Source organism: Methylobacterium terricola (assembly GCF_006151805.1).
Taxonomy (GTDB): Bacteria; Pseudomonadota; Alphaproteobacteria; order Rhizobiales; family Beijerinckiaceae; genus Methylobacterium; species Methylobacterium terricola.
The window spans coordinates 1-112796 of record NZ_VDDA01000007.1 but is presented as its reverse complement, the minus strand read 5'-3'; the positions used below and the strand labels follow the sequence as shown (position 1 = coordinate 112796).

At 71.6% G+C, this 112796-nt stretch carries 105 protein-coding genes, 1 tRNA gene, 2 rRNA genes and 1 pseudogene (1 of these 109 running past the window's edge); 53 read left to right on the top strand and 56 right to left on the bottom strand.

The features are described from left to right. Together FF100_RS17470 and FF100_RS17465 are read left to right on the top strand one after the other, a co-directional pair. Window positions 1-1574: the 3' portion of a sensor histidine kinase gene (locus FF100_RS17470; RefSeq protein WP_139036960.1), read on the top strand. 829 nt of this gene lie to the left of the window's left edge; the window shows 1574 of its 2403 coding nt (coding positions 830-2403); its start codon lies beyond the left edge, outside the window; its stop codon occupies window positions 1572-1574. Between the two features lie 134 nt (window positions 1575-1708). Beyond that, window positions 1709-3415 carry an ABC transporter substrate-binding protein gene (locus tag FF100_RS17465; RefSeq protein WP_139036959.1) on the top strand — a complete coding sequence of 569 codons (1707 nt, stop codon included), beginning with the start codon at window positions 1709-1711 and terminating at the stop codon, window positions 3413-3415. Here the strand turns inward: FF100_RS17465 and FF100_RS17460 are convergent. Continuing rightward, window positions 3388-4821, bottom strand: coding sequence for a protein adenylyltransferase SelO (locus tag FF100_RS17460; protein ID WP_139036958.1), 1434 nt, complete (start codon window positions 4819-4821; stop codon window positions 3388-3390). The two genes, FF100_RS17465 and FF100_RS17460, sit on opposite strands and share 28 nt — an antisense overlap. 390 nt (window positions 4822-5211) lie before the next feature. Here FF100_RS17460 and FF100_RS17455 point away from each other — a divergent pair, with 390 nt between their 5' ends. From FF100_RS17455 to FF100_RS17445, 3 genes are all read left to right on the top strand, one after another. Beyond that, the gene (locus FF100_RS17455; protein WP_139036957.1) at window positions 5212-5988 is read left to right on the top strand and encodes a cold-shock protein; all 777 of its coding nucleotides are present in this window, start codon (window positions 5212-5214) and stop codon (window positions 5986-5988) included. Window positions 5989-6093: 105 nt separating this feature from the next. Beyond that, window positions 6094-6321 carry a hypothetical protein gene (locus FF100_RS17450; protein WP_139036956.1) on the top strand — a complete coding sequence of 76 codons (228 nt, stop codon included), beginning with the start codon at window positions 6094-6096 and terminating at the stop codon, window positions 6319-6321. Window positions 6322-6568: 247 nt separating this feature from the next. Next, window positions 6569-6775 (top strand): hypothetical protein, encoded by a 207-nt coding sequence (locus FF100_RS17445; RefSeq protein ID WP_139036955.1) that lies wholly within the window; start codon window positions 6569-6571, stop codon window positions 6773-6775. 219 nt (window positions 6776-6994) lie between these two features. Here FF100_RS17445 and ppa read toward each other — a convergent pair whose 3' ends face one another. Together ppa and FF100_RS17435 are read right to left on the bottom strand one after the other, a co-directional pair. Then, window positions 6995-7528, bottom strand: a complete 534-nt coding sequence (ppa, locus tag FF100_RS17440) for an inorganic diphosphatase (protein ID WP_048428447.1) — start codon at window positions 7526-7528, stop codon at window positions 6995-6997. 245 nt (window positions 7529-7773) lie between these two features. Next, complete coding sequence (locus tag FF100_RS17435) at window positions 7774-8280, bottom strand: GNAT family N-acetyltransferase (RefSeq protein ID WP_139036954.1); 507 nt, start codon at window positions 8278-8280, stop codon at window positions 7774-7776. Window positions 8281-8472: 192 nt separating this feature from the next. Here FF100_RS17435 and FF100_RS17430 point away from each other — a divergent pair, with 192 nt between their 5' ends. Continuing rightward, window positions 8473-9198: a fused DSP-PTPase phosphatase/NAD kinase-like protein gene (locus FF100_RS17430; RefSeq protein WP_139036953.1), complete on the top strand. Its 726-nt coding sequence runs from the start codon at window positions 8473-8475 to the stop codon at window positions 9196-9198. A gap of 3 nt (window positions 9199-9201) precedes the next feature. Here the strand turns inward: FF100_RS17430 and FF100_RS17425 are convergent, their stop codons facing one another. The 5 genes from FF100_RS17425 to dapA form a co-directional block, all read right to left on the bottom strand. Continuing rightward, window positions 9202-10092: a DMT family transporter gene (locus FF100_RS17425; RefSeq protein WP_139036952.1), complete on the bottom strand. Its 891-nt coding sequence runs from the start codon at window positions 10090-10092 to the stop codon at window positions 9202-9204. Then, window positions 10089-11876 (bottom strand): ABC transporter ATP-binding protein, encoded by a 1788-nt coding sequence (locus FF100_RS17420; RefSeq protein WP_171070212.1) that lies wholly within the window; start codon window positions 11874-11876, stop codon window positions 10089-10091. The genes FF100_RS17425 and FF100_RS17420 overlap by 4 nt, the downstream gene beginning before the upstream one ends. A 98-nt stretch (window positions 11877-11974) precedes the next feature. Then, window positions 11975-12157: a hypothetical protein gene (locus FF100_RS17415; protein ID WP_139036950.1), complete on the bottom strand. Its 183-nt coding sequence runs from the start codon at window positions 12155-12157 to the stop codon at window positions 11975-11977. Window positions 12158-12256: 99 nt separating this feature from the next. Further along, on the bottom strand, window positions 12257-12730 hold the full coding sequence (gene smpB / locus FF100_RS17410; protein ID WP_139036949.1) for an SsrA-binding protein SmpB: 474 nt from the start codon (window positions 12728-12730) through the stop codon (window positions 12257-12259). A gap of 70 nt (window positions 12731-12800) precedes the next feature. Continuing rightward, window positions 12801-13703, bottom strand: a complete 903-nt coding sequence (gene dapA / locus FF100_RS17405; protein ID WP_139036948.1) for a 4-hydroxy-tetrahydrodipicolinate synthase — start codon at window positions 13701-13703, stop codon at window positions 12801-12803. A gap of 431 nt (window positions 13704-14134) precedes the next feature. Between dapA and FF100_RS17400 the strand changes: the two genes are divergently transcribed. Next, the gene (locus tag FF100_RS17400) at window positions 14135-16417 is read left to right on the top strand and encodes a lytic transglycosylase domain-containing protein (protein WP_139036947.1); all 2283 of its coding nucleotides are present in this window, start codon (window positions 14135-14137) and stop codon (window positions 16415-16417) included. A gap of 59 nt (window positions 16418-16476) precedes the next feature. On the opposite strand, the gene FF100_RS17395 is transcribed toward FF100_RS17400, so the two are convergent. The 5 genes from FF100_RS17395 to htpG form a co-directional block, all read right to left on the bottom strand. Further along, window positions 16477-18984, bottom strand: coding sequence for a TonB-dependent siderophore receptor (locus FF100_RS17395; RefSeq protein ID WP_139036946.1), 2508 nt, complete (start codon window positions 18982-18984; stop codon window positions 16477-16479). 154 nt (window positions 18985-19138) lie between these two features. Then, entirely contained in the window at window positions 19139-20134 is a 996-nt protein-coding gene (locus tag FF100_RS17390; protein ID WP_139036945.1) for a FecR family protein, read from the bottom strand. 101 nt (window positions 20135-20235) lie between these two features. After that, entirely contained in the window at window positions 20236-20781 is a 546-nt protein-coding gene (locus tag FF100_RS17385) for an RNA polymerase sigma factor (RefSeq protein ID WP_139036944.1), read from the bottom strand. A gap of 367 nt (window positions 20782-21148) precedes the next feature. Next, the gene (locus FF100_RS17380; protein ID WP_139036943.1) at window positions 21149-21886 is read right to left on the bottom strand and encodes a Crp/Fnr family transcriptional regulator; all 738 of its coding nucleotides are present in this window, start codon (window positions 21884-21886) and stop codon (window positions 21149-21151) included. A gap of 307 nt (window positions 21887-22193) precedes the next feature. After that, the gene (gene htpG, locus FF100_RS17375; RefSeq protein ID WP_139036942.1) at window positions 22194-24065 is read right to left on the bottom strand and encodes a molecular chaperone HtpG; all 1872 of its coding nucleotides are present in this window, start codon (window positions 24063-24065) and stop codon (window positions 22194-22196) included. Window positions 24066-24239: 174 nt separating this feature from the next. On the opposite strand from htpG, the gene FF100_RS17370 reads away from it, so the two are divergent. Continuing rightward, a complete protein-coding gene (locus FF100_RS17370; protein ID WP_139036941.1) occupies window positions 24240-24794 on the top strand; it encodes a sugar O-acetyltransferase in 555 nt (184 codons plus the stop codon). Between the two features lie 150 nt (window positions 24795-24944). On the opposite strand, the gene FF100_RS17365 is transcribed toward FF100_RS17370, so the two are convergent. From FF100_RS17365 to FF100_RS17350, 4 genes are all read right to left on the bottom strand, one after another. Continuing rightward, a complete protein-coding gene (locus tag FF100_RS17365; protein ID WP_139036940.1) occupies window positions 24945-25400 on the bottom strand; it encodes a MaoC family dehydratase in 456 nt (151 codons plus the stop codon). Window positions 25401-25402: 2 nt separating this feature from the next. Beyond that, complete coding sequence (locus FF100_RS17360) at window positions 25403-26788, bottom strand: MATE family efflux transporter (protein ID WP_139036939.1); 1386 nt, start codon at window positions 26786-26788, stop codon at window positions 25403-25405. Between the two features lie 390 nt (window positions 26789-27178). Continuing rightward, the gene (locus FF100_RS17355; protein WP_139036938.1) at window positions 27179-28090 is read right to left on the bottom strand and encodes an alginate O-acetyltransferase AlgX-related protein; all 912 of its coding nucleotides are present in this window, start codon (window positions 28088-28090) and stop codon (window positions 27179-27181) included. Between the two features lie 93 nt (window positions 28091-28183). Then, a complete protein-coding gene (locus FF100_RS17350) occupies window positions 28184-29218 on the bottom strand; it encodes an extracellular solute-binding protein (RefSeq protein ID WP_246102134.1) in 1035 nt (344 codons plus the stop codon). 406 nt (window positions 29219-29624) lie between these two features. On the opposite strand from FF100_RS17350, the gene FF100_RS17345 reads away from it, so the two are divergent. Together FF100_RS17345 and FF100_RS17340 are read left to right on the top strand one after the other, a co-directional pair. Continuing rightward, entirely contained in the window at window positions 29625-30314 is a 690-nt protein-coding gene (locus FF100_RS17345; RefSeq protein ID WP_139036937.1) for a LuxR C-terminal-related transcriptional regulator, read from the top strand. Window positions 30315-30864: 550 nt separating this feature from the next. Beyond that, the gene (locus FF100_RS17340; protein WP_246102133.1) at window positions 30865-31971 is read left to right on the top strand and encodes a PAS domain-containing protein; all 1107 of its coding nucleotides are present in this window, start codon (window positions 30865-30867) and stop codon (window positions 31969-31971) included. 47 nt (window positions 31972-32018) lie between these two features. Here the strand turns inward: FF100_RS17340 and FF100_RS17335 are convergent, their stop codons facing one another. Continuing rightward, window positions 32019-32549: a DoxX family protein gene (locus FF100_RS17335; RefSeq protein ID WP_139036935.1), complete on the bottom strand. Its 531-nt coding sequence runs from the start codon at window positions 32547-32549 to the stop codon at window positions 32019-32021. A 71-nt stretch (window positions 32550-32620) separates the two neighbouring features. Further along, the gene (locus FF100_RS17330; RefSeq protein WP_139036934.1) at window positions 32621-33922 is read right to left on the bottom strand and encodes a multidrug effflux MFS transporter; all 1302 of its coding nucleotides are present in this window, start codon (window positions 33920-33922) and stop codon (window positions 32621-32623) included. A 398-nt stretch (window positions 33923-34320) separates the two neighbouring features. Between FF100_RS17330 and FF100_RS17325 the strand changes: the two genes are divergently transcribed. Together FF100_RS17325 and FF100_RS17320 are read left to right on the top strand one after the other, a co-directional pair. Continuing rightward, window positions 34321-35769, top strand: coding sequence for a mannose-1-phosphate guanylyltransferase/mannose-6-phosphate isomerase (locus FF100_RS17325; RefSeq protein ID WP_139036933.1), 1449 nt, complete (start codon window positions 34321-34323; stop codon window positions 35767-35769). Between the two features lie 773 nt (window positions 35770-36542). Beyond that, a complete protein-coding gene (locus tag FF100_RS17320; RefSeq protein ID WP_139036932.1) occupies window positions 36543-37763 on the top strand; it encodes a GGDEF domain-containing protein in 1221 nt (406 codons plus the stop codon). Window positions 37764-37850: 87 nt separating this feature from the next. Here FF100_RS17320 and FF100_RS17315 read toward each other — a convergent pair whose 3' ends face one another. Together FF100_RS17315 and FF100_RS17310 are read right to left on the bottom strand one after the other, a co-directional pair. Continuing rightward, window positions 37851-38120, bottom strand: a complete 270-nt coding sequence (locus tag FF100_RS17315; RefSeq protein WP_139036931.1) for a hypothetical protein — start codon at window positions 38118-38120, stop codon at window positions 37851-37853. A gap of 46 nt (window positions 38121-38166) precedes the next feature. Next, on the bottom strand, window positions 38167-38877 hold the full coding sequence (locus FF100_RS17310) for a carbonic anhydrase (RefSeq protein WP_139037071.1): 711 nt from the start codon (window positions 38875-38877) through the stop codon (window positions 38167-38169). Between the two features lie 323 nt (window positions 38878-39200). Here FF100_RS17310 and FF100_RS38645 point away from each other — a divergent pair. After that, window positions 39201-39428: pseudogene (locus FF100_RS38645) on the top strand (proline racemase family protein); the annotation flags it as partial. Window positions 39429-39442: 14 nt separating this feature from the next. On the opposite strand, the gene modA reads toward FF100_RS38645, so the two are convergent. Next, a complete protein-coding gene (gene modA / locus FF100_RS17300) occupies window positions 39443-40234 on the bottom strand; it encodes a molybdate ABC transporter substrate-binding protein (protein WP_139036930.1) in 792 nt (263 codons plus the stop codon). A gap of 203 nt (window positions 40235-40437) precedes the next feature. Between modA and FF100_RS17295 the strand changes: the two genes are divergently transcribed. The 7 genes from FF100_RS17295 to FF100_RS17265 all read left to right on the top strand — a co-directional run bounded on the left by FF100_RS17295 (window position 40438) and on the right by FF100_RS17265 (window position 46330). Continuing rightward, the gene (locus tag FF100_RS17295; RefSeq protein ID WP_139036929.1) at window positions 40438-41253 is read left to right on the top strand and encodes a glutathione S-transferase family protein; all 816 of its coding nucleotides are present in this window, start codon (window positions 40438-40440) and stop codon (window positions 41251-41253) included. 48 nt (window positions 41254-41301) lie between these two features. Further along, on the top strand, window positions 41302-41913 hold the full coding sequence (locus tag FF100_RS17290; protein ID WP_139036928.1) for a TRAP transporter small permease: 612 nt from the start codon (window positions 41302-41304) through the stop codon (window positions 41911-41913). After that, entirely contained in the window at window positions 41910-43235 is a 1326-nt protein-coding gene (locus FF100_RS17285; protein WP_139036927.1) for a TRAP transporter large permease, read from the top strand. Before FF100_RS17290 ends, FF100_RS17285 begins: the two co-directional genes overlap by 4 nt. A 101-nt stretch (window positions 43236-43336) precedes the next feature. Then, window positions 43337-43681: a hypothetical protein gene (locus tag FF100_RS17280; RefSeq protein WP_139036926.1), complete on the top strand. Its 345-nt coding sequence runs from the start codon at window positions 43337-43339 to the stop codon at window positions 43679-43681. Then, window positions 43678-45138 (top strand): methyl-accepting chemotaxis protein, encoded by a 1461-nt coding sequence (locus FF100_RS17275; RefSeq protein ID WP_139036925.1) that lies wholly within the window; start codon window positions 43678-43680, stop codon window positions 45136-45138. The genes FF100_RS17280 and FF100_RS17275 overlap by 4 nt, the downstream gene beginning before the upstream one ends. Window positions 45139-45224: 86 nt before the next feature. Further along, complete coding sequence (locus FF100_RS17270) at window positions 45225-45803, top strand: NADPH-dependent FMN reductase (RefSeq protein WP_139036924.1); 579 nt, start codon at window positions 45225-45227, stop codon at window positions 45801-45803. Between the two features lie 110 nt (window positions 45804-45913). After that, the gene (locus FF100_RS17265; protein WP_139036923.1) at window positions 45914-46330 is read left to right on the top strand and encodes a nuclear transport factor 2 family protein; all 417 of its coding nucleotides are present in this window, start codon (window positions 45914-45916) and stop codon (window positions 46328-46330) included. 36 nt (window positions 46331-46366) lie between these two features. Here FF100_RS17265 and FF100_RS17260 read toward each other — a convergent pair whose 3' ends face one another. The 3 genes from FF100_RS17260 to pcaF all read right to left on the bottom strand — a co-directional run bounded on the left by FF100_RS17260 (window position 46367) and on the right by pcaF (window position 50047). Continuing rightward, window positions 46367-47407 carry a KpsF/GutQ family sugar-phosphate isomerase gene (locus FF100_RS17260; RefSeq protein WP_139036922.1) on the bottom strand — a complete coding sequence of 347 codons (1041 nt, stop codon included), beginning with the start codon at window positions 47405-47407 and terminating at the stop codon, window positions 46367-46369. A 148-nt stretch (window positions 47408-47555) separates the two neighbouring features. Further along, entirely contained in the window at window positions 47556-48524 is a 969-nt protein-coding gene (locus tag FF100_RS17255; protein ID WP_139036921.1) for a helix-turn-helix transcriptional regulator, read from the bottom strand. 317 nt (window positions 48525-48841) lie between these two features. Further along, entirely contained in the window at window positions 48842-50047 is a 1206-nt protein-coding gene (gene pcaF / locus FF100_RS17250; protein ID WP_171070227.1) for a 3-oxoadipyl-CoA thiolase, read from the bottom strand. Window positions 50048-50209: 162 nt separating this feature from the next. On the opposite strand from pcaF, the gene FF100_RS17245 reads away from it, so the two are divergent. The 4 genes from FF100_RS17245 (at window position 50210) to FF100_RS17230 (ending at window position 56241) form a co-directional block, all read left to right on the top strand. Then, window positions 50210-50578: a hypothetical protein gene (locus FF100_RS17245; protein ID WP_139036919.1), complete on the top strand. Its 369-nt coding sequence runs from the start codon at window positions 50210-50212 to the stop codon at window positions 50576-50578. Between the two features lie 291 nt (window positions 50579-50869). Continuing rightward, on the top strand, window positions 50870-52072 hold the full coding sequence (locus FF100_RS17240; RefSeq protein ID WP_484206311.1) for an efflux RND transporter periplasmic adaptor subunit: 1203 nt from the start codon (window positions 50870-50872) through the stop codon (window positions 52070-52072). A 14-nt stretch (window positions 52073-52086) separates the two neighbouring features. Further along, window positions 52087-55260, top strand: a complete 3174-nt coding sequence (locus FF100_RS17235; protein WP_139036918.1) for an efflux RND transporter permease subunit — start codon at window positions 52087-52089, stop codon at window positions 55258-55260. A gap of 177 nt (window positions 55261-55437) precedes the next feature. Then, on the top strand, window positions 55438-56241 hold the full coding sequence (locus tag FF100_RS17230; protein ID WP_139036917.1) for a pentapeptide repeat-containing protein: 804 nt from the start codon (window positions 55438-55440) through the stop codon (window positions 56239-56241). Between the two features lie 197 nt (window positions 56242-56438). Here FF100_RS17230 and FF100_RS17225 read toward each other — a convergent pair whose 3' ends face one another. From FF100_RS17225 to FF100_RS17190, 8 genes are all read right to left on the bottom strand, one after another. Then, window positions 56439-56819: a response regulator gene (locus FF100_RS17225; RefSeq protein WP_139036916.1), complete on the bottom strand. Its 381-nt coding sequence runs from the start codon at window positions 56817-56819 to the stop codon at window positions 56439-56441. A 2-nt stretch (window positions 56820-56821) separates the two neighbouring features. After that, window positions 56822-58621 carry a PAS domain-containing protein gene (locus FF100_RS17220; protein WP_205824934.1) on the bottom strand — a complete coding sequence of 600 codons (1800 nt, stop codon included), beginning with the start codon at window positions 58619-58621 and terminating at the stop codon, window positions 56822-56824. A 132-nt stretch (window positions 58622-58753) separates the two neighbouring features. Further along, entirely contained in the window at window positions 58754-60007 is a 1254-nt protein-coding gene (locus FF100_RS17215; protein ID WP_139036914.1) for a molybdopterin molybdotransferase MoeA, read from the bottom strand. Continuing rightward, a complete protein-coding gene (gene mobB, locus FF100_RS17210) occupies window positions 59991-60539 on the bottom strand; it encodes a molybdopterin-guanine dinucleotide biosynthesis protein B (protein ID WP_139036913.1) in 549 nt (182 codons plus the stop codon). The genes FF100_RS17215 and mobB overlap by 17 nt, the downstream gene beginning before the upstream one ends. A 2-nt stretch (window positions 60540-60541) precedes the next feature. Further along, complete coding sequence (locus FF100_RS17205) at window positions 60542-62515, bottom strand: molybdopterin biosynthesis protein (RefSeq protein WP_139036912.1); 1974 nt, start codon at window positions 62513-62515, stop codon at window positions 60542-60544. Further along, window positions 62512-63603 carry a molybdopterin-binding protein gene (locus FF100_RS17200; protein WP_171070211.1) on the bottom strand — a complete coding sequence of 364 codons (1092 nt, stop codon included), beginning with the start codon at window positions 63601-63603 and terminating at the stop codon, window positions 62512-62514. Before FF100_RS17200 ends, FF100_RS17205 begins: the two co-directional genes overlap by 4 nt. A 260-nt stretch (window positions 63604-63863) precedes the next feature. Next, entirely contained in the window at window positions 63864-64208 is a 345-nt protein-coding gene (locus tag FF100_RS17195) for a hypothetical protein (protein ID WP_205824924.1), read from the bottom strand. Between the two features lie 3 nt (window positions 64209-64211). After that, on the bottom strand, window positions 64212-65456 hold the full coding sequence (locus FF100_RS17190) for a GTP-binding protein (RefSeq protein WP_139036910.1): 1245 nt from the start codon (window positions 65454-65456) through the stop codon (window positions 64212-64214). Window positions 65457-65591: 135 nt separating this feature from the next. On the opposite strand from FF100_RS17190, the gene FF100_RS17185 reads away from it, so the two are divergent. From FF100_RS17185 to FF100_RS17175, 3 genes are all read left to right on the top strand, one after another. Continuing rightward, on the top strand, window positions 65592-66866 hold the full coding sequence (locus FF100_RS17185) for a c-type cytochrome (RefSeq protein WP_139036909.1): 1275 nt from the start codon (window positions 65592-65594) through the stop codon (window positions 66864-66866). A 76-nt stretch (window positions 66867-66942) separates the two neighbouring features. After that, window positions 66943-67383 (top strand): hypothetical protein, encoded by a 441-nt coding sequence (locus FF100_RS17180; protein ID WP_139036908.1) that lies wholly within the window; start codon window positions 66943-66945, stop codon window positions 67381-67383. 11 nt (window positions 67384-67394) lie between these two features. Continuing rightward, a complete protein-coding gene (locus FF100_RS17175) occupies window positions 67395-67859 on the top strand; it encodes a hypothetical protein (protein ID WP_139036907.1) in 465 nt (154 codons plus the stop codon). A 3-nt stretch (window positions 67860-67862) separates the two neighbouring features. Here the strand turns inward: FF100_RS17175 and FF100_RS17170 are convergent, their stop codons facing one another. Next, window positions 67863-69842 (bottom strand): 4Fe-4S binding protein, encoded by a 1980-nt coding sequence (locus FF100_RS17170; protein WP_139037068.1) that lies wholly within the window; start codon window positions 69840-69842, stop codon window positions 67863-67865. Between the two features lie 227 nt (window positions 69843-70069). On the opposite strand from FF100_RS17170, the gene FF100_RS17165 reads away from it, so the two are divergent. The 12 genes from FF100_RS17165 (at window position 70070) to FF100_RS17110 (ending at window position 80058) form a co-directional block, all read left to right on the top strand. Then, on the top strand, window positions 70070-70735 hold the full coding sequence (locus FF100_RS17165) for a biotin/lipoate--protein ligase family protein (RefSeq protein ID WP_139036906.1): 666 nt from the start codon (window positions 70070-70072) through the stop codon (window positions 70733-70735). Then, window positions 70732-71292 carry a DUF6505 family protein gene (locus FF100_RS17160; protein WP_139036905.1) on the top strand — a complete coding sequence of 187 codons (561 nt, stop codon included), beginning with the start codon at window positions 70732-70734 and terminating at the stop codon, window positions 71290-71292. The genes FF100_RS17165 and FF100_RS17160 overlap by 4 nt, the downstream gene beginning before the upstream one ends. A gap of 9 nt (window positions 71293-71301) precedes the next feature. Beyond that, window positions 71302-72309 (top strand): DUF6352 family protein, encoded by a 1008-nt coding sequence (locus FF100_RS17155; RefSeq protein WP_139036904.1) that lies wholly within the window; start codon window positions 71302-71304, stop codon window positions 72307-72309. Beyond that, window positions 72309-72830: a DUF3305 domain-containing protein gene (locus FF100_RS17150; protein WP_139036903.1), complete on the top strand. Its 522-nt coding sequence runs from the start codon at window positions 72309-72311 to the stop codon at window positions 72828-72830. The genes FF100_RS17155 and FF100_RS17150 overlap by 1 nt, the downstream gene beginning before the upstream one ends. After that, window positions 72827-73627, top strand: a complete 801-nt coding sequence (locus tag FF100_RS38640) for a DUF3306 domain-containing protein (RefSeq protein ID WP_139036902.1) — start codon at window positions 72827-72829, stop codon at window positions 73625-73627. The genes FF100_RS17150 and FF100_RS38640 overlap by 4 nt, the downstream gene beginning before the upstream one ends. Before the next feature lie 130 nt (window positions 73628-73757). Continuing rightward, complete coding sequence (locus tag FF100_RS17140) at window positions 73758-74354, top strand: TorD/DmsD family molecular chaperone (RefSeq protein WP_139036901.1); 597 nt, start codon at window positions 73758-73760, stop codon at window positions 74352-74354. A gap of 85 nt (window positions 74355-74439) precedes the next feature. Continuing rightward, the gene (locus FF100_RS17135) at window positions 74440-74679 is read left to right on the top strand and encodes a formate dehydrogenase (protein WP_139036900.1); all 240 of its coding nucleotides are present in this window, start codon (window positions 74440-74442) and stop codon (window positions 74677-74679) included. An 8-nt stretch (window positions 74680-74687) separates the two neighbouring features. Then, window positions 74688-77630 (top strand): formate dehydrogenase subunit alpha, encoded by a 2943-nt coding sequence (locus tag FF100_RS17130; RefSeq protein ID WP_139036899.1) that lies wholly within the window; start codon window positions 74688-74690, stop codon window positions 77628-77630. Between the two features lie 14 nt (window positions 77631-77644). Beyond that, a complete protein-coding gene (fdh3B, locus tag FF100_RS17125; RefSeq protein ID WP_048442646.1) occupies window positions 77645-78241 on the top strand; it encodes a formate dehydrogenase FDH3 subunit beta in 597 nt (198 codons plus the stop codon). A 9-nt stretch (window positions 78242-78250) separates the two neighbouring features. Beyond that, on the top strand, window positions 78251-79252 hold the full coding sequence (locus FF100_RS17120; RefSeq protein ID WP_139036898.1) for a formate dehydrogenase subunit gamma: 1002 nt from the start codon (window positions 78251-78253) through the stop codon (window positions 79250-79252). Window positions 79253-79285: 33 nt separating this feature from the next. Then, a complete protein-coding gene (locus FF100_RS17115) occupies window positions 79286-79501 on the top strand; it encodes a hypothetical protein (protein ID WP_139036897.1) in 216 nt (71 codons plus the stop codon). Continuing rightward, on the top strand, window positions 79498-80058 hold the full coding sequence (locus FF100_RS17110; protein ID WP_139036896.1) for a hypothetical protein: 561 nt from the start codon (window positions 79498-79500) through the stop codon (window positions 80056-80058). Before FF100_RS17115 ends, FF100_RS17110 begins: the two co-directional genes overlap by 4 nt. 159 nt (window positions 80059-80217) lie before the next feature. Here FF100_RS17110 and FF100_RS17105 read toward each other — a convergent pair whose 3' ends face one another. Genes FF100_RS17105 through FF100_RS17095 form a run of 3 tightly spaced genes read right to left on the bottom strand, consistent with a single transcriptional unit; the run spans window position 80218 to window position 82338 of the window. Further along, window positions 80218-80832 (bottom strand): alpha/beta hydrolase, encoded by a 615-nt coding sequence (locus FF100_RS17105; protein ID WP_139036895.1) that lies wholly within the window; start codon window positions 80830-80832, stop codon window positions 80218-80220. 18 nt (window positions 80833-80850) lie between these two features. Further along, window positions 80851-81630 carry an HpcH/HpaI aldolase family protein gene (locus FF100_RS17100; RefSeq protein WP_139036894.1) on the bottom strand — a complete coding sequence of 260 codons (780 nt, stop codon included), beginning with the start codon at window positions 81628-81630 and terminating at the stop codon, window positions 80851-80853. A 30-nt stretch (window positions 81631-81660) separates the two neighbouring features. Further along, a complete protein-coding gene (locus tag FF100_RS17095; protein ID WP_139036893.1) occupies window positions 81661-82338 on the bottom strand; it encodes a glutathione S-transferase family protein in 678 nt (225 codons plus the stop codon). 145 nt (window positions 82339-82483) lie between these two features. Here FF100_RS17095 and modB point away from each other — a divergent pair, with 145 nt between their 5' ends. Together modB and modC are read left to right on the top strand one after the other, a co-directional pair. Further along, the gene (gene modB / locus FF100_RS17090; protein ID WP_139036892.1) at window positions 82484-83182 is read left to right on the top strand and encodes a molybdate ABC transporter permease subunit; all 699 of its coding nucleotides are present in this window, start codon (window positions 82484-82486) and stop codon (window positions 83180-83182) included. Between the two features lie 13 nt (window positions 83183-83195). Then, window positions 83196-84290 (top strand): molybdenum ABC transporter ATP-binding protein, encoded by a 1095-nt coding sequence (modC, locus tag FF100_RS17085; protein ID WP_139036891.1) that lies wholly within the window; start codon window positions 83196-83198, stop codon window positions 84288-84290. A gap of 460 nt (window positions 84291-84750) precedes the next feature. On the opposite strand, the gene FF100_RS17080 is transcribed toward modC, so the two are convergent. Further along, window positions 84751-85467 (bottom strand): DUF4142 domain-containing protein, encoded by a 717-nt coding sequence (locus FF100_RS17080; protein ID WP_139036890.1) that lies wholly within the window; start codon window positions 85465-85467, stop codon window positions 84751-84753. A 238-nt stretch (window positions 85468-85705) separates the two neighbouring features. Here FF100_RS17080 and FF100_RS17075 point away from each other — a divergent pair, with 238 nt between their 5' ends. From FF100_RS17075 to FF100_RS17045, 7 genes are all read left to right on the top strand, one after another. Next, window positions 85706-86782 (top strand): acyltransferase family protein, encoded by a 1077-nt coding sequence (locus FF100_RS17075; protein ID WP_246102132.1) that lies wholly within the window; start codon window positions 85706-85708, stop codon window positions 86780-86782. A gap of 123 nt (window positions 86783-86905) precedes the next feature. Continuing rightward, window positions 86906-87712, top strand: coding sequence for an ABC transporter ATP-binding protein (locus tag FF100_RS17070; protein ID WP_139036889.1), 807 nt, complete (start codon window positions 86906-86908; stop codon window positions 87710-87712). Continuing rightward, window positions 87705-88454: an ABC transporter ATP-binding protein gene (locus FF100_RS17065; protein WP_139036888.1), complete on the top strand. Its 750-nt coding sequence runs from the start codon at window positions 87705-87707 to the stop codon at window positions 88452-88454. Before FF100_RS17070 ends, FF100_RS17065 begins: the two co-directional genes overlap by 8 nt. Continuing rightward, a complete protein-coding gene (locus FF100_RS17060; protein WP_139036887.1) occupies window positions 88454-89686 on the top strand; it encodes an ABC transporter substrate-binding protein in 1233 nt (410 codons plus the stop codon). The genes FF100_RS17065 and FF100_RS17060 overlap by 1 nt, the downstream gene beginning before the upstream one ends. 101 nt (window positions 89687-89787) lie before the next feature. Continuing rightward, window positions 89788-90993 carry an ABC transporter substrate-binding protein gene (locus FF100_RS17055; RefSeq protein WP_139036886.1) on the top strand — a complete coding sequence of 402 codons (1206 nt, stop codon included), beginning with the start codon at window positions 89788-89790 and terminating at the stop codon, window positions 90991-90993. Window positions 90994-91078: 85 nt separating this feature from the next. Continuing rightward, entirely contained in the window at window positions 91079-91966 is an 888-nt protein-coding gene (locus tag FF100_RS17050; RefSeq protein WP_139036885.1) for a branched-chain amino acid ABC transporter permease, read from the top strand. Between the two features lie 25 nt (window positions 91967-91991). Continuing rightward, a complete protein-coding gene (locus tag FF100_RS17045) occupies window positions 91992-92981 on the top strand; it encodes a branched-chain amino acid ABC transporter permease (RefSeq protein ID WP_139036884.1) in 990 nt (329 codons plus the stop codon). Between the two features lie 421 nt (window positions 92982-93402). Here the strand turns inward: FF100_RS17045 and FF100_RS17040 are convergent, their stop codons facing one another. From FF100_RS17040 to FF100_RS17010, 7 genes are all read right to left on the bottom strand, one after another. Continuing rightward, window positions 93403-94581 (bottom strand): TAXI family TRAP transporter solute-binding subunit, encoded by a 1179-nt coding sequence (locus FF100_RS17040; protein WP_139036883.1) that lies wholly within the window; start codon window positions 94579-94581, stop codon window positions 93403-93405. A gap of 37 nt (window positions 94582-94618) precedes the next feature. After that, complete coding sequence (locus FF100_RS17035; protein WP_139036882.1) at window positions 94619-96079, bottom strand: coiled-coil domain-containing protein; 1461 nt, start codon at window positions 96077-96079, stop codon at window positions 94619-94621. A 154-nt stretch (window positions 96080-96233) separates the two neighbouring features. Further along, window positions 96234-97091 (bottom strand): alpha/beta fold hydrolase, encoded by an 858-nt coding sequence (locus FF100_RS17030; RefSeq protein WP_139036881.1) that lies wholly within the window; start codon window positions 97089-97091, stop codon window positions 96234-96236. Continuing rightward, a complete protein-coding gene (locus tag FF100_RS17025) occupies window positions 97088-98314 on the bottom strand; it encodes an MFS transporter (RefSeq protein ID WP_139036880.1) in 1227 nt (408 codons plus the stop codon). Before FF100_RS17025 ends, FF100_RS17030 begins: the two co-directional genes overlap by 4 nt. 110 nt (window positions 98315-98424) lie before the next feature. Then, the gene (locus FF100_RS17020; RefSeq protein ID WP_139036879.1) at window positions 98425-99204 is read right to left on the bottom strand and encodes a hypothetical protein; all 780 of its coding nucleotides are present in this window, start codon (window positions 99202-99204) and stop codon (window positions 98425-98427) included. Then, window positions 99205-99846, bottom strand: a complete 642-nt coding sequence (ureG, locus tag FF100_RS17015) for an urease accessory protein UreG (RefSeq protein WP_139036878.1) — start codon at window positions 99844-99846, stop codon at window positions 99205-99207. 25 nt (window positions 99847-99871) lie between these two features. Further along, on the bottom strand, window positions 99872-100228 hold the full coding sequence (locus FF100_RS17010; RefSeq protein ID WP_139036877.1) for a tRNA-binding protein: 357 nt from the start codon (window positions 100226-100228) through the stop codon (window positions 99872-99874). A gap of 192 nt (window positions 100229-100420) precedes the next feature. On the opposite strand from FF100_RS17010, the gene recF reads away from it, so the two are divergent. After that, window positions 100421-101581, top strand: a complete 1161-nt coding sequence (recF, locus tag FF100_RS17005; protein ID WP_246102131.1) for a DNA replication/repair protein RecF — start codon at window positions 100421-100423, stop codon at window positions 101579-101581. Window positions 101582-101600: 19 nt separating this feature from the next. On the opposite strand, the gene FF100_RS37110 is transcribed toward recF, so the two are convergent. Then, window positions 101601-101744: a hypothetical protein gene (locus FF100_RS37110; RefSeq protein ID WP_171070210.1), complete on the bottom strand. Its 144-nt coding sequence runs from the start codon at window positions 101742-101744 to the stop codon at window positions 101601-101603. A 189-nt stretch (window positions 101745-101933) separates the two neighbouring features. On the opposite strand from FF100_RS37110, the gene recQ reads away from it, so the two are divergent. From recQ to FF100_RS16990, 3 genes are all read left to right on the top strand, one after another. After that, window positions 101934-103775, top strand: a complete 1842-nt coding sequence (gene recQ / locus FF100_RS17000) for a DNA helicase RecQ (RefSeq protein ID WP_139036876.1) — start codon at window positions 101934-101936, stop codon at window positions 103773-103775. 463 nt (window positions 103776-104238) lie between these two features. Then, window positions 104239-104646: a Ros/MucR family transcriptional regulator gene (locus FF100_RS16995; protein WP_139036875.1), complete on the top strand. Its 408-nt coding sequence runs from the start codon at window positions 104239-104241 to the stop codon at window positions 104644-104646. Between the two features lie 456 nt (window positions 104647-105102). Continuing rightward, a complete protein-coding gene (locus FF100_RS16990; protein ID WP_246102130.1) occupies window positions 105103-105636 on the top strand; it encodes a VOC family protein in 534 nt (177 codons plus the stop codon). A 72-nt stretch (window positions 105637-105708) separates the two neighbouring features. Here FF100_RS16990 and FF100_RS16985 read toward each other — a convergent pair whose 3' ends face one another. From FF100_RS16985 to FF100_RS16955, 7 genes are all read right to left on the bottom strand, one after another. Next, the gene (locus FF100_RS16985) at window positions 105709-105990 is read right to left on the bottom strand and encodes a hypothetical protein (RefSeq protein WP_246102129.1); all 282 of its coding nucleotides are present in this window, start codon (window positions 105988-105990) and stop codon (window positions 105709-105711) included. Then, on the bottom strand, window positions 105987-106760 hold the full coding sequence (locus tag FF100_RS16980; RefSeq protein WP_139036873.1) for an RlmE family RNA methyltransferase: 774 nt from the start codon (window positions 106758-106760) through the stop codon (window positions 105987-105989). Before FF100_RS16980 ends, FF100_RS16985 begins: the two co-directional genes overlap by 4 nt. A 128-nt stretch (window positions 106761-106888) precedes the next feature. Next, on the bottom strand, window positions 106889-107998 hold the full coding sequence (locus FF100_RS16975) for a Ppx/GppA phosphatase family protein (RefSeq protein WP_139036872.1): 1110 nt from the start codon (window positions 107996-107998) through the stop codon (window positions 106889-106891). Window positions 107999-108185: 187 nt separating this feature from the next. Next, window positions 108186-109028, bottom strand: coding sequence for an ABC transporter ATP-binding protein (locus tag FF100_RS16970; RefSeq protein WP_139036871.1), 843 nt, complete (start codon window positions 109026-109028; stop codon window positions 108186-108188). Window position 109029: 1 nt separating this feature from the next. After that, window positions 109030-109809 (bottom strand): ABC transporter permease, encoded by a 780-nt coding sequence (locus FF100_RS16965; RefSeq protein ID WP_425463325.1) that lies wholly within the window; start codon window positions 109807-109809, stop codon window positions 109030-109032. Window positions 109810-109861: 52 nt separating this feature from the next. Next, window positions 109862-110854 (bottom strand): ABC transporter substrate-binding protein, encoded by a 993-nt coding sequence (locus FF100_RS16960; RefSeq protein WP_139036869.1) that lies wholly within the window; start codon window positions 110852-110854, stop codon window positions 109862-109864. A gap of 141 nt (window positions 110855-110995) precedes the next feature. Beyond that, a complete protein-coding gene (locus FF100_RS16955; protein ID WP_139037064.1) occupies window positions 110996-111475 on the bottom strand; it encodes a response regulator in 480 nt (159 codons plus the stop codon). A 148-nt stretch (window positions 111476-111623) separates the two neighbouring features. On the opposite strand from FF100_RS16955, the gene FF100_RS16950 reads away from it, so the two are divergent. Continuing rightward, a complete protein-coding gene (locus FF100_RS16950; protein WP_139036868.1) occupies window positions 111624-112334 on the top strand; it encodes an alanyl-tRNA editing protein in 711 nt (236 codons plus the stop codon). Window positions 112335-112382: 48 nt separating this feature from the next. On the opposite strand, the gene FF100_RS16945 is transcribed toward FF100_RS16950, so the two are convergent. From FF100_RS16945 to FF100_RS16935, 3 genes are all read right to left on the bottom strand, one after another. Further along, window positions 112383-112459 (bottom strand) — tRNA-Met (locus FF100_RS16945). 42 nt (window positions 112460-112501) lie between these two features. Further along, window positions 112502-112617: ribosomal RNA gene (gene rrf, locus FF100_RS16940) — 5S ribosomal RNA — on the bottom strand. Between the two features lie 78 nt (window positions 112618-112695). Further along, window positions 112696-112796 (bottom strand): 23S ribosomal RNA (locus FF100_RS16935); the annotation flags it as partial.

Here is a 112796-nt window from a genome sequence, read left to right as displayed (position 1 = left end):
TCAACGTCCTCGACGAGTGGTGCGACCGGGTGCTCAAGATCGACGGCTCGGCCCAGCGCGCCTTGCACGACGAGGTGACCCAGCTCCTCTCCTACGCGGTACAGGCCAACGAGACCGAGCAGGCGACCCAGAACATCGCGCTCGAGACCCTCAAGCTCGGGCAGCGCACCGCCGAGGCCCTGCGCCGGCGCGACGTGCCGGCGGCCGCCGCGATGCTCGAGGACGGGCGCCGCCTGTCCGAGACCGCCGCGGCCCTGCCGATCTCGCCGCTGATCCAGGGCGAGATGATCGAGGCCATCGACGGCTGGCGCGAGCGCCTCGGCACCACGGTCGAGGGCCTGCGCCGGCAGAACGAGGGCATCGCCGCGATGGACGGCCTCGCGGCGGTGATCGGCGAGACCGCCCGCAGCCTCAACGAGGTCTTCATCGACGATGCCGACCGCTTCGGCACCTTCCTGCTGCGGCTGCTGCTCGTCGGCGCCGGGGCCGGCCTCGTGCTCGGCTCGACGGTCGGCCTCGTGGTGGCGCGCTCGATCACCGCCCCCTTGCGCCAGCTTCAGCGCGGCATGCTGGCCCTCGCCGCCGATCCGGGCCGGCGCGAGATGGCGGCGGGCGATGTCGGTGCCGCCGTCGGGCGCCGGCGCGACGAGCTCGGCGACATGGCGCGGGCCACCGCGATGTTCGTCGAGGAGATCGGCCGGCGCGAGCGGGCGCTCCGCCGCGCCAAGGAGGAGGCCGACCGGACGCTGGCCGAGCTGCGCCAGACCCAGTCCGACCTGATCCAGGCCGAGAAGCTCGCCTCCCTCGGGCAGCTCGTCGCCGGGGTGGCGCACGAGATCAACACGCCGCTCGGCATCGCGGTCACCACCGCCACCCTGGTCCGCGACGAGGCGCGCGAGTTCGGCGAGGTGGCGCGGACCGGGCAGCTCTCGCGCTCGCGCCTGACCCACTTCGTCGACCGGATGCAGGAGGGCTCGCACCTGTTGACCGCCAACCTCGCCCGCGCCGCGGACCTCGTCCACAGCTTCAAGCAGGTCGCGGTCGACCGGGTGAGCGACGAGCACCGCCGCTTCTTCTTGCGCGAGTGGCTCGGCGAGTTGCTGCGCAGCCTTGGGCCGCTCCTGCGCCGGGGTGGGCACCGCCTCGATCTCGACGCCCCCGACGAGTTCGAGGTCGATACCCATCCGGGGGCGCTGGCGCAGATCATCACCAACCTGGTCAAGAACGCCGTGGTGCACGCCTTCGCGGCGGGCGAGGCCGGGCGCATCACCGTCGCGGTCGCGCGCGAGGGAGATTTCGTGCGGCTCGAAGTGCGCGACGACGGGCGCGGCATCATGGCGGCGGATCGCGAGCGCATCTTCGATCCGTTCTTCACCACCGCCCGCCACAGCGGCAGCTCGGGGCTCGGCATGCACATCGTCTACAACCTCGTCACCGGGCAGCTGCAGGGCCGCATCGCTGTCGAGAGCGAGGCCGGGCGCGGCACGGTGGTGCGGGTCGAGTTCCCGTGCCGCCTCGCGCCCGCGGTGCCGCTGCGACAGGCGCCGGTGCCCCAGGCCGCGGCGGCGCGATAGGGCGCGGTCGGCACGGAACCTCCTGCACGGAACCTCTTGCGCGGCGCCTCTTGGGAATTCCCGCCTTTCGGTGTGTACTCACGCCAAGCATGGCCGGGCCGTGACGGCGGCCGCGAGGGGGTGAGAGACCCGGGATGGATCGACCTGTCGGGATACGCCGACCGGGCGCGCGGCGCGCGACCCTGGCTTCTGTCCTGGGCGCCGCGCTCGCGCTCGTCGCGGCCTCCCTCCCCGCCGCCGCCAAGACCCTGGTGTTCTGCTCCGAGGGCAATCCCGAATCGCTGAACCCGCAGCTCGTCACCACCACGACCGGGATGGATGCGGCCTGGCCGGTCTTCGACACCCTGGTGGCGTTCGAGCCCGGCACCACCTCGATCCGCCCGAGCCTCGCCGAATCCTGGACGGTCTCGCCGGACGGGCGCGACTACACCTTCACGCTCCGCCCCGGAATCCGCTTCCACCGCAACGCCCGGTTCCAGCCGACCCGGCCGCTCGCCGCCGAGGACGTGGTGTTCTCGATCACCCGGCAATGGCGCGCGGACCACCCGTTCCACACGGTGTCGGGCGGCCAGTACGCGTATTTTCGCGACCTCGGCCTGCCCGACCTGATCGAGGCGGTCGAGGCGCCCGATGCCCGCACGGTCCATATCCGCCTGCGCCAGGCCGACGCCACCTTCCTGCCGAACATCGCCATGACGCTCGGGGCGGTGCAGTCGGCGGAATACGCCGCCGCGCTCCTGGCCGCCGGCGAGGCCGCACGGTTCGACCGCGAGCCGATCGGCACCGGGCCGTTCAGCTTCATGGCGTTCCAGCCCGACATCGCCCTGCGCTACCGCGCCTTCCCCGAGCACTGGCGTGGCCGCCCGGCGATCGACACCCTGGTCTTCTCGATCACCCCGAACGCGGCGGTGCGCCTCGCCAAGCTCCGGGCCGGCGAGTGCCACCTGATGCCGTTCCCCAACCCGGCCGACCTCGCCGCGATCCAGGCCGATCCGGGCCTGACCCTGATGCGGGAGGAGGAGCTGAACATCGGCTACCTCGCCCTCAACGTGCTGAGACCGCCTTTCGACGACCTGCGGGTGCGCCGCGCCGTCGCGATGGCGATCGACAAGGCGGCGATCGTGGCGGGGGTCTACGGGCCGGGCGGCACGGTGGCCCGCTCGCCCCTGCCGCCGAACCTCTGGGGGCACGATCCGGCCCTAAGGGATCCGCCCCTCGACCGGCCCGGGGCGCAGCGGCTGCTGGCCGAAGCCGGCTTTCCCTCCGGCTTCGAGGCCGAGCTGTGGTACCCGCCGGTGAGCCGGGCCTACAATCCCAACGGCCGGCGCGTCGCCGACATGATCCAGGCCGACCTCGCCCGCATCGGCGTGCGGCTGCGGCTGATGACCGACGAGTGGAGCGCCTATCGGGCCAGGATGCTGGCCGGCCAGCCCGCGATGGCGCTGTTCGGCTGGACTGCCGACAACGGCGACCCGGACAACTTCCTCGGCGTGCTGCTCGCCTGCGTGCCGGCGCAGTCCGGCGGCAGCAACGTCGCCCGCTGGTGCGATCCGGCCTTCGACACCCTGGTGACGCAGGCCCGCCGCACCCCCGACCAGGACGCCCGGGCCGCGCTCTACCGGCGGGCGCAGGCGATCTTCGCCCGCGAGGTGCCGTGGGTGCCGATCGCCCATTCGGCGGTGTTCGTGGCGGCACGGCGGGAGGTGACCGGCTACCGCATGGATCCCCTCGGCCGCCACCTGTTCCGCGACGTCGACCTCAAGGGAGGGGGCGATCCGCGCGGCGCCGACGCCCCGGCGGCGCGGCCGGCGTCTCAGGGCGCTGACGGCCGGGTGCCGTAGGCCTCCGCCATCGTGGCGATGGCGGCGAGCTTGGCGTGGTAGGCCGACCAGTCGTCGGTGGCCGCGATCGGCGCCCACAGGGCCTCGACCTCGTCGATCAGCATCGTGCACGGTGTGGCTTGCGCGAAGTACGGGTGGTCGAGCCGCGCCGAGGGATCGGGGCTGAGGCCGGCGAGCGCCTGGCGCACCCGCGCGAAGCCATCTCCTTGATAAGAGGCGGCGGCCGGGCTGCGGGCGGCGCGGTCCTGGCTGGCGAGCCCGCCATACCAGTCGAAGAAGGCCTGCTCGAACGGCGCCCGGCTCGTCTGCAGGAAGGCCCAGAACGCGCCGACGAGCGCGTGCATCGCCGCCTCGTCCGCCGGCACCGCGAGGCCGAGCCGCCGCAGGATCGCGTGGGCGAAGGCTTCCTGCAGGGCCGGGCCGTAGGCGTCCATGGCGGTCCCCAGCCGCGCCTCATCGGAGAGCGGCAGCAGGCATTCGGCCAGCCGCGCGAGGTTCCAGCCCAGCGCCTCCGGCTGGCGCCCGAAGGCGTAGAGGCCGGTCTCGTCGAAATAGGCGGCGGTGAAGCCCGGATCGTTGACCGGGGCGAAGCGCCAGGGGCCGTAATCGAAGCTCTCGCCGGTCACGTTGATGTTGTCGGTGTTGAGCACCCCGTGGACGAACCCGGCCGCCATCCACTGCGCACCCATCCGGGCGACGCGGCGGCAGACCTCGGTGAGGAAGGAGGCCGCCCGGTCGGCCGGGTCGTCGCGCCACGTCTCCGGGAGGTAGGTGCGGACCGCGTGGTCGAGCAGCCGGAGCAGGTTGTCGGTGTCGCCGTGGGCGCGGAAGCGCTGGAAGGTGCCGATGCGGACATGCGAGTGGCTGAGCCGCACGAGCACCGAGGAGCGGGTCGGCGACGGCTCGTCGCCGCGCATCAAGGCCTCCCCGGTCTCGATCAGGCTGAACGACTTCGAGGTCTCGACCCCGAGCGCCTCGAGCATCGCGGTCGCCAGCACCTCGCGCACCCCGCCCTTGAGGGTCAGCCGGCCGTCCGCGGTGCGCGACCACGGCGTCTGCCCGCTGCCCTTGGTCCCGAGATCGAGCAGACGGCCGTCCCTCAGGTCGTGCAGTTGTGCGAACAGGAAGCCGCGACCGTCGCCGAGTTCGGGGTTGTAGCTGCGGAACTGGTGGCCGTGGTAGCGCAGGGCCAGCGGCTCGGGGAAGCTGCCGGGAAGCGCGACGAAGCGGCCGAAATGCGCGACCCACTCCTCGTCGCTGAGCCCGCCGAGGCCGACCCGCTCGGCCCAGGGCTGGTTGCGATGGCGCAGGATGTGGGCGGGGAAGCGGGCGGGCGCGACGACGTCGTAGAAGTCGGGGCCGAGATCGGCGTGACGGCGCGACGGGCGGAAGGCAGGGGCCGGCATCGGATCCTCGGCAAACAAGACGAACAGGCGCGGCGGTCGAAAACCGGGAGGCCAACGCGCCGCGGCGGCACGCGGGTCCCTCCCCGCTTCCGGGGCTCCCCATCGGGAGGAGCATGGCCGTGCTCATACGCCACACTGGTGCGTGAAAGACACGGGGAAAAGATGGCGAATCGGGCTGTCAATCCGTGCTCCGACGTGAGAAAGTAACCCCCGTCATCGCCACGCGTGGCAGATCCGCCTTGCGGTACGGTCTGAGTTGCGTCAGGAGTGTGGCGGTCATCTTGGTCACCGCAACCGGGAATGGAACGATCTCGAGGCGTTCGCTGTCAGGTACAGGGCGCACCGGGGTACAAGGGTGGTCGGCGGTTTTTACGTTTTGGCGAGCTTCTAATGGGACGTGGTCGTGATTTCAGGGAGCCGCGCCGTCGCGGCTTCGACGAGGGTGGCGGCGAGCCGCGGTGGCCTGATCAGGCTCAGCCGAGCGGCGGCTACGGCGGTGGCTATGGTGGCGGTGGCGGCGGCTACGGTGGTGGCGGCGGCGGTGGTTACGGCGGTGGCGGCTTCGGCGGCGGCGGCGGTGGCTTCGGCGGCGGTGCCTCGCGCGGTGGCGCTGCCCCTTCCGGGCCGGAGCGTGACGCGACGGTCAAGTGGTTCAACAAGGAGAAGGGTTTCGGCTTCGTCGAACTCGGCGACGGTTCGGGCGATGCCTTCCTCCACATCCGCGCCGTCGAGGCGGCCGGCCATGCCGACCTCATGCCCGGCACTCGCCTGACCGTGCAGACCGCGCAGGGCCAGAAGGGCCCGCAGGTGACCAACATCACCAGCGTGGACACCAGCACGGCCGAGGCCCCGGTCCGTCGCGATCCCCGTCCGCCGCGCAGCGGTGGCTTCGGTGGCGGCAGTTTCGGTGACCGTCCCGAGCGCGGTGGCGGCGGTGGCCGCTTCGCCTCCGGTCCGTCGACCGAGATGAGCGGCACAGTGAAGTGGTACGACCCGGCCAAGGGCTTCGGCTTCGTCTCGGTCAATGACGGCGGCAAGGACGTCTTCATCCACCGTTCGGCGCTCGCCCGCGCCGGCCTCGAGTCCCTCGCCGAAGGCCAGCCGGTCACCATGGGCGTGGTCGAGGGCATGAAGGGCCGCGAGGCGCAGAGCATCAGCGTGGACTGATCCTCGGTGCATTTCCGCACGGATGATCGAGCGACACGGACGGAGCGGTGGCCCCTGGCCACCGCTCCTTTCCGTTTGGGCGCCGCCCTTCTGGGGCTTGCCCTGATGAGTGCCCTCCCCGCTCCCGCCGCGGCCGAGGACTTCACCGGCTTCTACGCCGGGGTCAATGCCGGCTACGGCTGGAGCAAGGAGCGACAAAAGGGCGGCGTGACGCCCGGCGCGCCGCTGCCCGCCTGGGGCCCGCCGCGCCAGGCCGACGGCCTGCCGCCGAGCGCCGCCCGGGCCGCCGACCGCAACCCGGCCTTCTCGGGTGCCAAGGGCGGCACGCGCTGACACGGTCACGTTCGCGCAAGCGCGCGGACGTCGCCGGGGTCTCGATCGACGGCGCGGATGCCGGTCCGTCGAGGACAGTGCCGCGAAGACAAAGGCCTGGAATGCGGTCCGATGGCAACGCGACCGGGCGGTGCCGTAGGGCGTGGCGTGGTTGCGGCAAGTGGACGAAGCAAGTGGAGGCGTGCGGAACGGCAGCGCTTGTGGCATGGTGGCGACCGAACCCAACCGGGCTCGGGACCCCTTCACCATGACCACCGTTCACGACGTCACCCCGGACCAGCTGCGCGGGCTGGAAGCCGCCGGCGAGGCCGCCCTCAATGCCGCGCTCGGACGCCTCTCGGCCCGCGAGCGCGAGGCCTACTGGGCCTCGGTGCGCCGGGCCTACAACGCGCCCTACAATGATGCCGTGAAGGCGCCGCGGAGGGGCACGGCCGCGCAGGCGCGGGCTGTCTGAGAAACCGCGCTGGGGAGGCACGGAAACCCTCCCCCTCTGTGGGGAGGGCGGCCCCTGCGCCAGCAGGAGTCGGGAGAGGGACAGCGCGACGCCGATCCAGGCGGAGCCCTTCACACCGCTTCCGCCCGATCCGGAAGCGTGGCTCGTTTCTCTCCCGCGCCGCGGGGCACCCTCCCCCCGCGGCGGGGGAGGGTTCTGGGCGCTGAACGCCCGACGTCCTTACTTCGCCTTCTTGGCCCGCTCGATCCCCTCGAGGATCAGGCGCTGCGCCTCGGCCTTGTCGCCCCAGCGCACGATCTTCACCCACTTGCCGGGCTCGAGATCCTTGTAGTGCTCGAAGAAGTGCTGGATCTGATGGATCGTGATGTCGGGCAGGTCGGTGTAGTTCTCGACGCGGTCGTAGCGCTTGGTCAGGTTGCGCGACGGCACGGCGATGATCTTCTCGTCCTCGCCGGCATTGTCCTCCATCACCAGCACGCCGACCGGGCGCACGCTCATCACCGCGCCGGGGACGATCGCCCGGGTGTTGGCGACCAGCACGTCGCACGGGTCGCCGTCGCCCGACAGGGTGTGGGGAATGAAGCCGTAGTTCCCCGGATAATGCATCGCGGTGTAGAGGAAGCGGTCGACGATCAGCGTCCCGGCATCCTTGTCCATCTCGTACTTGATCGGCTCGCCGCCGACCGGAACCTCGATCACGACGTTGACGTCTTCGGGCGGGTTCTTGCCGATGGAGATGGCGTCGAGGCGCATGTGAGAACTCCCTGCAAGGGCGAGAGCGCCCCTGAATGGCGCGGTCCTTAGAGGGCCGCGGGCGCGGGCACAAGCGCCGGGATGCAACGGAGGCCGTCACAGTCGAGGACAAGTTCCGTCCCGGCCCAGCCGATCGCGAAAACCGGCCAGCCCGAGCCCGTTGCTGCGGATGAGTATCGATTGGGCAGGTTACGGCGCCCGGGCGGTCAATTCACGGGCAGGCCGCCCCGCCGCCGTCTCCCGCGTCATCCGAACAGGTAGGCGACCTTGTGCAGCTCGGCCCCGGCGATGCGGTCGCAGGCCTCGGCGACGACGCGCCCGCCCATCCGCTCGTAGAAGTCCCGCGCCCGGTCGTTCTCGGTGAGCGACCAGACCGCAACCCGGCGCACGTCCCGGTCGGCGAGGTCGTTGCGCACCGCCCGGAACAGCCGGGTGCCGTAGCCGAGGCCCTGGTAGGTCGGCGCGAGATAGATCTCGTCGATCTCGCCCTCGGCCTTGAGGGCCCGGTCGCGGCAGCGGCCGTAGGAGACGTAGCCGATGACGCTCTCGCCCAGTTCCAGCACCACCAGCGGCCGGCTGCGGCCGAGGGTGGAGCGCCACCAGCGCGGCCCGCGCCGGGCGAGCATCCGGTCGAGGGCGACGCCCGGGATGATGCCCTGATAAGCCTCGCGCCAGGCGGCGTCGAAGATCTCCGACAGCATCCCGGCATCCTGCTCCCGGGCCCTGCGAATGCTGACGACCTGAGTGCTCACGGTCATTCCCCCCGATTGTTAGCCGACGGATCGCGTCCCTACGATGCGGGGGGAGCGTCGCAAGCGCAATGCCAGGCTTCTGCGCCGGCTCATCTGCGGCGGCGTCGTTGCGGCCGGGTCACGCGGCTGGTAGAGCGGCACCCTGCCCGTCCGTGCGAATCGCGACCCTTCCAGCCAGGCGCCTGCCCCTTCGTGCTCAATCGCTTCCTCCCGCCCGAGACCCGCTACGCCCGCCGCATGGCCCGCATCGCCCGCTGGGAGCAGCCGATCGCCGGCCCGGGCGGCCGCCTGCGCGCCTGGGCCAACATGCTGCTCGTCGATCACGGCGTGTTCCGCCTGGCCTATCTCAACCGCCACCGGATCGGGCGTGGGCTGGTCTGGCGCTCGGCCCAGCCGGGGCCGCACGACCTCGCCTGGTTCCGGCGCCAGGGCGTGCGGACCATCATCTCGCTGCGCGGCGGGCGCGAGCACGGCTCCTGGCAGCTGCAGCGCGAGGCCTGCGAGCGCGAGGGGCTCCAGCTCGTCGAGTTCGTGATGCGGTCGCGCGAGGCGCCCGACAAGGCGACGCTGCTGGCCGCCAGGGACTTCTTCGCCGGCCTCGCCTATCCGGCGGTGCTGCACTGCAAGTCCGGCGCCGACCGGGCGGGGCTCGCCGCCGCCCTCTACCTGATCCTGCACGAGGAGCGCCCGGTGCGCGAGGCGGCGCGCCAGCTCTCGGCCCGGTTCGGCCATTTCCGCTTCGCCAAGACCGGCATCCTCGATGCCTTCTTCGAGCGCTACCTCACGGAAGGCGAGCCCAAGGGCCTGAGCTTCATGGACTGGGTCGAGCACGTCTACGACCCGGAGGCGCTGAAGCGCGATTTCCGCGCCGGGTTGTGGTCGGACCTGCTGGTGGATCGGCTGTTGCGGCGGGAGTGACGCTCACCCCCGCGTCGTCAGCAGCACCCCCGCCCCGATCGCCAGGATCGCCCCGACATGGAGCAGGTCCGGGACCTCGCCGAGGATCGGAATCGCCAGCAGGGTGGCGATCACCGGTACGAGCGCCGTGAAGGCCGGGGTGCGCCGGCCGATCAGCGCCAGGGAGCGGTTGAAGGCGACCAGCGCCACCACGCTCACCAGCACGCCCTGGTAGAGCGCCTGGATCGCGACCTCCGCCGGCGGTGCGTCCAGGATCCGCGACAGGCCCGAGGCGAGGTAGAGCGGGATGTAGCTGACGAGCGAGCCGACGCAGATCAGCGCCGTCGCCTCCAAGGCCGTGAGGCGCGAGCGGCGCATCCGCACCGCGCCGGCGGCCCACAGGAAGGCCGCGGTGAGGAACAAGGCGTAGCCGAACAATTCGTCGGCATCGCGAAACCCGCCCGCCAGGGTCAGCGCCCCGGCGGCGATCAGCCCGAGGCCGGCCAGCGCCAGGCGGCCCGGCCGGTCGCCGAGCACCAAGGCGCCGAAGAGCGCGGCGAAGAGCGGCATCGTCCCCGGCGTCAGCGCCGCGCCATGGCCGGCCGGGGCGTGGCGCAGGGCGACCGAGATCAGCAGCGCGAAGGGCGCGCCCTGCGCGACGAACAGGATCAGGCCGTCGACGACGGCGTCCCGGCCGAGGCCGCGCAGGCGCAAGAGCAGGACCGGCAGCAGCACGAGGCCGCCGATGCCGAAGCGGAGCGCCACGAGGTCGGCGGGCCCGAGCGTGCCTCCGGCGCCCACCGTCCGACGGGTGACGACGAACCAGCCGCCCCAGAGGCTCACCGCGACGAGCGCGAAGGTGACGCCCTCGGCGAGCCGCCGGCCGGCCGGCGGCTCCGTTCCGGCTTGCCTCACGACGTCGCCGCCGCCGGGGCGGGCTCCCGGTCGTCGGTGAGCTGGAGCCGGTGCAGGCGGGCATAGGTGCCGCCGCGGGCGATCAGGGCCGCGTGGCTGCCGGCCTCGGCGACCCGGCCGCCCTCCATGGCGACGATCAGGTCGGCGTCGCGCACCGTCGAGAGGCGGTGGGCGATGACCAGCGTGGTGCGGCCCCGCATCAGCCGGGTCAGGGCCGCCTGGACCAGCTGCTCGGATTCGGCGTCGAGCGCCGAGGTCGCCTCGTCGAGGAGCAGAATCGGCGCGTCGCGTAAGAAAGCCCGGGCGAGCGCGATGCGCTGGCGCTCGCCGCCCGACAGCCGGTTGCCGGCGGGACCGACCCGGAAGTCGTACCCTTCCGCCCGCGCGGTGATGAAGTCGTGCGCGGCGGCAGCCCTTGCCGCCGCCTCGATCTCGGTTCGGCTCGCGCCCTCGCGGCCGAAGGCGATGTTCTGCGCGATGGTGTCGTCGAACAGGACGACCTCCTGCGACACCACCGCGACGGCGCGGCGGAGCGAGGCCAGCGTCACGTCGCGCACGTCCTGACCGTCGATTCGGACCCGGCCCTCGGCCACGTCGTAGAGCCGCGGCACCAGCGACAGCAGGGTCGACTTGCCCGACCCCGAGCGGCCGACGAGCGCGGTCGTGCGTCCGGCCGGGACGGTGAGGTCGATGCCCTCCAGCGCCGGGGCGTCGTCGCGGTAGCGGAAGCGCACGCCCTCGAACCGGACCTCGCCGCCGGCGACCGCCAGGGCCCGGGCGTCCGGCTTCTCCTGGATCGTCGGCGCCTCGTCCATCAGCGCGAAGGTGCGCGACAGGGCGGCGAGCGCCTCCTGCAGGATGGCGTTGAGGTTGCCGAGCGCCCGCGCCGGCTGGGCGGCGAGCAGCAGGGCCGCGACGTAGCCGGTGAAGTCGCCGACCGTCTTCTCGCCCGCGAGGATGCGGTGGCCGATGAAGGCGAGCACGCCCGCGACCGCGAGGCCGCCGCCGATCTCGAGCAGCGGGTCGAGCCGGCCGCGGGCATTGGCGGCCTTCATCTTCAGGCGGCGCACCTCGTCGAGGGCGTCGCGGGTGCGGCCCTTGAGGTAGCCCTCGAGGCCGTAGGTCTTGGCGACCCGGGCGCCGGCCAGGCTCTCGCTGATCAGGCTCGCGGTGAGGCCGACCTGCTCCTGGGTCGAGGTCGAGACCCGGCGCAGCTTCTTGCCGATCCGGGCGATCGGCCCGGCGACGAACGGCACGGTGATCCCGGCGACGAGCGTCAGCCACGGGTCCATCCACACCATGGCGCAGACGAGCGCGATCAGCATCGCCACGTCGCGCAGCAGCACGGTGGAGATCCGCGTCAGCGCCTCCTTGATGAAGGCGAAATCGGTGGTGAAGCGCTGGGTCAGGCTCGCCGGGCTCTCGCGGCCGAGCTGGGCCAGGTCCTGCTCGATGATGTGGCCGTAGAGCGCCGCCTGCATGTCGGCCTCGATCCGGGTGACGACCCGGTTGGTCAGCACCGTCTGGCCGAGCAGCGCGAAGCCGCGCACCGCGGTGACGGCGATCACCAGGACCGGGCCGTAGGCGAGCGCGCCGGCATCCTTGGCGTCGAAGGCGTCGAAGGCGGCCTTGATCAGGGTCGGGTAGAAGCCGGTGGCGGCGCCGATCACCGCGATCAGCACCAGCACGATCGCCAGCGTGCCGGCATGCGGCCTCAGCCAGTCGCGCCACAGCCGGGCGAGCAGCGGCAGCATGTCGCCGGAAAGGAGGGGGCGCCGCGCCATGATGCTCGCTTACGTCCGTGGGTCGGGACGTCGCGCTAGCACGGGGGTCGGCTCAGCGGCAATTCGGGGTGGCGCGGGGCCGGGTTGCGGGGACCCCGCTAATGCATCATCGCGAGGGCCGCGTGGATCACGGTCGCGCCGCCGATCGGGGCCATGAACCACAGCAGGATGTTGACGACGATGATCCAGACCAGCACACGCTCCTGGCGCCCGGTCAGCCGGGGCTGGGGCGGGCGCGGCGGCGGCTCCCAGGGCGGCTTCCATCCCCCTTCGACGAACATCGGCGCCTCCGCTCGAGCCTAGGCCTGCGGATGGTAGGGGGCGGGGGCGGCGGTGTCAGTGCGGCGTGTTGTGCTGCGAACGCGAAAACTGCCGCGCGCTCAGCCCTTGTCGCGCATCAGCCGCGCCTTGTCGCGCTGCCAGTCGCGCTCCTTGGCGGTCTCGCGCTTGTCGTGGAGCTTCTTGCCGCGTCCGAGCCCCAGCTCGACCTTCGCCCGGCCGCGCTCGTTGAAATAGATCTTCAGCGGCACCACCGTGTAGCCCTCGCGCTGCGTCGCGCCGATGAACTTGTCGATCTGGCGCCGATGCAGCAGCAGGCGGCGGGGCCGCTTGGTGTCGTGGTTGAAGCGGTTCGCCTCGAGATATTCGGGGATGTAGGCGTTGAACAGCAGGAGGTCGTTGCCGGAGGGGCCGGCGAAGGCCTCGCCGATCGTCGCCTTGCCGCCGCGCAGCGACTTCACCTCGGTGCCCGTCAGCGCGATGCCCGCCTCGACCGTGTCGGTGATCTCGTAGTTGAAGCGGGCCTTCCGGTTGTCGGCGACGACGCGGTTCTTCGACTCGGGTTTCTTGGCCATCGGGCGGCGGGGATCCTGGGAGGCGGGCGACGGGAGCCCTCGGGGCTCCCGTCCTACATATAGGAGCGGCTCAGCCGTTGGTGAGGCCGGCGTGGCGCAGCGCGCCGTCGACCAGGGCGCGCGTCCCCTCGCCCACCGGCACCATCGGCAGGCGCACCTCCTCGCTCATCAGGCCGAGGCGGGCGAGCGCGTACTTCGTCGGCGACGGGTTGGTCTCGGCGAAGAGGTGGGTGTGGAGCGGCATCAGGCGGTCCTGGAGGCCGAGCGCGGTGCGGAAGTCGCCCGCGAGGCAGGCCTCCTGGAAGTCGGCGCAGAGGCGCGGCGCGACGTTCGAGGACACCGAGATGGTGCCGTGGCCGCCATGCGCCATGAAGCCGAGGGCCGTCGCATCTTCGCCAGAAAGTTGCACGAAGTCTTCGCCCATGGCCTGGCGCTGCAGGCTGACCCGGGCCACGTTGGCGGTGGCGTCCTTCACGCCGGCGATGTTCGGAAGCTCGTAGAGCCGCGCCATGGTGTCGACGCTCATGTCGATCACCGAGCGGCCGGGGATGTTGTAGATCAGGATGGGAATGCCGACCGCATCGTTCACCGCCTTGAAGTGCTGGTACAGCCCTTCCTGCGTCGGCTTGTTGTAGTACGGCGTGACGATGAGCAGCGCGTCCGCCCCGGCCTTCTCCGCATGACGGGCCCGCTCGACCGCTTCCGCGGTGGAGTTGGAGCCGGCACCGGCCACCACCGGCACCTTGCCGGCGGCCTCGTCGATGCAGGCCTCGACCACCCGGTCGTGCTCGGCGTGGCTGAGCGTCGGGCTCTCGCCGGTGGTGCCGGTGGGCACCAGGCCGTGGGTGCCGTTCTCGATCTGCCAGGCCACGAAGGCCCGGAAGGCGTGCTCGTCGAAGGCGCCGTCGCGGAACGGCGTCACCAGGGCGGTGAGCGAGCCCCTCAGGCGCTGCGAGATCTGCGTCGACGTCATTCTGGCGTTCCTCGCCCGGGCGGGGCGGCGGCGCCCCCGGGATGTCTGGTTGGGAGGCCGGCCCGCATGAGGATCACCAAGGAAACCTGCATTGGGGGACCAACTCGGCCGTCCGGCGTCCGACACATAGAACCTCGGCGGCCCGCGCGCAAACGCTCCGCCGCGCCGGCCCAGCACGCGCGCTCCGGGTGGCGCGCGCGAACGCCCCGGCAACCGATCGTGTTCCGGCGCGATCGGCGGCCAGGGTTAATTGCTTCTTAATGCGACGATTCCACCATGGGCGCCCGGTCATTCGCGCTCCGGTCACTCGAACGTTTGGGGTCTCACCCGATCGCTCCGCGATCGCGCCAGGCTCCGGGTCTTTGGTTTGCCGCATTTTTCGACGAACCGGTGTCGGTCTCGTCGGACAATGCTCAACGGGAACGGGAACCATGCTGCTCTCGCCTCGACGGCGCCGCCTCGCGGTCCTCGCCCTCACGGTGTCCGGTGCCGCGCTGACCTCGCTGTCGGCCCTCGGCGGCTCGACGGTGATGGCGCCGCCGCCCGATGCGGCCCTTCCCGCGACACCTCTCGCCGCCACGCCCCTGCCCGCGGCCACGCCCATCCGCGCGGTCGAGCGCAGCGACGAGGACGGCCCGGGCACGGCCGAAGTCGGGGCGCGGCTGCCGCTCGCGGCGGCCGCCTTCGCCTCCGCCGACGCGGAGGCGCCGATCCCCTTCCCCGCCCCGGATGCCGCGATCGCCCCGCAGGCCCCGGTGCCGAGCGTGCCCGATCCCGGCCGGCCGGTGCTGGGCACCGAGGTCGACGGCCCGGCCCTGCGCGGCGCGGTCGAGGCCTACCGGCGCGGTCAGGTCAGCGAGGGCGACCGGATCCGCGACGGGATCAAGGATCCCGCCGCCCGCACCCTGCTCGACTGGGTGGCGATCCGCGCCGGGGCCGGCATCGGCTTCGAGCGCACCGTGGCGTTCATCCGCGACAACCCGGATTGGCCGGTCGGCGCCATGGTGCGCCGCCGCGCCGAGGAGGCCCTGCTCTCCCAGCGCAAGTCGCCCGCCCTGGTGCGGGCCTATTTCGCCGCCCGTCGGCCCCAGAGCGCGCCGGGCAAGTTCGCCCTGGCGCTGGCCTTCAAGGCCGACGGGCTCGACGAGGACGCCGCCGGCCTGGTGCGCGACCTGTGGCGCGAGGACACGTTCGGCCGCACCCTGGAACTGCGGGTGCTCGATGCCTTCCCGGGCCTCGTCGGCGAGGTCGATCACCGCTACCGCATGGAGCGGGCGCTGATGCGGGAGGATTGGGAGACCGCCGGCCGCGCCGCGGCCTACGCCGGCAAGGCCTACGGCACCCTGGTCCGCGCCCGCCGCGCCGTCGAGGCCAAGGCCGCGAATGCCGGGTCGGCCCTCGACGCCGTGCCGCCGAGCCTGCGCCAGGATTCCTCCTACCTGTTCTCCCGCGCCCAGTACCTGCGCCGCCTCGACAAGCCGGCCGAGGCCGCCGCCGTGATGGCGCAGGCGCCGCGCAACCCCGAGGTGCTGGCCGATCCCGACGAGTGGTGGATCGAGCGGCGCATCGTCGCCCGCAAGCTCCTCGACGGCGGCGACGCGAAGACCGCCTACGCGGTCGCCGCGGGCCACAGCGCCCGCACGGTCGAGAAGCGCATCGAGGGCGAGTTCCACGCCGGCTGGATCGCGCTCCGCTTCCTCAACGACGCGCCCCTGAGCGCAAGGCACTTCGCGACCGCCGCGGCGATCGCCGAGACGCCGATCTCGGTCGCGCGGGCGGCCTATTGGCAGGGCCGGGCGGCGGAGGCCGCGGGCGAGGCGCCGGAGGCCAAGGCCTTCTACGAGCGTGCGGCCCAGCAGCCGATCGCCTATTACGGCCAGCTCGCCCGGGCGAAGCTCGGCCAGCCCTCCCTGGCGCTGCGCCCGTGCAGCACGCTCAGCGACGACGCCCGCACCGCCTTCGAGAACCGCAACGCCGTGCGGGCCCTGCGCCTGCTGGCGGCGGCCGGCCTCAAGGAGCTGCTGCTGCCGCTCTACATGGATTTCGCTCAGCGTTTGACCGAGCCGGCCGAGCTCAACGCGCTCGGCGACATCGCGATGTCGCTCAACGATCCCCGCGCCCTGGTGGCGATCGGCAAGACCGCGGTGCAGCGCGGCCTGCCGCTCGACCGGCACGCCTACCCGACCAACGGCATCCCGTCCTACGAGGCCTCGTCGGCGGTGCCGCAGGTCGAGCGCGCGATGGTCTTCGCCATCGCCCGGCAGGAGAGCCAGTTCGACCCGCGGGCGCAATCGAGCGTCGGCGCCCGCGGCCTGATGCAGATGATGCCGGCCACGGCGCAGCGCACCGCCCGCCGGGTCAGCGCCGCCTTCGACACCGACCGCCTGACCAGCGATCCCGCCTACAATGCCCGCCTCGGCCAAGCCCATCTCGGCGAGCTGATGGAGGATTGGCGCGGCTCCTACATCCTCGCCTTCGCGGCCTACAATGCCGGCGGCGGCAACGTGAAGAAGTGGATCGACGCCTACGGCGATCCGCGGAATCCGGGCGTCGACCCGGTCGACTGGGTCGAGCGCATCCCGTTCACCGAGACCCGCAACTACGTCCAGCGGGTGACCGAGAACCTCCAGGTCTACCGGACGCGCCTGGCAGAGGCCGGGGATGGGCGCAGCGCGCTGCTGATCGCGGATGATCTGAGGCGCGGGATGCGCTGAGGGTGACGGCATCCGGCGTGCCCGGGTGCCGTCGGTCATCGACCGAACGAGATCGCGTCTCACCAACGATAGCGTAGCGTCGCCAGGATCGTTTGCCGGTTGCCGTAGTAGCAGCCCGTTGCCGCGATGCAGGTCGTCACGTAGGTCTTGTCGAACAGGTTCGTCGCGTTCACCGCGAGATCCACGCCCTTCAGCGTCGGGTACCGGTAGCCGAAATCGTAGCGGATCGCGGCATCGACCAGGGTGACGACCGGGATCCGATAGAGGTTCGCGTTGTCGCCCACGGATGCGCCGATGTAACGGAGACCGGCCCCGAGCCCGAATCCCGCCCAAGGCCCGGTCCGAACCGTGTAGTCGAGCCACGCAGCGGCCTGCTGCCGCGGCACGAAGGGCAGCTCGTTCCCGACGATGCTGACGCCGGCCGCATTGGTGTTCGCCTTGGTGAACGCGCTGTTCATCGCCGCGTAGGAGGCGATCAGATCGAGGCTGTCCGTCAGGCTCGCCTTGGCCTCGAGCTCCACGCCGCGGACGCGCGCTTCGCCGGCCTGGGTGCTGAAGCGGATGTCCAGGCTGTCGGGCGTCAGGACGTTCTGCTGCGTCAGATCGAAGACGGCAGCCGTCAGGAGCAGGTTGGTGCCGACTGGCTGCGCCTTGATGCCGGCCTCGACCTGCGCGCCGGTGGTGGGGGCGAAGGGCGCGCCGAGACGGTTCGTGCCCGAGGTCGGCTGGAACGAGGTGGCGTAGCTGACATAGGGCGAAAGCCCGCCGTCGAAGAGGTAGCTCAGCCCGACCCGTCCGGTGAAGGCGGCATCGTCCTGGCGGACCTGGGTGAGCGCGCCCGTCGTCACGGTGCGGGTGCGGGTCACCGCATCGGCCCAGTCCTGGCGTCCGCTGAGCGTCAGCGTGAACCCGCCGAAGCGGATCTCGTCCTGTGCGTAGAGGCCGGTCTGGTTGCGGCCCTGCGTGATCCGCGTGCCCAGGGGCGGACGGGTCACGGTGTTGGCGTAGACCGGCGCGAACACGTCGATCGAGGGAACGATGCGCAGCTGCGACTCGTCATAGCGCGCGTCCTCGCGCAGGTAATCGAGCCCGACGAGCAGCGTATGGGCGAACGGGCCGGTGCGGAAGCGCGCCTCGGCCTGGTTGTCGACGTTGAACAGGGTCGAACGCTCCGGGAAGGCCCAGGCGTAGCGCGACAGGGTGCGGCCGTTGGCGCCCAGGCCGATGCCCTGCACGCGCTGCGTCTCGGCGTCGACATGGGCGACGCGCAGGTTCTGCCGCACGGTCCAGACGTCGTCGAACCGGTGCTCGAAGGCGGTGCCGACGAAGCCCTGCTCCAGGCGGAAGCGGTCGTAGTTCGGCTCTCCGATGAAGCGGCGGGTCGGGATGCGTCCGCGCGGGTTGGTGTAGAGGGTGCCGAGCGTCGGCAGGGCCTGCGGCGCGCCGCCCCCGGGCGAGTCGATCTTCAGGTACTGCGACAGGATCGTCAGGCTGGTGTCGGCATCCGGGCGGAATGTCACGCTCGGGGCGATGAAGAGGCGGTCTTCCTCGAGGAAGTCCACCTGCGTGCCCGTGGTCCGTCCGAGGCCGGTGAGCCGGTACAGGATCTTGCCGTCCGGATCGACGGGGCCGGAGAGGTCGAACGCACCCTGGGCGCGGCCGAAGCTGCCGGTCTGAAGCTGGATCTCACGGATCGGCACGGCGCTCGGCCGCTTGCTGACGAGGTTCAGGAGCCCGCCCGGCGAGTTCTGCCCGTACAGTCCGGAGGAGGGTCCCTTCAGAAGCTCGACGCGCTCCAGTCCATAGGGCTCGATGCGCGGCTGCGAGTAGCCGCGGGCGCCGAACGGAAGCCGGAGACCGTCGAGGTAGCGCCCCGGCACGAAGCCCCGGACGGTGAGCCAGTCGACCCGCAGGTCGGTGTTGCCGTACTGGCCGACGACGCCGGGCGTGTATTGCAGCACCTGGGTCAGGGTCTGGGCCTGGCGATCCTCGATCTCCTTGCGGCCGATGACGTTGATGGCCTGCGGGGCTTCCAGGATCGGCGTGCCGGTCTTGGTCGCCGTCGCGCTCCGGCGCGCGACGTAGCCGCTGACGGGACCGGCGGCGCTCTCGCCCGACACCTCGACCATGTCGAGGAGCACGGTCGCCCCCTCTTGCCCGGTCGATGCTTGCCCGGTCGGCGCGACCTCGGCCACAACGCGCACCAGGGTCGCCGTGCGCGGGCTCGCGAAGTGCGGGACGAGGCCGGTGCCGGCGAGCAGCCGGCGCAAGCCCTCGTCGCGGCCGAACCGGCCCGACAGGCCGACCGACCGGAGTTGCCGCGAGGCCTGCGCGTCGTAGATCAGCTGCACGCCGCTGGCCGTCGCGAAGGCGGTCAGCGCCTCGTCGAGCGGGCCGGCGGGGATCGTGAAGGCCAAGGCCGCGTCGTCGGCCTGCTGCGCGACCGCCGACACGCGCACCACCTGGCCGATGGCGCTCCCGAGATCCGGCCCCGTGACGAGACCCGCCGAGGCGGGCGCCGGTATGGCGGCCACGAAAGCCGCGAGACCGCTCAATCCTGCCGCCATCCGACGTCCCTGTCGCTCTGCACCCCGTACACACCTGCTCATGGGCCCACCATCTCCGCGCAGCTTGCCGCTGCTCACCGGCAGGTCGTTCGTGCCTGCCTGGTTGCTGAGACGCCCGGGCGTGCGAGGCCCGCAAAAAAACTTTGGTGCGCGATCAGCGCAGGAGGATGAAGCGCTCGCCCAAACGATACTCGGAGAGGCCGAGCGCGGTGCGGATGCTGGCCAGGGCCTCGTTCGGCCGGTCGAGGTGGAAGACGCCGGTGACGCGCCGGGCTGCGGCGGTGCCGGCCACGACGATCCGTCCCGGCCGGTAACGGTTGAGATCGTCCACGACGGCGGCGAGCGGGGTATCCCGGAACACGAGCAAGCCGCGCCGCCAGGCCGCCGCGGTATCGTCGACCTTCCTCCGGACGACCGACGCGCCCTGCCCCGCCTCGATGCCGTCGCCCGCCCGCAGCAGGGTCGGAGCGGTCTCCCGGCCTGATCTGACTTCCGCTTCGCCGGCGAGGCAGGAGACCGTGACGACGCGGCTGCCGAGCCAGCCGCCATCAGGCGCCGGACGACAGGTGACGGCCAGCTCGCCGATCGCGCCGCCGCGGGTCGTCGTCCGTGTCTCGCCGGCCTGCACGGCGACCGGCAGGCTGCCCGTCGCCGTGACGACGAGAGCGCCCGTGACGAGGGTCACGACCTGTCGCTGCGCCTCGGCACTCACGTCGACGGAGGTCTCGGCATCGAGATCGAGGCGCGTGCCCCCGGCGAGGGTGATCGTTCGGATTTCGCCGGTCCCGGTCCGATGCATCGCGCTGAGCTCGGGCCAGCGCAAGGCGACTGCGCCGGACGCCGCCGCGGCCGACGCCGCGCCGACGCCCCAGGCGGCTCGACGCAGGACATGGCGCCGGGTCGGCGCGCTGGGTCTCGGCCGGTCCGCCGGGGGAACGTGTCCGCGCAAGGCGACCCCGGTCCGGTGCCAGAGATCGGCGGCCGCCAGGAAGGCCGCGTCGTGCTCCGGCTGGGCGCGCCACGCTGCGCAGGCTTCGGCATCGGCCTCCGTCGCCGCGCCCGAGGTCAGGCGAACGATCCAGGCGCGGGCTTCGCCCGCGATGCGGTCACGCCTGTCACGATGCCCGTTCTCGTCATGGACCTTGGTCATGTTCACCGTCGCCGCGCCGTCCGATCCGCCACGGTTGCCGCATCCGTTCCATACGCCCCTCGCCCGGATCATTCGACGTCTCGCCACCGACAGGACCGCCATCAACGTTTCGGCCGGACCCGGTCGAGCCGCTCCGCGCAATGATCGAGCGCCATGCGGATCTCGGCTTCGACCGTTCGGACCGAGACGCCAAGGCGGGTGGCGATCGCCTGATGGCTCAACCCATCGAGCCGGCTCAGCCGGAAAACCTCGGCGCGCCTGAGCGGCATCTCGGCGACGGCCCGTGCGAGGTGCTGACCTTCGATGCGCGCTTGCGCGGCGCGATCGGGACGTGCGGTCTCATCCGGCACAGCGAGCAGCGCATCGACCTCGTGGCGGTCGATCAGACGATTGGACCGCCGTATCCTGCGGCCATGGTCGACGGCTACATTGCTTGCCACTTGCAGCAAAAAAGCTTTATCGTTGCCGATATTCGCGATATCCGTTTCGGATCGAGCTATCTTTGCGAATGTTTCTTGAAGCAGATCGTGAGCATCCTCCCGGCCTACTTTGCGCGCAAGGAAGCGAAGTATCGCGGTCTGATGCAAACGATACAATAGGCCGAGAACCGCGTTGCGCTCGTCCCCGGCTTTTGATGCTGCGGACATTGGGTCGATCTGATGCACAGCGTCTAGGGGATGCGTGACACGATACTCAATTGCATCATGCCACGGGCATGCCTATGACCTAGATGTCACACATGAAGACAAATATAATCTTATTTGTAATAGATCCAATCAAGACAAGGGTGGTGTTAATCGTCATATCCGGGCGTCGTGACCGGTAGTTATCTCGGTCTTGAGTATCGAGGCCCAAGTTCAACGTGTCCGAGCCGGCTGCCCGCGACGATCGCAGGCGGATCAGCGGCGGAGAGAGGCGTCGTGATCGATTGCGGCCGCGGCACGAGCAGGAACCGACCAGCCCCCTCCGGCCCTCGTCGGCCCGAGACCGCGACGAGCCGATCGTCGGTTGACGCTAACACGCCGCGTCGAACTTCTCGCCCTCGTAATCCAGATGCAGGTAATCCGGATCGAACCGGGCCACCCGCGTCAGCCCCTCGACATCCGGGATCGCCAGAGCCTTGTCGCGCCAGTCGATCAGACCGGCCACCCGCAATTCGCGCAAGGTGCGGTTGACGTGCACCGCCGAGAGGCCGAGCGCGTCGGCGAGCTCGGCCTGGGTCAGCGGCAGCTCGCACCGCCCGTCCTTGACCCGGCCGACCGCCTGCTGGCGGAAATACACCTCGCAGAGCAGGTGCGCGACGCGCTCCAACGCGGTGCGCCGGCCGATATTGACCAGCCATTCGCGGTGGATCGCCGCCGTGACCAGGACCTCCCACCACAGGGCCTGGGTCAGGCGCGGGTCGGCATTCAGCATTTTCTGGAGCAGGTCGCGGGAGATCTTGGCGACCACTACCGGGGTGAGGGTGCCGAGGGCGTGATCCATCCGGCGCAGGAGGAAGATGTTCAGGTCGCACAGGTCGCCGGGCAGCAGGAACGACATGATCTGGCGGCCGCCCTCCGCGAGCTGCTTGTAGCGGCAGACCCAGCCGGCGAGGATCAGGTTGACGTCGGTCGGCTCCTCGCCTTCGGCGATGATGTCCTGATGGGTGTCGTAGTTGACGATCCGGGCCGTGGCGGCCTGGTGCAGCAGGCGCTTGTCCGCGTCGCTCAGGCGGGTGAACCGTTCGAGCTTGCGGATCAGCGGATTCATCGTGCCGGCCTCCCGCATGGTCGCCCGCGGCGCTGCGGCGCGGGTTCTCGTCGTTCCGGCCGGGAAGTTAGCGTCTGCCGCGCGACAGTAAAGCGGGGCGGCGGGGCCTCGTTCCGGGTCGGGGCGGTGCGCCGCGCCGTCCCGCTCCCGCCGGTCCAGCGCCGGCTCCTCGGTGCCGGTCGCCCGATGGGACATCCGCTGCTGGGCGGCCGATCGGCCGGGCCGGGGCGAGCCTCTCCGGCAGCACCCTCCGAAGATCCCGGCCGCTCATCCCCCGGCCTCGCCGCGAGGCCGGGGGATGACGCGGTCAGCCCTGCGCCAGGGCTGTCGCGACGCGGCGGGCGAAGGCGACGGGATCGCGCGGCGGGTCGCCGCCCTGGACGTGGGCGAGGTCGACCAGCGTCTGCGCCGCCTCACCGACATCCTCGCCGGCAGCCGCGCGCTCGGCGATGCGGCGGATCAGCGGGTGGCGCGGGTTCAGCTCCAGCACCGGCTGTCCACCCATCCCGCCACCGGCGCCGCGGCCGGCGCGGCGCAGCAGGCGCTGCATCTGCAGGTCGGGCCCGAAGGCCGGGGCCGACAGCAAAACCGCGCTGTCGACGAGGCGCTGGCTCGCCTTCACGTCCGACACGTCGTCCTTCAGCGCTTCCTTGAGCTTCGGCAGCAGGTCGGCGAGGTCGGCCGGGGTGTCTGCTTCGGAGACTTCGGGCTCGAAGGCCGAGAGGTCGTCGCCCCCTTGCGTGATGCTGCGGATCGGCTTGCCCTCGTAGGCGTCGAACCGCTCGGGCCAGAACGCGTCGACGTGGTCGGAGAGCAGCAGCACCTCGAGGCCGCGGGCGGAGAAGCCCTCGATCTGGGCCGAGCGCTTCAGCGCCTCCACGTCGTCGCCGACCAGGATGTAGATCGCCTCCTGGTTCGGCTTCATCCGCGCGACGTAATCGGCGAACGAGGTCCAGCCCTCGACCGTCGAGGAGCGGAAGCGCAAGAGGTTGGCGATGTCCTGGCGGTGCTCGGCATCCTCCCACAGCCCCTCCTTCAGCACCGGCCCGAAGGCCTGCCAGAACGGGGCGTAAGCGTCCGCGTCCTTCGACCGGGTCTTCAGCTCCGACAGGACCTTGGCCATCACCGCGCGGCGGATGCGGGCCAGCACCGGGGTCGCCTGCAGCATCTCGCGCGAGACGTTGAGCGGCAGGTCCTCGGTATCGACCACGCCCTGGACGAAGCGCAGCCAGGACGGCAGCAGCCCGGCCTGGTCGGTGATGAACATCCGGCGCACATGCAGGCGCACCTTGCTCTCGCGCTCCTCCTCGACGGCGAGGAACGGCTTCATGCCCGGCACGAACAGCAGCGCGGTGAATTCGAGCTGGCCTTCCGCCCGCCAGTGCAGGGTCGCCCACGGCTTGTCGAAGGCGTGCGCGACCTGGCGGTAGAACTCGGTGTACTCCTCCTCGGTCACCTCCGCCTTGGGCTTGCGCCAGAGCGCCGTGCCCTTGGTGCCGGGCACCTCCTCGCCGTCGCGGACCAGGGTCACCGGCACGGTGATGTGGTCGGCCCACTTGCGCACGATGGTCTCAAGGCGGAGCGGCTCGAGGTATTCCTCGGCATCGGCCTTCATGTGCAGGACGATGTCGGTGCCGGGCTCCGCCCGGGTGGCCGGCGCCAGCGTGTACTCGCCCTGCCCTTCCGAGGCCCAGGTCCAGGCCTCGTCGCTGCCGGCCTTGCGCGAGGTGACCTCGACCCGGTCGGCGACCATGAAGGCGGAATAGAAGCCGACGCCGAACTGGCCGATCAGGCTCGGGCGCTCCTCGGGCTTGGCGTCGGCGAGCGACTGGCTGAAGGCCCGCGTGCCGGAACGCGCGATGGTACCGAGGTTCTGCGCCAGCTCGTCCTTGCCCATGCCGATCCCGGGATCCGAGAGGGTCAGGGTCCGGGCGGCCTTGTCGGGCATGATCCGCACCTTCGCGTCGGCCGGCAGGGCCAGGGCGGCGTCGGTGAGGGCGCCGAACCGGCGCCGGTCGACCGCGTCGGCGGCGTTGGCGACGAGCTCGCGCAGGAAGATCTCGCGCTCGGAGTAGAGGGCGTGGACCACGAGGTCCAGGAGGCGCCCGACCTCGGCGCCGAAGCTGTGCCGCTCCACAGTCTCGGTCGGTCCGGTGTCGCTCGCTTGGGTCTCGCTCACGGTGTGGCTCTCCGGTGGGAACAATTCGTCGCGGGCGGATATGCGGGGCCGCGCCCGCCTTTTCAAGGAAGCGTGAGCGGTGCGCGGCGCGGCGGACGGCGGTCACCCGCGCCGCGGCTCTCCTGCGCACTATGTCCCCGTCTCCCCAATGCGACCGAGCGACAGCGAGGACCCATGACGAGCCAGAAGCAGAAGATGCTCGCGGGCGAGCTCTACATCGCCGACGACCCGGAGCTGACGGCCGACAACCGCCGCATCTCGGAATGGATGGACCGCTACAACGCCACCCACACCGCGAGCCAGCCGGAGCGGCAGGCGCTGCTGGCGGAGGCCTTCGCCCGGGTCGGCGAGGGCTGCACCATCCGCCCGCCCTTCTTCTGCGATTACGGCTACAACATCAGCCTCGGCCGCGGCGTCTTCCTCAACTTCAACTGCTGCATCCTCGACGTGGTCCAGGTGACGATCGGCGACAGGACGCAGATCGGGCCCGGCGTGCAGATCCTCACCGCCGACCACCCGCGCGATCCGGCCCAGCGCCGGCAGATGCTGGAATTCGGCCGGCCGATCGCGATCGGGGCGAATGTCTGGATCGGCGGCGGGGCGGTGATCCTGCCCGGGGTGACGATCGGCGACGACGCGATCATCGGGGCCGGCAGCGTGGTCACGCGCGACGTGCCGGCGGGTGGGATCGCGGTCGGCAACCCGGCGCGGCTGCGGCCGGCCGGCTGAGCCGGAGCGAGGATCGATCCGACATCCGTATGCCGACGGATCCACGCCGATGTTTCCACGGCACAGGGTCGTCCCGGGGCTCCGCTGCGCGGCCCCGGAACGACCCTGAGGGGATGAATGTCGTCGAGGGCAGCGCCCGCGCTGCGCCGCTCACCCCTCCGGCCGCCGCACCACCAGGAGGTTGGCCACCAGCACCTGCACCGGCTCGCCGTGCTGGTTGAGCGTCGTGGTGCGGACCTTGGCGAGGCCCTGGCTCGGCCGCGAGCGCGACGGGCGCACCTCGATCACCTCGCTCTCGAGCCGGATCGTGTCGCCGGGGCGCAGGGGCTTGGGCCAGCGCAGCTCGTCCATGCCGGCCCCGATGATGCCGCCGGAGAGCTGCAGCTCGCTCTCGACGAGGAGGCGCATGGTCAGCGACGCGGTGTGCCAGCCGCTCGCCGCGAGGCCGCCGAAGAACGTGGCCCTGGCCGCCTCGGCGTCGCGGTGGAACGGTTGCGGATCGAACTGCGTCGCGAACGCGACGATGTCGGCCTCGGTCACCGTCGTCTCGCCCGAGCCGTAGGTCTGCCCGGGGGCCAGATCGTCAAGGTATAGGTCGCGCGTCATCGTCACTCCCCTCCCGCCGCGGCGAGGGCGGGCAGAGCCACCCGCTCGCCGCGAAACCACGCGCCGGCGGCGACCGCGCCGGCGTTGATGAGCCCGAGCGCGGCGAGCCCGAAGCCGAGCGCCAGGAACACCCCGTCGAGCCCGAGGCCGAGGCGAAGGGCTATGAGCCCGCCGCCGATCGACACGGCCATGCGCGCCAGCCCCGCCACCAGCGGCCAGCCGACCCGGCCGGCGCCTTGCGAGGCGAAGTAGAGGGCGAGCCCGATTCCCGCAAAGCCGTAGAACGGCCCGACGAGATGGAGGTAGCGGGCGCCGACCGCGAGCATCTGCGGGTCGTGGCCGAACAGCCCCAGGAACGGCAGCGGCCACAGGGCGGCGGCGAGCCCGATCGCTTCCGTGAGCCCGCCGGCGATCGCCGCCCCGGTCCAGGCCACGCGCAGGGCGCGGGCCCGGTCGCCGGCGCCGATGCAGGTGCCGACCATCGCGCCGATCGGCGCGCCGAGGCCGAAGACGAGCGGCACCAGGAGATATTCGAGCCGCGCCCCCGTGCCGTAGCCGGCGACCGCGGCCGGGCCGCCGGCGCCCGCGAAGGCGGTGGCAGCGGCGATCGTCACGTTGGTGGTGGCGCTGACGATCGACGAGACGGCGCCGATCCGCAGGATGTCGCGCAACGGCGCCCAGGCGAGACGCGGCGGGCGGCGGCTCGGCCGCAGCAAGCCGCGCCCGGCCCACAGGTGGTGGACGAACACCACGGTGCCGGCCGCGTAATAGGCCAGGACCGCGACCCCGCCGCCGACGATGCCGAGGCCGGGAATCGGCCCGAACCCGTAGATCAGCGCCGGCGACAGCGGCACCAGCACGGCAGCGCCGATGCTGATGACGATCGCCGGCAGCGCCATGTTGCCGGTGCCGCGGATCACGGCCGCCAGGGCGTTGAACAGCCAGACCAGCGCCGCGCCGGCAAAGACCACGCCGCCATAGGTGGTGGCCGCAGCGAGCGAGGCGCCCTCGCCGCCCATCAGCCGGTAGAGTGCCGGGCCGTAGGCGAGGTCGAGCACCGTCGTGAAGAGGCCGAGCACGAGGGCGATCGCGGCGGCGTACCACGGCAGGGCGTCGGCGTCCTTGCGCCGCCCCGCCCCCACGCTGCGCGCCACCGCCGACAGGATGCCGCCGCCCATGGCCCCGGCAGAGATCATCTGCACCAGCATCAGGACGGGGAAGACCAGCGCCATGCCGGCGAGCGCATCGGTGCCGAGCCCGGCGACGAAGGCGGTCTCGATCAGCCCGACCAGGGCCTGGACCAGCATGACGACGACGTTGGGGGCCGCGAGCCTCAAGAGCGTCGGCCCGATGGGGGCGTGGAGCAGGCGGTGGGTGCGCGCATCCATCGGGCGGCGCTCCTCGTCGGATCGGCAGGGCCGGCGATCCCGGCACCGGCCATTTAGTGGCATATGCCAGTTTTTCGTCAAGCGGGACAAACGAGGATCTGGATCGAGATCGGCGACGGAGGGCGGGGATCGATGGCGGCAGGGCTGCGACTTGAGCCAGCCGCACGGCAGTCATCCATGCCGGCCCGGGCTCCGCGTCGCGGCCCCTGCGCGGACGTTGGAGAGCTTGCCCCTGCTGGGCGGGGTCCTGCACGCTTTCATACCCTCGCGCCTGGGCCCTGACGTGTCGATGCCGAGGCGTCCGGCGCCATCAGCGCCGACTCCCGTTCGGGCTTGGCCGGCATCCTCGGACGGGTCCGTCCGAAGATGCTGCGGTATCGGTTGCCGGCCCTACGCGACCCCGAGCGCCGCCAGCCGCTCCGCCTCGACGGCGGCGAGGTCGAAATCGTCCTCCGGCACGCGCATCAGGAAGCGCTCGACCTGCTCGGCGAGGACGAGGTCGGGCAGGATCCGCTCGATGTAGCCCCAGTCGAGGTTCGACGACCAGATGAAGTGGACCTCGCGGAAGGTCTCGGCCAGCATCGCGGTCAGGCCGTTGGGTGCGAAGTTGGCGCAGGAATCGCCGAACAGCACCAGGGTGCGGGGATCCGCCTCCGGCGACCGGTTGCGGTAGACCGCATGGGCCCCGGTATGCAGCTCGCCGAGGCGCCCGGCCGCCGTGTAGGCGTCGATCAGGGCGCCGCCGCCGACCCGCTCGGCGTCGCGGAAGAGGTCGTAGTTGCGCACGGTCTCGAGGGGTTGGGCGTCGAGCTTGTTGCCGATGTCGAGCACGGCCTCGAATTCCCGGAACGGCCGGTCGAGGAAGTCGGTGCGCGGGGTGGCGCCGCAGGCCCGGCAGACCAGCCGGTAGGCGAGCAGGCAGCCGTGGATGTTCCAGTGGGTGTCGGTGCGGTAATGCAGGTCGGGGCCGTCCCGGCGGGCCCGCATCGGCCCGAGGAGGTCGATCCACGCCCGGCGTCCCGGCCACCACCAGCGCATCAGGGCGCCGAGGCGGCGGGCCGGCCCGAGGCGCGGGTCGAGGGCGAGGCCGTCGAAGCGGTCCTCGTAGACGCTGAGCTTCTCGGGCACCACGAGGTGCAGGTAGCGGGTGCCGAGGCTCTCGCAGCGGCGGATGCGCCGCAGGATCCGCCGGCGCCACAGCCGCAGGACCCGGTTCATCGCGGGGATGCGCCGATACTGGTCCGCGACCTCGTTCGTGCCCCCGGTGAGGAAGAGCCAACCGTCCTTGCCCGCGTGATACATCCGGTTTCCTGCCCGCAGGCGCGCCGCGGAACGATGTGCGACCCGGGCGGTCTGATACCGCAGGATGGAAAAATAAAGGTGACCGGTCGGCCGCTACCGCGCCCGGACCTTGGCGCCGTAGCGGCGCGCCCACTCGGCCAGGATGCGGTCCCGGTTGCGGGCCATCCAGTCGAGGTCGTTGCGGATCATCCGCGCCTCGGCATGGGGCGGGTAGACCGGGCTCGGGCTGGCGACGCCCGGAAAGGCCACGATGGCGAAGCTGCGGGCGTAGAGCGCGTTGGCCTCGCGGCTCGCCGCCCAGTCCGCCACCTTCCGGGCGAGCGCGAGGTGCGGCCGGCCGGCGACGACCGCGAACCCTTCCGCCTCCCAGCCGGTGCCGTCGAGCGGCACCACGATGTCGATGGGCGCGCCCGCCGCCTTCTCGGCGGCGGCCCGCATGTCGAGGGACAGGCCGACGGCGTGGCGGCCGGCGGCCGCCTCCCGGCACGGGCCCGAGCCGCTCGGCAGGTAGGCGTCGACGTTCTCGTGCAGGGCGTCCATGAACGCCCAGCCCGCCTCCTCCCCGAGGGTCTGCAGCCAGGCCGCGACCAGGAGGTAGCCGGTGCCGGAGGCGGCCGGATTCGGCATGGCGATCCGTCCCTTGAGGCCGGGGCCGAGCAGGTCGCGCCAGAAGCTCGGGCGGGTGATCCGGTGGCGGGCCGCGACCTCGGTGTTGAAGCAGATGACCCCCAGATAGGCATCCATGCCGGTCCAGCTGTAGGGCGGGGTCGGGTCGCGGAAGAACGGCCGCAGCGCCTCGACGCCCGCCGGGCGGTAGGGATCGAGGAGGCCGGCGGCCTCGAACCGCAGCAGGCTGGTGGCGGCGAGGCCGAGCACCAGGTCGGCCTGCGGCGCGTCCCGCTCGGCGAGCATCCGGTCGGTGACGATCCCGGTCGAGTCCCGCCTCCAGGCGATCTCCACCTCCGGCACGGCCGCCTCGACGGCCCGGCGGATCGGGTCGAGCTGCTCGATCTCGAGGGCCGTGTCGGCGACGAGCCGCGTCCGCTCCGCGGCGCAGGCCGGGGCCGGCAGGCAAGCCAGGGCGCAGGCCGAGAATCCGGCCAGCATGCCGCCCAGCACGCCGGTCACGCGCCCGGTCCGTCGCGGGGGCCTGCCGCCCCGGTCCTCGCCCGCTCCCCTGCCGTCGGATGCCGGCCCCTGCATCGCGCTCCCCCCGGTCCCGCCGCGACCCGTGACGCGGGCCGATCTTCGCTTCAATCCGCCGCGTTCTCAGGATAGAATTCTTCCGCGACGGTGCGGTGCCGCGCCGCAGGCCGCGGATCCTCACCGGGACGCAGCCGCGGCCCGGCGCGAGGCGGGACGCGTCCGGAGGGTCACCAGGCCCGGGATCCGGCAGGTCTCCGCGCCGGTGCGCATGACTGCCGAACCGTGCGATAGGTCGTTGATATTGCCAGTTGTTCCGTGCCGAGGGGTCCCACCCCCACCGGAATTGCTCTAGGATCGTTCAACGGACTGTTTCCAGAGACGCCACGGTATGACCCAACCGACTCCGCCAGTCGCCTTGATCGCGGATGACGACGATTTCTTCCGCCTCGCCGTGGTGGCGATTCTGACCCGCAGCTTCGGCTTCGCCGAGGTCGTCGAGACCGGCTCCCTCGATGCGGCCCTCGACCAGCTCTCGACCCGCCGCGGCGCCGTGACCCTGGCGCTGTTCGACCTCGCGATGCCCGGCATGGAAGGGCCCGGGAGCCTGAGCGCGGTGCGCGAGTGCTTCCCGGCCGTGAAGGTGGCGGTGGTCTCGGCCTCGACCGAGCGCAACAAGATCCTCACCGCCCTCGGGGTCGGGGTCCACGGCTACGTGCCGAAGGGCATCGGCTCGGCCGAGCTGACCCGGGCGGTGGGCATGATCCTGGAGGGTCAGATCTTCGTGCCGGCCTCCCTGGCGGTGCTCGACGGCGCGGCCCCGCGCCCGGTGATCGAGCCGCGGCCGTCCGGCCTCGACGGTCGTCAGGACGGGCGCCAGCCCCGGATCCCCGATCTCACGCCGCGCCAGCGCGACGTGCTGGCCCTTCTGGTCGAGGGGCGCTCCAACAAGGAGATCGCCCGGCGGCTCCAGCTCGGCGAGGGCACCGTCAAGGTCCACATGGCGGCTTTGCTGCGCAGCCTGGGGGTGCAGAACCGGGCCGCCGCGGCGGTGGTCGGGGCGCGTCTCTTGGCGGAGTGATACCGCAGCGCCTTCGAACGAACTCGTTCGAGGGCGCAAGGCAAGCCCGAACGGGCGTCGGCGCGGACGCGCCGGATGCCTTCGCATCGACGTGTCGCTGCCAAGGCGCGAGGGTATGAGCCGGCGCGGGGATGCTCCGGGTTACGGTTCGGAAAAGAACCGAGGGGCGTGCCGCAATATAGGACCAATATCCCAGTTCGGCCGGGCGGGTGTTCCGCTTCCCTCCTCGCGCCAGGACAGACAGATCTGTCCGTCCAAAAAGGTCTTCATCGCCCGGCCGCCGACGGTCGATTTGCCGATATTGACCCTGCGTCATTTGATTGGAAGGGTTCGTCACTTGACACTGAAACGCTCTGTCGTATCTCCTTGGGATGTGGCGGATCAGACGATGACGGTGCGCGAACGCGCGGGCACTCAATCGTGGCGGGACCAACGCGGAATCGCGTCGCACGCATAACCTGATCCGCCTCGGGGCGGAGCGCGGCGGGATCGAGCGATGGATCGGGAAGCGATCGGAACTGAGAATATCCTCGCTGCCGTCGATGCCCTCTTGAACCTGTCACCGCTCAAGAAGTCGCCGCAACTCTCCGCCTTCCTGACTTATGTCGTGCGTGAGAGCCTGGCCGGGCGGGGCAGCCTGCTCAAGTCCTACACCATCGCGACCGACGCCCTCGGCCGCTCGACCAGCTTCGATCCGGCGACCGACGCGATCGTGCGGGTCGAGGCCCGCCGCCTGCGCCAGGTGCTGCAGCAGGTCTATGCCGATCCCGCCTGCCCGCTCGCCGTACGGATCGACCTGCCGCTCGGCCGCTACGAGCCGAGCTTCCGGCAGATCGCGCCGGTTCCGGACGGCTCGTCCGCGGCGGGCGCGGACGAGCAGGCGGAGGTGCAGGAGAGCGAGCAGCGCTACCGGGCCTTGGTCGAGGCGAGCGCCGCGGTGGAGTGGCGGGCCAATCCGGAAGGCGCCCTGACCCAGACCTTCGGCCTGAGCGCGCGGACCGGCCTGGGCGATGCCGAGCTGCACGGCTTCGGCTGGCTCGACACGTTGCACCCGCACGACCGCGCCGCGGTCGAGGGCCTGTGGCGGACCTGCTGCGAGAGCGGCACCCCGCTCGACGCGACCTACCGGCTGCGCCACCGCAGCGGCCTGTACCGCTGGATGCTCGGCCGCGCGGTGCCGCTCGAGGCCGCCGACGGGACGATCCGCGAATGGGTCGGCACCATGGCCGACATCGACGAGCAGGTCCGGGCCGAGGAGGCCGTGCGCACCAGCGAGGAGCGGCTGCGCCTCGCCATGGTGGCGGCCGAGATGATGACCTGGGACATCGACGTCGCGACCCGCCAAGTCTCCTGCTCGGAGATCGGGAACCAGCTCATGGGCGTGACGAACGGCCCGCTGGAGGAGTTCCTGGCGATGATCGTGCCGGAGGACCTGCCGGCCGTCCTCGCCAGCCTCGAACCCGCGATGCGGGGCGAGGGCGCCTATGATGCCGAGTACCGCATCCTCGATCACCAGGGGCGCCTGCGCTGGATGTCGGCCCGCGGCAGCCTGGTGCGGACGCCGAGCTGCGGCACCCGGCTGATCGGCGTCGCCTGCGACGTCTCCCTCCGCTATGGCGGCCCCCACCGCACGGACGACCGCAGGCTGTCGGCGTGACCCCGGCGGCGTGACGGGGCGCGATACGCCGGCCGGGCGGGATCCCGTCAGGCCGCGGCCTTGGCCGGGCGGGGCCCGCGCGGCGCCGAGGCGCGCTTGCGCGGCGCCTTCGCGGCCGGGGCGGCCGGCGTCGCCGGGCGGGGACGCTCGCCGCCCTGGCCGCGCTCGCTCCCGCCGTGCCACCACCCCTGCCAGCTCCAGCCGCCCGGGCCGGTGACGGCATAGAGCACGAAGCCGGCGGCAAGGCCGAGCTGGGCCAGGAACAGCTCCTGCTCGACCCGCGCGACGGCGCCGGAGAAGTCCCAGAACCGGTGCAGCAGCAGACCCGCCACCACCGCGTGGAGGCTCAAGCCCAGGCCGACGAGGCGCGGCAGCACGCCGAGAGCGAGGAGCAGCGGCCCGAACACCCCGATCACCACCGAGGCCGTCGCGACGGCGTTCGGCGCGGGCATCCCCGTCGCCGCGAGGGTCAGGGCGAAGCCCGAGGGGTTGAGCGCCCGTCCGATCGCCGCCGGCAGCAGGGCGGAGGCCAGGAGCAGCCGCCCGGCGAGCAGGATTCCGTCGTTGCGCGCAGCCATCCCGAGCCTTCCCCTGTCAGCCTGCCTGTCGGCACAGGACGGGACCTTGGCCCGGGAGGGTTAAGCCGGCGCTACCGCCCCCCGCTCCCGAACAGCTGGCCGCGTTCGGTCCACAGCACCATCGCGAGGGCGAGACCGCTCAGGCAGAAATACCCGATGGCGAGCGGGGTGACGCTGCCGTCGAAGGACTGGCCGACCAGCAGGCCGCAGAAGGCCGCGAGCAGCGTTGTGTAGAAGCCGATGAACGACGAGGCGGTGCCGGCGATCGCCGCCAGCGGCTCCATCGCCAGCGCGTTGTAGTTCGGCATCGCGAAGCTCATCAGGAACTGGCAGGCGGCCAGGGTGGCGATGAAGAGCCAGAGCGGCGGATGTCCCGCGAAGGCGAGCATCAGGGCGAGCTGCAGGCAGGCGACGAGGAACAGCCCGAGGGTGCCGGCATGGGCGAGCCGCCGCATGCCGAGGCGCCGCACCAAGCGCGCGTTGATCAGCGTCGCCAGCCCCATCGCCCCGGCGATGAGCGCGAAGGCGACCGGGAACAGGGCCCCGAGATGGTAGAGGCCGGTGTCGAAGATCGCCTGCGCCGAGCCGACATAGCCCATGATGCAGCCGGTGGTGAGGCCGAGCGCCGTGGCGTAGCCGAGGGCGGCGCGCGTGCGCACCGTGACGGCGATGCCCGAGCCGATCGCCCGGGCCGAGACCGGGCGGCGGAAGGCCGGGTGCAGGGTCTCGGGCAGGCGCCAGCCGAACCAGGCCAGGGTGACGAGGGCGAGCGCCAGCATCAGGCCGAAGATCAGGCGCCAGCTGCCGGCGAACAGGACGGCGCCGCCGAGCGAGGGGGCGAGGATCGGCACGATGAGGAAGACCATCATGCAGAACGACATCACCCGGGCCATGTCGCGGCCCTCGTAGCGGTCGCGGACGATCGCCACCGCCAGCACGCGGCCGGCGGCCCCGCCGATGCCCTGGATCGCCCGGGCGAGCAGCAGCATCTCGAAGCTCGGGGCCAGCATGGCGAGCACGGTGCCGGCGAGGTAGACCGCGACGCCGGCGATCAGGGCCGGGCGCCGCCCGGTCCCGTCCGAGATCGGGCCGTAGAGGAGCTGGGCGGTGCCGAAGCCCAGCATGTAGACGTAGACCAGGAGCTGCAGCCGGTTCGGGTCTTGGACCGCGAAGTCGTGCTGGATCGCCGGGAAGGCCGGCAGGAAGCTGTCGATGGTGACGGCGGTCAGCCCCATCATCAGCGCCATCAGGGCCACGAACTCGACGAAGCGGGGTCCCGCCCAGGCGGCCGCCGCTGGATCACGGCCGGGGACCTCGCGGGTCGGAGTCTCGGCGGCGCTCGGAGTCGCCTCGCCGCGTGCGCTGCTCGCCATGGTGCTCCCGGGGGCCGGCCGGCGGAGATGCCGGCAGGCCGTCGAGCAGTGCAGGAGGACGGCGGGACCCGCAAGGCGTGCGGGGGCATGGCAGCGATGCGGCCGTCCGGCCCGGGCGCCGCGGCCGGGGCGGCGCGTCGGCCGATCGTGCGACGGCGGCGCTCTTCGCCTCCCCGAAACCATGCGGTGCGACATCGTGGAGGATGACCCGAAGGCCGCGGCCCCTCCTCTTTCGATCCGCTTGATCGCCGTGCCAAACTCGGCAACCTGATTCGTGCGGGCCCGCGGCGACGTGCGGCCGTCCGTCCCGGCTCCCCGAGGTGCATGCCCCGGGAGCGCCCGGACGCTACCTGTGAAACCCGCCGGTCTGCCAAGCCGGCGCGGCCCGGAGCCTGTCCATGTCCGATGCTGGTGACCTGATCCATCCGGTGATCCTGTGCGGCGGATCGGGGACGCGGCTGTGGCCGGCCTCCCGCGAGAGCTTTCCCAAGCAGTTCATCCCCCTGGCCGAGCCCGGGCGCTCGTCGTTCCAGGCCACGGCCGCGCGGCTGTCCGACCCCGCCACCTTCGCCCGGCCGGCCGTCATCACCGCCAACGATGCCCGCTTCCTCGTCGCCGAGCAGCTCGCCCAGGGCGGGGTCGAGGCCGACATCCTGCTCGAGCCGTGCCGGCGCGACTCGGCCCCGGCCGTCGCCGTCGCGGCCCTCCACGCCGCCTCCCACGATCCGCAGGCCCTGGTGCTGATCCTGCCCGCCGACCACGCCATCGGCGACGACGCGGCCTTCGGCGAGGCCGCCCGCGCCGCCCGGGCCGGCGCCCGGGCCGGCCACATCATGACGCTCGGCATCGCCCCGACCCATCCCTCCACCGCCTACGGCTACATCCAGCCCGGCAGCCCCCTCCCCGGCGCCGCGGGCGGGTCCGGGGCCCGCACCGTCGCGCGCTTCCTGGAGAAGCCGGACGCGACCCGCGCCGCCGGCCTGATCGGCGAGGGCGCCTTGTGGAACGGCGGCTACTTCCTGTTCCGCGCCGACGTGATGCTCGACGAGCTCGAGACCCACGCGCCGGCGGTGCTCGCCGCCGCCCGCGCCGCATTGGCCACGGCCGTCCGCGACCTCGATTTCGTGCGCCTCGGCGTGGAGGCGTTCGGGCAGGCGCCGCAGATCTCGATCGACTACGCGGTCATGGAGCGGACCGAGCGGGCCGGTGTGCTGCCGGTGGGCTTCCCGTGGTCGGATATCGGCACCTGGGGCGCCCTGTGGGACATCGCCGCGCGGGACGGCGACGGCAACGCCCTGCGCGGCCGGGTGGCGTTGCGCGGCACCCGCAACAGCCTGGTCCACTCCACCGGCGAGATCCTCACCACGGTGGTCGGCCTCGACGACGTGGTGGTGGTGACGACCGACGACGCGGTGCTGGTCGCGAGCCGGGAGGCGGCCGGCGAGGTGAAGGGCCTGGTCGAGGGATTGCGGCGGCGGGGCGAGCCGGAGGCGGATGCCCACCGGCTGATGTACCGGCCCTGGGGCTCCTACCAGCGCATCGATATCGGGGCGCGCTTCCAGGTGAAGCGGATCACCGTGAAGCCGGGCGGGCGGCTGTCGTTGCAGAAGCACTATCACCGGGCCGAGCACTGGGTCGTGGTGCGGGGCACCGCGGAGGTGACGGTGGATGGGGTGGTGCGGCTGGTGCACGAGAACGAGGCGGCATACCTGCCGATCGGCTGCGTGCACCGGCTGGTCAACCCGGGCAAGATCCCGCTCGAGCTGATCGAGGTCCAGGTCGGCAGCTATACGGGCGAGGACGACATCATCCGCATCGAGGACGTCTACGGACGTGAGGGCGGCTAGGGCCCGTCTCGACGACCGGTCCCCGCGTCGTCGAGGCAGGATCTCGGCAACATGCCCCGAAGCGGCCGCCGGTTCGGCGGCGGCCATGATCGAAGGGCATGGGACCGGGCAGCGTTGTCCCCTGCCGCTCTGCTCGGCGCATCGCCAGATCGCAGCGCAACGCGGGGCGCGACAGGATTTTCCGGCCGCGTCGGCCGACCATTCCCCCAGCGACCTCATCCCGGTGTGGTGACGAGCGAAGATCGGCGGGTCTCGAAGGGCACCGCGACGGATCGCGGATCGGCGCGTTCCCCCGCGCCGCGGTCATGCGAACTCCGATGGATGGCTTCGCGATGCCGAGATCGCTCTCGCGCGAGTAGCCGAGGGCTGGTGATGCCGATTCCGAAAGAAGCAATCCGAGGATCGTACGGTGCCTCGAGACCATATTTTCTGCTGCATGGTCTAACGGCATGAGATGAATGCGCTGTCATGCGCCCTCAGGGCGATGACCGTGATTGGCATGTCGCCTCAAATTCGATGGGGCGGTCTTCAGTTCGTTCGACGGCACCCAGGCGTGTGACCTGGCAGTACCGGCCTCGTGCGCGCCCTCCATCGCTTTCGTGACGGTACATCGAGCAGGAGTTGCAGCGATTGCCGCAGCGGCCGGCGCGGATCCGACCATCTTTGACTGGGAAAATAATCTTTGAAATTTCATTTTACACTTTAAGGAACGAGTAGGTGCCCCAGCCTAAAGAGAAATCCCCCATGGAAGGCCGCCGACGGGAGACGGGAACTTGGCTGTCGAATCGTCCGCGGAAGCCGGCGGCATCGGGAGTCTGGACTGGCTGCTACGCTTCGATGCACGCGCCGAGGCGCGCTACGAGGCGGAGCACGGTCGCGATCGGGCCGCCGCGATGCTGCGGCTCCTGCTGATCGGCCTGATTCTCTACAACATCTTCAACTTCACCAGCGCCTGGATGACGCCGGACATCGCCGGGCTCTGCATCGTGCTGCGCCTGCTGGTCGTGACGCCGATCACGCTGATCCTCGCCTGGAGGATCGTCCGGGTCGGCCCAGTCCTGCGCGAGTGTCTCGCCCTGGTCACGGCGATCGGGGCGGTGGCGACGCCGCTCGTGCTGTTCTGGCTGACGCGGGCCCCGCTCGGCAACTACACGTTCTTCGATACGAGCCTGGTCGTCATCTACGCCAACGTGCTGTTCGCGATGCGCTTCCGGCACGCGCTCGTCTTCACGGCCGTGTCGCTGCTCGGCGCCGCCCTTGCCCTCGCCACGAAGCCCGAACTCGACCTCGCCCTGCGGTCGGTCCTCGGCCTGCAATTCGCCACCGCCTGCGCGGTGAGCCTCTACGCGAATTACTGCATGGAGCGGCGGCGCTGCGGCGAGTACCTGAGGACCCTCGCGGCGCAGCTCGCATCGGAGGCGGCCGAGGCGGCGGGCCAGCGCTACAAGGGCTTGTCGGGGACCGACGCTCTGACCGGGCTGCCGAACCGCCGCATCCTCGACGAGACGGCGGCAGCGTGGTGCGCCGACCGGCGCGCCGCCGCCCTCATGATGATCGATGTCGATCACTTCAAGTCGTTCAACGACACGCTGGGGCATCCGGAAGGCGATGCCTGCCTGCGGCGCGTCGCGGCCCTGTTCACCACTTTCGCCTCCGGACCGGACATCCTGGCCGCCCGCTTCGGCGGCGAGGAGTTCACGCTCATCCTGCGCGATGCCGGGACGTCGGAAGCGGTCCGTCTCGCCGCCGCTCTGGTGCGCGCCGTGGCGGTGCTCGGCATCGCCCATCCCGGCCGCCCGGACGACCTGGGCATCGTCACCGTCAGCATCGGCGTCGCGCTCAAGGGCGCGGGTGCCGCCTCCCCGCCGGACGCGCTGTTCGCCGAGGCCGACCAGGCTCTCTACCAAGCCAAGCGCCGGGGACGGAAAGGCTACGCCCTCGCGACGCGAGACGGGGCCGTCGGGGCGATCCCGTCGGTCGCGCGATCCGCCTGATTGAACCGGCGGCGCAGGATCCGCTCCACGGCAGCCCGGTCCACCATCGTCGGCGAGGCGCGGGGGCGCAGGGCGCGGCCGATCCGATCAGCGGGCGGTGCAGCGCAGCGCCTCGCGCTGGCAGGCGAAGCCCGGGGTCGAGCAATGGATCCCCTCGGCGCCGCGGGTGCAGACGCGACACGAATCGGTCCATTCGCGGCAGCCGCCATCCTCGGCCGGCGACACCGCGGCCGCCGGGATCGGCACCGGCCCGCGGGCCGGTGCGACATGGGCGACGAGGATCGTCGCCAGGGTGGCGGCGGTGGCGATCCACGCGAAGGCGGCGTCGCGGGAGCGGTCGGGTCGGAGATCGGCCATGACGGCGTCCTCTCCCGCCGCTTCCCGCCTGTCAATCCGTCAGGTCCTACTCGGCCGCCCTGACCTCGGGCGCGCCCACGCCGGCCGCCGCGAGGCGCGGCGCCGAGGACGCCTCGGCCACCGGCAGCTCGTCCTCCTCGGCCAGGACCACGAAACGGCCGACCTCGCCGTCATAGACCAGCAGGTGGCCGGTCTCGATCTCGAACAGCCAGCCGTGCAGGGTGAGCTGGCCGGAGGCGAGCGCGCTCGCCACGGCCGGATGGGTGCGCAGGTGGTTGAGCTGGGCCAGCACGTTCTCCATCGCCAGGGCGTGCAGGCGGCGCTTGTCGTCGATGTCGTCCGGATAGGCGTCGCAGACGATCTTGCGGGCGGCCTCGCCGTGGCGCAGCCAGGCAGCGACGCTCGGCATCTTCTCGGCCAGGCCCGGGGTCAGCAGGCCCTTCATCGCGCCGCAATCCGAGTGGCCGCAGACCACGATGTCGCGGACGTTGAGCGCCATCACGGCGTACTCGACCGCCGCGGTCACGCCGCCCATCATGGTGGCGAAGGGCGGCACGATGTTGCCGACGTTGCGGGTGACGAACAGCTCGCCCGGGCCCGCCTGGGTGATCAGCTCGGGCACGACGCGGGAATCGGCGCAGGAGATCACGAGCGCTTTCGGCTTCTGGCCGTCATGGACGAGGCGCTGATAGACCGACTTCTGGCTCGGGAACACCTGCTCGCGGAACTGGGTGAACCCCTGAACGATATTGTCCATCATCGGCAACTCCTCTCGCTGGCCGCACCCGCGCGGGCTCCCGCGGGAGCCGCGCCGTGAGCCGGGAACCATGATGCCGAGAACGTGGCAGGAGCCGGCGGGTTGCCCGCGGGCACGGCTCTCCCGCTGCGTCATCTGGCCCGGCGCCGTCGTGGGATGAGATGCTGGCCGTTACCGTAGCCGGTCGCAACGGCGGCCGGCAGGACACCTCCGGTTGCGTTCCCAAGGAAGGGCGTCACGGCGGTCAACGTCCCGGCGGTACCGAACGTCGCATCGGGCGGCGGGAAATCGCCGGCGGCCTGCGCGCTATGACGCCGCGGCGATTGCCGCGACGGAGGGGGCCGCGTCGCGACGAGTCTTCGAAGGACCGCCCCACGCACCCGCACACCTTCCTCAGCGTCGACGCCCATCCCTGCGGCAATCCAGTACGGGTGGTCGCCGGCGGCGGGCCGGTCCGGCCCAACGTGTCGATGGGCGAGAAGCGGCAGATCGTCCTGGCCGAGCACGACTGGGTGCGCCGTGGCCTGATGTTCGAGCCGCGCGGCCGCGACGAGGGGCGGGCGTCCTACTGCGACGCCCCCTCCCCGATCACCGTGAATCCGTGCGCTTCGAAGACGCGGCGAGCCGCCTTGCTCCTCAGATAGGAGAGGAGGCGTGCGCCGCCCTCGCCCTTCGCCTCCGCGGTGACCGCGACGGGGTAGATCACCGGCGGGTGGCTGGCCTGCGGGAACACGCCCACCACCTTCACGCCCGGATCCGACCTGGCGTCGCTCTCGTAGACCACGCCGAGCGGCGCCTCGCCCCGCGAGACCAGGGCGAGCGCCGCCCGCACGTTGTCGGCCTGGGCAAGCCGCGGCTGAAGCGATGCCCACAAGCCCAGTGTCTCGAACGCCGCCTTGGCGTACTTGCCGATCGGCACGGAATTGACCTCGCCGGTGGCGAGCCGCCCGTCCGGCCCGAGGGTCCGGGAAAACCAGTCCGGCGTGAAGGCCGCCTCGGTCGTCGTCGCGTCCTTCGGCGCCACCACCACCAGGCGGTTGGCGAGAAGGTTCACCCGGGTCTCGGGCCGGATCAGCTTGCGGGCGGCGAGGTAGTCCATCCAGTCGAGATCGGCCGAGGCGAAGAGGTCGGCCGGCGCACCCTGCTCGATCTGGCGGGCCAGCGCCGAGGAGGCGGCATAGCTCGCCCGGACCCGGGTCCCGCTCTCGGCGCTGAACGCCTTGCCGGCCTCGTCGAGGGCGTTCTTGAGGCTCGCCGCCGCAAAGACCGTAATCGGTTCCGCCGCCAGGGCCGGGGCGGCCAGCAGCGTGCTCGCGAGGAGGAGGCAGGTGGCCCGGAGGGCGCGGGTGCGGCGCATGGCGGAAGTCCGTTGGGTCGTCGCGGCCGGGAGATCGGCCGTTGCGTTATATGCCGTCAGGCATAGCGCGGGCCAGCCCTGGCGGCACCGACGCGCCGCCTCCCGATCCCCCCCTCCACCAACCATCGTCGGGTTCACGCACCATGCCGCCCCGTGCGACACTCCCGCCAACCAACAAGACGGCTCCGGGGGGAACCATCGCCATGCTGCTCTACGAGCATCCGCTCTCGTCCTATGCGCAGAAGGTCAAGATCGCGCTGCGCGAGAAGGGCGTGGCCTTCTCCGCCGAGCTGCCCGAAACCTTCGGCACCGGACGGAGCGACGGCCCGTTCGCGCAGGCCAACCCGCGCACCGAGGTGCCGGTTCTGGTCGACGGCGAGGTCGCGATCTTCGAATCGACCGTGATCCTCGAATACATCGAGGAACGCTGGCCGGAGCCGCCGCTGCTGCCCCGCGACCCTGCCGCCCGCGCCCGGGCCCGCATGACCGAGGAGGTCTGCGACACCCAGTACGAGGCGGTGAACTGGGGCTTCGGCGAGATCCTGTGGTTCCGCCGTGCGTCGGGTGCCCTCGCCGATCACCTGCGCGGCCAGGCGGCGGCGCAGACGAGGACTTTGCAGGACTGGCTCGCCGGCCGGCTCGGCGAGGCGGAGTGGTTCGGGGGCGCGTCCTTCGGCTGGGCCGACGCGGCGGCGGCGCCGATGGTCAACCGCTCGGTGCATTACGGGCTCGGACCCGGCGTGGGCAGCCCCCTCGCCCGCTGGCATGCCCGGGTGCGCGAGCGCCCCGCGGTGGCCGAGACCTTCCGGGAATTCGACGCCGCAGCCGCCCGGATGGCCGAGGCCGCCGACCTCTACACCACCGGCGGGCGCCGGCGCGAGTACCGCGACCACCGGCTCGAATGGATGGTGAAGTCCGGCGGCGTCGAGGTGGTTCTGGCCGGCCTGCGCGACCGCACCATCCGCTTCCCGTGGCCCGACCCCTCGCCCGACCCCCGGCCCGACGGCGAGGCGCCCTGACGGCGTCCGTCCCGCGATCCCGTCCTCCGCCAGCCCCCGGGAGATTCCATGCATCCCCTGCGCATCCTCGACCGCCTCGAGGAAATCCTGATCGCGAGCCTGATGGCCGGCGCGACGCTGCTGATCTTCGTCGCCGTCGTGCACCGCTACGCCTCGGGCATCGACGCGCTCTACCCCATCACCGCCGCGATCCACCTCTCCTGGGCCCAGGAGCTGTGCATCTACATGTTCGTCTGGATGGCGAAGTTCGGCGCGGCCTACGGCGTGCGCACCGGCATCCATGTCGGCGTCGACGTGGCGGTGAACCAGCTGCCGCCCGCCTGGCGCAACCGGATCGTGCTGTTCGGCCTGCTCAGCGGCGCGCTGTTCACGGCCATCGTCGGCACGATGGGTGCGCGCTTCGTCTACGGCCTCGTCGATACCGACCAGACCACGCCCGACCTCGAGATTCCGAGCTGGATCGTCTACCTGGCGATTCCCCTCGGCTCCACCCTGATGTGCTTCCGCTTCCTGCAGGTCGCCTGGCGCTTCTGGCGCACCGGCGAGCTGCCCCACCACGATCCGGGCCATGTCGAGGGCGTGGTCGAGAGCCCGCACGCGGCGGAAGACCTGGCCGAGACCCTGTCTCGTGAGGCCCGCACCGGAGGATCCGCGCGATGAACGCCGCCATCATCTTCGGGCTGCTCATCGCCCTGATGCTCACCGGCATGCCGATCTCGATCGCGCTCGGCCTGTCGGTGCTCACCTTCCTGTTCACCATGACCACCGTGCCGATCGAGGCGGTGGCGCTGAAGCTGTTCACCGGGATCGAGAACTTCGAGATCATGGCGATCCCGTTCTTCATCCTCTCGGGCAACTTCCTCACCCATGGCGGCGTCGCCCGGCGGATGATCAACTTCGCCACCGCGATGATCGGCCATTGGCACGGCGGCCTGGGCTTGGCCGGCGTGATGGCCTGCGCGCTGTTCGCCGCGATCTCGGGCTCGAGCCCGGCCACGGTCGTGGCGATCGGCTCGATCATCCTGCCCGCCATGGTGGCACAGGGCTTCCCCAAGCGCTTCGGCGCCGGGGTCATCACCACCTCGGGGGCGCTCGGCATCCTGATCCCGCCCTCGATCGTGATGGTGATGTACTCGGTGGCGACGAGCGGCGCGGTGGTGTTCGGGCCCGACGGCCAGCGCGTCTCCTCGGCCTCGATCTCGACCCTGTTCGTCGCCGGCGTGATCCCGGGCCTGATGCTGGCGGCACTCCTCGGCCTCACCACCTGGTACCGGGCGCGCAAGTTCGGCTATCCGCGCATGCCCAAGGCGAGCTGGCGCGAGCGCTGGGTCGCGTTCCGCAAGTCGGTCTGGGGCCTCTTGCTGATCGTGCTGGTGCTGGGCGGCATCTATACCGGCGCCTTCACGCCGACCGAGGCGGCGGCGGTCAGCGCCGTCTATGCCTTCGTCATCGCGCTGTTCGTCTACCGCGACCTCACCTGGCGCGACGTGCCGCGGGTGCTGCTCGATTCGGCCAACATGAGCGCGATGCTGCTCTACATCATCACCAACGCGGTGCTGTTCTCGTTCCTGATGACGAGCGAGCAGATCCCGCAGGCGATGGCGAGCTGGATCACCGGGGCCGGCCTGAACTGGGTGGTGTTCCTGCTGATCGTCAACCTGCTGCTGCTCATCGCCGGCAACGTGATGGAACCGTCCTCGATCGTGCTGATCATGGCGCCGATCCTGTTCCCGATCGCCGCCAAGCTCGGCATCGACCCGGTGCATTTCGGCATCCTGATCGTGGTCAACATGGAGGTCGGCATGTGCCACCCGCCGGTCGGGCTCAACCTCTACGTGGCCTCGGGCATCACCCGCATGGGCATCACCGAGCTGACCATCGCGGTCTGGCCGTGGCTCCTGACCATGCTGGGCTTCCTGGCGGTCGTGACCTACGTCCCGGCGATCTCGCTGTGGTTGCCGCGGCTGCTCGGGATGATGTGAGACTCAATCCATCGGGCGCGATCTTTCCGTGCCCGACTTTACCTCTCGTCAGGTAATGGCAACTAACGGTCATCTGCCTCTCAGGAGCGGAGCGAACCGAGATGCCACCGTCCGGACGGCCTCTCCCGGCCCGGCCCACCGCCGCCCTCGCCCTCTCCCTGGCGCTACTGGTGCCGGTCCTGGTCGCGCTCGCCCCCCGCACCGGCCCCGTCGCCGTGCTCGGCCCACCGGGGGCCGGGGCGGCGGAGGCAGCCCGCATCGTCGCGGCGGCCGGCGGCGTCCTCCTGCGGGCCGGCCGCTTCGACACCCTGTTGGTCGCCGCCTCGGACGAGCCGGGCTTCGCCCGCCGCCTCTACGCCGCCGGGGCCTGGCTCGTCGTGCATCCGGCTTGGGCCGGCCCCTGCACGCCCTCTCCCTCGCCGCCCTCCACGGATTCAGGCCGATGACGACCCTCGACACGCTCCGGCGCGCCTTCGCGCGCGTCCTGGTGACGCTCCTGTGGCTGCACCTGCCGGTGCTCGCCGCCACGCAGGTCCTGGTCGGCGGGCTCGACCCCGTCCAGCTCGTCGGTGCCGGCCTGCTCGCCGGGGTCACCACGCTCCTGTGGCGGCGCGACCCGATCGGCCTGCCGACCCGGCTGACCAGCGGCGTCGCGCTCATCGGCATGCCGGCCCTGCTGGTCGCCGCCCTCGACGGCCATCCCTGGCAGGCCGACACCCACATGTACTTCTTCGCCTGCCTCGCGGTGCTGGTCGGCTGGTGCGACTGGCGGGTGGTGCTGGCGGCGGCGGGCGCGACGGCCCTGCATCACCTCGTGCTCAGCCTGACCGTGCCGGCCCTGGTCTTCCCGGGCGGCACCACCGGCGACATCGCCCGGGTGCTGCTCCATGCGGTGATCGTGCTCATGGAGACCGGGGTGCTGATGTGGGTCGCGCACCGGGTCGCGCGCGCCTGCTCGGCCCTCGATGTCGCGGAGGCGGCCGCAGCCGACATCGAGCGTCTGCGCCGGCTCGAAGCCGAGCAGAGCAACGCCGAGGGCGAGGCCGAGCGGGCGCGCCGCGCCGCGACCCGCCAGCTCGCCGACGGGTTCGAGATGGCTGTGGGAGGCATCGTCGGCGAGGTTTCGCAGGCGGCGGGCGAGCTCCAGGCCACCGCCCAGACCCTCTCGGCGACGGCCGGCCGCAACGCCGCCCAGGCGAGCGCGGTGGCGGGCGCCGCCGCTGGCGCGGCCGAGGCCGTCGACGTCGTCGCCCGCGCGCTGACCGATCTCGGCGCCTCGGTGGCGGCGATCGGCCGGCAGGTCGACGCCTCCGCCGAGGGCGCCGAGGCGGCGGTGGGCGAGGCCGCCCGCACCGCCGAGCTGGTGCGCGATCTCAGCGAGGCGGCGACGCGGATCGGCGACGTCGTCGGGCTGATCTCGTCGATCGCCAGCCAGACCAACCTGCTCGCCTTGAACGCCACCATCGAGGCCGCCCGCGCCGGCGCGGCGGGTCGCGGCTTCGCGGTGGTCGCCGCCGAGGTGAAGGAACTCGCCGGCCAGACCGCGAAGGCCACCGACGAGATCACCGGCCAGATCGGGCGGATCCAGCGCTCGACCGAGCAGGCGGTCGGCGCCATCGGGGCGATCGGCGGGCGCATTCGCGACATCAGCACCGTAACGGGGGTGATCGCGGCGGCGGTGGAGCAGCAGGAGGCGGCGACCCAGGCGATCATCCGCACCGTCGGCGAGGCGGCCGCCGGGACCGGCGCGGTGCGCGAGACCATCGGTGCCGTCGCCGGTCTCGCCGGCGAGACCGGCGACGCCGCCGCGCGGATGCTGGCCTCGGCCTCGGCGCTGTCGCGCCAGGCCGGGCATCTCGACGGCGAGGTTCGCGGCTACGTCGCCTCGGTGCGCACGGGGTGATGGGCTGCGGGGCTTCGCGTCGCGGCGAGATGGATTAGGATCTAACGCGGGCTCGTTCCCGCTGGAGCCCGCCGAAGGAGCCTGCCATGCCGCTCGTCGTCCCGGTCATCCTCGGCTCTGTGCGCGAAGGCCGCAACGGATTGCGCGCCGCCCGCTACCTGGTTCAGAGCCTCGAAAGCCGCGGCCACGAGGCGCCGCTGGTCGATCCGGTGGAACTCGGCCTGCCGCTGCTGGCGCGGATGTACAAGGAATACCCGAAGGGCGAGGCGCCCGAGGCCCTGGAGCGGCTCGCCGCCCTCTATCGCCGCGCCGACGGCTTCGTGGTGGTCTCGGCCGAGTACAACCACAGCATCCCGCCGGCCCTGTCCAACACTCTCGACCACTTCCTGGAGGAGTATTTCTGGCGGCCCTCGGCGATCGTCTGCTACTCGGCCGGCCGCTACGGCGGCGTGCGGGCGGCGATGCAGCTGCGCGCGATGCTGGGTGAGCTCGGCACCCCGAGCATTCCGTCGCTCCTGCCGATCCCCGAGGTGCACAAGGCGCTGGACGAGGACGGCAGGCCGCTCCAGCCCTGGCTGGAACGGCCGACCGGGCGCTTCATCGACGAGCTGACGTGGTACGCGGAGGCGTTGCGGGAGAGGAGGAAGGCCGGGGTGCCCTATTGAGCGGGGCCCGCTCCGAGGCCCTACGGTTCGGCGGACGCCGAAGCGTCCGAGGCGCATCCGGGGCTAGCATCCGGTGCCGGCCATCGGCCGGAACCGGAGAGCCTCCCCCCATGAGCACCGACGCCGCCATCCGCCACATCCACGAGCAGTGGCACGAGACCGTGGTCCGTCGCGACATCGACGGATTGATGGCGCTCTACACCGACGATGCGGTCTTCGAGAGCCCGCTCGTCTGGGCAGCCATGCCGGAGGGCGGCACGGGTCTCCTGACGGGAAAGGCCGCGATCCGGGACTTCTTCGAGGCCGGATTCCGCTCGCCGCAGAACGGCCTGGGCCGCTGGTACCGCACCGGCGTCGTCTTCTCGGACGGGCGGCAGCTGGCGTGGGAGTACCCGCGCCAGACGCCCGAGGGCGATCAGATCGACCTCGTGGAGATGATCGACCTATCCGACGGGCTCATCGCCCATCACCGGGTCTACTGGGGCTGGGTCGGGGTCAGGACGCTGTCCAGCCTGCCCGGACGCTGACCGGACCCGCCATGGATCGGGCCGGCCGCCCCACCCTCACACCACCCCCGCCCGCAGGATGTCGTGGATGTGCAGGATGCCCACCGGCCGGCCGCGATCGACCGCGAACAGGGCGGTGATCCGGCTGCGGTTCATCAGCTCCAGGGCGGCGCTGGCGAAGGTGCCGGGGGTGGTGGTGATCGGGGTCGGGGTCATGATCTCCTCGACCCGCCGGGCGAGGAGGTCGCTGTGGCCGGCGCCGGTGCTCATGTGGCGGCGCACGTCGCCGTCGGTGATCATCCCGACGAGCTGGCCGTGATCGTCGACGATGCCGGCGCAGCCGAAGCGCTTGCCCATCACGGCGATCAAGGCCTCCGAGACCCGCAGGCCCCGGGGGACCAGCGGCATCTCCTCGCCGGCGTGCATCAGCTGGGCTACTGTCTTGAGCCGGGCCGCGAGCTTGCCGCCGGGGTGGAACACCTTGAAGTCGCTGGCCGAGAAGCCGCGGCGCTCGAGCAGGGCCACCGCCAGAGCGTCGCCGAGCGCCAACTGGATCACGCTCGACGAGGTCGGCGCGAGGTTGTGCGGGCAGGCCTCCTTCACCAGCGGCAGCGGCAGCAGGATGTCGGCGGCCTGGCCGAGCGTGCTCGCCGGATTCGAGGTCATGCCGATCAGCCGCACGGCGAAGCGCCGAGAGAAGCTGATGAGGTCGCCGAGCTCGGTCGTCTCGCCCGACCAGGACAGGGCGATCACGATGTCCTGCTGGGTGATCATCCCGAGATCGCCGTGGCTGGCCTCGCTCGGGTGGATGAACGAGGACGGCGTGCCGGTCGAGGCCAGCGTCGAGGCGATCTTGCGCCCGATATGCCCGCTCTTGCCGATGCCCGACACGATCACCCGGCCGGGGATCTCGTGGATCGCCGCGACGGCGGCGCCGAAGCCGGCCTTCAACTCGTGGTCGAGAGCACGGGCGAGGGTCAGGAGCGCCTCGGCCTCGGTGCGGACGCTGCGGATGGCGGAGAAGTGCGCCGCCTCGACCACGTGCCCGCCCTCGCCGGCTTCCGCGGCGTAGCTCCCGGCCCGGTTCGAACTCTCCATCGTGCTCCTCGACCCCGACATCATCTGGTGCCGGAGCCTGCCGACTCATTTGCGGCCAGAATAGGTGCGCCGGCGTGTTTTTCGTGGCTCGCCGGCCGGCCGTGGCCGAAGAGCCTCAGGGCCTCGGCCGCGGCTTCGAGGCCCCGGCCTACGCCCCGGTCCCGAGATAGCTCTCGACCAGGCCGGTCAGCTCGGCGGCGGTCTCGGCCACGGTGTGGTCGGCCGTGTCGATCACCGCCCTGGCCCGGGCGTAGAGCGGCTCGCGGCTGACCAGGATACCGCGGATTTCCCGCAGGGCGTTGTCGCTGTCGGGCATCCGCGTCGGGGCGATGCCCTTGGCGGCCTGCTCGCGCACCCGCTGGATGTGCTCCTCCGGCCGCGCCTTGAGCCAGACGGTGAAGAAGGCCGAGAGCAGGAGATCGAAGGTCACGGGCTCGGCGACGATGCCGCCGCCGGTTGCCAGCACCATCGGGCCCGGCCGCTCGGCGAGCCGCCGCAGCGCCCCCTGCTCCAGGCGGCGATAGGTCTCCTGGCCGTAGATCGCGAAGATCTCCGCCACCGACAGGCCGTTCTCGCGCTCGATCTCGCGGTTGAGCTCGACGAAGGTCCAGCCCAGCCGCTCGGCGAGGATCCGCCCGAGGGTCGACTTGCCGGCGCCGCGCAGGCCGATCAGCGCCACCCGCTGCGTCGGGGCGTCGCCGGGGGCGGCCGAGCCCGACAGCACGCGCTTGGCCTCGGCGATCTGGTCGGGCCCCGCCTTCTCCAGGAGGTCGCGGACCACCGGCCAGTCGGGCGGGCTCTCGACCGCGGCGATCAGGTCCTCGAGCCGCACGCCCATGGCAAGCGCCACCCGTCGCAGCAGGATGATCGAGACGTTGCCCTGTCCGCTCTCGAGCTGCGCGATGTAGCGCTCCGACAGGCCCGAGGTCTGCGACAGCATCTTGCGCGACATCGCCCGCACCGCCCGCATGGTGCGGACGCGCTGGCCGAGGACGGTCAGGAAGTCGGCCTCGGGCTCGCCGCCCTCGGCCTCGCCGGTCTTCGCGACGCCGGCCTTGGCATCGGCCTTGGCATCGGTCTCGTCCGCGCCCGGGCGCGAACCGGTTCTGTTGGCCATGGCGGAGCCTCAGCGCGACCGGCCGGCGAAGCGGCGGCTTCGTCCGGGCGGCAGGAGGGCGGGGCCTGAGGAGAGAAGGTGGAGGGTCATGGGATCGTTGGCGCCGCGGCGGGCGTCCCGCGGGGCGGGCCGCTCCATCCGGGCGGGTTCCGGGAAACGAGCGAGAGCCCCCCATGCTTAGCCCAAGCGGTGAGCCCTCGCCATGGTGCAGTGCGGGAGGATCGCGGCGATCGAAAGGAATTCGATCTTGCCGCGTGGCTTTTCCACGGCGAAGCGAGGCGTCCCTGCGTCGCCCCGCCGCGGAGGAGCCCCGCGCCTCAGCCGATCCGCTCGACGGCCAGCGCCACCCCCTGGCCGACGCCGACGCACATCGTCGCGAGGCCGAGCCGCCCGCCGGTCCGGGCGAGCTGGAGCGCCACGCTGCCGGCGATGCGCGCTCCCGACATGCCGAGCGGGTGGCCGAGCGCGATGGCGCCGCCATTCGGGTTCACGTGGTCGGCATCGTCCGGCAGGCCGAGGCCGCGCAGGCAGGCGAGCGCCTGCGAGGCGAAAGCCTCGTTGAGCTCGACCGCATCGAAATCGGACGGTTTGAGGCCCAGGCGCGAACAGAGCTTCTCGACCGCCGGGATCGGCCCGATGCCCATCACCCGCGCCGGCACGCCCGCCGAGGCGAGGCCCAGCACCCGGGCGATCGGGGTGAGGCCGTGCCGCTCCGCGGCCTCCCGCGTGGCGAGAACCAGCGCGGCGGCGCCATCGTTGACCCCGGACGCGTTGCCGGCGGTCACGGTGCCGTCCTTCCTGACGAAGGGCTTCAGCTTCGCCAGTCCCTCGGCCGTGGTGTCGGCCCGGGGATGCTCGTCGCGCTCCACCTTGCTGTGGCCGCCCTTGCGGTTGGGGATCTCGACCGCGACGATCTCGGCCGCGAAGGTGCCGTCGGCTTGCGCCCGCGTCGCCCGGGCTTGCGAGCGCAACGCGAAGGCGTCCTGGTCGGCGCGGCCGATCTGGAAGTCCTCGGCCACGTTCTCGGCGGTCTCCGGCATCGAATCGACACCGTACTGGTGCTTGAGCACCGGATTGATGAAGCGCCAGCCGATCGTGGTGTCGTGAATCTCCGCCTGGCGCTGGAAGGCGCCCTCGCTCTTGCCCATTACGAACGGCGCCCGGGTCATCGATTCGACGCCGCCCGCCACCGCGAGGTCGATATCGCCGGAGCGGATCGCCCGGGCTGCGGCCCCGACCGCGTCGAGGCCCGAGGCGCAGAGCCGGTTGAGGGTCAGGCCCGCCACCCGCTCGGGATAGCCGGCGAGCAGCAGGGCCATGCGGGCCACGTTGCGGTTGTCCTCGCCGGCCTGGTTCGCGCAGCCGAGGAACACCTCCTCCACCGCCTCCTTGAGGGACGGGTTCCGCCGTGCCAGCTCCGCCAGCGGCAAAGCCGCGAGGTCGTCCGCCCGCACCTTCGCGAGCGCGCCGCCGTAGCGGCCGATCGGCGTGCGCACGTAATCGCAGATGTAGACGTCCCGCACCGCGCTCATGAGGCTTCTCCCGATCGATGTTTCGAAAAACCGGTACGGCGGAGTGCGGGGGCGATCAAGCCCCCGCGCGGTGTCGCCCGGACCATGTCGGGGTCCTGACAGAATGTCGCGGCGTCTTGTGCGGCGCGGTCGGAACCCCCACTGTCCCGCTCTGTGACCGGTCGTTTCTGGACATCTCTCGCGCGGCTCTGCGCGACCGCCTTCCTCGGCCTCGGCCTCGCCATTCTGGCGGTGTCGGCGGCGGACGCCGCGGGCGGCCGTCCCGGGCCGGTGCTGCGGGCGGCCCAGGGCGCCTCGCCGATGGCGAGCCTGCACGCCCACTGGGTCAAGGCGCCGGCCTGCACCCTCACCGCCGGCGGGGTCGACAATCCGAGGCCGGACGATGGGGGCGCCGCCAGCATGAACCTCGCCTGCCCGGGAGACGGTCCGGGGGCGAGCGGCGCCACGCTGATGCCGCCGCGCCGCCTCGGCTCCCTGGTGCGCGAGGGTGCCGCCCTGCCGGAGCGCCCACCGAAGGCCTGAGCCCGAGGATGGCCGTCGCCCCGTCCCGGGTGCGGCCGCGCCGTCGTACCGACGCCCCGGAACCCTGCGCGCCTCGAGCACCGACGCCGTGCGCGCGTCGGCAGCGGATCCGGCGTGCGTTCCCCCATGATCCGTTCGAGCCGCGACGCGTTCCCATCGCGAGCCTCGTCCGACGTCTCGGCGGCCCTGTGGCCCCTCGACGGTCCGATTCCCCTTTGGCCCTCCCGGGCCGGGATGCCCCGCGGCGCGACGTGCCCGGCGGCCTCCCCAGCGTGCAGGAAAGACCGACCCGTGATCCAACGCCGCCGCATCCTCCTCGGAGCGACCGCCCTCTTCCTCGGGCTCGCCGCCTGCAAGCCGGCCCAGCAGGCCGCCGCGCCCGCGGCTCCCGCCGCCCCGCCGGAGGTCTCGATCGTGACGGTCCGGCACCAGCCGATCCCCTACGAACGCGACCTGCCGGGCCGCGCCGCCCCGACCCGCATCGCCGAGGTCCGGGCCCGGGTCGCCGGCCTCGTCGTCAAGCGCACCTTCGAGCAGGGCAGCCAGGTCAAGGAGGGCGACATCCTCTACAAGATCGACCCGATGCCGTTCCGCGCCGACCTCGCCAGCGCCGAGGCGACGCTCGCCAAGGCCGAGGCCGCCCTGGTGCTGACCCGCCAGCAGGCCGAGCGCCTGGAGACCCTGCTCTCCCGCCAGACCGCGAGCCAGGCCCAGTACGACGCCGCCTTCGCGGCCCAGAAGCAGGCCGAGGCCGAGGTCGCCGGCGCCAAGGCGGCCCGCGACCGGGCGCAGCTCAACCTCGGCTACACGGACGTGCGGGCGCCGATCTCGGGCCGCATCGGCCGGGCGCTGGTGACCGAGGGCGCCCTCGTCGAGCAGGGCGGTGCCAGCAACCTGGCGACGATCCAGCAGCTCGACCCGATCTACGTCGACATCACCCAGTCGGTCGGCGAGCTGAACAAGCTGCGCCGCGACCTCGCCAGCGGCGAGCTCGACCGCCTCGCCGCCGACGTGGCGAGCGTCCGGGTGATCATGGATGACGGCTCGCTCTACCCCGAGCCCGGCCGGCTGCTGTTCTCCGACGTGACCGCCGATCCGAGCACCGGGCAGGTGACCCTGCGCGCCGTCGTCCCGAACCCGCACGGCGAGCTGTTCCCCGGCATGTATGTGCGCGCGCGCATCAAGCAGGGCATCGATTCCGACGCCATCGCGGTGCCCCAGCAGGCGGTGCAGCGCTCGAACGACGGCCGCGCCCAGGTCTGGCTCGTCGGGGAAGGCGACAAGGTGGTGCTCCAGCCGGTCGAGGTCGGTCCGGTGGTCGAGGGCCAGTGGGTGATCCGCGACGGGCTGAAGGAGGGCGACCGGGTCGTCGCCGAGGGCTTCCAGAAGATCGTCGCCGGCACCAAGGTCGCGGCGGTGCCGTTCGAGACCACCACGATGGCGGCCGCCGGGGCCGGGGCGCCGGCCGCACCCGCCTCCACCGAGCAGCGCTGAGGAGGACCCGCATCGTGGCCAGCTTCTTCATCGACCGTCCGGTCTTCGCCTGGGTCGTCGCCCTGTTCATCTGCCTCGGCGGCGCGCTCACGATCCCGATGCTGCCGGTGGCGCAGTACCCGATCATCGCGCCGCCCTCGATCGCCCTCTCCACCGCCTTCCCGGGCGCCTCCGTCGAGGACCTCTATACCGGCACGACGCGCCTCATCGAGGATGAGCTGAACGGCGCGGCCAACATCCAGAGCTTCGAATCGGCGAGCGACTCGTTCGGCGTCGTCGAGATCACGGCGAACTTCGAGCCGGGCACCGATCCGGGCTATGCCGGCGTCGAGGTGCAGAACCGCCTCAAGCGCGTCGAGGCGCGGCTTCCGGCGGAAGTGCGCCAGCAGGGCATCCTGGTCGAGGAGGCGTCCGCCGCGACCCTCAACATCATCACCCTCGTCTCCAAGGACGGGTCGATGGACGAGGTCGCGCTCGGCGACTTCCTGATCCGCAACGTCATCAACGAGATCCGCCGCATCCCGGGCGTCGGCCGCGCCACCCTGTACTCGACCGAGCGGTCGCTCCGCGTCTGGATCGACCCCGACAAGCTGCGCGGCCTGTCGCTCAACGCCTCCGACGTGACGCAGGCGATCACGCGCCAGAACGTCCAGATCGCATCCGGTGCCGTCGGCGCGCAGCCGAGCCCCGAGGTCCACAAGATCAACGTCCCGATCCTCGTGAAGGGCCAGATGCGGGCGCCCGAGGAATTCGGCGCCATCGTGCTGCGGGCCAATCCCGACGGCTCGACCGTGCGCCTGCGCGACGTCGCCCGGATCGAGCTCGGCGGCGAGGACTACAAGTTCACCACCCGCCTCAACGGCGGCGAGGCCGCCGGCATCTCGGTGACGCTCGCCCCCGACGGCAACGCGCTCGACACCGCCAAGGCGATCCGCGCCAAGATGGAGGAGCTGTCGCAGTTCTTCCCCGATTCGGTGAAGTGGGACATCCCCTACGACATCACGCCGGCGGTCGAGGCCTCGATCGAGAAGGTGCTGCACACCCTCGTCGAGGCGGTGGTGCTGGTGTTCATCGTGATGTTCCTGTTCCTGCAGAACATCCGCTACACCCTGATCCCGACGATCGTGGTGCCGATCGCGCTGCTCGGCACCTGCACGATCATGCTGCTCGCCGGGTTCTCGATCAACGTGCTGACCATGTTCGGCATGGTGCTCGCCATCGGCATCCTGGTCGACGACGCGATCGTGGTGGTCGAGAACGTCGAGCGGATCATGTCCGAGGAGGGCCTGTCGCCCAAGGAGGCGACCCGCAAGGCGATGCGCCAGATCACCGGCGCGATCATCGGCATCACGCTGGTGCTCGTCGCGGTGTTCATCCCGATGGCGTTCTTCCCCGGCTCGGTCGGCATTATCTACCGCCAGTTCTCGATCGCGATGGTGACCTCGATCGCCTTCTCGGCCTTCCTGGCGTTGTCGCTCACCCCGGCGCTCTGCGCCACGCTGCTGAAGCCCGTCGAGCCCGGCCACCACCACGCCAAGCGCGGCTTCTTCGGCTGGTTCAACCGGATCGTCGACCGCGAGACCGCCCGCTACGGACGGGGCGTCGCCTGGGCGGTGGCCAAGGCCGGCCGGATGATGGTGGTCTACCTGATCCTGGTCGCGGGCGTCGCCTACGCCTTCGTGCGCCTGCCCGAGGGCTTCCTGCCGGTCGAGGACCAGGGCTTCTTCACCGTCGACATCCAGACCCCGCCGGGCTCCTCGTTCAACCGCACGCTCGCGGCGGTGAAGAAGACCGAGGAGCACCTGATGGCCCAGCCGGGCGTGGCGACCGTGACGATCGTCAACGGCTTCTCGTTCTCGGGCCAGGGCCAGATGACCTCGCAGGCCTTCGTGACGCTGAAGCCGTGGTCGCAGCGCGGCAAGGACCAATCGGCCGCCGCGCTCGTCGCCGGCACCAACAAGGCGATGGCGAGCTACCGCGACGCGGTGATCCAGGCGCTCGAGCCGCCGCCGATCGACAACCTCGGCAACGCCTCGGGCTTCAGCTTCCGCCTCCAGGACCGCGCGCAGAAGGGCTACGCCGCGCTCATGGCCGCGCAGGAGCAGCTGCTGGCGCTCGCCCGCAAGAGCCCGGTGCTCAAGAACGTCTACGTCGAGGGCCTGCCGCCCGCCCCGCAGGCGGAGCTGGTGATCGACCGCGAGAAGGCGGCGGCGCTCGGCGTCAACTTCGCCGACATCAACGACACCATCCAGGTCAATCTCGGCTCGGTCTACACCAACGACTTCCCCAACCGGGGCAAGATGCAGCGGGTGATCGTCCAGGCCCAGGATGCCCAGCGTCTCAACGCCGCCGACCTGCTGAACTACAGCGTCAAGAACCACCTCGGCACGATGGTGCCGATGTCGTCCTTCGCCGACCTGAAGTGGAGCGTCGGCCCGGCCCAGATCATCGGCTTCAACGGCTACCAGTCGGTCCGCATCACCGGCGAGCCGGCGGCGGGCTTCACCTCGGGCGACGCCATCGCCGAGATGGAGCGGCTGATGACGGAATTGCCGAAGGGCTTCGGCTACACCTGGACCGGCCAGTCGCTGCAGGAGAAGCAGGCCGGCTCGCAGGCGACGCTGCTCCTGGCGCTGTCGGTGCTGATCGTGTTCCTGTGCCTTGCCGCGCTCTACGAGAGCTGGTCGATCCCGCTCGCGGTGATGCTGGTCATCCCGCTCGGCGTGATCGGCTCGGTCGCCGGCGTGATCATCCGCGAGATGCCGAACGACGTGTACTTCAAGATCGGCCTCATCACGATCATCGGCCTGTCGGCCAAGAACGCGATCCTGATCATCGAGTTCGCGCGCGAGCTGTGGAAGCCCGGCACCAGCCTCGTCACCGCCACGGTCGAGGCCTCGCGCCTGCGCTTCCGCCCGATCGTGATGACCTCGCTCGCCTTCATCTTCGGCGTCGTGCCGCTCGCCATCGCGACCGGCGCGGCCTCGAAGAGCCAGCAGGCGATCGGTACCGGCGTGATGGGCGGGATGATCACCGCCACGGTGCTGGCGGTGATCCTGGTCCCGGTCTTCTTCGTCGTCGCGATGCGGTTCTTCCAGAGGAAGCGGGTGCGCGAGGAGGGGCTGGATGCGGCGCCGGGGGCGGCGCATGCGTCGGAGCCGGCGCGGGAGCCCGCGCACGGGCATTGAGGAGACAGTGCGGGCCGGCTTCCTGGCCGGTCCGCGCAGCCCAGGGCTCTGGCCAGGGCTCTGTCGACGGATCTCGGCCATCAGTCGACCTCGCCTCCGGTGGCGCCCGATGCTCTATTGCGGGCAACAGGCCGGCGCCCGATGCAAAGCGCGTCGCCTCCGACGGGAGTGACACGGATGCGCCTTCTCACCCTCTGCGCCGCGCTCGCCGTACTGGCAGGCCCAGCCGCCGCCGAGCAGGACCTGCTGCTCGGCGCCGACATGGCCTCGCCGAGGATGACGAAGGCCGAGATGACCCGGGCCGACATCGAGGCGCTGATCGCCAAGGCGAAGGTCGACGGCGCGCCGGTCGACCTCTCGGACAAGGCCCTGTCCGGCCTCGACCTTTCGGGGCTCGACCTGCGCGGCGCCAACCTGCGCACCGCGCGCCTGAACCGGGCGCTGCTCCGCGGGACCGATCTCAGCGGCGCCAATCTCGAGCAATCCTGGTTTCTCAAGGCCGATCTCTCCGGTGCCAAGCTCGTCGGCGCGCGGCTGTTCGGCATCACGGCGCGTGACGCCAATCTCGGCGGCGCCGACCTCAGCCGCGCGATTCCGATCGGCGATTTCCGCGGCGCCAACCTCAGCGGTGCGACCCTTACTGGCCTGAAGGCCGGGGCCGACATCAGGAACCAGTCGATGGGCCTGATGCGGACGGTGTTCGTCTCGGTGAACCTCTCGGGCGCTTCCCTGCGCGGCGCCGATCTCGGCCGCGCCCGGCTCGACTATGCCGATCTGCGCGGCGCCGACCTCACCGACGCGGTGCTGATGGGCGCCGACCTGTCGGGGGCGAACCTGACCGGCGCGACCGTGGCGGGGGCGGATTTCAAGAATGCCGACGTGAGCGGGGCACGGCTCGTCGACCTCAAGGGCCAGGACCGGGCCAGGGACTGGGCGGCGCGGGTGAATGCGGACCGGGCGATCACGCGGGGAGATCGCTGAGCGATCGCCCGATCGGATCGCGGCGGCGAACGGCTAGAGCGTCCTGGCCGTAAGCCAGGGCCCCTGTCCCAGCCCCCGCTTCCGCCGACGCGTCAGTCGTCCGGGAGGCGCGAGAGGCTGAAAGGGAGAAGCCTGCTGACGGGGACGGCGTTGCCGGGGTGCCGTACGCCCCGGCCGGATCGGAGCGGGCCCGTCCTCTACCCGACTGGGCTCCGCTCGATCTGCCGCAGCACGCGGTTCAGATCGAAGGGCTTCGGCAGGAACGTCGCCCGCGCCGGCAGCGCCGTCGCCGAGGGCGGGGCCTGGCCGGAGACGACGAACAGCAGGGTCGGCGGGAAGCGGTCGCGGACGTAATGGGCGAGCTTGAGCCCGTCCATGGCGCCGGGCATCTGGACGTCGGTCAGGACCACGCGGATCTCGCCGTGGCGGTCGAGCAGAGCGATCGCCTGCTCGGCATTCTCCGCCTCGTAGACCCGCCAACCGCGATCCTCGAAGAAATCGATCACGTCGAAGCGCAGCAGCGCCTCGTCCTCGACCACCAGGATGGTCTTGGTGCCGATCGGTGTGCTCTGCCCCACCGCTACGCCTCATCCCTCACCAGCGCCGCGTCGCTCAAGCGGGCATCCATCACGAAAACCAAGCCGTCCGGGCGGTAGTCGATCCCGGCCGTGCCGCCGAAATACGAGCGCAGCGAGCGCTCGATCAGGGTGCTGCCGAAGCCGCGCCGGGTCGGGGGAGCCACCGGCGGGCCGCCCTGCTCGCGCCATTCGAGCCGGAACCGCGCCTCCGCGCCCTCTCCGTTCCCCTCCCCTTGCACCTGCCAGCTCACCTCCACCCGTCCCGCGTCGTTCGACAATGAACCGTATTTGGCCGCATTGGTTGCCAGCTCGTGCAACGCCAGCGCGAGGGCAACCGCGACCTGAGGCTGCAGGGTGAGGTCGGGCCCGTCGAGCCGGATCCGCGTGCCGATCTCGCCGTGGGGGGCGAGCGACCGCGCGGTCAGCTCGCGCAGGTCGGCCGAGCGCCAGGAGGCGTTGGTGAGCACGTCGGTGGCGGTGCCGAGCGCCACCAGCCGTGCCGACAGGTCCTCGCTGGCCCGGCCGAGGTCGGAGGCGTTGCGCAGGGTCTGCCGGGTCACCGACTGCACCACCGCCAGCACGTTCTTGAGCCGGTGAGCGAGTTCGCCGTTGAGGAGCCGCAGCTCCTCCTCGGCCGCCTTGCGGGCGCGGAAGTCGCGGGTCACGGTGCCGGTGCCCACGATCGCTCCCTCGCTGTCGGTGACCGGGAAAAGCGAGGACAGGACCGGGATGAGCGCGCCGGTCCGGAAATGGCGAAGCGTCAGCTCGCCCGACCAGTGCCCGTCGCGGTCCACCGCCGGCAGCACCTCCCCCGCCACCGTGGCGACCTGCTCCGGCGGGAAGAAGTCGGCGATGGTGAGCGCGGTAAGGTCGGTCCCGTCGAGGCCGACCATGCGCCGGGCGGCGTCGTTGAGGTAGAAGATCCGGCCGTCGGTCTGCGCCATGCCGATGAAGTCGGTGCTGGTCTCGGCGAGCCGGACGAAGCGGTCGCGCTCCTCCTCGCTCTCGCGGAGGGCGGTGATGTCGCGCGAGACCGACAGGATGCGATCGAAGGTGCCGTCCGGGTTGCGGATCGGGCTGACGGCGACGTGCCACCACTTCGACGTCCCCCGCATCGTGCAGGCGCGGCCGACGAAGCTGCGCGCCCGCCCCGCGCGGGCCTCCGTCAGGGCGGCGACGGCCTCCTGGTGACCCTGGCCGGTCCAGAAATCGGGCCAGGGGCAGCCCCGGATGGCGTTGAAGTCGCTGACCTCCATCACCTGCTGCCCGCCCTCGGACATGAAGGTCAGCCGGCCGTCGAGGTCCAGGACCTTGATGCAGTCGGTCGAACTCGCCAGCACGCTGGTCACGAAGGCCTCGCGCTCCTCGGCCGCCGCGGCGCTGCGGGCCAGGGCGGCCCGCGACGCCTCCGCCTCGATCAGCGCGTGCCGCAGGGCGACCACCACGCCGACGAGGCCGGCCGTGGTGGCGGCGAAGATCGTCGAGGCGACGACCTGGATCAGCGACAGGGCGCCGAGCGGCGGCACGGCGAGCAGCACGATCCCGGCGCAGGCCGTCGCCAGGCCCGTCGCCCACAGGCCCGCCCCGCCCCCGAGCAGCAGCGCGACGACGACCACGCCGGGCGTGAACAGGAACCACGGCGCGAACTCGGCGAACAGCGCCCAGCGCAGCAGCGCGATGGCACCGACCGCGAGCGTCGCGACGCCGTACCGCACGGGGAAGGAGGGCCGGCGCGCCACAAGGGCGGTGCGGAGGCGGTCGAGGAGGCTGCGCAGGCGAGTGTCTTCCCTCGTTCGGCTCACGAGGAACGCCGACCCGGGACCTGTCCTGACGCAGGTGTCACGGGTGTCGGCCCCCATGATCGGCCGCCTCTAGCACGAGCGGTCGAGACTCCTCCAGGGTATCGCGGCGGTGTCCTGCCCGAATCTTCGGCGTCACCACAGCAGAGGATGCCTGAACACCTCGATCCGGTCCCCCTCCGCGACCCGCGTCACCGCCTCGGGCAGCTCGGCGAGCCCGTCGCTGCCGGTGAGCGAGGACAGGATGCCGGCGCCGTCGCGGGGGAACTTCACCGCCTCGACGACGCCGTCGGCGCCCCGGCGCAACGAGACGCGGACGTATTCCCGCCGCCCGGCCTTCTTGGCGTAGGCGAAGGCGGCGCGGGCCGGCTCGCTCGGGGGGGCGTCGAGCAGAGCGCCGCCGAGGCGCGCCAGCAGGGGGCGGACCACGAACAGCAGGGTGACGTAGACCGCGACCGGGTTTCCCGGCAGGCCGACGAACGCCGTGTCGCCGATCAGCCCCATCGCGACGGGCCGGCCCGGCTTGATCGCGAGGCGCCAGAACACCAGCCGGCCGATCGCCTCCACCGCTGCCTTGACGTGGTCCTCCTCGCCGGTCGAGACGCCGCCCGAGGTGACGATCAGGTCGTGGCCGCCGGCGGCCGCCCGCAGCCGCTCCGGCAGGGCGGCGGGGTCGTCGCGCAGGATGCCGAGGTCGCTCACCTCGGCACCCAGGCGGCGCAGCAGCGCCACGAGCAGCACCCGGTTCGAATCGTGGATCGCCCCGGGCCGCAACGATGCGCCGGGCTCGGCCAGTTCGTCGCCGGTCGAGAACACCGCGACTCGCAGGCGGCGTCGCACCGCGATCCGGGCATGGCCGGTCGCGGCGGCGAGGCCGAGGTCCGGCGGCGTGAGGCGGCGGCCGGCCGGGATCACGGTGCTGCCGCGCGCCACGTCCTCGCCGGCGAGGCGCCGGTTGGCGCCGGCTTTGAGGCCCGCGGGCAGCACGACCACGTCGCCCTCGCGCCGCACGTCCTCCTGCATGAACACCGTATCGGCCCCCGGCGGCATCGCGGCGCCGGTGAAGATCCGCAGCGCCGCCCCTGGGACCGCGGCGGCGTCCGGCAGGGCGCCGGCGGGCAGGCGCCCGCGCACCGGCAGCACGGTCTCCGTCCCGGCCGCGAGATCGGCGAAGCGCACGGCGTAGCCGTCGACGGCGGAATTGTCGAAGGGCGGCAGGTCGAGGCCGGCGAGGATGTCGGCGGCGGCGACCCGTCCGTCGGCCTCGGCCAGGGGCAGGGTCTCGGTCCCGGCCAGGATCGGCAGCCGCCCGGCGATCAGGGCCGCGGCGTCCTCGACGGAGAGCAAGGGACCGCCGAAGGCGAAGCAGTCGTCAGTCAGCTGCGCCATGAGATTCCATCCCTTGGGATTCCAGCCGCTCCAGCACCATCGAGAGGGGCTCCGACCGCGCCAGCACGATATCGGCGACCGCCTCGACCGCGTCGAGGGGGACGACCGGCCGGCCTGCCTCCGGGAAGGGGTGGTCGCTCGCCACCGCGACGATGCGGGGATCGTCCGGATGGAGCGGCGGGCGGCCATTGGCGTGGCGGTAGACCTCGAGTTTCGGATGCGCCGCGCGCTTGAAGCCCTCGATCACCGCCAGGTCGCAGGGTCCGAGACGGCGCAGCAGGTCGGGCAGGCGGGCCTCTTCCTCGACCTCGCGGATCTGCACGGTGCGCCGGCTCGACGACACGATCACCTCGCTGGCGCCGGCCTCGCGGTGGCGGAAGGAATCCTTGCCCGGCTGGTCGACGTCGAAGGCGTGGTGGGCGTGCTTCACCGTCGCCACGCGCAGGGACCGGCCGCGCAGGACCGGGATCAGCCGCACGAGCAGCGTCGTCTTGCCGGCACCGGACCAGCCGGCGAGACCGATGACCCGCATCGTCAGGCCCCCGCCCGGGTGAAGCCGAGGGCGGCGAGGTCGGGCGCCAGCGACGGATCGTCGAGGAGGCTCAGGAACGCGGCCAGGGCCGGCTCGTCGCGGCGGCTCTCGCGATAGGCGAAGTCGTAATGCTCCTCGGTCAGCGGCAGGAAGCTTAGGCCGTAGGCGTCCGCCACCGTTCGAATCGCCACGCCCCAATCCGCCCGGCCTTGCGCCACCGCCGCCGCGACGGCGTTGTGCGAGCGCGGCTGGTTCCAATACCCGGCCGGGCGGGCGCCGTTCAGAAGCCCTTCGACAAGCGCCCGGGTGCCGGCGCCGGTGTTGCGGTTGACCATCACCGCCTCGCCCTCGGTCAAGAGTCCTGCCACCGCGCCCTCCGCCGAGCGGCCCGCGAAGCGGGCGTCGCCCTTGCGGAACACCACGCCCTGCAGCCGGCGCCAGCCCGGCGCCAAGGCGAGGCCCGGGGTGAGGTAGGGCGCGTTGTAGCGCCCGGTCTCGGGATCGAGGAGGTGCATGGCGGCGAGGTCGCACTCGCCCCGGCGCAAGGCGGCGAGGCCGCCGGCCGAGCCGACCCACAGGGTGCGGGCCGAGACGCCGCGTTCCGCGAGGCGTCCGACCAGCCGGTCGAGGCCGAGGCAGTGGCTGCCGACGATCATCAGGTCCGGCGGCCGCGCCGCCCGGCCGATGCGGGACACCTGCACGGTCTCGCCGGCCTCGAGCCCCGCCCGGGCCGCCGGCACGGCGAAGAAGCCGTCCGCCTGCGAGAACGCCGTCACGGCGCCGGAGCCCTTGGCCAGCGGCAGGGCGACCCACCCGTCGCTGCCGCGGGAGAGCGCCGCCATCACGTATTCGGTGCGGCCGAGCTCGGAGGACAGGCGCTGCGGCAGGCGCGCCTCGATCGTCTCCTCCTCCCGGGCGGGCAGGCCGGCGAGGGCCCGGATCAGCGGCACCACGAATTCGTGGAAGGTGAACATCGCCGAGGTCGGGAAGCCCGGCAGCACCACCACCGGCACGTCGCCGGCCCGCGCGAGGCAGAGCGGCTTGCCGGGCTTCAGCGCGACGCCGTGGACGAGGATGCCGGGCTCGCCGAGCCGCGACAGGATGCGGTGAGAGACATCCCCCGCCCCCTTCGAGGTGCCGCCCGACAGAACCACGAGGTCGGACGAGGCGAGCGCGCGCGCGAGCGCCGCCTGCAACGCCGTCTCGTCGTCCGGCACGATGCCGCCGGGGACCGCAACGCCGCCATTCTCGGCCACGCTCGCCGCCACGATGGCGCCGTTCGAATCGTAGAGCTGCCCCTGATCCAAGGGGCGGCCCGGCGCCACCAGCTCGTCGCCGGTCGAGAGCACGGTCACCCGGGGCCGGCGCACCACCGCGACCTCGGCGAGGCCGCAGGCCGCCAGCATGCCGATCTCACGGGCGGTGACCAGGGTGGCGCGGCGCAGGACCGTCTCGCCCCGCGCCATGTCGGCGCCGGCATAGCCGACGAACCGGCCCGGGTTTGCGGCTTGCGCCAGCGCGACCGCCGGCTCCGGCCCGTCCTCGAAGTCCGTCGCCTCGACCATCACCACCGCGTCGGCTCCGCGCGGCAGCACGCCGCCGGTGGCGATCGGGGTGGCGGTGCCGGGGCCGACCGTGAGCGCCGGCGCGACGCCGCAGGCCAGGATCTCGCCGTTGAGGACGAGGCGGCGCGGCGCGGCCTCGCTCGCCCCTTCGGTGTCGGCGCTGCGGACCGCGAAGCCGTCGACGAGAGCCCGGTCGAACGGCGGCACGTCGATCGGCGAGGCGATGTCGGCGGCAAGCACCCGGCCGAGCGCCGCGGAGAGCGGCACGGTCTCGGGCGGCAGCGGGGCGTGCGGCACGGCCTCGCGCCAGCGCGCCATCGCCTCGTCCCGGCTCACCACCGCCAGGAACTGCTCCTGGCGCGAGGCCGCGGCGAGGCGGGCGAGGAAGGAATCGGCGGGGGGAACGGTCACAGCGGCAGCACCTCGACGGGGGTGCCGGCGGGATAACCCTCATGGGCCGGCGGCACCAGCAGGGCGGAATCGGCGAAGGCCAGCCGGTGGAGCGGGATCTCGGCCCCGCCGAGGGGCTCGGCCCCCGCCGCGACGCGGCGCAGGAACACCACTTCGGTGAGGCCGATGACGGAGGCGACCTTGCGGGTCAGCGAAACGACGTGCGGCGGGTCCGCCGCGGCGCCGGCGAGCGCCGCCAGCAGCGGCCGGCCGAGGGCGAGCCAGGCGGCCAGACCCGCATCCGGCCGCCCCGGCAGCAGCAGCACCGGCCGGTCCCCCGCCGCGCCGAAGCCGGCGCTCTCGCCGGGGCGCAAGGCGACGCCGTGGGCCTCGAGGCGCCCGGCGCGGGCCAGGGCCTCGGCGCTGGCGTCGCGCCGGCCGGGCCCTGTGCCGCCGATCACCACCACGGCATCGGCGCCCGGCCGCGCCAGGGCGTCCGCCAAGGCCGCCGCCAGTGCCTCCGCTCCGGCGCCGCCGGCCCCCTCCGGCGCCCGGCCGATCTCGGCGGTGCCGCCGCGGGCGACGATCCAGGCCTGGAGGACCGGGGTCAGGGCGTCGGGTCCGGTGCCGACGAGGCGCAGATGCGGGCGGCGCACCGGCACGCGGTCGATGCCGGCCGCCGCGAGGGCGAGGGCATGGAGCGCGCTCAGCCGCTCGCCTGCCGCGACCAGGCGGATGCCCGCCGGCAGCTCGGTGCCCGGGGCGCGGGTGCCCTCCCCGGCAGCAACCTCGGCCTCGATCTCCAACGGGTCGGCCCCGATCGCCTCGGGGGGCAGAAGCGCGTCGGTGCCGGGAGGAAGCGGGTCGCCGGCCTCGACCCAGGCCGGGGGCCGCGCCAGCCGCACCGGCGCGTAGGGCGAGGCGCCGACGACGGAATCCGCGCGCATTGCCCAGCCGTCCCGCAGGGCGGTGCGGTCGCGGGGCAGGCCGGCCGCGACCGCCACATCCTGCGCCGCCACCCCGCCCACGGCCTCGGTCAGGCCCGCCATGACGGCTGCCACCGGACGCGCCAGGCGGGCGAGCGCCGCCGCCGCCTCGGCGACGGGCATCAGCGCGGTCGTGGGCGCCCGCGGAATCACCGGCGGGCACCCGGGGGAAGTGACGAGGCCATGCGGCTTTTCTGATCCCGGGACGGAGGGTGAGCCGATGCGGCAAGCCCCGGCCGGGATCAAGGTTTCGGCGCTGGGCCGCGACCTCGGGGGAGAAAATGTCGCGGGAGGTCGGGGCCCCACCCGTCGCTCGGCCCGGCCGGCTCGGCACGGCCGGGGAGCGAGGGACGCGCGATAACCCCCCTTCGCTGCCCGGGTCCCTAGCGCGGATGGCGCAAGCCCTCGACCCGACGCCGGCTCGACGGGAGGTCTCCTCCCCCGTGGCCGCCCTTCTCCGCCTCCCGCTCGGCGTCGAGAACGTCGGCATCGGTGACGGCCTCGATCGGCTTCCCGATCTTGAGCGCCCGGGTCGGCACCCGAGCGCGCATCACCAGGATGACCGTCTCGGTGTCCGGGCAGCCGGGATCGGTGCAGGCGATCTCGGTGACCGACAGCGCGTCCGCCTCCGCAAGGGCCAGGACCCGGCGCGCCCGGGCCGCGAGCGCCTGGCGCGCCGGAGCCTGTTCCCGAACCCGCAGGCGGAGGGCTTTCAGGCTCGGGAACATGGATCAGGCCGCCCCCCAGGCCGGGAACGGATCCGGCAGGCTCCGGTCCGCCCTGACCGGCCCGTCCTCGCCGCCGACCAGGCAGGCATCGAGGGCGCGCCGGATCGCCGCCTCGTCGAATTCGGTGCCGATGAAGACGAGTTCCTGGCGCCGGTCGCCCCAGCTCTCGCTCCAGTGCCGGGCGAGCACCTCGCGCCATTCCGGATGCTCCGGCCAGCGCGCCCGCGGCACCGCCGCCCACCAGCGGCCGAGCGGCGTCACCCGGGCGGTCGCCCCGGCGAGCGAGAACTCGCCGACCCAGTCCGGACGGGTCGCGAGCCAGAAATGGCCCTTGGCGCGGATCAGCCCCGGCCAGGTCTCCTTGGTGAAGGCGTCGAAGCGGGCCGGGTGGAACGGCCGGCGGGCCCGGTAGACGAAGGAGGCGACGCCGTATTCCTCCGTCTCCGGCACGTGCTCGGCGGCGCCGTAGAGCTCCCGGTACCAGAGCGGGTGGGTCTGGGCCCGCTCCTCGCTGAACAGCCCGGTCTCGAGAACGGTGCCGAGCGGCACCCGGCCGAACTCCGCCTCGACGATCCTGGCGTCGCCGTTGAGGCCGCGCACGACCGCGCGCACGAGGTCGCGCTGGCCGGGCGAGACGTCGCCGGCCTTGTTGATCACCACCACGTCGGCGAACTCGATCTGCTCGACCAGGAGATCGACCAGGGTGCGGGTGTCCTCGTCCCCGGCCGTCTCGCCGCGGTCGCGCAGGAAATCCTGCGAGCCGTAATCGCGCAGCAGGTTCACCGCGTCGACCACCGTCACCATCGTGTCGAGACGGGCGACGTCCGACAGCGAGCGGCCGTCCTCGCCGCGGAACGAGAAGGTGGAGGCGACGGGCAGCGGCTCGGCGATGCCCGTGCCCTCGATCAGGAGCGCATCGAAGCGCCCCTCCCCGGCGAGGCGCCGCACCTCGTGCATCAGGTCGTCGCGCAGGGTGCAGCAGATGCACCCGTTGGTCAGCTCGACCAGCCGCTCGTCGGTCCGCGACAGGTCGGCGCCGCCGGCCCGCACCAGGTCGGCATCGATGTTCACCTCGCTCATGTCGTTGACGATGACGGCGACGCGGCGGTGGTCCCGGTTGGCGAGCACGTGGTTGAGGAGCGTGGTCTTCCCGGCACCGAGGAAGCCGGACAGGACCGTGACCGGCAGGCGGGGATCGCGGGGAAGGGTGTCGGACCGGAGCGAGGGGGATGGGCGTGAATCGAGCATGGGCACCTCCGCATTTGTAACAATATAACATTGCCATTCTTGTCAAGGCGCCGCCCCCCCGTGTCATCGCTTCCCCTTCCCGTCCGCGGGGGCCGGGCGGTACAGCCCATGGCTTCCTCGGGACCCGTTCGCCGCATGCGTGCTCGCCTCCGCCTCGCCCTCGTCGTCCTCGCGGCCACCCTGCCCCTCGCCGTCCGTGCCGAGGTGCCGATGCGCGGCCATGGCGGGCCGGTGCGGGCACTCGTCGTGACGCCGGACGGCCGGAAGGCGCTCTCGGGCAGCTTCGACGCCTCGGCGATCCTGTGGTCGGTCGAGGACGGGGCGGCGTTGCGGATCCTGCGGATCCATGATGGTGCGGTGAACGCGGTGGCGCTCCTGCCCGATGGCGGGCTCCTCACCGGGGGCGAGGACGGCCGCATCGCCCTGTGGCGCGACGGCGCTGCGCCGGAGCGCCTCCTCGGCCTGCATGCCGGCCCGGTCTCCGGCCTCGCCGTGGCGCCGGACGGGCGAAGCGTCGCCTCGTCGTCCTGGGACGGCACCGCCCGGGTCACGCCCCTCGACGGGACCGCGCCGGTGGTGCGGGAGGGCCATCGCGGCCCGGTCAACGGCGTGGCGTTCCTGCCCGACGGGCGGCTGGTGACGGCCGGCTACGACGCGACCGTGCGGATCTGGCCCGAGACGGGACCGCCGGTGACGGTCCAGACCGAAGCGCCGGTCAACGCCGTGGCGGTCGCCCCCGACGGCGAGATCGCGGCCGCCGGCGCCGACGGCCATCTCCGCCTGCTGCGGCCGGACGGGACCGTCCGGGCCAGCCTGGAGATCGGCCCGCGCCCGGTGGTGGCGCTGGCGCTGTCCCCCGACGGGCGTGGGATCGCCGCCGCCACGGTCGGCGGTGCGGTGGCGGTGGTCGACCGGGCCGGGGCACGGGTGCGGCTCACCCTGGTCGGGCCCGGCCTGCCGGTCTGGTCGCTCGCGTTCCGCGGCGCCGACGAGCTTATCACCGGCGGCGGCGACCGGCTGGTGCGGCGCTGGGACCTCGCCACCGGCGAGCCGATCGGGCCGCTGGCGATGAACCGCCCGGCCGACCCGCTCGCGGCCTTCGCCGGCGACCGCGGCGCCCAGGTCTTCCGCGCCTGCGAGGCCTGCCACACCCTGACGCCCGATGGCGGCAACCGCGCCGGCCCGACCCTCCACGGCGTGTTCGGCCGCCGCATCGCGACGGTCCCGGACTATCCCTACTCCGCCGCCTTCCGGCAGCTCGACATCGTCTGGAACGCCGAGACCATCGCCCGGCTGTTCGAGATCGGCCCCGCCCGCTTCACCCCCGGCACCAAGATGCCGGAGCAGACCGTCACCGCGGCCGAGGACCGGGCGGCGCTGGTGCGGTTCCTGGAGCAGGCGACGCGGTGAGACGCTCCTGCCGTCGCGTCACCACGAGCATTGACGGGGGACCGGGCGGGCGGAACACTGAGCCGCGGAGATCGTCATGCTGAGCGTCATCGAAGAGCTGTCAGAAGACGGGACCGTCCTCGACGCGGCGCATCTGCGCGCGCGGATCGATGATTGGCGGAGGCGGATCGACGACCTCTATCGCGAGATCGCGGAGTGGTTCCCGCATCTCGGCGTCGATTGGGACGGCACGACCGTCATGGACGAGCCGGTGATGCGCGCCTACGGCGTGCCGCCGGTCCGGCTGCCAGTCCTGCGCCTCGTCGAGGCGGATACGGAGGTCGCCGCCTTCGCTCCCGGAGGTTTGTGGATCATCGGCGTGAACGGCCGGATCGACCTGTCCGCCGGCCAGAACCGCTTCGTGATCCTCGACAAGGCCGGCATCTTCGCGCCGCCGCGCTGGACCATCGCCCCTGGCCTGGATCGTCTCGCCGTCGAGCCGTTGTCTCGCGCGTCGCTCGCCAGGGCCATCCAGTAAGGGCCTTTGCCGTGAAGCATCTGGCGGCCATCACCGCCGTCTATTCGGAAATCGCCACCGCCCTCGATGCGCAAGCCGCGCAGGCGCGGGACGCTGCGGACGCCGCGCTCATCGAGCGCGTCGCGCAGAAGCGGCAGATCAACGATTCCACCTACTTCATCCTCATCTGGGGCCAGCTCGAAGCCGAGATCAACCGGGTCGCCGAATGGGCGGTCCGCGCCCGCCGCAGCAGCATCCGCTGGGAGGACCGCCGTGCCTGGGACGCTCACGACCCGGAGAACATGTGGGCGAAGTTCGAGGACCGGGCCGCCCTGGTGCTCGACCGGCTCAACGTCGACTCCGATGCCTGTCGCCGGACGATCCGCTACGACGGCTGGCGCAACGGCATCGCCCATGGCGCGACCCTGGCGACCGGGATCGACGTCCCGACCGTCATCGGCGACCTGTACCAGATCGCCGGCGAGATCAGGGCGTGACCCTCACCCCTGCGGCGTTCCCTGCCGCGCCCGGATATAGTCCTCCGAGGTCTTCGGCCGGTTCTCCTCCGCCGCGTGCGGGTCGAAGCCCTGGGTGAGGACGTGCGAGACCCGGCAGGTGTCGCACATCATCAGGGCCTTGATCCGCTGCTCGCCGGCCTGGCCCGCGAACATCCAGTGGCGGTCCTGCAGGCGGCCGATCACCCGCTCGATGGTGCTGCGGGTGCCGAAGGCCTTGCCGCAGGCGATGCACGCGAACGGCTCCTCCTCCTTCAGCACCCGGCGTGGCGCCGCCCACGCGGCGAAGTCGAGCTGCGGCACGAGGCCGATCACGTCCTCCGGGCAGGTCGCGGCGCACAGGCCGCATTGCACGCAGGCGCTCTCGGCGAAGGTCAGGCGCGGGCGGTCGGGGTCGTCGGCGAGCGCCCCGGTCGGGCAGGCGCCGACGCAGGCGTGGCAGAGGGTGCAGGCCTCGGTCTTGAAATCGAGCCCGCCGAAGGGCGCCCCGGCATCGAGCGGCACCCGGTCGACCGGCTGCGGCGCCGCATGGTGCATCTCCGAGACCGCGAAGCGCAGCACGCCGCGTACGTCGCCGTCCGGCATGAAGCCCGACGGGGTCGGGGCCGGCGTGCCGCGGGCGGACTCCGCCAGGGTCTGGCCGAGGGCGTCCGGATCGTCGGTCTCGATCAGCGACACCCCATCGGCCCCGTAGCCGAGGGCCTCCGCCACCGTTCCGAGGCGGGCGGCGTTGCGGGCGAGCGGTGCGACGTCGTGCTTCGGCCGGGCCCGGACCAGGAACCGCACCGCACCGGCGCCGTAGGCGAAGGCCGCCGCGATCGCCTCGGGGCCGACCTGCGTCACCTCGTTGACCGCGAGCGGCAGCACGTCGGCGGGCAGCCCGTCGCCGAATCGGGCAAGCGCGTCGATCAGCGGGGCGCCGTGCGCCTCGTCGTGGATCAGCAGCACGGGCGCGGTGCCGCCGGCCTTCGCGTAGGCGGTGAGCAGCCGGCGCAGGCGGCGCAGCAGCGCGTCGGCCGGCGGCAGGGCGTAGGCCGCCGCGCCCGTCGGGCAGACCGAGGCGCAGGAGCCGCAGCCGGCGCAGACATGCGGGTCGATCGCGACGTGGTCGCCGGCCGGCGCGATGGCGCCCGTCGGGCAGACCTCGAGGCAGCGGGTGCATCCGGTGATGCGCGAGCGCGAATGGGCGCAGAGCTCGGCGTGGAAATCGACGAACTTGGTCTTGTCGAAGGTGCCGACGAGGTGGGAGGCCTCGAACAGCGCCCGCTCGACCGCTGCCGGATCGCGCGGATCGGCGCGGAGATAACCGCTGCGCAGCTCGTGGCCTGGGAAGAGCGGCACGCCGCCGGTCAGATCGACGACGATGTCGCAGGTCGAGGTCGCCCCGTCCCGCGACGGTCCGAATTCGAGGGTCCGGCGCGACGAGGGCAGCGGCAGGGCGGTGTCGTCGATCCGCAACGAGAAGGCGCCGAGATGGCCGGTCGCGGCCCGCACGGTGCCCTTCAGCACCGGGATCTCGCCGGAGCGCGGCGGCGCGACCTCGCCGGGGCGGGAGAGCAGCACCGTGACGTCGAGATGGTCGGCGAGGCGCCGGCCGGCCTCGATCGCGACCTCGTCGCGGCCATAGACCAGGGCGACGCCCTGGCTCTCGAAGCTCACGCTCGCCGGGGCCGGCATCGGCTCGGCCGCCGCGGCGAGCAGGGCCGCCATCTTGGGGCCGGCATCGCCTCCCTGCACCGACCAGCCGGCGGTCTCGCGGATATTGGCGAAGGCGACGCGGTCCTCGGCACCAAGCTCCTCGGCCACCTCGCGAAACAGCGGCGCCTTGAGGGTGCAGGACACGGTGACGGGGTTGCCCGAGGCCATCGCCGACCGCACGCGTTCCAGCTCGCGGCCGCAGAGCTGATCGCCCGTCTCCAGCCGACCACCGCAGGCCCTGCCGATCGCCGCCGCATCGAGGGGCATGCTGCCCTCGCAGGAACAGGCGATCACGATCCGATCCGACACCACACGCGTCTCCGACGGCGCCTCGCGCCTCTGGGCACCCCGAGGGAGCCGCCTTCCGGGGCCCCCTGGGGCGTCATGCCCCTTGTTCACGTCTCCAGCGCTATATACGAGCCGTTAAAAAGAACGACCCGACACGTGCGCGCAGGCGCCCCCGGCATTCCCGCATTCTCGCTCGACCCTTGCTCATGACCTTCGCGGAGATACGCAGCCTGATGCTGCCCCCGGCCTTCCGGCCGCTGCGGCTGGCCGCCACGGCCGGGACGGCGCATGACCGGGCCTGTGCGCTCGCGCAGGCCGACCATGAGGCCGCCGGCACGCTGGTGGTCGGGGCGCGGCCGGGGGTGGTCGACCTCGCGGTGGTGCTCGCGCCCGAGGAGCCGCTGGCGATCGCCCGCCGCGCCGGGCTCGTCGGCCTCACGGCGCTCGCCGAGGCGGTGGGCAGCGTCGCCCCGCCCGACAAGCCGGTGATCCTCGATTCCGCCGGCACGCTGGTCTTCGACCGCGCCCGCCTCGGCGGCGGGCGCCTCGCCTGGCCCGAGGCCTGCCCCGAGGAGGCGGTTCCGGACTGGCTGGTCTTCTCCGCCATGCTGATCGCCTCGAAGCGCGATGCGGGCGATCCCGGTCATACCCCCGAGTCGACCTCGCTCGAGGAGGAGGGCTTCGAGGCGAGCGCCGACGCCCTGGTCGAGAGCTTCGCCCGCCACCTCCTGCGCGGCCTGTCGCTCTGGGCCGAGGACGGGCCGGCGGCGTCCGTCGCCCGGGCGCGGGACTATCTCGACGCCGCCGACGGGCCGCTCACCCTCGACGGGACCGGCTGGTTCGATCCGGCCCGGGGAGGCCCGCGCCTGTGAGCCTCAAGCTCCCCCGCACCCTGCGGCTCGACCCCTCCGACACCCTGGTCTTCCCCCACGCCGCCCCGCCCGGCGAATGGGCGGTGACCGGGAGCTTCCTGTTCCTCGACGTGGACCCCGAGTCCCTCGTCGGCAAGGAGCGGGCGGCGTTCCGGGCCGGCTTCGTCGGCATCGACTCCTTCGGCTTCTCGACCCTGGTGGTGGTGAGCGAGGCGAGCGAGCCTGAGCGCGAGGCCGCCGTCGCGGCGCTCGCCGCTCAGATCCAGACGCGCCTCGGCGCGCCGGACCGGGCGAGCGCCGAGGCCGCCGCGCGGGAGGAGATCGCGGTGGCCGAATCCCTCTGTGCCCCGCCGGTCGGCACCGTGCTGGCCCTGCACCGCACGGTCGAGGATGGCGAGATCCGCGAGCGCTTCCGGGCGTTGCGCCCGCGGGAGGGCGCCGTGCCGGGCTCCGACCGGCGCCACGCCTATGCCCGCGCCTTCGATTTCTACGAGACCGACGAGGAGCCCGAGGAGCGGGTCGACCTCGCCGGATTGCTCAACCGGAACCCGTCCTGAGAGCCCGTCATGCCTGAATTCTGGGTCTCGAGCGGCCATCACCTCACCCGGCGCGATGAGGGCGGCGGGCTCGTCGTCACCGACGAGCTGCTGCTGGCCTACCTCGCCCGTCCCGAGCTGGTGCCGCCGGAGGAGGCCTGCGACGCCGAGCGGGCCTTGCACGCCGCCCTGCTCGCCGATCCCCGCCGCCCGGTGGCGCCCGCGGAGATCGCCGCGATGGCCGACGCCGATGCCCGCGAGAACTGGGAGATGATCCTCGCCTTCCGCGACCGGCTGCTCGCCGCCCGCTCGGTCGAGGCGGCCTATCTCGACCTCGCACGCCGGGGGGCCTCCGGCACGCCGCCGCTCTTCCTCAACCAGCTCGTGCACCTCATCTTGCGCAACGCCCTCGACGGCTGCGACGACCCCTATACCCTGCGTGCCGCCGAGATGTTCTTCCGGCCGCAGCGGGCTTCGCTCAGCGATGGGACGCTGCTCCTCGCCGATGCGGAGCTGATCGACGAGGCCGAGGGCGCCGGGCGGCAATCGCCGCTCGTCGCGATGCTCGGCCGCGAGCCGGTCTCCGAGCTCGACGTGCTGACCGCCGACAACACCTGGACCTATTGGAGCCGGTCCGACGCCTTCAGCATGGCGCTCAACCTCGGCTCGGACCCGAAGAGCCGCGACGGGCTGGCCCGCGCGATCGAGGCCTTCATCCGCCACCTGCTGGCGGTCGAGGTCGCGGTCGAGCCGATCGCCGCGATCGAGGACAAGGACTGGCGCTGGTTCGTCGGGCTCGACGCCGAGGGCACGCGGATCGGCAATGCCCTGTGGCGCGGCGAGGCGGTCGATGCGGCCACCCGCGAGCGGGTGCTGACCCTGTTCCGCCTCACGATCCTCGATCCGTCCCGTGCCGATCCGCGCCTCGGCGGCAAACCGGTCTACCTGCTGCTCGCCATGAACGCCGACCGGCTGGTGACGATGAAGCCGCAGAACCTGATCGCCGGCCTCCCGGTTGTCGTCACGGGAGAGGCCTGATGAGCACGAAGCTGATCTCCGTCGGGGTCGTCGTCGCCAAGCGCCGCCTGAAAGGGCCTTGGGCGAGCCATGCCTGGCTCCCCGTCGCGGTGCTCGCCGGACTGCCCGGCACCGCGCCCTGGACCCGCCTCTCGGCCTCCGAGGACGAGGAGACCTTCTACGCCGGGGCCTACGAGGTCGAGCTTCACCCGGCCGAGACGGCGCATTACGGCGACAACCTCGCGGCGGCCCAGCCCTCGCTCTGGGTCGCGCTCCGCGAGACGGCGCCCGAGACCTACGCCGTCGCCACCGTGACCGCCGATCCCTACGAGGGCGAATCCCTCGCCGAGGGCATCGGCGAGATCGTCGAGGCGGTGCCGATGCCGTTGGAGATCCAGGCTGAGGTCGGCGCCTTCTATCGGGCGTTCCACGTCGAGCGGGTCTTCCACAAGCGCAAGCGCGACCGGGCCGACCCGGAGGCCCTCGCGCGGCAGGGGGCGAATCACGGAGCGGGCGCCCGGCGCCGGCCGGAGGAGTCGTGAGCGACGGCTTCCTCTCCCGCTGGTCGCGGCGCAAGCGCGACGAGGCACGTCGGCCGCCGGAGGTCGCCCCCGAGGCGGCTCCGGCCGAACCGGTTGCGGCGCCGGCCGATGACGAAGGCACCCTGACGCCCGAGGAACTGGCGCGATTGCCTTCCCTCGACGCGCTCACCGCCGCGACCGACCTGACACCGTTCCTGCGTGCCGGCGTGCCGCGGGCGCTGCGCAATGCGGCTCTGCGGCGGATGTGGTCGGTCGACCCGGCGATCCGCGACTTCGTCAGCGAGGCGCGCGAATACGCCTACGACTGGAACACCCCCGGCGGCGTGCCCGGCACCGGCGGCGCGATCTCGGCCGAGGACGTGCGGGCGATGGTGGAGAAGGTGTTCGGGAGTGCGGAGGAGAAGCCTTCCACCGCTTCCCATCAGAGCGACGTCGCCAGGGAGAACGCGGACGTCCCCTCTCCCCGCGGGCCGGGAGAGGCCGTCCCCCCCCCTGTCGAGGGTGAGGGGGGCCCGGAGGGCAACGGTGATGGAGTGTTTCCGGACGAGACGCCTGCGGCACCGCTCCCTCACCCTCGGGTCGTTCCCTCCGGGATCGATGCGCCGCCGAGTGTCGCCCGCGACGAGGGGGGTGAAACCCTCTCCCCTCCCGCCGCGGGAGGCGATTCGCCCCATCCGCCTCTGCTCTCTTCCCCGGCCGATGCGGTCCTGAGGCTCGCTCCCGACCGTCCCGAACCGGCCCCGGAGCCCCCCACCCCACCCCGCCTGCGACGCCATGGCGGGGCATTGCCGATTTGAAGCGTTAGAAAGTCGAATTGCGCCCTACTGATTCCTCGCTATGGTGCCGGCGACGGGGCGCCGCATCCTCCAAATGGGGGAGGCCAGTCAGCCGGTAGGCTCCGATGGCGGAAACGCGCAGTACGAGGTGATGGTGAACCAGGGGCCCGGTCCGGTCGACGAGATCGACGCTCTGCGCGCACAGGAATATGATCTCCTGGCGGCCGTGCTCGGCCGCGCGCCGGCGCCCGACCTGCTGGCGGCGATCCAGACTCTCGACGGAGACGGGTCGCCCCTCGGCCAGGCCCATGCCGCCCTCGGCCGCGCCGCCCGCGAGGCGGAGCCGCGCGAGGTCGGGCGCGACTATTTCGCCCTGTTCGTCGGCGTCGGGCGCGGGCTGATCATGCCCTATGCCTCGTACTACCTCACCGGCTTCCTCAACGAGCGGCCGCTGGCCAAGGTGCGCCAGGACTTCGCCGCGCTCGGGATCGAGCGCGATCCGTCGTCGAGCGAGCCGGAGGATGCCGCCGCCACCCTGCTCGAGGTGATGGCGAACCTGTCCTCGGGCCGCCTGCCGGCGGAGCCGGGCGCCGATCATCGCTTCTTCGAGCGGCATCTGCAGCCATGGATCGGGCGTTTCTTCACCGACGTTGCGGCGCAGGCGGCCACGCCGTTCTACCGTGCGGTCGGCGAGCTCGGCGAGGTGTTCACGACGATCGAGGCCGAAGCCTTCGCCATGGAGGCGTGAGGTGGGTCGGGACGGGGCGGGCCGGGCCGAGATGGACCGGACAGACGAGTTGGGCCGGGAAGCGGACACGAAGAGGAGAGCCGCCATGCGGCAGGACGACAAGACCCGGACGGACGACGAGACCGGGATGGGGCGGCGGCAATTCTTCCGCGCGCTCGGCGGCGGCACCGCCGCGGCGGCGGCGGCGGTCGCCTCCGTGCCGCTGGGCACCACCGAGGCGCAGGCCTACGACCCCGGCAATGCCGAGACCCGGTCGCGCTACCGCGAGACCGATCACGTCAAGGCCTTCTACCGCACCAACGGCTACGAGACGCTGAAGAAGTGAGACCGGCGATGCTGACCAAGCGCAGGAGCGGCGTTGCGGGCCGCGGCAGCCACCAGGCCCTCGCCGCGGGCCTGACCGCCCATACCCTCGACCGTCGCGGCTTCCTGCGAAAATCGGGGCTGGCCGCCGGCGGGCTGGCGGCCCTCGGCACGGTGCGGCTCGGCGCGGTGCGCCCGGCCCAGGCCGCCGGTTCGTCCGCCGATCCGGCCCAGGCCGTGATCCGCAAGAACATCTGCACCCATTGCTCGGTCGGCTGCACCGTCACGGCCGAGGTGGTGAACGGCGTCTGGGTCGGCCAGGAGCCGTCCTGGGCAAGCCCGATCAACCGCGGGGCGCATTGCGCCAAGGGCGCGGCGATCCGTGAGCTGGTCCACAGCGACCGCCGCCTGCGCTACCCGATGAAGATCGTCAACGGCGAGTGGCAGCGGGTCTCCTGGGAGCAGGCGATCACCGAGATCACCGACAAGCTCCAGGCGATCCGTAACAAGAACGGCGCGGACTCGGTCTACTGGCTCGGCTCGGCCAAGTTCACCAACGAGGCCTCGTACCTGTTCCGCAAGTTCGGGGCGTTCTGGGGTACCAACAACGTCGATCACCAGGCCCGCATCTGCCACTCGACCACGGTGGCCGGCGTCGCCAACACCTGGGGCTACGGCGCCCAGACGAATTCCTACAACGACATCCGCAACGCCAAGACGATGATCATCCTCGGCGGCAATCCCGCCGAGGCGCACCCGGTCTCCATGCAGCACGTGCTGTCGGGCAAGGAGATCAACCGCGCCAACATGATCGTCATCGATCCGCGCTTCACCCGCACGGCGGCCCACGCCAACGAGTACGTGCGGATCCGCTCGGGCACCGACATCCCGGTGATCTGGGGCATCCTCTGGCACGTCTTCCAGAACGGCTGGGAGGACAAGGCCTTCATCGCTCAGCGCGTCTACGCGATGGACGACGTGCGCAAGGAAGTCGCCAAGTGGACGCCCGACGAGGTGGAGCGGGTCTCGGGCGTGCCCGGTGAGCAGCTGAAGCGCGTCGCCGAGCTGTTCGCCAAGGAGAAGCCCTCGACCCTGATCTGGTGCATGGGCGCGACCCAGCACACGGTCGGCACCGCCAACGTGCGGGCTCTCTGCATCCTGTGCCTCGCCACCGGCAACGTCGGCAAGCCGGGCACCGGCACCAACATCTTCCGCGGCCACACCAACGTCCAGGGCGCCACCGATCTCGGCCTCGATGTGACGACGCTGCCGCTCTATTACGGCCTCGTCGAGGGCGGGTGGAAGCACTGGGCCCGGGTGTGGGACGTCGAGTACGACTGGCTGCAGTCGCGCTTCGACGAGGTGCCGGCCAGCGCCGGCCGCAAGGCCCGCACGCGCAAGGAGAACATGGAGACCCCGGGCCTCACCTCGACCCGGTGGTTCGACGCGGTGAGCCTGCCGGCCGACCAGGTCGACCAGCGCACCCCGCTCAAGGCCATGATGGTGTTCGGCCACGGCGGCAACACCGTGACCCGGATGCCCGAGGCGGTGAAGGGCATGGCGGAGCTGGAGCTGCTCGTGGTCGCCGACCCGCACCCGACCACCTTCGCGGCGATGGATGCCCGCAAGGACAACACCTACCTCCTGCCGATCTGCACCTCGCTCGAGATGGACGGGTCGCGCACCGCCTCGAACCGCTCGATCCAGTGGGGGGAGCAGGTCGTCAAGCCCGCCTTCGAGTCGAAGACCGATTACGAGGTCATCTACCGGATGGCCCAGAAGCTCGGCTTCGCCGAGACGCTGTTCAAGGGCATCAAGGTCGTCGACAACGTCCCGGATGCCGAGGACCTGCTGCGGGAGATCAACCGCGGCGGCTGGTCGACGGGCTATTGCGGCCAGAGCCCCGAGCGCCTGAAGGCGCACATGAAGAACCAGCACAAGTTCGACCTCGTCACCCTGCGGGCGCCGAAGGACGACCCGGAGGTCGGTGGCGACTATTACGGCCTGCCGTGGCCGTGCTGGGGCAAGCCGGAGCTGAAGCATCCGGGCACGCACATCCTCTACAACACGTCGCTGCACGTGAAGGAGGGCGGTGGCACCTTCCGGGCCCGGTTCGGCACCGAGCGCAACGGCGCGACCCTGCTGGCGGAAGATTCCTTCTCGCTGGGTTCCGACCTCACCGACGGCTACCCCGAATTCACCTTCGGGGTGTTCCGCAAGCTCGGCTGGGACAAGGACCTGACGGCGGACGAGCTGGCGACGATCCAGCGGATCGGCGGCAACAACCCCGACGCGGTCAGCTGGGCCACCGACCTGTCGGGCGGCATCCAGCGGGTCTGCCTCGATCATGGCGTGATCCCGTTCGGCAACGGCAAGGCCCGGGCCAATGCCTGGAACCTGCCCGACCCGGTGCCGGTCCACCGCGAGCCGGTCTACTCGCCCCGCCCCGACCTCGTCGCCAAGTACCCGACCCGGCTGGACGAGCGGCAGTTCCGCATGCCCAATGTCGGCTTCTCGGTGCAGAAGGCGGCGGTCGATCGCGGGATCGCCAAGCAGTTCCCGATCATCCTGTCGTCGGGCCGCCTCGTCGAGTACGAGGGCGGCGGCGAGGAGACGCGGTCGAATCCGTGGCTCGCCGAGTTGCAGCAGGACATGTTCGTCGAGGTCAACACGGCGGACGCGGCCGAGCGCGGCATTAAGGACGGCCAGTTCGTCTGGGTCTACGGCCCGGAGAACACCGCGAAGGCCAAGGTGAAGGCGCTCGTCACCGACCGCGTCGCCAAGGGCGTGGCCTGGATGCCGTTCCACTTCTCGGGCTGGTACCAGGGCAAGGACATGCGCGACTTCTACCCGAAGGGCGCCGACCCGGTCGTCCTCGGCGAGAGCGTGAACACCGTCACCACCTACGGCTTCGACCCGGTGACGGGCATGCAGGAGACCAAGGTGACCCTCTGTCAGATCAGCGCAGCGTAAGGGAGGGGATCCTCATGGCGCGAATGAAGTTCCTCTGCGACGCGGACCGCTGCATCGAATGCAACGCCTGCGTCACCGCCTGCAAGAACGAGCACGAGGTGCCGTGGGGCATCAACCGTCGCCGGGTCATCACCCTCAACGACGGCAAGCCCGGCGAGCGCTCGGTCTCGATGGCCTGCATGCACTGCACCGACGCGCCCTGCGCGGCGGTGTGCCCGGTGAACTGCTTCTACACCACGGCGGACGCCGTGGTGCTGCACTCCAAGGACCTGTGCATCGGCTGCGGCTACTGCTTCTACGCCTGCCCGTTCGGGGCGCCGCAATATCCCCGCGTCGGGAATTTCGGCTCCCGCGGCAAGATGGACAAGTGCACCTACTGCTCGGGCGGCCCCGAGGTCGACCTCTCGGTCGCCGAGTACGAGAAGTACGGCTCGAACCGTCTCGCCGAGGGTAAGCTGCCGCTCTGCGCCGAGATGTGCTCGACCAAGTCGCTGCTCGCCGGCGACGGCGAGATGATCGCCCAGATCTACAAGGAGCGGGTGATCAAGCGCGGCTACGGCTCGGGCGCGTGGGGCTGGAAGACGGCCTACCGCGAGACGATCGCGATCTGAGGGGCACCGATGCGCAGGCTCACCTCCATCGCCCTCCTGGCGGCGACCCTGGCGCTGGCGGCCCCCGCCGTCGCGCAGGTGCGCGCGCCCGACGGCGCCCCCAACCCCACCGCCTCCTCGGTCAACGAGGAGATGCTGTTCAAGCAGGACCCGAAGATCCACGGCCGGATCTCGATCCCGAACGCCACCGCCGCCAACCTGATCCAGCCGCAAGGGCGGGAATGGCGCCAGTTCCGCGAATCCTGGCTGCCCTGGATCGGCGGGCTGGTGGTGCTCGGCATGCTGGCCGCGCTCGGCCTGTTCTACTTCACCCGCGGGCGCATCCGCCTCGAGCACAGCGAGGAATCGGGTAAGAAGATCCTGCGCTTCAACGCCTTCGAGCGTTTCTCGCACTGGATGACGGCGTCCTGCTTCATCGTGCTGTCGCTGTCGGGGCTGAACTACATCTTCGGCAAGCGGCTGTTGATGCCGCTGATCGGACCGGAGGCGTTCGCGACGCTGGCCCAGTACGGCAAGTACGCGCATATCTACCTCGCCTGGCCGTTCATGCTCGGCGTGCTGTTCATGCTCGTGCTCTGGGTGCGCGACAACATCCCGGGCAAGATCGACTGGATCTGGCTCAAGCAGGGCGGCGGCCTGCTCGGCGACGCGCATCCGAGCGCCGGCCGCTTCAATGCCGGCCAGAAGATGGTGTTCTGGATGGTGGTCGGCTTCGGGCTGGCCATGGGCGCCACCGGCATCATGATGATCTTCCCGTTTGCCGCGACGGACATCAACGGGATGCAGATCATGCAGGTGATCCACTCGCTGATCGGCGTGGTGTTCATCGCCGGCATCCTGGCCCACATCTATATCGGCTCGCTGGGCATGGAAGGCGCCTACGACGCCATGGGCAGCGGCGAGGTGGATCTGGCCTGGGCCAAGGTGCACCACGATCTCTGGGTGAAAGAGCAGCAGGCCAAGACCGCGAGCGGGCCGCAGCTCGGCCGTGGTCAGGTGCCCGCAGAGTGAGTCCGGCGGAATGAGAACGGGGCGGAGACAGCGATGAAAGCCTTCCTGGTCGCCGTGGCGGCGGCCCTGGTCCTGGCCACGGCGGCGAGCTTCCTGCTCGCCGAGAACCAGCGTTTCGCCTACCAGGCCTTCGCCACGTCCGGCGCCCGGGTCTCGGATCCGGGCAACAACCTCGTCGGCCCGCGTTGGACCGGCGACATCAAGGATCCCGGCCAGGGCGGCCACCACAAGGCGGAGACGGGCTCGTGAGCCGGACCAGCATCGTCATCCTCGCCGCCGCCGGCCTCGTCGCGTCCCTCGGCGCGGCCGAGGCCGCCGGCCCGCCGGCCAATCTGTGCCAGGAGCTCGTCGCCTTCGTGCACCCGAAGGCGCCGGACGCTCCCGCCGCCAGCGCTCCCCAGCCCGCCGCCGTCGCCGTATCGGCGCCCAAGCAGGGCGAGGCCCAGCAGCCGAGCGGCGGCGCCGGCGAGGTGCAGCAGAAATCGGGCCTGAGCGGCCCGGTGGCCCAGACCGGGCCCGGCGCCTCCGGCCCGCAGGGCCAGGCGCAGGCGCAATCCCAGGCTGCTCCTGCCCAAGCTGCCCCCGCGCAAGCCGCTCCTGCGCCGGCCGCCGCTGCCCCGGTCGCAGCGCCGGCGCCGAAGAAGCCGAGCCCGGAACAGATCGCGCAGGTCGATGCCGCGGCGGGCGCCAACGACATCCAGGCCTGTCGCGCGGCGGCACGGTCGATGCGCGTCGCGGGCGTGGTGATGCCGGCGCCGCTGATCGCGCTGGCGGCGCTCGATCCGAAGTTCTTCGCGGCGCCGTAACACGCGCTATGTCGTCCCGGGGTGTCCGGCTACGCCGAGCCCCGGGACGACGCGGAGGATTTCAGGTCCGTCGAGCAAGTCCTGCACGGCTCGGCAGCGTCACGCCAACGCCGGCTGCCGCTGTCTGTTTGGAAGACCTGTCCGAGTCACGGCGACAGGTCAGGGCCGCCCGGTCAGCCACGTCTTCGCCCGCACCAGATCCGCCTGCGACAGGCCGTGGCCGGCGGGCAGCACCTCGTGAGTGACCGTAGCGCCTGCCTGCTTCAGCATTCCTGCGAGGCGCGCGGCGTTGTCGCCCGGCACGATCGGGTCCATCCGGCCGGACAGGATCAGCACCGGCTCGCCAGTCAGGCGGGCCTCCGGCGGGTCGGAGAGCGGCACCATCGCCCGCAGCAGCACGGCACCGGCGAGCACGCCCGGGTGCAGCAGCATCAGCGCCGCCGCGATGTTGGCGCCGTTCGAGAAGCCGACGGCGAGCGGTGCGGCGATCCCGTACTCCGCCCGCGCGGCACTCACGAAGCCGGCAAGGTCGCCGGCCCGGCGCACCACGTCAGCCTCGTCGAACACGCCCTCGGCGAGGCGGCGGAAGAAGCGCGGCGCGCCGCCCTCCAGCACCTGGCCGCGGGGCGACAGCAGGGCCGCCCCGGGCGACAAGGCCCGGCCGAGGGGCAGGAGGTCGTCCTCGTCGCCCCCCGTGCCGTGCAGGAGCAGGAGCGGCACCGCCTCGGGCGTGGTCGCGGGCTCGTAACGGTGCTGGAACGACAGGGCGGCCATGGATGTCTCCGGGAGGATCTAAGCGTCGAACAGCTTGGCGCCGAACAGCGTGGCGACCCGCTGGGTCTCGCGGGCGAGCAGGAAGGCGTCGCCGGCCACCGCGACGAAGCCGAAGCCGGCCTCGAAATCAGCTTTGGCCGACGCCTCGTTGAAATCGAGCAGGCCCGCCGCCTTGCCGGCCGCGCGGATGCGCGGCAAGGCCGCGGCGATCGCCTCGCGCACCGGGACCGCATTGGGCTGGCCGAGATGGCCCATGCTGGCGGCGAGGTCGTTCGGGCCGATGAACACGCCGTCGACCCCCTCCACCGCGGCGATCTCGCCGGCCGCCTCCAGCGCCTCCTGCGTCTCGACCTGCACCACGACGCAGACCTCGTCGCCCGAGCGGTTATGGTAGTCCGGGCGCAGGCCGTAGCCGGTCGCCCGCGAGGTGCCGGCAAAGCCCCGGATGCCGTGCGGGGGATAGCGCGTCGCCGCGACGGCCCGGCGCGCCTCCTCGGCAGTCTGCACGAACGGGAACATCAGCGACCGGGCGCCCTGGTCGAGCAGGCGCTTGACCATCACCGGCTCGTTCCACGGCACCCGCACCACCGGCTCGGCGGTGCCGCCCTCCGCCGCCCGCAGGTGGTCGACGACCTGGATCAGGTCATTGGGCGAATGCTCCATGTCGATGAGCATCCAGGCGAAGCCGGCCCCGGCGGCGAGCTCGGTGATGCCGGGCGAGCCGGTGGTCATCCACAGGCCGGCCTGGGGCCGGTTCTCGGCGAGGCCGCGCTTGAACGGGTTGTCGAACGATTTCATGGCATGTTCCTCCCTGTCCTTGGTCGCGGCTCAGGCGGCCGGCTTGATATGCTTGAACATGTGCCCCCGCGCCTCGGCATCCAGCTCGGCCTTGAAGGGGAAGCGATCCTTCAGGGCGATCGCCCGGGCGGCGGCGGGGCGCGCCGCGATGGCGTCGTGGTGGCGCTTCAGGTTCGGGAACGCGTCGAAGGCGCCCTCGCCGAGGATGAAGGGCAGCATCCGGGACCAGCCCCAGACCGCCATGTCGACGATGCCGTAGGCCTCGCCCACCATCCACTCGCGCTCGGCGAGGTGCCGGTCGAGCACGCCGTAATGGCGCTTCGCCTCGTACTGATAGCGGTCGTTGGCGTAGGGGACTTTCTCCGGGGCGAAATTGCGGAAATGCACCGCCTGGCCCGAGAACGGCCCGATCCCGGTCGCCACGAACATCAGCCAGGACAGGAGCTGAGCCCGTTCCACAGCCGGGGCCAGGAACTGGCCGGTCTTCTCGGCGAGGTAGAGCAGGATCGCGTTCGAATCGAACACGGTCGTCCCATCATCGACGATCACCGGCACCTTGCCGTTGGGGTTCAGCGCCACGAACTCGGGCGCGAACTGCTCGCCCTTGCGGGTGTCCACGGCCACCGGCTCGTACGCGAGACCCGCCTCCTCCAGGAAGAGCGCGACCTTGGTCGGGTTGGGCGAGCCGTTGAAGTAGAAGGTGATCATCCGGGCCTCCACCTGTCGGGGTTGGATGCTCCTGAGTGGCCCCGGACGCACCCGGGGATCAATCGGCAGGTTCGAAACCCAGCGTTGCCGCACGGGGCCTGGACTCCGGGCGCGGATCCGCCATGGTGCGGGATCTGACCGCCGGATGACCCCGCCCCTGTTCCTCACCCCCGACGAGTGGAGTGCGCTCCGGCTCAGCCTGCTGGTGGCGAGCGTGGCGACCCTGGCGAGCCTGCTGCCGGGGCTCGGCATCGCCTATTTGCTGGCCCGCCGCGAGTTCCGCGGCCGGGCCATCCTCGACGGGCTGGTGCACCTGCCGCTGATCCTGCCGCCGGTGGTCACCGGTTACCTGCTGCTCCTCGCCTTCGGGCGCCGCGGGTGGTTCGGGCCGGCGCTCGCCGAATTGGGCATCGTGTTCTCGTTCCGCTGGACCGGGGCGGCGCTCGCCTGCGCGGTGATGGGCTTCCCGCTGATGGTACGGGCGATGCGGCTGTCCTTCGAGGCGGTCGACCGCAAGCTGGAACAGGCGGCCGGCACGCTGGGAGCCCCACCCCTCGCGGTGTTCCTCATCGTCACGCTGCCGCTGGCACTGCCGGGGATCCTCGCCGGGGCGGTGCTGGCCTTCGCCAAGGCGATGGGGGAGTTCGGCGCCACCATCACCTTCGTGTCGAACATCCCGGGCGAGACCCAGACCCTGCCGGCGGCGATCTACACCCTCACCCAGGTGCCGGGGGGCGAGGCCGGGGCGCTGCGCCTCACCCTGGTCTCGGTCGCCCTGTCGATGGCCGCGCTGATCGCCTCGGAATGGCTCGCCCGGCGGGCGAGGGGGCGGCTCGAGGCATGACGGGGCTCCCGGCATGATCGAGGTCGCGGTCCGCCACACCCGCGGCGCCTTCTCGCTCGACGCCGCCTTCGCGGCGGAAGGCCGGGTCACCGCCCTGTTCGGCCGCTCCGGCTCGGGCAAGTCGACCCTCGTCGACGTGATCGCCGGGCTGGTGCGGCCGGATCACGGGCGGATCGTGGTCGACGGCGTCACCCTCCTCGACACGGAAGCGCGCCTCCGGGTGCCGGTGCACCGGCGCCGCATCGGCTACGTCTTCCAGGAGGCGCGCCTCATGCCGCATCTCACCGTGCGCCAGAACCTGCTGTTCGGGCGCTGGTTCTCCCGCGACCGCGACGGGGGTCCGGGCCTCGCGGCGGTGGCCGATCTCCTGGGCCTCGCCGCCCTGCTCGAGCGGCGGCCGGCCGGGCTCTCGGGTGGCGAGCGCCAGCGGGTGGCGATCGGCCGGGCGCTGCTCGCCCGACCGCGGCTGCTGCTGATGGACGAGCCGCTCTCGGCCCTCGACGAGGCGCGCAAGGCCGAGATCCTGCCCTACGTGGCGCGCCTGCGCGACGAGGCGCGGGTGCCGATCGTCTATGTCAGCCATGCGGTCGCCGAGGTGGCGCGCCTCGCCGACACGGTGGTGGTGCTCGACCAGGGACGGGTCGCCGCCTGCGGCCCCGCTGCCGAGGTCCTGCGCCGGGGCGCCCTGTTCCCCGGCCGCGACACGGCGGAGACCGGCGCCTTGCTGCAGATGCGGGTCGCCGCCCATGACGATGCCTTCGGCCTCACCCATCTCGACGGCGCGCCCGGCCGCCTGACCGTCCCGTCCCTCCCCCTGCCGGCGGGGGCGAGCGTGCGGATCCGGGTGCGGGCCCGCGACGTGCTGGTGGCGCGGGAGGCCCCACGGGCTTTGAGCGCCCGCAACGTCCTCTCCGGCACCGTGACCGCCGTCACGCCGGGGGCCGGCGCCCACGCCCGGGTCGAGATCGCCTGCGGCGAGGCGAGCCTCGTCGCCGAGGTGACGCGGCTCGCGGTTCACGACCTCGCCCTGGCGCCGGGCCTGTCGGTGCTGGCGATCGTGAAGAGCGTCGCGTTCGACGAGGAGACGATCGGGGTGGTCGAGATCTGACGGTGGGCGTCGCCCACCGGGTCGGACGAGGGAAAGGCGATTGCCCAAGCGGTCGCCAGGATCTCACCGTCGGGCGGACATCGTCCCGGCCGCGAGGGCCTGTGTCGCGCGAGCCTGCGACCGCGTTCGCCGAAACCCGAAACAGGCTGGGGCAGGCATGGCCGGGAGGGCGGTGCAGGATGCGAACGGGTTTCCCATCGCCGCCAGCACCGCGCAAAAAACCCGACCGGATCGTCTCTGACCGTCGTGATAGGGTTCGTGGAGCGATGAGATTCCGCTCACAAGAGGGCTCGCGGGCGGCCATCCGCTTGGACGCTGGGCGCAGTCTCTGTGGCCTTCAAACGACGCGGACCGGTTTTTGCCGCGCGTTCGTGGAGAGATCCGGCAATCCGGTACCGTGGAAAACGGAAACGGCGGGCCCTCCGGCCCGCCGCTCCGTCACCTCAGCGTGCCGCTCCGTTCAGCGGGCGCCCGGCAGACGCTGGGCCTGCGCCAGATGCTGCTGCATCACCGGCAGGGCCTGCTGCACGTACGACCGGAGGGCCGGGTTCGGGCCCGACTGGGCGTAAGCCTGGTAGTTGGCGACGGTCATGCCATGGGCCTGCACCTGCATGCGGGCGTAGGTGCGGTCGAAGGCCGGGCCGGCCGGGGTGTCGGCGAGCTCGGCGAGCATCGCCTGCTGCTGCGGGCTCAGGGGAACCGCCTGGGTGGCCGCCGTGGTGGTCACGTCGCCGTCGAAATCGACCGCGTTCGCACCCATCCGGGCACCCCGGGCCGCGCCGGCGCCGAGGCCCTCGAGGCCGCCGACCGGGCCGCCCTGCAGGGTGCCGCCGACCACGCCGGCCGCCGCGCCGGTGGCCGCGCCGACCGCGCCGCCGGCGATGGCGAAGGGCGCCTCGATCAACCCGCCGATGCCCTCACCGGTGCCGCGGGCCACGTTCTCACGCCCGCCGAGCAGCGCGACGTTGGCGGCGCGGTGGTCACGGATCATCTCGCGGGCGTAATCGCGGATCCGCGGGTTGCGCGACTTGTCGAGCGCGATCTGGCTCGACTTCACCTCGAACGCGTTCGACATCAGCGCCATCGAGCGGAACTCGTTGAAGTTGCCGATCTGCTGCGCAAAGGCCGGGGTCGCGAGCGCAACGGCGAGGCCGGTCAGGGCAACGAGCTTCTTCATCGGTGATCTCCTAGAAATCTATTCTTGAGCGTCGGGCCCGGTCATCGACCGAATATCAAGGCGTTCGTTCGGGACGCCTTGGCAGGACGCTTTCGGTGCGGACAACGAGCTTTCGCGAGCATTGTTCCCATCGTTGCGTCATCAGCTTGCCTGCATGCGCTGGCCGGATCGCGGGCCCTTCCGGTATGACGGGGGCCTGACGCGCCGGACGGTCCGGGTGCGATCGCGACCGAGCCCCGTGACACGTCCCGCCCCCCTGCCGCTGATCCAGGTCCTGCGAGGGCTGGCCGCCCTGATGGTCGCCGCCGGCCACGCACAGTTCGAGGCTGCGGGTCTCGCCGCCCGGGCGGGCCTGCCCTTCGCGCCGGCTGCCTGGCTGCCCTGGCCGGCGGGGGTCGACGTGTTCTTCGTGATGTCCGGCTTCATCATCGTGCACGCGTCCGCCCCGTTGCACGGGCGGACCGACGCGCGGCGGGTCTTCCTCGGCCACCGCATCGCCCGGGTGGTGCCGCTCTACTGGCTCGCCACCACGCTCACCCTCGCGCTGGTCTGGCTCAGGCCCGGCCTCGTCGGCACCGGCACGGAGGGGCCGCTCTCCGTCGTCGCTTCCTACCTGTTCTGGCCGATGGCCCGGGCCGACGGGACGGTGCTGCCGCTCTACTCGCTCGGATGGACGCTCAATTACGAGATGGCGTTCTACGTCCTCTTCGCCCTCGTCCTGCCGTGGGGCCGGCGGGGGGCCGTGCTCGGCGTGGTCGCGCTCCTCGCCGCTCTCGTCCTCGTCGGCGCGATCGTCCGGCCCCTGCCGGTGCCGCTGGCCTTCTGGGGCGATCCGATCGTCCTCGAATTCGCCTGCGGCGCCGGCCTCGCCCTGGCGCGGCAGGAGGGCCTGCGGCTGCCGGGACCGGCGCGCCTCGCCCTGGCCGTCGCGGGCCTCGTCCTCCTGTCGCTCGCCGGCGAGGCGCCCGCCCTCCCCCGCTTCATCGCCTGGGGCGGGCCCGCCCTCCTTCTGGTCGCCGCGACCGCGCTCGGGAAGGCCGGCGCCGCGACCCGCGCGCTCCACCCGGCGATCGTGCTGGGAGACGCGTCCTACGCACTCTATCTCGCTCATCCCTTCGTCGTACGGGGGCTGCGCGTCGTCGCCGAAGCGACCGGCCTCGCGGCGATCCTCGGGCCCGGGCCGCTGGTGCTCCTGATGCTCGCCGCCTCGGCCGCCGCGGCGATCCTGCTGCACCGCCTCGTCGAACGCCGCCTCACCCGCACCGCCCGGGCGGTGCTCACGCCGACCGCCGATCCGGCGGTGAATAAGACCTAACAGGCCCGGATCCACCCTCGCGGAGGCGGCTTCGACCCGTTGACACTCTGTCAGCGGCATGCTGTTTCGCTATGCGATACGCGCATAAGCGCGAGCGAGGAAACGCAGGGGTGACGCGCCGACATGGCCCAACCGACCACCCACGCCGAGGGACGCGCCCGACCGGGTGCTGACGGCCGGGACATCGTCCTGTCCACCGAGGGGTTGACCAAGGAGTTCAAGGGCTTTCGCGCCGTGAACGGCGTGACGCTCGAGGTGACGCGCGGCACCATCCACGCGCTGATCGGCCCGAACGGCGCCGGCAAGACGACCTGCTTCAACCTGTTGACGAAGTTCCTGACGCCGTCGGCGGGCTCGATCCGCTACAACGGCCGCGACATTACCGGCATGAAGCCGGCGGATGTGGCCCGGCTCGGCCTGGTGCGCTCGTTCCAGATCTCGGCGGTCTTCCCGCACCTGACCGTCAAGGAGAACGTCCGCATCGCCCTGCAGCGGCGCAAGCGCGGCGACTCGTTCGACTTCTGGCGCTCCGAGACGGTGCTGCGGGCCCTCAACCAGGAGGCGCTGGCGCTCGTCGAGGCGGTCGGCCTGTCGGACTTCGCCGAGGTGCCGGCGGTCGAGCTGTCCTACGGCCGCAAGCGGGCGCTCGAGATCGCCACCACCCTGGCGCTCGAGCCCGAGATGCTGCTGCTCGACGAGCCGATGGCCGGCATGGGCCACGAGGACGTCGACCGGACCGCGGCGCTGATCCGCCGGGTCTCGAAGAACCGCACCATCCTGATGGTCGAGCACAACCTGTCGGTGGTCGCCTCGCTGTCCGACCGCATCACCGTGCTGGCGCGCGGCCAGGTGCTGGCAGAGGGCGACTACGCCACCGTGTCGAAGGATCCCCGCGTGGTCGAAGCCTATATCGGAGCCGGTCATGGCTGAGGCGGTGATGACGAAGCCGGCCCCGCAGGCATCCGCGGGCACCGCCCCCCTCCTCGCGGTGCAGGGGCTCGAGGGCTGGTACGGCGAGAGCCACGTGCTGCACGGCGTCACCTTCGACGTGAAGCCCGGCGAGGTGGTGACGCTGCTCGGCCGCAACGGCGCCGGCAAGACCACGACGCTCCGCGCGATCATCGGCATCCTCGGCAAGCGCAAGGGCTCGATCCGCTACGACGGCGCCGAGACCATCGCCATGGCCTCGCGCAACATCGCCAAGCTGGGCCTCGGCTACGTGCCGGAGGAGCGCGGCATCTTCTCGAGCCTGTCGGTCTACGAGAACCTGATGCTGCCGCCGCGGGTGAAGCCCGGCGGGATGACGGTCGAGCAGATCTACACCCTGTTCCCGAACCTCAAGGAGCGCTCGGGCAGCCAGGGCACCAAGCTCTCGGGCGGCGAGCAGCAGATGCTCGCCATCGGCCGCATCCTGCGCACCGGGGCCAAGCTGATCCTGCTCGACGAGCCGACCGAGGGCCTCGCCCCGGTCATCGTGCAGCAGATCGGCCGGACCATCGCCCGGCTGAAGACCGAGGGCTACACGATCGTGCTGGTCGAGCAGAATTTCCGCTTCGCCCAGACCGTGGCCGACCGGCATTTCGTGGTCGAGCAGGGCCGGGTGGTCGACATGATCCCCAACGCCGAGCTCGACGCCAACATCGACAAGCTGCACACCTATCTCGGGGTCTGATGCGGCCGCGGATCCTCCTCACGGCCCTGCTGGCGGGCTTCGCGCCGGGTGTGGCAGCGCTTGCGGACACGCCGGTGAAGATCGGCGTGCTGAACGACCGCTCGGGCGTCTATGCCGACATCTCGGGCGAGGGTTCGGTCGTCGCCGCCCGCATGGCCGTGGAAGATTTCCGCGCGAAGGGCCACGCTCTCGCCGTCGAGATCGTGGCCGGCGACCACCAGAACAAGCCGAATGTCGGCGCGGCGCTCGCCCGGGTCTGGTACGACCGGGAGGGGGTCGACGCGATCTTCGACGTGCCGACCTCGTCGGTGGCGCTCGCGGTCCATCAGGTCACCCGCGAGAAGAACAAGGTCTTCGTCGATTCCGGCGCCGGCACGGCGGATCTCACCGGCCCGGATTGCTCGCCCAACACCGTGCACTGGACCTTCGACACGGTGGCGCTCGCGAACGGCACCGGCGGCGCGATGGTCAAGCGCGGCGGCGACACCTGGTTCTTCGTCACCGCCGACTACGCCTTCGGCGAGGCGGTGCAGCGCGACACCACGGCGCTGATCCTGCGCAACGGCGGCAAGGTGCTCGGCGGCGTCAAGACGCCGTTCCCGGCCTCGGACTTCGCACCGTCCTTGCGCCAGGCGCAAGCCTCTGGCGCCAAGGTGATCGGGCTCGCCAATGCCGGCGGCGACACGATCGGCGCTGTGCGGGAGGCCGCGCGGCTGAGGCTCACGGAGGGCGGCCAGGCGCTTGCCGGCCTGCTGATCTTCTCCTCGGACATCCATGCCCTGACCCCGAAGGTGGCGCAGGGCCTGGTGCTGACCGAGCCGTTCTACTGGGACCTCAACGACGCCACCCGGACCTTCTCCGACCGCTTCGCCCGCCGTTTCGGGGGGCGCAAGCCGACCGCCGCCCAGGCCGGCGTCTATGCCGGCGTGCTGCATTACCTCAAGGCTGTGTCCGCCCTGCGGACGGCCGCCGATGGGGCCAAGGTGGTGGCGAAGATGAAGGAGATCCCGACCGACGACCCGCTGTTCGGCAAGGGCACGATCCGGGCCGACGGCCGCAAGATCCACGACATGTACCTGTTCGAGGTCAAGAAGCCCACCGATTCCAGGGGCGAATGGGACCTCTACCGGACGCTGGCGACCATCCCCGGCAGCGAGGCCTTCCGGCCTCTCGACCAGGGCGGCTGCCCGCTCGCGATGCGGGCGGCGCGGGCGGAGGACGCCAAGCCATAACCCCGAGAAGCGGGCGCGCGGCCTCGTCGCCGCGCGAAAGCCTGCCCGGATCTCATCGCATTGGCCGCCGCATGCGCGCGGCATCACAGGGAGGATGTTTGATGCTGAAACGGTTGTTGCTCGCCAGTGCCCTCTGCGCCGTCGCCGCCGGTCAGGCGGTCGCGCAGACGCCGGTGAAGATCGGCGTGCTGAACGACCGCTCGGGCGTCTATGCCGACATCTCGGGCGAGGGCTCGGTCGCCGCCGCCCGCATGGCGGTGGAGGACTTCAAGGCCGCCGAAAAGGGCCTGAAGGTCGAGATCGTCGCCGCCGACCACCAGAACAAGCCGGATGTCGGCGCCTCGATCGCCCGGCAATGGTACGACCGCGACGGCGTCGACGCGATCTTCGACGTCCCGACCTCGTCGGTGGCGCTCGCCATCAACCAGGTCACCCGCGAGAAGAACAAGGCCTTCATCAATTCGGGCGCCGGCACCGCCGACCTCACCGGGCCGCAATGCTCGCCCAACACCGTGCACTGGACCTACGACACGGTGGCGCTGGCCAACGGCACCGGCGGCGCGATGGTCAAGCGCGGCGGCAATACCTGGTTCTTCCTCACCGCCGATTACGCCTTCGGCCAGGCCCTGCAGCGCGACACCACCGAGGTCGTCAACAAGAACGGCGGCAAGGTGATCGGCGCGGTCAAGACGCCGTTCCCGACCGCCGACTTCTCGTCGTTCCTGCTCCAGGCGCAGGGGTCCGGCGCCAAGGTGATCGGGCTCGCCAATGCCGGCGGCGACACCATCAACGCCATCAAGCAGGCGGCGGAGTTCGGCATCACCGAGGGCGGCCAGGCCATCGCCGGCCTGCTGATCTTCTCCTCGGACATCCACGCCCTGACCCCGAAGGTGGCGCAGGGCCTGGTGCTGACCGAGCCGTTCTACTGGGATCTCAACGACGCCACCCGGACCTTCTCCGACCGCTTCGCCAAGCAGGCCGGCGGCAAGAAGCCGACCGCCGTGCAGGCCGGCGTCTATGCCGGCGTGATCCACTACCTCAAGGCCGTCGAGGCCCTGAAGGCGTCCGGCGACGGAGCCAAGGTGGTGGCGAAGATGAAGGAGATCCCGACCGACGACCCGCTGTTCGGCAAGGGCACGATCCGCGCCGACGGCCGCAAGATCCACGACATGTACCTGTTCGAGGTCAAGAAGCCGGCCGAGTCGAAGGGCCCGTGGGACCTCTACAAGACGCTGGCGACGATCCCCGGCAACGAGGCGTTCCGGCCGCTCGGCCAGGGCAATTGCCCGCTGGTGAACAAGAGCTAACAATCGACCACCCGGCGGCGCGCCTCGACGCGCCGCCGGTTCGAACCCGAACCCGGCCCGGTCCCCACGCGAGTCGCCAGACCCCATGCCCACGATCCTCGGCGTCCCCATGCAGGCGCTCTTCGGCCAGCTCCTGCTCGGCCTCATCAACGGCTCGTTCTACGCCATCCTGTCGCTCGGGCTGGCGATCATCTTCGGCCTGTTGAACATCATCAACTTCACCCACGGCGCGCAGTACATGATGGGCGCCTTCGTCGCCTGGATGATGCTGAACTACGCCGGCCTCGGCTACTGGTGGGCGCTGCTGCTGGCGCCGATCGTCGTCGGCATCTTCGGGGTGATCCTCGAACGGCTCTTGATCTCGCGGCTCTACAAGCTCGATCACCTCTACGGCCTGCTGCTGACCTTCGGCCTGGCGCTGATCATCCAGGGCCTGTTCCGCAACGAGTACGGCGTCTCGGGCCTGCCCTACGCGATCCCGTCCGAACTGTCGGGCGGCCAGCGCCTGCCGTTCATGTTCCTGCCGAACTATCGCGGCTGGGTCGTGGTCGCCTCGCTCGTCGTCTGCGTCGCCACCTGGCTCGTCATCGAGAAGACCAAGCTCGGCGCGTACCTGCGGGCCGCGACCGAGAACCCGACCCTGGTCCAGGCCTTCGGCGTCAACGTGCCCCTGCTGCTGACCCTCACCTACGGCTTCGGCGTGGCGCTCGCCGCCTTCGCGGGCGTGCTCGCCGCCCCGGTCTACTCGGTGAACCCCAACATGGGCGCCGACATCATCATCGTGGTGTTCGCGGTCGTGGTGATCGGCGGCATGGGCTCGATCCTCGGCTCGATCGTCACCGGCTTCGCCCTCGGCCTCGTCGAGGGCCTGACCAAGGTGTTCTACCCGGAAGCCTCCTCGACCGTGATCTTCGTCATCATGGTGCTGGTGCTGCTGGTGAAGCCCGCCGGCCTGTTCGGCCGCACCGCCTGACCGCCTCGCTGAAGGAACGATTGCCATGTCCTCCGCCGCGGCGTCCGCCGACGCCACCCCGATCGCCGCCGTCATGCCCGAGGGCAAGGACGTGAAGGCCTTTCACCGCCTGGTCTTCGTCATCATCGCGGTCCTGCTCGCGGTGCTGCCGTTCATCCTCTATCCCGTCTTCCTGATGAAGGTTTTGTGCTTCGCGCTGTTCGCGCTGGCCTTCAACCTGCTGCTCGGCTATGGCGGCCTCCTGTCCTTCGGCCACGCCGCCTATTTCGGCATGGCGAGCTACATCACCGCCTACACGGCCAAGTACTGGGGCCTGACCCCGGAACTCGCCATCCTCGGCGGCACCGTGGTGGCGGCCCTGCTCGGTCTCGTCTTCGGCGCGCTCGCCATCCGCCGCCAGGGCATCTACTTCTCGATGATCACCCTGGCGCTCGCCCAGATGGTGTTCTTCTTCTCGCTCCAGGCGAAGTTCACCGGCGGCGAGGACGGCATCCAGGCGGTGCCGCGCGGCCACCTGTTCGGGGTGATCAGCCTCGCCGACGACCGGGTGCTCTACGCCCTCGTCGCGGTGATCTTCTTCCTCGGGCTGCTGCTGATCTACCGCATCATCCACTCGCCGTTCGGCCAGGTGCTGAAGGCGATCCGCGACAACGAGCCCCGCGCGATCTCGCTCGGCTACCGCGCCAACCAGTACAAGCTCGCGGTCTTCGTGCTCTCCACGACGCTGGCGGGCCTCGCCGGCTCGACCAAGGCGATCGTGTTCCAGCTCGCCTCGCTCACCGACGTGCACTGGTCGATGTCGGGCGAGGTGGTGCTGATGACGCTGGTCGGCGGCATGGGCACGGTGTTCGGCCCGATCCTCGGCTCCTTCGTCATCATCGCGATGGAGAACTACCTGGCGCAGTTCGGCGCCTGGGTGACGATCATCCAGGGCGTGGTGTTCGTGGTCTGCGTGCTGGTGTTCCGCGAGGGAATCCTGGGGCTGGTGGCCCGGATGCTGAAGCGGCCGCTCTAGCTGTATCCGGCTCGGAACGAAGGCGGCGCCGGTCCTGCGATGGGCCGGCGCCGTCGTTGTCGGGAGAGGCCTCGGCGTTCTGTGAATGCGAGCGTCAGCGAGGTCGATGAGCCGCTCATCGTAAGACGCCCCCTTTCCCGGACGACTGGAGCGTCAGCGAAAGGAGATCCGGGATCCAGCGCGAGAAATCGCGAAGCGTCCGCACTTCTGCAACGGTGCAGCATTCAGAGCCGCTTCGCGGCACTTATCTCCTGGATCCCGGATCTCTTTCCACTTCGTTCCGGTCGTCCGGGAAAGGGGGAGGTTACGAGGCGCAGAAGTCGTAGAACATATTCTGCCTCGGGCGACGGAATCGATACCCCCGATGTCATTCCGCAGCAGCGGAACGGAACTCGGGATGACGGAGAGGGCGTCAGACCCCTCACCGCCCCCGCCCGTCGCGCCACTTCAGGAACTCCTGATACAGCTGGTCGCGGTCGACCTCGCTCGCTCCCCGGCGCTGGCCGAGGAACTGCGCCACCTCGCCGGGCGCCGCCGCGAGCTTCGGCGCCTGTCCGCCGCGATGCTCCAGCCAGTCCTTCGCCGCGGGGAAGCGGGGCCAGTCGGGCACCTCGGCGGACAGATTGACCTCGCGCCATTTCGGATGCCGCGGCGGTTTCAGGAACGCGTCGTACCGACTGAAGAAGGCGTCGACGAAGCGGGCGATGCGATTGTAGCGCTCGCTGCCCTTCGGCCAGTTATAGGCTCCCAGGATGGTGCCGACCGCGAGCGTGCGCACCGGCGCGCCCTCGGAGGCGAGGAGCGGGTAATCGGCATGGGTCAGCTCGGCCGGCATGTAGCTCTCGGCCGCGCCGCCCGCGAAGGGCACGTCGAGCAGGCGGAAGCGGTCGCCGCCCTGGAACTCGGCCAGCACCGCCACGGGCTTGGCCGCCACCGAGACCATCGCGGCGATCTCGCCGCGCTCCAGCATCGCCAGGGCCGTCGGCTGGTCGACATTGACCGGATCGACCGCGAGGCCGAGCCCGGCGAACATCGCCCGACCGGACACGTCGGTGCCGCTGCCGCGCACGTCGAAGCTCACCTTCCGGCCGGCGAGCTGGCGGATGTCGGTCACGTCCCGGCCGGCGACGACGTGCAGCTCGTCGTTGAACAGCCGGGCGATATACGCGATGTGCGACCGGGCGTTGCCGACCCGCTTGTCCTTGCGCAGCTGGTCGAGGGAATCGGTGCGCACGAAGCCGATGTCGATGCCGCGCAGGTAGCGCAGGTCGTAGGCGTTCTGCCCGGCCCCCTTGCCCATCACCGGCAGCACCCGCAGGTCGTCGACGCCGTCGAGCACGAAGGCGAGGTCGCTCGCCATGCGGAAATAGGTGCCGCCGGGGGTGCCGGAGATCACCGCCACCGTGTTGGCGTTGAGGTGGCTGCCGAGCGCGACATCCTCGGCGGTCTCCCGCAGGGCGGGTGCGCGCGGCGGGGGCGCGGCGGCCCGGGCGGGCCGGGCGGGTGCCGGCGCCGCGGGGCCGTCGACGGGCTGCGCCCCGGCCTGCGCGACGGTCCAGGGGAGAAGGAGAGCGAGCCAGAAGGCGGCGCGGGTCGTCATGAGTCTCGTCCCTCGCGTCGGATTGCTTGCCGGCCCATCACTCGCCAGCCCATGGGGCGGCGAGCGGTGGCACGAAGGGCGCGAGCGGCGGATCCTTGACCGGAACCAGGACGGGGGTCGGCAGGCCCGCCTGACGGATCGGATGGCTCCAGACCGTCGGGGCCCGCGGCGCGGCCGCGACGGGTGCCTCCGCGAGGCCCCGGCGGGCGAGCCCGCGGGTCTCCTGCGCCTGCCGGTACAGCGCGCTCGCCGTCTCCGGGTCGCCGCGCATGCCGCGGACCTGCAGGGCGGCGAGCTTGTCGGGATCGTAGGTTTCGGCGAGCAGCGCCGTGGCCCGGGCGCTGCCGCTCCGGACGCCGAGGGTGAGGAAGAGCCGCGCCCCGCTGATATCGCCGCGCCCGAGCAGCACCGCGACCCGCGCCAGCAACTGTGCCTCGTCGAGCGCCTCCGGTGTCGTGGAGGGCGCGCCGGTCTGCGGCAGCCCGCCCCGGGAGGCCGCGCCGGGCCGGGTCTGGAACACCAGCGAGGGCGGGGCGCCGCTCGCGTCCCGCGATGGGGCGTCCTGCGCCGTCACCTCTCCGGCTTTGACCTCCCCCGCGCGGTCGAGGCTGCCCCTCAGGCGGTCGAGGCGCCCGCGGGTCTCGGCCCCGTCCCGCTCGGCGGCAAGCCGACCCTGCTCGGCCCGGTCGCGGGCGCCGGCCGCGTCCACCGCCCGGGCATTCGCCTCCGACCGGGCGACCTGGGCGGCGCGGAGCGCCACGGCGAGGCGGCGCAGGCCCGCCCGCATCATCGCCCGCTCCCGCGCCGCCGACGCGGTCTGGGCCTGGAGGGCGACCTGCGCGGCCTCGGCGGCCGTCTCCAGCACGGCGACCCGCCGGCGGGCGTCGGCCAGCGCTCCCGCCAGCTGTGCCGACCGCGCCCGCTCCTCGCCGAGCGCCTGCCGGCGCTCGTCGGCCGCGCCCTCCGCGACCCGACGGGCCTCATCGGCGGCGGCGAGGGCCGCCCGCGCCTCGGCTCCGCCGTGATCCTGCGCCGCCCGTGCCCGCAGCGCCTCGACCTCCGCCCGGGCGGCGGCGAGCTCGCGGCTCGCCACCGCCGCGGCCTCCGAGAGGGCGCCGGCCCGGGTCTCCTCCCGCTCCAGGCGCCGCCGCACCGCCTCCGTCTCGGCCTCCGCCTGGCGCACCCGCGCCTCGGCCTGCCGCCGTGCATCCTCGACGGCCTGCGCCGCCGGGAGCGTGGCCGGGCGGGACAGGTCTCCCGCAGGGCCGGCGAGGTTTCCCGCAGGCCGGGACAGAATGGCGCGCGCCTGCATCTGGCGCGGCACGCCGGCCCGATCCGCCTCGGAGACCTCGGCGGAGGCAGGCACCGGGGCGGCGGCCGGGGGTGGGAGCGTGGCCGCGGGCGCCTTTCCGGCCTCCGGCGAACCGCCTTCCATCGTGAGCACCACGCCGGTCGCCGCGACGCCCAGGCATCCTGCCAGGCCGAGCCAGAACTTCATGCCGCGCCCCTTGGTCGGGCGGGCCCTCCGGTCGGGGGCGCCGCACCGCTTCGTCGCGACCGAGAGTGGGCCGCGGCGGCAGGGCCGGGCTACTTGCGCGATGGGAGCGGGCTGTGGCGGTCGCGCTTCCCCGAAAGGGGTGGGGCTTCCTCCTTCAGGCGGACGCGACGGCGCGCCGGATCACGGCCCGGACCCGCTCGGGCGCCTCGAACGGCAGGAAATGGGTGGTGCCCGGCAGAGTCTCGACCGCGATGCCGGTGCGCGGGCTCTCCTCGAGGACGCAGGTGCTGCCGGTCCCGGCCCGCAGGATCGCGGCCGGGCAGGACAGGCGCGCCAGCGCCGCCCAGGGATCATGCGCTTGCGCCATGTAGCTCGACGCCTCCCAGGCCCCGGTGCAGGCCAGCGTCACGCCGCCGGGCACGTCGCGGAACCCGTCCGCCACGTAATCGGCGAGCGGCGCCTCCGGCCAGGTGCGGAACGCGCCGCGACCGCGATAGGCGGCCAAAGCCGCGTCCCGGGACGGGAAGTCGCTGCGCCGCTTGATTGCTCCTTCGGCGAGGCCGGCATGGCCCTCCCCGCGCCGCGCCGAGGGCTGGATCACCGGATCGAGCAGCACGAGGCCGCGCACCCGCTCCGGCCGCTCGGCGGCGGCGAGCAGCGAGGCGGTGCCGCCCATCGAGTGGCCGATCAGCACGAGGGGCGGCGCGAGAGGATTCTCGTCGAGCCGGTCGAGGAGCGCGATCAGGTCGCGGGTGACGTCCCACCAATCCGTGCGCCCGGCAGGCTCGGCCGGCAGCGTGGAGCGGCCATGGCCGCGATGGTCGACGGCCAGCACGTGCAGGTCGGTCAGCGGCTCGAGCAGGCTGCGGTAGGTGCGGGCGTTGAAGCCGTTGGCGTGCAGGAGGAGCGCGTCGAGGGGCCGGGCCGCCGGCCCGAATTCCAGCGCGGCGAGGCGGCCGCCGGACGCGTCGCCGATGTCGAAGGTCCGCCGCACCAGCCCGTCGTCGTTCACGCCCGTATCCCCTTCGGCCGCGCCAGCGCGGTGCCGGCCGCGCCCAGCGCCATCAGGATCGCGGTGCCGAGGAACACCGCCCGCATCCCGACATGTCCCCCGATGAAGCCGCCGAGCAGCGGCCCCACCACCTGCCCGACGTACTGCGACGAGGTCGAATAGCCAAGGATCGTCCCGGCGACCCGGTCGGGGACCGAGTGGCGGATCACGCTGGCGATGCAGGGCAGGAGCCCGCCGAGCGCCAGCCCCATCAGGAAGCGCAAGATGACGAGCTGCCAGTCGCTCGTCACCAGGGCCTGCGGCACCAGCAGCACCGCCGACGCCGTCAGGCTCGCGGTGATGACCGTCCAGGGGCCGATCCGGTCGGCGAGCCGCCCGAGGCGCGGCGCCGACAGGATGCTGCCCAGGGCGGTCGCCGACATGGCGAGGCCGGCGACCAGGGTGACCCGGGCCGGATCGGGCGTCAGCTCGGCGACGTAGACGGTGATGATCGGCTCGACCGACATCACCGCCAGCATCAGGAGCATCCCGGTCGCCAGCATGGCGAGCGCCGGCCGCTTGTCGGGGATGCTGGAAAACCCGCCGCCGCTGCGGGCCGTGCGGGGCGGACGCGGGGCCTCGCGGATCAGCAGCAGGGTCGCGAGGAAGGCGAGGAAGATCACCGCCCCGGCGGCGAGGAAGGTGGCGCGGATGCCGATCACGGGCGGCAGCACCCCGCCGACCAGGGGCCCGACGAGGTTGCCCGCCATGATGCCGGAGGCGAGCATGCCCAGCGCCCAGGCCGAACGGTCCTTCGGCGTCTGCGTCGCCACCAGCACCGTCGAGCCGGAGGCGTAGCCGCCGAGCAGCCCCGCGAGCAGCCGCAGGCCCACGAGCTGCCAGACGTTGCCGGCGAGCCCGATCAGCGACATCGCGACCGCCATACCGAGGCTTGCCCGGATCAGCATCAGCTTGCGGCCGTAGAGATCGGCGAGGCGCCCCCAGAGCGGCGCCACCAGGGCGGCGCTGAAGAAGGTCGCCCCGAACGCCACGCCCGACCATTGCACGATCGCCGCCTGGTCCTTGACGCCGAGCTCCTCGACGTAGAGCGGCAGGAACGGCAGCAGCAGCGTCATCGCCACGATGGTGGTGAACGAGCCGAACACGCAGACCGCGAGGTTGCGCCGCCAATGGGCGTCCTCGGGGGACTCGTCCGGCAGTGCCGCGCTGCTGTCGCGGGTCATCGTTGGCGTTCTCCTCCCGCGCCCCGGTGGAACTCGGGCGCGGGCAGGACCCTAGACGCCTCCCCGCCCGCCGCGAACCCGCCCCGCAGGCGCGCCGGCATGCCCTGCTGTCATGCCGGCCGCCAATCCGGCCAGGCGGCCACGCGGTGCACCAGCCGGCGATCCCGCGCCTCCTCGCCGAACGGCGCCAGCTCCCAGTCCCACTCCCTCGGCGCCGCCCCCGGATCGACGCCGTAGAGGAGGTCGATCCGCTCGATCACCCGCCCGTCCCGGTCCGCTTCGGTCTCGTCGCGGTCGGTGACGAGGCAGATCCGTGCCGGGAGGTCCGCCAGGGCGTCGAGATGCGCCGCCACGATGTGCCGCCCGAAGGCGTCCGCGTCGGTCCAGGATCCGAGCCGTCCTGCCGCCTCGAGCCGCGCGACCGGCCGGATTGGCAGCTGCGACAGCAGGTTGGCCGAGACGACGAGGTCGGCCTCGCGGCAGACCGGCGGCAGGACCGGCCTTGCGGTCTCGCCGCGGTCGAGCAGCAGGCCGTTCGCGCCGCTGAGATCGTGGGTCAGGCGTGCGACGTTGGCGTGGCGGCGCGACCGCCACCGGGCCCGCCAGGGATGCACCGCGTCGACCAGGACCACCCGCCGGAACGCGGCCGCGAGGTCGTCGATCGGGACGTCGTCGAGGAGGCCCGAGCCCAGCACCACCGCGAGGTCGCGCCGGGGACAATCGCGCATCGCCGCCCGCACCGTGTCCTGCGCGGCGGCCAGGTGCGGCGCCCAGGCCGCGCGGCAGCGGCGCGACCGCGAGGCGAGCCGCACGCTGTCGCCGACATAGCCGAGGCGCCGGGCGGCGAGCGGCGCCGGCAGGGTGAGCCAATGCGCGAGGTCGAGGAGCACCTACAGCCCCCCGGCCTCCACCACGAAGCGCGCCACCGCCTCGACGCCGTCGCCGTGGCGCAAGGAGGCGAAGACGTAGGGGCGCTGGCCGCGCATGCGCTTGGTGTCCTCCTCCATCACCCCGAGATCGGCGCCGACGAGCGGCGCGAGGTCGGTCTTGTTGATGACGAGGAGGTCCGAACGGGTGATGCCTGGGCCGCCCTTGCGCGGAATCTTCTCGCCGCCGGCGACGTCGATCACGTAGATCGTCAGGTCGGCGAGCTCCGGCGAGAAGGTGGCCGCGAGGTTGTCGCCGCCGGATTCCAGCAGCACGAGGTCGAGGGCGGGAAAGCGCCGGCGCATCTCCGCCACCGCCGCGAGGTTGATCGAGGCGTCCTCGCGGATCGCGGTGTGCGGGCAGCCGCCGGTCTCGACGCCCATGATCCGCTCCTCGGCCAAGGCGCCGGCCACCGTGAGGAGGCGGGCATCCTCCTTGGTGTAGATGTCGTTGGTGATGGCGCAGAGGTCGTAGCGCTCGCGCAGGGCCTTGCACAGGCCCTCCATCAGGGCGGTCTTGCCCGACCCGACCGGGCCGCCGATGCCGACGCGCAAGGGGCCATGGCTGGAACCGGGGCCATGGCTGGAACTGGGGCTGGAGGTCATGGTGTGTCCGGTCTCCTTGGAACGCTCAGTACAGCCGCCCGCCATTCGGCACCGGCCGCTCGGGCGCGATCAGCACCACCGCGCCCTCCCCGTCCGGCACGCCGAGGGTCAGCACCTCGGAGCGCACGGGCCCGACCTGGCGCGGCGGCAGGTTGACGACGCAGAGCACCTGCCGGCCGACCAGGGCCTCGGGGGTGTAGTGCACCGTCACCTGGGCGGAGGATTTCTTCAAGCCGATCGCGGGGCCGAGGTCGATCACCAGCCGGTAGGCCGGCCGGCGCGCCTGGGGGATCGGCGCCGCCTCGACGATGGTGCCGACCCTCACGTCGAGCGCCAGGAAGTCGTCGATGGTCGCCGGGGCTGTCGGGGTGGTCTGGTCCATGAACCGGTCCGGGCGGGAAGGGATGGTGGCCGCGTCCGTATCGGATCCCGGCGGCGCAGTCTCGCCTTCGTTGCAGCGAGGCGGTGGACCGGGCCTGCCTCCTGAGATCGTCAGCCTCAGCGCCCGAGCCGGGACGCCGCGTCGCGGTGCGTCACGCCCGCGACACCACCGGCCCCCGCGGCGACCTGTGCTATGGCCCAGGGGATGACGAATCCCGAATCCCTGCGCGTCACCCGGCTGATCGCCCGCGACTTCCGCAACCACGCCGACCTCGACCTCGCGGTCGGCCGCCGCTTCGTCGCGCTGGTGGGGGAGAACGGGGCCGGCAAGACCAACATCCTGGAGGCGCTGTCGCTGTTCGCCCCCGGCCGCGGCCTGCGCCGGGCCGATTTCTCCGTGATGGCGCGCGAGGGCGGTGCCGGCGGCTTCGCGGTCTCGCTGACCCTCGAGGGACCGAACGGCGACCACCGCATCGGCACCGCCTGGGAGCCGCCGCGGGGACGCGAGGAGCGCGGCGGCCGGCTCTGCCGCATCGACGGCACCACCGCCTCCTCGCCCACGGCCTTCGCCGAGCAGCTGCGGGTGGTCTGGCTCACCCCCGACCTCGATGCGCTCTTCCGCGGGCCTGCCGGCGACCGGCGCCGCTTCCTCGACCGGCTGGTGCTCGCCGTCGATGCCGGCCACGGCGCCCGGGTGAGCGCCATGGAGCGGGCGTTGCGCTCGCGCAACCGTCTGCTGGAGGAGCGGCCGGATGACGGGCCGTGGCTCGATGCCGTCGAGCGCGAGGTGGCGGAACTCGCCGTCGCGGTGGCTCTCGCCCGGCGCGAGACGGTGGAGCGCCTCGACAGCCTGATCCTGTCGACCCGCGACGAGGCCTCGCCCTTCCCCTGGGCCGGGGTGCGGCTGGAGGGCGACATCGACGACCTCGTGGCGGTCTGGCCGGCGGTCGATGCCGAGGACCGCTACCGCGCCACCCTGCGGCAGAACCGGTTTCGCGACCGCGCCGCCGGGCGCACGCTCGCCGGCCCGCAGGCCTCCGACCTCGTGGTGCGGCACGGCCCCAAGGACGTCCCCGCCGCCACCGCCTCGACCGGCGAGCAGAAGGCGCTGCTGATCGGCCTTGTCCTCGCCCATGCCCGCCTCGTCACCGGCATGAGCGGGCTCAGCCCCCTGGTCCTGCTCGACGAGGTCGCGGCCCATCTCGATCCCCGCCGCCGCGCCGGCCTGTTCGACGCCCTCGAAGCCCTGCCGGGCCAGGTCTGGATGACCGGGGCCGATCCGGTGCTGTTCGGCGAGCTGGGCGAGCGGGCGGACGTGGTACAGGTGGCCGAGGGGAGCGTGCGGGCACCGTAGGATGGACGCGCACCGATCGCTATGGCTCGCCGTTCAGCGCGTCGACGACCGTCTTGTCCGCCTTCAGCGGATGCGGCGCGATGTCATGCGGGATCGGCTTGATCCGCGCCAGGAACGCGGCGAGCGACCGTTCGCGCCGTTGCAGTTCGTTCGCCGGGGCCATACCACCCTCTTCGCCCTTGTCGCGTCCCGCCGTCGGTGCCAGCGTCGCGGTGAGCCGTCGGCAGCCTCGTCGCGATGATCGCGCGTCGTGGTGGCGTCCCGTATCGGTGATGAATAGCTATCCTGTGTCAGGGGTCTTCCACACACCGTCCCCATTGCCGCCCGCCCGCAACGAGCCTGCAGAACCCCGATGACAGACCGCCTCGATGAGGCCCGCGCCGCCCTCCGAAAAACCTTCGGCTACGAGGATTTCCGTCCCGGCCAGGCCGAGGTGATCGGCGCCGTGCTCGACGGGCGCGACGTGTTCGCGGTGATGCCGACCGGCTCGGGCAAGTCGATGACCTACCAGCTCCCCGCCCTGGTGGAGGAGTCGCTGACTGTCGTCGTGTCGCCGCTGATCGCGCTGATGCACGACCAGGTGAAGCAGATGGAGGCGTTCGGCATCCCGGCCGGCACCCTCAACTCGACGGTGTCGGAATCGAGCGCCCGCGAGACCTGGCGCGGCATCCGCCAGGGGACCCTGCGCCTGCTCTTCGTCTCGCCCGAGCGGCTCCTGATGGACGGCCTGATCGAGGCGTTGCAGGGGGCCGGCGTTCGCCGGCTCGCCGTCGACGAGGCGCATTGCGTCTCGCAATGGGGCCACGACTTCCGGCCCGAATATCGTGATCTCGCCCGTGCCCGCGAGGCGCTCGGCGACGTGCAGACCGTGGCGCTGACCGCCACCGCCGATGCCGCGACCCGGGCCGACATCTCCGAGCGGCTGTTTCCCCGCGGCCGCAAGCCGGAACTGTTCGTCCACTCCTTCGACCGGCCGAACATCCGCCTGACCTTCGCGCCGAAGGAGCACCCGACGCGCCAGCTCTCCCGCTTCCTGCGCCCGCGCAAGGCGGAGAGCGGCATCATCTACTGCTCCTCGCGCAAGCGCACCGAGCAGATCGCCGAGATCCTGCAGCAGGACGGCTTCAACGCCCTCGCCTACCATGCCGGCCTGGAACAGACCGTGCGGATGCGCAACCAGGACACCTTCCTGCAGGAGGACGGCGTCGTCGTGGTGGCGACCATCGCCTTCGGCATGGGCATCAACAAGCCCGACGTGCGCTACGTCTGCCACGCCGACATGCCCTCGACGATCGAGAGCTACTACCAGGAGATCGGCCGCGCCGGGCGCGACGGGCTGCCGGCCGATACCCTGACCCTCTACGGCCTCGACGACATGGCGTTGCGCCGACGCCAGATCGACGAGAAGGAGGTACCCGACGACCGCCGCCGGGTCGAGCGCCGCAAGCTCGAGGCGATGATCGCGCTGTGCGAGGGCGCGACCTGCCGGCGCCAGTCGCTGCTCGGCTATTTCGGCGAGCAGAGCCAGCCGTGCGGCCGCTGCGACCTGTGCCGTGGCGGCGTCTCGCTGATCGACGGCACGGTGTCGGCCCAGAAGGTATTGTCGGCGGTGGTGCGCACCGGGCAGCGTTTCGGCGCTGCCTATATCTGCGATCTCGTCCACGGCAAGGAGAGCGAGCAGATCCGCCGCAACGGCCACGCCCAGCTCAAGACCTTCGGGGTCGGCTCCGACAAGCCGGTGGCGGCCTGGCGGGCGATCCTGCGCCAGCTCTTCGCCGCCGGCGCGGTGGCGGAGAACGGCGACGGCTACGGTGGCCTCTCCCTCACCGACAAGGGCGAGGCGATCCTGTTCGGCCGCGAGCCGGTGCAGCTCCGCCCCGACCCCGAGCCGAAGGCGCCGAAGGAGCGCCGCCGCGCGACCCAGGACGACGACACCCTCGGCCTGTCGGACACCGACGAAGCCCTGTTCCAGCACCTGCGGGGCCTGCGCGCGACGCTGGCCCGCCAGGAGGGCGTGGCCGCCTACATGATCTTCCCCGACCGCACCCTGATCGAGATGGCGCGGGCCAAGCCGATCGACCTCTGGGCCTTGCGCTCGATCCACGGCGTCGGCGAACGCAAGCGGGAGGCCTATGGGCAACCTTTCGTCGAGGCGGTGGCGGAGTTCCTGGCGGATGCGAAGCGGGCGGGGTGAGCGGGCTGTCGGTCGTCGATCCGGTCATCCCGGATGTCGCGGCCCCCTTCTCCCGTGCGGAGCGGCGTGGCGAGGCGAAGATCCGCCCGTGACCGTGGCCGCGAATCAGGATCCCGCATCGAGCGTCGGCCTGCCAGAGCATCGTCCGACGACGTGGGTGCCGGTTCGTCGCGAACATCCGATCATACAAAGGCTTAGAGAGCGTCGCGAATGCAGCGCGATCGTGACGTGCCTCAGACGATGCGCCCTGGAGGTGTGCCCCGCCTCCAGGCGCGGTTCTTCCCAGACAACCGGATTTCCACCCGCTTAGTCTCGCGCGTGATGGGCCGCATCATGTCCGGTGTGCTTGTAAGGCCGATAAATCGTGCCACGTTGGCCTAATGCGTGTGATTGGGTGCGCTATATAAAATTCTTGCAAATGTCGAAATCGTCTTCGGCATGGTGATCAGAGTATTAATAAAGCATGCTGAAGGCCGACACTCCAAGCGCCGACTTCGTTAGCCTCGCCGCCGCCATCGTGTCGGCCTACGTGACACGCAACAGCGTGCCGGCTGGGGATCTCCCCACGGTGATCGTCGCAACGTATGCCGCTTTGACCAAGCTCGGTGGGCCGGCGGAACCCGCGAAGGAGGAGCGGCCCACCCCGCCGGTGCCGATCAAGAAGACGGTGACGCCGGACTACATCATCAGCCTGGAGGACGGACGTCCCTACAAGACGCTGAAACGCCATCTCGCCGGGCGCGGGATCACGCCCGAGGCGTATCGCCAGAAGTGGGGCCTGCCGCACGATTACCCGATGGTTGCTTCCACATACGCGGCCCAGCGTTCGCAGCTCGCGAAGGTGTCGGGTCTCGGGCGGAGGTCAGCGTGAGGTCCGGGCTCCGTGGTCCTTAGGACCGGAGGTCCCCTTCCTCAGATCAGGCTGTGGCGGCGCGCAGACTGGCATCTTGGATGCTGGACAACAGCTGTTGCCCGTCCATCCGAATTGATACGACATCCGATCGGTTGCGTCGCAATGCGGATTTCAGCCTCGCCCAAACGCCGCGCAGGCTGGTGATACGGATTGAGCGCGAGAGGCTGAAAGCAGCCACGCACCGGGCTAAGCCGATCAGGATCGAAGGGCAGGTCGTCTCCTCCATGAGAGAGGAAATGCGCATTTTCCTCACAGCCTTCAGGGTGGCCTGACGGCCGTCGCTCGAGCGTTTTCCGAGGAAGCGGATAACGGTTCACCGCAGGCAATGCGGCAAGATCAAAGACCTGGAGCACTTATCCGGTTGCGACGCGATCGGATGATGCTCGAGGATCAAAACCCGATCAGCTTGACCGTGTGAGCGTCAGCTTCAACCCATTGCAGACGAGCGGCCCCTTTGCCGGTAGAACGTCCTGCATGACGGAACACACGAGCATCCATGTGCAGCGCGCCGATCATGTCGGCTTCGCGGTCGGCTCCCTCGACGAGGCACTTCGGTTCTGGATCGATGGGCTCGGCGCACGCCTCGTGCGGACGGGCGAGATGGGGGGCGAGTTCCTCGGTCAGGTGACCGGAGCGCATGGAGCGACGGTGCGCCTGGCGATCGTTTCGCTGGCGGATCAGACGATCGAGCTCCTGGAGTATCAGGGTCCGGACCGACCCCGCGTGCCGGCCAAGCCGTTCGACCCAGGCTTCGCGCATCTGGCCCTTGTGGTCGATGACATCGACGCGCTCCTGGTGCGGATCGCCGCCTACGGCTGGAAGGCGCAAGGCACGCCGCAACCGATCGCGGACGGTGCGCGGGCTGGAACGCGGGTGATCTACGCCGTTGGCCCTGACGGCGCGACGATCGAGTTCATGCAGCCGCCAGCGATCGCCAAGGATCCCTGATCCCCGTCGGGCGGGTGTCCGCTTCCCACCCTCGGCAGCGCTTCATGCGGTCAGGCTGATTGGGTTTTGACCCTAGGCTTCTCCCTGCCGTGTCCGAAAATCCCGCAGGGTCGCGGTCAAGCGCTCCTGCAGCACCGCCTCTGACAATGGGCCCGAGACGACGAGGCTCGCCACCACCTCCGGGTGCTTGAGCCGCTGCTTCGGCGTCCGGGCATGATTGGCGACCCGCAACTGACCCACCGCCCCGGGCAGGCCGAAATAGAAGCTCTCGCCTCGCGTCCCCTGCCCGATCTCCGAAAAACCCTCCGCGACGAGCAGTGCCCGCGCTCGCGCGATCGCCGCCGCCGGGGTCACGGCCGCCAGCCCGGCGCCTCGTCCTCCGCCTCGTCGTCGTCGGTCTCGCGATACGGCCCATCCGTCGCCTCGGCGCCGCGATAGCCCGTCGCCAGGACGTAGAGCTCGCTCGAATCCGCCCGGCTCGCCGCCGGCTTGACGTGGCGCACGGCGGAGAAATCGCGTTTCAGGTCGGTGAGCAGGCCGGCCTCGGTGCCACCTTGCAGCACCTTGGCGAGGTAGGTGCCGCCCGGTGCCAGGATCTCGCGGGCGAAGGCCAACGCCGTCTCGGCGAGCCCCATGATCCGCAGGTGGTCGGTCTTCTTATGGCCGGTGGCATTGGCGGCCATGTCCGACATCACGACATCGGCCGGACCGCCCAGCATCTCGGTGAGCAGCCCCGGCGCGGTCGGATCGAGGAAGTCGAGGGTGACGAAATCGACCCCGGGCATCGGCTCGATCTCCAGGAGGTCGATGCCGACGACCCGGCCGCGCGGCGCCGGCGCGCCCGGATGGCTGCCGACTCTGGCGGCGGCCACCTGCGACCAGCCGCCCGGGGCGGCGCCGAGATCGACCACTCGCTGACCCGGCCGCAGCAGCCGGAAGCGGTCGTCGATCTCCATCAGCTTGAAGGCCGCGCGCGACCGGTAGCCCTCACGCTTGGCACGGGCCACGTAGGGGTCGTTGAGCTGGCGCTCGAGCCAGAGCTTGGAGGAGACCGTGCGCCCGCGCCCGGTCTTCACCCGCTGCTTCAGGTCTCCCCGGACGCCGCCGCCGCGACGATCGCTCATATGCCTTGACCTTCGATGACCGAACCCTTTCCAGCCAGATGACGCCCCGGGCGCGCGGGCGCAAGCCCGCTTCTTGCAGCAAGCCCGCTTCTCGCAGACTGACCGCGCGCGAGCCCGGAGCGCGGCTGTCAGCCCGGCCGCACGCCCCGGCGCCAGACCCCATCCTCACGCATCATGTTCATCAGGAGGCCCTCGCGCAGGCCGCGATCGGCGATGCGCAGGCGCTCGGACGGGAAGGCACGGCGGATCGCCTCCAGGATGGCGCAGCCGGCCAGCACCAGGTCGGCCCGGTCGCGGCCGATGCACGGGTTCTGCGCCCGGTCCGACAGGCGGGTCGCGAGCAGGCCGTCGATGGCGTCGGTGACCTCGCGGTCGCGCATCCACAACCCGTCGATCCGCCGCCGGTCGTAGCGCGGCAGGCGCAGATGGGTGGCGGCGAGCGTCGTCACCGTGCCGGAGGTGCCGAGCAGGTGGAAGTTCGGCGCGTGGGCGGCGGCGCCGGCGATGAGCGCGAACTTGGTCAGGCGGTCGGCGACCTCCTCGACCATGCCCTCGAAGACCGGGCGGGTGACGTCAGCCCCGCCATAGCGCTCGGCCAGGGTGACGACCCCCACCGGGAGCGAGTCCCAGGCGCGGATGCGCAAGGTCGGGTCGGCGCTGCGGGCGAGCGCCGCCGACCCGTCGAGCCAGACGATTTCGGTCGAGCCGCCGCCGATATCGAAGATCACGACCGATTCAGCGTGCCGGTCGGCGAGCGCGGCGCAGCCGGTCACGGCCAGGTAGGCCTCGGTGCGCCGGTCCACCACCTCGAGATCGAGCCCGACCTCGCGGTGGACGCGATCGACGAAGGCCGGCCCGTTCACCGCGAGCCGGCACGCGGCGGTGGCGATCGATTTCGCCCGCACCACCCCCCGGGCGCGCATCTTGCCCAGGCACACCGCCAGCGCATCGACCGTGCGGTCGATGGCGTCCTCGCTCAGCCGGTCGTTGCTGCCCAAGCCTTCGCCGAGGCGCACGATACGCGAGAAGGCATCGATCACCCGGAACCCGTAGGGCGCCGGCTCGGCGATCAGGAGCCGGCAATTGTTGGTGCCGAGATCGAGCGCCGCGTAGGCGCGCCGCTCGCTCCGGCGTGAAACATCATCCTCCGCCCCACGGGGCGGAGGCGCGGTCGCGCGCGCTGTCTCGGCATACTCCGCGGCTCGCGCCGGCGCGGAGACGGCCGTCTCATCCCTCATCGGCGATGCCGATATCCTTCATGGTCGCACCCTTGCGGGGCGACAAGCCCATCACATGATGGGAAGCTTACGTGGCTCCGGCCGGAACGCAAAGCAGCGATCGTGCCGCGCCGGCCGTCCTCTCACCACGAAGTTTCTCTGGCGACCAAACGAGTTGTGGGCAATCGGCCGTTGGCGGAGCGCCCGCTCAATCGACCGCCGAGCCGGTCAACTCGGCCTGGGTGAAGCGCTGCTGCTCCTCCATCACCAACCCGGCGAGTTCGCGCTTGAGGGCATTGAACTCGGCCGAGGCGGTGTCACGCGGGCGGGCGAGGGGCACGATCAGGTCGCGCTTCATCCGACCCGGGCGGTAGGTGAGCACGACGATCCGGTCGGCGAGGTAGATCGCCTCCTCGATCGAGTGGGTCACGAACACGATGGTCTTGCGGTACTCGGCCCAGATCCGCAGCAGCTCGTCCTGCAAGGTGCGCCGGGTCAGCGCGTCGAGGGCGCCGAACGGCTCGTCCATCAGCATCACCGGCGGGTCGAGGGCGAGGATGCGCGCGATCGCAACCCGCTGACGCATTCCGCCGGACAATTCCTTCGGGAAGCGGGCGAGGAAGTCCGACAGGCCGAGCGTCCCGGCGATGCGGGCGACGATGGCGTCAGCCTCCGCCCGCGCCACGCCCTTGATGTCGAGGCCGAAGCGGATGTTCTGCTCGACCGTCATCCAGGGAAACAGCGCATATTCCTGGAAGACCATGCCACGGTCGGGCCCGGGATCGACGACCGGGCGCCCGGCCATCCGGATCGTCCCGGAGGTGAGCGGTGAGAATCCCGCGATCGCGTTGAGCAGGGTGGACTTGCCGCAGCCCGACGGCCCGAGCAGGCAGACGAACTGCCCGCTCGGAATCGTCGCGGTGACGCTTTCCAGCGCCACCACAGCGCCCGATCCGGTGCCGAACACCTTCGAGGCGCCGTCGATCTCGATCTCGGCGGCGCCCGGCGCGGCGGCGGGGTCGGGGCGGCGGAGCGTTGCAGTTGCCGTCATGTCAGCGCTCCAGGCCGCGGTGCCAGCGCAGCAGGTGGTCGTTCAGGCGCGACATCGCACCGTCGATGACGAGGCCGAGGATGCCGATCGTCAGCATCCCGCCGATGATCTTGTCCGACCACATATACTCACGCGCCTCGAGGATGCGGTAGCCGAGCCCGTCGGAAACCGCGATCATCTCGGCGACGATCACCACGATGAAGGCGGTGCCGATGCCGATGCGCATGCCGGCGAGCACGAACGGGCTCGCCGCCGGCAGGATCACCCGCCGGAACATCGTCCAGGAATTCGCACCGAGATTGCGCGCGGCGCGGACATAGATCGAATCGACTTGCCGCACCCCCGCCACCGTGTTGACGAGGACCGGGAAGAACGTGCCGAGCGCGATCAGGAACAGGGCCGGCGGGTTGCCGAGACCGAACCACACGATCGCGAGCGGGATATAGGCGATCGGCGGGATCGGCCGCAGGATCTGCAGCAGCGGATTGACGAGGCTGTAGAGCTTGTCGCTCGTGCCCATCAGCAGGCCGACCGGCAGCGCCAGTCCGACGCCGATCGCGAAGCCGGCGATCACCCGGCTCAGGCTCGCCACCGCGTCGTGCGGCAGCTCGCCCGAGAACAGCCAGGCCGTGTAGCTCTGGGTCGCCGGATCGTAGGGCAAGGCGGGAACGAGGCTCGAAACCCAGCGCGCCGCCACCGCGCTCGGCGGCGGCAGCACCACGGCTGAGAACAGGCCGGCGCGGCTCGCGATCTCCCAGACGATCAGCAGACCGACCGGCAAGAGCGCGCCGCGAAAGGCGGAGAGGCGGTTCACGTCGGATCTCCGGACCGGCTCAATTCGTCTTCGTCGTGCTCTTGGCGCCGAGTTCGGCCTTCGCCTTCTCGAGCAGGTCGAGCTTGACCCACTCGGCGTCGCCCTTCGGCGGGTTGACCATCTTGCCGAGACCGTACTTGTGCATCAGGTCCGCCGTGACCTGCATGTGGCCGGCCGGCATGTCGTAGGTGTAGTCGGCATTCTCCATCGAATCGCGAAAATCCTTGCTGCTGAGCTGGCCTTTGAATACCTGCTCGCGGACGTACTTCTCGGCCAGGTCCGGCTTCTCGATGAAGGTCTTGGTCGCCTCGACGAACAGCTTCAGGACCCGGGCGGCGACCTCGGGCTTCTCGGTGTACATCTTCTCGGTCATGACCAGCGGCCGGTAGGGCACGCCGACCGGGGTATCGTAGGGCTTGACGATCTCGTAGCCCCAGCCGTTCGAGATGGCTTGGGTCGATTGCGGCTCGCTCTGGCAGATCACGTCGACGTACTTCTGGGCCAGCGCCTGGTTCAGGTCGGCATAGTTGTTGAAGTAGACGAGCTGCACGTCCTTGCCCGGACGCTCCGACCAGGTCAGGCCGTTCTTCTCCAATTCAGCCAGCAGCATCAGGTCCTGGGTGCCGCCGCGCACCACCGCGACCTTCTTGCCCTTCACGTCAGCGAGGGTCTTGGCGCCGAGATCGGGCCGGCCGAGGATGCGCACGCCGCCATTGGCGAAGCCGGCCACCACCAGCAGCTTGACGCCGTTGCCGCGCGCCGCCACCGCGCCGTCGGCGCCCGAGGCCGCGATGTCGATCTGGTCGACCGCCATCGCCGGGTAGATGTCGGCGCCCTTCGCGAACTGCTTCTCGTCGATCTTCAGATTATACTTGCCGGCGATCTCCTTCATGTAGGAGATCGCGCCGTAATGGGCGAATTTCAGGTTGCCGAGACGGACGACGTCCTGGGCCGCGGCCGGACCGGCGAGGGCCGCCAGGAACGTGGCTGCGACGGCGAGGCGCTTGAGCATGATTCACTCCCTGTCCACCCGGCCGGTCGCGATGCCGGAGCGGTTTGGCGAGGGATACTGGACAAAGGTCGCGCCTGCTGAAAGGCGCATTACGGCGTCAGCGATAAGACTTTAGACTCGCGGATTAAACCGGGAGCCCCCTCAGAGCATGCCCTTCACCGCGGCGGCGGCGGCGAGGCGTGGCTGGGGGCGCAGCAGGCTCTTGACTTGCGAGAACGGCCGCGGCCGGTTGATCACCTCGTCGAGGCGCGACCACAGGGTCTTGGGCGAGAACGGCTTGGCGATGATCTCGTTGACGCCGAGGTTGATCGCCCGGTCGATCACGTTCCGACGCGGTTGGGCGAGCATCAGGATGATCGGCACGGTCGGGGCCGGCGAGGTTGCCGGCGTGCGGGCGAGCCGGATGAACTCCTCTCCCGAGAGGATCGCCAAGTCCCAGTCGAGCACGACCAGGTCGGGCTTGCTCTCGGCCAGCACGCCGAGCGCCTCGGCGCCGTCCGGCGCTTCCAGCAGCCGCTTGATGCCGACGCGCATCAGCATGTCGCGTACGATGCGGCGGATGTAGAGGCTCTCGTCGACCACGAGAGCCGAGAGATCCGGGAAGGTCGGAGTGGCGATCATCGCGGGCTTGGTCTCGGGACGCCGTCCCATATTGGGCCCGCCGTCCCTACGGCTTCGCTAACCGAGATGGTTAACGGACGACGAAGACTCGACGGAGGCGCGGCGGCGAGCCACTCTTGCAATCCGCGACCACGAACCGGGAGACGGCATGCCAACAGACCTTCTCTACCGCGACGACGCATATCTGCGCGAGACCGAGGCCCGTATCGTCGCTGCGGACGAGACCGGATTCATCCTCGACCGGACCTTGTTCTACGCGCAGGGTGGTGGCCAGCCCGGCGACCGCGGTCGGCTGGTGCGGGAGGACGGCAGCGAGGTGGCGATCCTCGACACCGTCTACGGCCCGGACAAGACGACGATCCTGCACCGGGTCGCGGCGGGAGGCCCCGTCCCATCCCCCGGCGAGTCGGTTCGCCTGATGCTCGACTGGCCGCTTCGCTACGCCCGTATGCGGGTGCACACCGCGCTGCATCTGCTCTCGGTGGCCCTCCCCTATCCGGTGACCGGCGGCTCCATCGGTGACGGCGAGGGTCGGCTCGACTTCGACATCCCGGATTCCGGTCTCGACAAGGACGCCGTCACGACGCGGCTGCGCGAGATGATTGGCCAGGATGCCGCCGTCTCGGTGTGCTGGATCAGCGACGAGGAACTCGCCGCCAATCCAGGGCTCGTCAAGACGATGTCGGTGAAGCCGCCGATGGGGAGTGGACGGGTGCGCCTCGTGGCGATCGAGGGACTCGACCTCCAGCCCTGCGGCGGCACCCATGTAGGCCGCACGGGGGAGATTGGCGTGGCGACGGTCACGGCGATCGAGAAGAAGGGCAAGCAGAACCGACGTGTGCGCGTGTCCCTGGCTTGAACGCGAGAAGGCCCGTCAGCATCAGTTGACGGGCCTTCTCGATCGGTTTGGTTGCGGGGACAGGATTTGAACCTGTGACCTTCAGGTTATGAGCCTGACGAGCTACCGGGCTGCTCCACCCCGCGCCAAGGCGTGATCGTGATGAGGGAACGTGACGTGCTTGGCAGGTCTGGCGGTGACCGACTCTCCCGTGTCTTGAGACACAGTACCATAGGCGCTGGGGCGGTTAACGGCCGAGTTCGAGATGGGATCGGGTTCAGATCACCCCGCTCAGACCACCAGACCGGCCAAGCACGTTCATCCGGCAAGCATGTGTGTGTGTCTTCGTCGTGTGTGGTTGATCCGGACACGGATCATGAGAGCGATCAAGCCGATCGAGCGATTAGTACTGGTCAGCTCAGCGCGTTACCGCGCTTGCACATCCAGCCTATCCACGTGGTCGTCTTCCACGGCTCTCAAGGG

What these genes read in the sequence shown, in the direction of transcription:
- FF100_RS17465 (WP_139036959.1), top strand. Translation starts at nt 1,709, where the DNA reads ATGGATCGACCTGTCGGGATACGCCGACCGGGCGCGCGGCGCGCGACC.
- FF100_RS17460 (WP_139036958.1), bottom strand. Translation starts at nt 4,821, where the DNA reads ATGCCGGCCCCTGCCTTCCGCCCGTCGCGCCGTCACGCCGATCTCGGC.
- FF100_RS17455 (WP_139036957.1), top strand. Translation starts at nt 5,212, where the DNA reads ATGGGACGTGGTCGTGATTTCAGGGAGCCGCGCCGTCGCGGCTTCGAC.
- FF100_RS17450 (WP_139036956.1), top strand. Translation starts at nt 6,094, where the DNA reads ATGAGTGCCCTCCCCGCTCCCGCCGCGGCCGAGGACTTCACCGGCTTC.
- FF100_RS17445 (WP_139036955.1), top strand. Translation starts at nt 6,569, where the DNA reads ATGACCACCGTTCACGACGTCACCCCGGACCAGCTGCGCGGGCTGGAA.
- ppa (WP_048428447.1), bottom strand. Translation starts at nt 7,528, where the DNA reads ATGCGCCTCGACGCCATCTCCATCGGCAAGAACCCGCCCGAAGACGTC.
- FF100_RS17420 (WP_171070212.1), bottom strand. Translation starts at nt 11,876, where the DNA reads ATGGCGCGGCGCCCCCTCCTTTCCGGCGACATGCTGCCGCTGCTCGCC.
- FF100_RS17415 (WP_139036950.1), bottom strand. Translation starts at nt 12,157, where the DNA reads ATGTTCGTCGAAGGGGGATGGAAGCCGCCCTGGGAGCCGCCGCCGCGC.
- smpB (WP_139036949.1), bottom strand. Translation starts at nt 12,730, where the DNA reads ATGGCCAAGAAACCCGAGTCGAAGAACCGCGTCGTCGCCGACAACCGG.
- dapA (WP_139036948.1), bottom strand. Translation starts at nt 13,703, where the DNA reads ATGACGTCGACGCAGATCTCGCAGCGCCTGAGGGGCTCGCTCACCGCC.
- FF100_RS17400 (WP_139036947.1), top strand. Translation starts at nt 14,135, where the DNA reads ATGCTGCTCTCGCCTCGACGGCGCCGCCTCGCGGTCCTCGCCCTCACG.
- FF100_RS17395 (WP_139036946.1), bottom strand. Translation starts at nt 18,984, where the DNA reads ATGGCGGCAGGATTGAGCGGTCTCGCGGCTTTCGTGGCCGCCATACCG.
- FF100_RS17390 (WP_139036945.1), bottom strand. Translation starts at nt 20,134, where the DNA reads ATGACCAAGGTCCATGACGAGAACGGGCATCGTGACAGGCGTGACCGC.
- FF100_RS17385 (WP_139036944.1), bottom strand. Translation starts at nt 20,781, where the DNA reads ATGTCCGCAGCATCAAAAGCCGGGGACGAGCGCAACGCGGTTCTCGGC.
- FF100_RS17380 (WP_139036943.1), bottom strand. Translation starts at nt 21,886, where the DNA reads ATGAATCCGCTGATCCGCAAGCTCGAACGGTTCACCCGCCTGAGCGAC.
- FF100_RS17370 (WP_139036941.1), top strand. Translation starts at nt 24,240, where the DNA reads ATGACGAGCCAGAAGCAGAAGATGCTCGCGGGCGAGCTCTACATCGCC.
- FF100_RS17365 (WP_139036940.1), bottom strand. Translation starts at nt 25,400, where the DNA reads ATGACGCGCGACCTATACCTTGACGATCTGGCCCCCGGGCAGACCTAC.
- FF100_RS17360 (WP_139036939.1), bottom strand. Translation starts at nt 26,788, where the DNA reads ATGGATGCGCGCACCCACCGCCTGCTCCACGCCCCCATCGGGCCGACG.
- FF100_RS17355 (WP_139036938.1), bottom strand. Translation starts at nt 28,090, where the DNA reads ATGTATCACGCGGGCAAGGACGGTTGGCTCTTCCTCACCGGGGGCACG.
- FF100_RS17345 (WP_139036937.1), top strand. Translation starts at nt 29,625, where the DNA reads ATGACCCAACCGACTCCGCCAGTCGCCTTGATCGCGGATGACGACGAT.
- FF100_RS17335 (WP_139036935.1), bottom strand. Translation starts at nt 32,549, where the DNA reads ATGGCTGCGCGCAACGACGGAATCCTGCTCGCCGGGCGGCTGCTCCTG.
- FF100_RS17330 (WP_139036934.1), bottom strand. Translation starts at nt 33,922, where the DNA reads ATGGCGAGCAGCGCACGCGGCGAGGCGACTCCGAGCGCCGCCGAGACT.
- FF100_RS17325 (WP_139036933.1), top strand. Translation starts at nt 34,321, where the DNA reads ATGTCCGATGCTGGTGACCTGATCCATCCGGTGATCCTGTGCGGCGGA.
- FF100_RS17315 (WP_139036931.1), bottom strand. Translation starts at nt 38,120, where the DNA reads ATGGCCGATCTCCGACCCGACCGCTCCCGCGACGCCGCCTTCGCGTGG.
- FF100_RS17310 (WP_139037071.1), bottom strand. Translation starts at nt 38,877, where the DNA reads ATGGACAATATCGTTCAGGGGTTCACCCAGTTCCGCGAGCAGGTGTTC.
- modA (WP_139036930.1), bottom strand. Translation starts at nt 40,234, where the DNA reads ATGCGCCGCACCCGCGCCCTCCGGGCCACCTGCCTCCTCCTCGCGAGC.
- FF100_RS17295 (WP_139036929.1), top strand. Translation starts at nt 40,438, where the DNA reads ATGCTGCTCTACGAGCATCCGCTCTCGTCCTATGCGCAGAAGGTCAAG.
- FF100_RS17290 (WP_139036928.1), top strand. Translation starts at nt 41,302, where the DNA reads ATGCATCCCCTGCGCATCCTCGACCGCCTCGAGGAAATCCTGATCGCG.
- FF100_RS17285 (WP_139036927.1), top strand. Translation starts at nt 41,910, where the DNA reads ATGAACGCCGCCATCATCTTCGGGCTGCTCATCGCCCTGATGCTCACC.
- FF100_RS17280 (WP_139036926.1), top strand. Translation starts at nt 43,337, where the DNA reads ATGCCACCGTCCGGACGGCCTCTCCCGGCCCGGCCCACCGCCGCCCTC.
- FF100_RS17275 (WP_139036925.1), top strand. Translation starts at nt 43,678, where the DNA reads ATGACGACCCTCGACACGCTCCGGCGCGCCTTCGCGCGCGTCCTGGTG.
- FF100_RS17270 (WP_139036924.1), top strand. Translation starts at nt 45,225, where the DNA reads ATGCCGCTCGTCGTCCCGGTCATCCTCGGCTCTGTGCGCGAAGGCCGC.
- FF100_RS17265 (WP_139036923.1), top strand. Translation starts at nt 45,914, where the DNA reads ATGAGCACCGACGCCGCCATCCGCCACATCCACGAGCAGTGGCACGAG.
- FF100_RS17260 (WP_139036922.1), bottom strand. Translation starts at nt 47,407, where the DNA reads ATGGAGAGTTCGAACCGGGCCGGGAGCTACGCCGCGGAAGCCGGCGAG.
- FF100_RS17255 (WP_139036921.1), bottom strand. Translation starts at nt 48,524, where the DNA reads ATGGCCAACAGAACCGGTTCGCGCCCGGGCGCGGACGAGACCGATGCC.
- FF100_RS17230 (WP_139036917.1), top strand. Translation starts at nt 55,438, where the DNA reads ATGCGCCTTCTCACCCTCTGCGCCGCGCTCGCCGTACTGGCAGGCCCA.
- FF100_RS17215 (WP_139036914.1), bottom strand. Translation starts at nt 60,007, where the DNA reads ATGGCGCAGCTGACTGACGACTGCTTCGCCTTCGGCGGTCCCTTGCTC.
- mobB (WP_139036913.1), bottom strand. Translation starts at nt 60,539, where the DNA reads ATGCGGGTCATCGGTCTCGCCGGCTGGTCCGGTGCCGGCAAGACGACG.
- FF100_RS17200 (WP_171070211.1), bottom strand. Translation starts at nt 63,603, where the DNA reads ATGCCCGTCGCCGAGGCGGCGGCGGCGCTCGCCCGCCTGGCGCGTCCG.
- FF100_RS17195 (WP_205824924.1), bottom strand. Translation starts at nt 64,208, where the DNA reads ATGTTCCCGAGCCTGAAAGCCCTCCGCCTGCGGGTTCGGGAACAGGCT.
- FF100_RS17190 (WP_139036910.1), bottom strand. Translation starts at nt 65,456, where the DNA reads ATGCTCGATTCACGCCCATCCCCCTCGCTCCGGTCCGACACCCTTCCC.
- FF100_RS17185 (WP_139036909.1), top strand. Translation starts at nt 65,592, where the DNA reads ATGCGTGCTCGCCTCCGCCTCGCCCTCGTCGTCCTCGCGGCCACCCTG.
- FF100_RS17180 (WP_139036908.1), top strand. Translation starts at nt 66,943, where the DNA reads ATGCTGAGCGTCATCGAAGAGCTGTCAGAAGACGGGACCGTCCTCGAC.
- FF100_RS17170 (WP_139037068.1), bottom strand. Translation starts at nt 69,842, where the DNA reads ATGCCCCTCGATGCGGCGGCGATCGGCAGGGCCTGCGGTGGTCGGCTG.
- FF100_RS17165 (WP_139036906.1), top strand. Translation starts at nt 70,070, where the DNA reads ATGACCTTCGCGGAGATACGCAGCCTGATGCTGCCCCCGGCCTTCCGG.
- FF100_RS17155 (WP_139036904.1), top strand. Translation starts at nt 71,302, where the DNA reads ATGCCTGAATTCTGGGTCTCGAGCGGCCATCACCTCACCCGGCGCGAT.
- FF100_RS17150 (WP_139036903.1), top strand. Translation starts at nt 72,309, where the DNA reads ATGAGCACGAAGCTGATCTCCGTCGGGGTCGTCGTCGCCAAGCGCCGC.
- FF100_RS17140 (WP_139036901.1), top strand. Translation starts at nt 73,758, where the DNA reads ATGGTGAACCAGGGGCCCGGTCCGGTCGACGAGATCGACGCTCTGCGC.
- FF100_RS17135 (WP_139036900.1), top strand. Translation starts at nt 74,440, where the DNA reads ATGCGGCAGGACGACAAGACCCGGACGGACGACGAGACCGGGATGGGG.
- FF100_RS17130 (WP_139036899.1), top strand. Translation starts at nt 74,688, where the DNA reads ATGCTGACCAAGCGCAGGAGCGGCGTTGCGGGCCGCGGCAGCCACCAG.
- fdh3B (WP_048442646.1), top strand. Translation starts at nt 77,645, where the DNA reads ATGGCGCGAATGAAGTTCCTCTGCGACGCGGACCGCTGCATCGAATGC.
- FF100_RS17120 (WP_139036898.1), top strand. Translation starts at nt 78,251, where the DNA reads ATGCGCAGGCTCACCTCCATCGCCCTCCTGGCGGCGACCCTGGCGCTG.
- FF100_RS17115 (WP_139036897.1), top strand. Translation starts at nt 79,286, where the DNA reads ATGAAAGCCTTCCTGGTCGCCGTGGCGGCGGCCCTGGTCCTGGCCACG.
- FF100_RS17105 (WP_139036895.1), bottom strand. Translation starts at nt 80,832, where the DNA reads ATGGCCGCCCTGTCGTTCCAGCACCGTTACGAGCCCGCGACCACGCCC.
- FF100_RS17100 (WP_139036894.1), bottom strand. Translation starts at nt 81,630, where the DNA reads ATGAAATCGTTCGACAACCCGTTCAAGCGCGGCCTCGCCGAGAACCGG.
- FF100_RS17095 (WP_139036893.1), bottom strand. Translation starts at nt 82,338, where the DNA reads ATGATCACCTTCTACTTCAACGGCTCGCCCAACCCGACCAAGGTCGCG.
- modB (WP_139036892.1), top strand. Translation starts at nt 82,484, where the DNA reads ATGACCCCGCCCCTGTTCCTCACCCCCGACGAGTGGAGTGCGCTCCGG.
- modC (WP_139036891.1), top strand. Translation starts at nt 83,196, where the DNA reads ATGATCGAGGTCGCGGTCCGCCACACCCGCGGCGCCTTCTCGCTCGAC.
- FF100_RS17080 (WP_139036890.1), bottom strand. Translation starts at nt 85,467, where the DNA reads ATGAAGAAGCTCGTTGCCCTGACCGGCCTCGCCGTTGCGCTCGCGACC.
- FF100_RS17070 (WP_139036889.1), top strand. Translation starts at nt 86,906, where the DNA reads ATGGCCCAACCGACCACCCACGCCGAGGGACGCGCCCGACCGGGTGCT.
- FF100_RS17065 (WP_139036888.1), top strand. Translation starts at nt 87,705, where the DNA reads ATGGCTGAGGCGGTGATGACGAAGCCGGCCCCGCAGGCATCCGCGGGC.
- FF100_RS17060 (WP_139036887.1), top strand. Translation starts at nt 88,454, where the DNA reads ATGCGGCCGCGGATCCTCCTCACGGCCCTGCTGGCGGGCTTCGCGCCG.
- FF100_RS17055 (WP_139036886.1), top strand. Translation starts at nt 89,788, where the DNA reads ATGCTGAAACGGTTGTTGCTCGCCAGTGCCCTCTGCGCCGTCGCCGCC.
- FF100_RS17050 (WP_139036885.1), top strand. Translation starts at nt 91,079, where the DNA reads ATGCCCACGATCCTCGGCGTCCCCATGCAGGCGCTCTTCGGCCAGCTC.
- FF100_RS17045 (WP_139036884.1), top strand. Translation starts at nt 91,992, where the DNA reads ATGTCCTCCGCCGCGGCGTCCGCCGACGCCACCCCGATCGCCGCCGTC.
- FF100_RS17040 (WP_139036883.1), bottom strand. Translation starts at nt 94,581, where the DNA reads ATGACGACCCGCGCCGCCTTCTGGCTCGCTCTCCTTCTCCCCTGGACC.
- FF100_RS17035 (WP_139036882.1), bottom strand. Translation starts at nt 96,079, where the DNA reads ATGAAGTTCTGGCTCGGCCTGGCAGGATGCCTGGGCGTCGCGGCGACC.
- FF100_RS17025 (WP_139036880.1), bottom strand. Translation starts at nt 98,314, where the DNA reads ATGACCCGCGACAGCAGCGCGGCACTGCCGGACGAGTCCCCCGAGGAC.
- ureG (WP_139036878.1), bottom strand. Translation starts at nt 99,846, where the DNA reads ATGACCTCCAGCCCCAGTTCCAGCCATGGCCCCGGTTCCAGCCATGGC.
- FF100_RS17010 (WP_139036877.1), bottom strand. Translation starts at nt 100,228, where the DNA reads ATGGACCAGACCACCCCGACAGCCCCGGCGACCATCGACGACTTCCTG.
- recF (WP_246102131.1), top strand. Translation starts at nt 100,421, where the DNA reads ATGGCCCAGGGGATGACGAATCCCGAATCCCTGCGCGTCACCCGGCTG.
- FF100_RS37110 (WP_171070210.1), bottom strand. Translation starts at nt 101,744, where the DNA reads ATGGCCCCGGCGAACGAACTGCAACGGCGCGAACGGTCGCTCGCCGCG.
- recQ (WP_139036876.1), top strand. Translation starts at nt 101,934, where the DNA reads ATGACAGACCGCCTCGATGAGGCCCGCGCCGCCCTCCGAAAAACCTTC.
- FF100_RS16995 (WP_139036875.1), top strand. Translation starts at nt 104,239, where the DNA reads ATGCTGAAGGCCGACACTCCAAGCGCCGACTTCGTTAGCCTCGCCGCC.
- FF100_RS16980 (WP_139036873.1), bottom strand. Translation starts at nt 106,760, where the DNA reads ATGAGCGATCGTCGCGGCGGCGGCGTCCGGGGAGACCTGAAGCAGCGG.
- FF100_RS16975 (WP_139036872.1), bottom strand. Translation starts at nt 107,998, where the DNA reads ATGAGGGATGAGACGGCCGTCTCCGCGCCGGCGCGAGCCGCGGAGTAT.
- FF100_RS16970 (WP_139036871.1), bottom strand. Translation starts at nt 109,028, where the DNA reads ATGACGGCAACTGCAACGCTCCGCCGCCCCGACCCCGCCGCCGCGCCG.
- FF100_RS16960 (WP_139036869.1), bottom strand. Translation starts at nt 110,854, where the DNA reads ATGCTCAAGCGCCTCGCCGTCGCAGCCACGTTCCTGGCGGCCCTCGCC.
- FF100_RS16955 (WP_139037064.1), bottom strand. Translation starts at nt 111,475, where the DNA reads ATGATCGCCACTCCGACCTTCCCGGATCTCTCGGCTCTCGTGGTCGAC.
- FF100_RS16950 (WP_139036868.1), top strand. Translation starts at nt 111,624, where the DNA reads ATGCCAACAGACCTTCTCTACCGCGACGACGCATATCTGCGCGAGACC.